This window comes from Saccharopolyspora terrae, assembly GCF_004348435.1.
Classification (GTDB): Bacteria; Actinomycetota; Actinomycetes; order Mycobacteriales; family Pseudonocardiaceae; genus Saccharopolyspora; species Saccharopolyspora endophytica.
In genome coordinates this window covers 223659-339001 of sequence record NZ_SMKS01000001.1, presented here as the reverse complement: position 1 = coordinate 339001, position 115343 = coordinate 223659, and the positions used below count along the sequence as shown (strand labels likewise).

Here is a 115343-nt window from a genome sequence, read left to right as displayed (position 1 = left end):
GCGGCAACCTCACGCTGGCCGGCGCCACGCTGCGGAACCGGGGCCGGTTGGCGCTCAACGCCAACGGCATCCAGCTCGGCGGTTCGCTGCGCTGCGACGCCGACCCGAACACCGGCAAGTCCTTCACCGTGGCCGGGATGGTGTTCATCCCGAGCGCGAACATCGCCGGTGACCTGCGGATGCGCGACGCCGTGCTGGAACCTGGGATGAGTCCGCCGAGGCGCGGCGAGTCGCCCTACGACGACCCGACCAGCACGCTCATCGCCGACCGCAGCCACGTGCACGGCGACGTCGAGATGGACGAGAACTTCCGCAGCGGCGGGACGATTCGCATGGTCAGCGCCCGCATAGAAGGCGACATGCGGTTGTCCGGCGCGCAGATCGACCTGACCTGGGCGCAGTCCGCGCGGGCCGCTGTCGACCGCTCGCTGCGCGCCCTGCACATCGACGGCACCGAGATCCGCGGCAACCTCGCGGCGGGCCGGGTCAACGTCTGGGGCGAGTGGCGGATGACCGACGTCCAGGTGCACGGCAGCTTCCAGCTCAACCGGGCTCGGCTGACCGGCGCGCGCACCGACGTGCTGCAGGCGAGCCGGATGACCGTCGGCAGCAACTTCGACTGCCGGGAAGCCGACATCAGCGGGTCGATCCAGCTGCAGGGCGCGTCGATCGGCGCCAACCTCGACCTGCGGGCCAGCGAGCTCACCAAACCCGCCTGGCACCGCCACAAGCTCGCCTACAAGCCCTCGGTGGACCTGCGCGGAGCGCGGATCGCGCGGGACCTGGTGTGCGCTTCGGGCGTCCGGCCGTTCCTGGCCGAGGGCGAGGTGCAGCTGCGCCGGAGCGAGATCGGCAGGCAGGCCAACTTCTGGGGAGCCCGGCTCGGAGACGGGTTGAGCCGCAACGCCATCAACGGGTTCGGTCTGGTCGCCCAGGAGCTGACGCTCAGCGTCGAGGACCCGCCGAAGGGCCGGATCCTGCTGCGGCAGGCCCAGTGCGAGCTGCTCGCGGACAACGCGCGGCTGTGGGAGGCCAGCGGCGGGGTCGACGTCGAGGACTTCAGCTACGACAACTTCACCGACAGCGTCGAACCCACCGACGTGGACAAGGTCAAGGAGCGGCTGGCCTGGCTGCGCGCCAACTCCGGCGACCGCTACCAGCCCGGTTCTTACGACCAGCTCGCGCACGTCTTCAGCGGCAACGGCAACGAGGAGCACGCCGTCACGGTGCTGATCGAGAAGCAGCGCCACCGCTACAAGGCGATCGCGGCCTCGACCCGGCCCGCGTTCCGCCCGCCGGTCCGGTTGTGGAGCCTGCTGCAACTGGCGACGGTCAGCTACGGCTACCGGCCGCTGCGCGCCCTGATCTGGCTGGTGCTGCTCACGGCCGCGGGCACCACGTGGTTCTCGGTGCACGGACCGCTGCAACCGGTCAACGACGAGGACCACCCGCACTGGAGCCCGCTGCTCTACACCGTCGACCAGCTGGTCCCGATCATCAACCTCGGCCACGACGTCATGTGGCGGACCCAGGGCCCGTCGCAGTGGATCACCGTCGCGCTCATCGCCGCGGGCTGGATCCTCGCCACCACGGTCGCGGCCGGCATCACCAGAGCCCTCCGCCGGGACATCCAGTGACCCCTCTCCCCTCCGTGGTGGGCGGATTCGAATTTCGCGCGAAATTCGTGCCCGAACCTTCGCACTCGAACTTCGCGCGAAATTCGAAAAGGCCCGCTCCTTCGGGGGATTCCTGCCCTCCGAGCGGGTGGAATCCGGTTTTCGCGGGCTGATCTCGTGCTCAGATCGAGGAGTTCGGTCGCCTTGATCGGCTCGGGAGGTCTTCGTGGTGGGGTTGCGGTTGCCGGTGCTCGCGGGTGTTGGCGTGGTGGCGTTGCTGTCGGCGGGAGTTCCCGCCGCAGCGCAGGAGGACGCGTTCGAGTACGTGGCGATGGGGGATTCGGCGGCGGCCGGCCCGCTGGTTCCGGGTCCGGACCCGAACCTGCTGTGCTTCCGCTCGACGAGCAACTACCCGCAGGTCGCGGCGGCGCGATTGGGCGCGCAGCTCAAGGACGTCACGTGCTCCGGGGCGGAGACCGAGGACTTCTCGGGTCGCCAGCACCACGTTCTCCCGCCGCAGTACGACGCGCTGAGCGAGACCACCGACCTGGTCACGGTGACCATCGGCGGCAACGACATCTCCCTGGTCCAGGCGGCGGTGTCGTGCCTGAACGCGTTCCCGGAGCCGGTCGGCTCGTCCTGCGCGGACGACTTCACCGCCAACGGCGACGAGCTGGCCGAGCGCATCGACGAGTTCACCCCGGACTTCGATGAGGCGCTGGAGGAGATCACCGACCGGGCGCCGAACGCGCGGGTCGTGGTGGTCGGCTACGGCACCTACCTGCCGCCGGGCGGCTGCTACCCGAAGCAGCCGATGTGGGCGCGCGACGCCGACTACATCCAGTCCACAGTAGACCGACTCAGCGCCCGGCTCGATGAGCGGGCTCGCGCGCACGGCGCGATGTTCGTCGACCTCGGGCCGGTCAGCGAGGGCCACGACGTCTGCCAGGCTTCGCAGGACAAGTACTTCGAGGGCGTCGTGCCGACCTCGTGGGCCGCTCCCCTGCACCCCAACGCCAACGGCATGACGGCCTTCGGCAACGCCGTCGCCGACGCGGTGTCGGAAGCGTCGCCGAACCGCGTGCGAGCGGCGCAGGTCAACTGAGCAGCTCGCAGGTGCCCGGAGCAGATCCTCAGGAACCCAGCAGCGTGTTCAGGCGGGGTGAGTAGGCGTGGTCGAACACCAGTGACGCCGCGCCCACCGCTGCGGCGTCCTCGCCGATCAGCGCGTTCTCCACGCGCACCGGGCGCACCTGCGGTGCCCACACCTGCGCGGTGATCACCTTCGACACCCGGTTGCGGACCAGGTCGGAGACCTGCCGCAGCGCGGGTCCGCCGAGCACCACGCGGTCGACGTCGAGGACGCTGACCACCGAAGCGAGCGCCTGGCCGAGACGGGTCGCGGTCTGCCGCAGCACCTTGCGGGCCGCGGCCTCCCCGGCCACCGCGTCCCGGCACAGCTGGTCGTAGGCGGCGGCGACGGAGGTGGGCGCGGGCCGGCCGATGGCGGTCCGCCAGTCGGCGACGATGGAGCGCATCGAGCAGTACGCCTCCAGGCAGCCGCGCTTGCCGCAGTGGCACTCCCGCGATCCCCCGCTGTGGACGTGCCCGATCTCGCCGGCGTTGTTGCTGACCCCGCGGTGCACCTGGTCGCCGAGCACGACGCCGATGCCCACGCCGGTTCCCAGGTAGACGTAGACGAACGAGCCGGACCGCTGCGCGCAGCCGGACCAGCGCTCGCCGATCGCGGCGGCGGTGGCGTCGTTGTCCATCACCACCGGCAGCCCGAACCGCTCCTCGACGAGGTCGGCGAGCGGAACTTCCGTCCAGCCGTCGAGGTTGGGCGGGTCGAGGACCTTGCGGTGCGCGGGATCCAGCGGTCCGGGCACGGCGAGGCCCGCGCCGAGCACGCGGTCGGGTTCGAGCCCGGAGCGGCGCACGAGCTGCTGCCCGATGCGGGTCAGGGCGGCGGCGACCGAGTCGGGTGTGGCGTCGGCGGGGAGCCTGCGGGTGGTGCGCAGCCGGACACCGCCGGCGAGGTCGACGAGCACTCCGGTGATGCGCTCGGGGTCGAGGTGCAGGCCGACGGCGGAGTAGGCGTCGGGCACGACCTTGAGCAGGACGCGGCGCTTCCCGCCGGTGGAGGGGGCGTGGCCGTTCTCGGTGACGAGCCCGTCGTCCATCAGGGCCCGCACGATGTTGGACATGGTCTGCGCCGTCAGCCCCGTGCGCTGGGCGAGTTCCACGCGGCTGATCTCGCCGTGGCGGCGGATCGTGTCCAGCACGACCGCGCGGTTGAACCCACCGACTCGGGGCAGGTTTGTGCCTTGCCACGACGGATTGGTCATGCAGCGCTCCTCGTTGAGACCCGCAAGATCATTGACTTGTGCAAACGTTTGGACTTATGTTGCCCCCGAGTGTGATCCGGATCTCAGGTTAGTCGCAAGCGTCACAGGCCGGAGGAGCCAGATGCGCCGGAGAACCGCGTTAGCCGCCATCCTCACCGCTGCCCTGGGCCTTTCCGCCTGCGGCGGATCCGCCGAGGACCCGAACACGATCACCGTCGCCTACCACCGGTACGGCAACACGCTGCAGGTCGACGCGTTGATGCAGCGCGTGAAGCAGCAGTACGAGCAGGCCAACCCCGGGAAGTTCGTCAAGCTCGACCCGGTGGTGGCACCGGAGAGCGAGTACCTGTCCAAGCTCCAGCTGCGGATGCGGTCGGAATCCACCGCGCCCGACGTGCTCTACGAGGACAGCTTCAACGTCAACTCCGACGTCGAGGCCGGATACCTGCTGGCCCTGGACGACCGGCTCGCCCGGTGGCCGGACTGGAACTCCAGCTACATCGGCACCACCAAGCAGGCGGGCAAGGCCGCCGACGGCCGGATCTACGGCGTTCCGCTCGACACCGACACGCGAGGGCTCTGGTACGACCGGAAGCTGTTCGCCGAGGTCGGGTTGCCGGAGGAGTGGAAACCGCGCACCTGGGAGGACATCCTCGCCGCCGCCCGCCAGATCAAGCAGAAGCGTCCCGACGCCATCGGCATCGACATGCCGCTGGGCAAGGCCGAGGGCGAGTCGGTGAGCATGCAGACCGTCGAGATGCTGCTCTACGGAACGGAAACCGGCACCCTCTACGACGAGCAGCAGCGCAAGTGGGTGGTGCCCAGCAAGGGGTTCACCGACGCGATGGGCTTCATCTCCACCGCGGTCGGCGAGAACCTGACCCAGAGCAAGCCGCAGATCGCCGACGCCCAGTACGACAAGAACCAGCGCGACCAGCTGGCCCGCGAGGGCAAGGTCGGCATCCGGCTCGACGGCAGCTTCGCCTCCGGCAACTGGCAGGACTCCGGTTGGACGGACTGGACGAAGACCATGTCCGCGACACCCATGCCCACCCAGTTCGGCCAGGCGCCGGGAACCGTGACGCTCTCGGGCGGCTGGGTGCTGGCGGTCAGCGCGGCCAGCGACAAGCCCGACGACTCCTTCGCGTTCATCCAGCAGGCGTTGAGCGTGGACAACGTCGTGCAGTACTCGGCGGCCACCGGCAACCTGCCCGCGCGGGCCGATGCCGCGGCCGATCCCCGGTTGACCGAGGCCAACCCGCTCAACCAGTTCTGGATCGTCCTGCTGGCCAACACCCACTACCGGCCGGCGCTGCCGGAGTACCCGAAGGTGTCCGAGGAGATCCAGAAGTCCGTGCTCGACGTCGTCGCCGGGCGACCGCCCGCCGAGGTGTCCGACCAGTGGTCGCAGCAGGTCTCGCGGATCGTGGAACCGGCCAACACCCGGGCGGGCTGACGATGTCGGCGGTGCGGCGATGGCTGGCGCCGATGGCCCCGGCCGTGCTGCTGCTCGGGCTGTTCGTGATCGGGCCGATCCTGTGGAGCGGCTACGTCTCGTTCACCGACGCGGCCCTGACCGGCGCGGCGGCCAGCGATCCGGAGTTCGTCGGGCTGGACAACTACCGGCGGATGTTCGCCGACCCGGCGCTGTGGCACGCGGTGTGGGTGACCGCGGTGTTCACCGTGGGATCGGCGGTGATCGGGCAGAACTGCCTGGGCATGTTCATCGCGCTGCTGACCCGGCACCGCAACCGCTGGCTGCGCAACGCCGTCGGCATCGCCGTCGTGTCCGCGTGGGTGCTGCCGGAGCTGGTCGCGGCGTTCGCGATCTACGCGTTCCTCAACTCCGAGGGCACCCTGAACATCCTGCTGGTCGCGGTGGGCCTGGAGGGCGTGGACTGGCTGTACCACGCGCCGGTGCTGGCGGTGGTGCTCGGAAACGTCTGGCGCGGCACGGCGTTCTCGATGCTGGTCTACCAGGCCGCGCTGGCCGAGGTGCCCAGCGATCTCACCGAGGCGGCTGCGGTCGACGGCGCAGGGATGCTGCGCCGGTTCTGGCACGTCACGCTGCCGGTGATCCGCCGGACGATCGCCACCAACCTGATGCTGATCACGTTGCAGACCATCGGCGTGTTCACGCTGATCTACGTGCTCACGGCGGGCGGGCCGAACGCGGCGACGCAGACGCTGCCGCTGCTGATGTACGACTCGGCGTTCGAGTTCGACGAGATCGGCTACGGCGCCACGATCTCCCTGGTCCTGCTGGCGGTCGGCGGGCTGTTCGCCGTGCTCTACGCCTTCAGCCTCGGTGATCCGGACGAGGAGGGGGCGTGATGGCCGGAGTCACCGTCGCGAGGCGGCGCTCGGTGTCGGTGGTGGTGCACCTGGTGCTGGCGGTGGTCGCGCTGGCCTTCCTCGCGCCGCTGCTGTGGCTGCTCACCGCGTCCTTCGACGCCGAGGCACCGCTGTCGGCGAGGCTGCCGAGCGCGTTCACCCTGGACAACTTCGCCCAGGTCCTCACCTGGGAGACCAGTGTCCGTCCACTGTGGAACGGTATGCTGATGTGCGGTGGCGCGGCGCTGGTCTCGGTGGTCTCGGCGGTGCTGTGCGCCTACCCGCTGTCGCGCTACCAGCTGCGGTTCCGGAGACCGTTCCTCTACCTCGTGCTGTTCGCCTCCGGGCTGCCGATGACCGCGGTGATGGTCCCGGTCTACAGCATGTTCGTGCAGGTGGAGCTGGTGGATTCGATGTTCGGCACGACGCTGTTCCTGGCCGCGACCTCGTTGCCGATCGCGATCTGGATGACGAAGAACTTCATGGACGGCGTTCCGATCAGCCTCGAGGAGGCGGCCTGGGTCGACGGCGCGTCGGCGATGCAGGCGCTGCGCTCGGTGGTGCTGCCGCTGATCGTCCCCGGCATGGGCGTGGTCGCGATCTTCACGTTCATCAACGCCTGGGGGAACTTCTTCGTCCCCTTCATCCTGCTGCTCGACCCGGCGAAGCAGCCCGCCTCGGTGGGAGTCTTCGCCTTCTTCGGCCAGGGCGGGCTCATCGCCTACGGGCAGCTCGCCGCCTACTCGATCCTCTACACCGCACCGGTCATCGCCCTCTACCTGGTCGTGTCCCGCTACCTCGGCGGAGCCTTCAACCTGGCCGGGGCCATCAAGAACTAGTCGGGAGACCGGGTCGCGCGCAGCCGTTCTCGCGCCACCCGGCCTCGCCGGTCATCGCTCGACGGACGCCGCTCGATCGCGGTCGTCGCTCTCGATCGGGACGGTCGCGCTGTCGCCGTCGAGCCGCAGCGAGACGTGCACCGCTGCCGCGGCGATCAGGAACAGCACCAGAAATGCCAAGCCGGCCATGAGACCCCCTCGTCCGATGGGCCGCTGCGCAATCGCAGATGTCCTCAAGACGCGCGCGAGGGGCGGTCGGTTGCTCGGCTGCCGTCGACAACGCGAAAGCGGCGCCTCCCCTCGCGAGAGGGGAGGCGCCGCTTCGGGTACGCGCACGATTGACGTCCGCGTCAAACGGGTGGGGTACCGGGGCTTCCCACGACGACCCGGTACCGCCGCCCGCCCAGGTCTCAGCCCAGGCGCTGCTTGAGGGCCTCGAACTCGTCGCGCATCGAGGTGGGCAGGTCGTCACCGATGGTGTCGAACCACTCCTGGATCAGCGGCAGCTCCGCCTTCCACTCGTCGGCGTCGACGTTGAGCGCGATCTCGACGTCCTCGACCGGGGTGTCCAGGCCGGACATGTCGATCTCGTCGGCGGAGGGAACGCGGCCGATCGGGGTGTCCACGGCGGCGGCGTTGCCCTCGATCCGCTCGACGATCCACTTGAGCACGCGCGAGTTCTCGCCGAAGCCCGGCCACACGATCTTCTTGCCGGACTCGTCGCGGCGGAACCAGTTCACATAGTAGATCTTCGGCAGCTTGGAGGCGTCGGCGTCCTTGCCGGTGTTCACCCAGTGCTGCAGGTAGTCGCCGACGTTGTAGCCGATGAAGGGCAGCATCGCCATCGGGTCGCGACGCACGACGCCGACCTGGCCGGCCGCCGCAGCGGTCGTCTCCGAGGACATGGTGGCGCCCATGAACACGCCGTGCTGCCAGTTGAACGACTCGTTGACCAGCGGAACCGTGGTCTTGCGGCGCCCGCCGAACAGGATCGCCGAGATCGGCACGCCCTGCGGGTCGTCCCACTCCGGCGCCAGGATCGGGCACTGCGACATCGGTGTGCAGTAGCGGGAGTTCGGGTGCGCGGCCTTGACGTCGCTGTCCGGGGTCCAGTCGTTGCCCTTCCAGTCGGTCAGGTGCGCGGGCGTCTCGCCGCCCATGCCCTCCCACCAGACGTCACCGTCGTCGGTCAGCGCGACGTTGGTGAACAGCGAGTTGCCCTTCTCGATGGTGCGCATCGCGTTCGGGTTGGTGTGCTCGTCGGTGCCCGGCGCGACGCCGAAGAAGCCGGCCTCGGGGTTGACCGCGTACAGGCGGCCGTCCTCGCCGAAGCGCATCCAGGCGATGTCGTCACCGAGGGTCTCGACCTTCCAGCCCGGGATGGTCGGCTGGAGCATCGCCAGGTTGGTCTTGCCGCACGAGGAGGGGAACGCGGCCGCGATGTAGTGGACCTTGTTCTCCGGGGAGATCAGCTTGAGGATCAGCATGTGCTCGGCGAGCCAGCCCTCGTCGCGCGCCATCGCCGAGGCGATGCGCAGCGAGTAGCACTTCTTGCCCAGCAGCGCGTTGCCGCCGTAGCCGGAGCCGTAGCTCCAGATCATCCGCTCCTCGGGGAAGTGGGTGATGTACTTGGTGTCGTTGCACGGCCACGGCACGTCTTCCTGGCCCGGCTCCAGCGGCGCGCCCACGGAGTGCAGGGCGGGTACGAACTTGGCGTCGGTGCCCAGGCGCTCCAGCACCTTCGCGCCCATCCGCGTCATGATGTGCATCGAGACCACGACGTACTCGGAGTCGGTGATCTCCACGCCCAGCTTCGGCTCTTCGGCGCCCAGCGGGCCCATGCAGAACGGGATGACGTACATCGTGCGACCACGCATGGAGCCCCGGTAGAGCTCGGTCATGGTGGCCTTCATCTTGGCCGGGTCCATCCAGTTGTTGGTGACCCCGGCGTCCTTCTCCTCGACGGAGCAGATGTAGGTCCGCTCCTCGACCCGCGCCACGTCGGACGGGTCGGACGCCGCGTAGAACGAGTTCGGCTTCTTGTCGAGACGCTTGAAGGTGCCGGCCTCCACGAGGCGGTCGGTCAGCCGCGTCCATTCGTCCTGCGAACCGTCACACCACACCACGCGATCGGGTGTGGTCAGCTCCGCGACCTCACGCACCCACGACAACAGGCGCTCGTGCTTGGTCGGGGCCTGGTCGAGACCGGGGATGGTCACTGCGGTCATCGCGACGTGTCTCCTGACTGGGCGCCACAGCCCGGATTGTTCGCCGACGGGCCCGCCCGCCGACGTTTGCAGGGAAAGCTTCGCCCGGCCCGGAGAGCCGGGCGAAGTGGAAAAGGGATGCAACGAGGCTAACGGGGATAACGGCGCGCAATGAAGATCGGGGTTGTCGGTTCTCTCACAGGAACGATAAGGGAATCGATTCAGTTCGCATTTCCTTCCGGGTGCTCCCGGAAATCTCATCGCCGGTCCTGCCTGGGATGCCAGATTTTCCGGCGAAGCGGACACGAGTGCGAACGACCGGTGAACCGTGGATAGCCGCCGAATGGCGGTTGCCGGATGCAGAGCCCTGAGATGAAAAACCGCCCGATGGCCTGAGAATGAGGCCACGGGCGGGTGGTGGAATCACATTCCGTCGCGAATTGTGCGACGCCGCGTCACACCCAGGAGTCGTCCTTCGCGGGGCGCGACGGTTCGCCCTCGCAGGTCGCCGGAAGACCGGGGTCCGCGGCCGGATCCGGAGCCGGGGCGGGGGCCGGGGGCTTCGGCTGGAGCTCGGGCTCGTCGAAGGTCCAGGTCGCGTCGTCGGTCGCGGAGGCGAACTCGTTCGGGGCGTACTGGCCGTTGTCGCCGATCTGGCCCTGCTCGACGACCGTCCACTCGCCGTCGCCGGTGTGGTGCGAGATGGTCACGTCTCCGGTCTGGCTGATCTCGACGACCTGGTCGGCGGACCCGTCGCCGTCGACGTCGGTGACCAGCACGGTGTTGCCGTTCTCGGACTGCACGACCGCCGTGTCGGCGATGCCGTCGGAGTTGGTGTCCTCGGTCGCCGGCCCGACCTGCACGTCGCCCTGCGGGGTGTCCATGACCATCTGATTGCCGTCGTCCGGACGTCCGTCACCGGCACCGCCCGGGTGCTGGTGGGGGGCTTCGGCGGTCCACTCGCCGGTGTCGGCGTGGAATCGCGCCTGGTCGCGGACCTGGCCCTCGTTGCTGATCGACTGCATCAGGTCCGCGTGGCCGTCGGCGTTCTCGTCGATGTAGGCGACGTAGCCGTCGTCGGTCATCACCGCGACCGTCTCGTCCAAGCCGTCGCCGTCGAGGTCGTAGTTGGCCTCGGCGGTGTACTCCTCGCCGTCGACGGTGACCTTGATGTCCCCGTCCCCAGCGCCGGTCTCCTCGATGTACACGTCGGCACCCTCCGCCGCCTTCACCTGCAAGCCGTTGGACGCAGCGTAGAGCCCCGGGGTTCCCTCCAGGAACCACCCATCGCCCAGGACCCCCGTTTCGTCGCCCGGGAACCGGATTTCAGTGGAAGTCCGGTCCCCGATTTCCACTGAAGTCCGGTTCCCGAATTCAGTGGAAATCCGAAAGACCAGCCGGTCGTGCGAGGTCAGAGACGTGGGTGGCGTCAGAAGCGGGATCTCTGGGCTGCCTGGAGGTGATCGTGAGGGGGTTCGTGTGAGCGGTGGAGGTCTCCGGGGTGGTGATCGGTGGAGGGTTTCGAGGTAGGTCCGGATGTGGAGCCGCCTGATCAGCCGTGCCTGCGCGCCCGCGGGGAGGACGGGCTGAACGCGATGACCTTCGACCTGGCGAAGTACCTCCGCACCCGCGACCGATCGACGGCTCCACCGCGGGAGGCGGCGACAGCGGAGGCCCGCCGGTCGTCGACGGCGAACCGGACTGCGCGAGCTCCACCGACCTCGGCGCCTTCCACTCAGACCTCGAAAACCCGCTCTCCTGACCCCGAACACCGCACGTCGTGCGCGGGGGTGACGGAATACGTCCGTAATCCGTCGACGGAATACGCCCGTAATCAGGTGGCGGAATACGGACGTGTTCCGGGTCCTCCGGGTGGCCGGGGTGGGTCAGGACACCGTGTCGCGGAGGTTCCTGATGCCGGCGAGGAGGTGTTCGGCCCGCTCCCGGCCGGTGGTGGACTCGGTGAGGCGGCGGTCGACGGTCTGGAGGCGGCGGCTGCGCTCGGCCGCGTCCATCTTCAGGGCCTTGTCGACGTCGCGGAGTTCGCCCTCGATCGCCTCGATCCGCCTGGTCAGCGCGTCGTCGAGGGCCAGCGAGAGCTGCTGCTCGGCTTCGATGAGCTGCTCGGCGACGAGCTGGTCGAGGGCCGATCGGGCGTCGGCGATGGCGTCGGTGAGCCACTGCTTGAGGTGCTGCTTGTCGGCCGCGTGCTTGCGGGTGCGGGCCATCCACCAGCCCGCGCCCAGCCCGAGCACGATCGTCACCGGCAGCACGACCGGGTTGAGCGCCGCGACCCCGAGCCCGGCCAGCGGCATCGCCGCCGCGCGGCCCACGCCCAGCCCGCCGGAGACGCCCATGAACACCAGCAGCTTGTCCTCGGCGGTGGGCGGTCGCTTGTCCGGCGGGCGCAGCGCGATCGGAGCTTGCACGCCCCGCGCGAACTGGGAGCGGATCACGTCCAGCTCCTCGGCGGAGAACAGGTCGTTGAGCGCCTGCTCGGCCACGGCCGCGAGCCTGGTCGAGAGCATCGTGGCGATGCGGGTGGAGGCCATCTGCAGCGCGATGTCGACTTGTCGAGGCAGGTCGTTGATGTCCTTGCGCCCGGCGTTGTCGATGGACCGGCGGAACCAGTTCTGCACGTCGCGCACCTGGCGGCTGACCTCGTGGCTGGTCTCCACCCGGGTGCGCTGGATCTCGCCGCGCAGCTTGACCTGCCAGCCCCGGGTCGACGAGCGGCGGGCGGTGCTGAGCTCGTCGCGGCGGGCGCGCAGCGACTCGGCCTCGTCCTCGCCGACGGTCAGCGCGCGCTTCTCGGCCTCCAGGGTCGCGGTCAGCTCACCCAGCACGCTGGACAGGGCGCGCATCGTGTTGGCCTCGCCGAGCATCGCCGACCGGCCGGCGATGAGCCGTTCGAGCTCGTCGCGCAGTTCGACCACGCCCGACTTCTCGCGCAGCAGCGCCGCGTTGGCCGATTCGGGTGCTTGCGCGGCGCGCAGGTGCATGCGGGCCGAGACCGGGAAGATCGGCACCTCGGCGAACCGGGGCGCGTGCTCGGCCAGCAGCTTGCGGTCCTCGGCCAGCACCTGCCGCCAACCGCGGTGCTGATCGGTCTTGGCCAGCGCGAACAGCACGGTTTCCACGCGTTCGCCGACCTGCTGCAGGAATTCCAGCTCACCGCGGGTGAACGGGGAGGAGGCGTCGACGACGAACAGCAGCGCGGTCGCCGACACGGCCGCCTCGCGGGCGAGCTCGCCGTGCAGCTCCTCCAGCCCGCCGACGCCGGGTGTGTCGACCACGGTGAGCTCGGCCAGCGCGTCCAGGGGCGCGGTGACGCGCACGTAGCGCGGCGGCAGCTGCCCCTCGGGCAGCTCGCGGCCCGCGCTGGTCCAGTTCGGCAGCTCGTCGAGCTCGAAGGGCACGGGGTCCTGCTGCCCGGGGTAGCAGGCGTGCGCCGTCCACCGCTCGTCGTGCTCGAACTGCAGGTAGGTGGCGGTGGCGACGTCGGCGTCCACGGGCGAGAGCCCCGGATGCTCCATCAGGGCGTTGACCAGGGAGCTCTTGCCCCGGTTGGTCTCGCCGACGACCACCACGCTGGGCGTGGCCGGACGACTGCGGCGGACCTGCTCGACCCACTCCCACGCCGCGGGGTCGGCCTCGCGCAGGAACCCCAGGAGCTTGTCGCGGGTCTGCTTGACCTGCTGGGGAAGCGCAGCGGCGACCGCAACACCGGGTGCCGTCATGCGCGTCCTCTCCGTTCTCGCAGGTCGACTCTCGCAGGTGGTGGAGGAGCGCACCACGAGCGTCGAAGGTACCCGGATCAGGTGCGGAGTTGGTAGACGGTGACGACCGGGGCCCGCAGGACGCGGTCGTGGTCGGCGAACCCGAGGAGCTCGGTTTCGGCGATGACGCCGTCGAGAGCGGGGTCGTCGGTGGGCAGGGTGCCGCCGGCTTCGTGGAAGGCCGGGTCGAAGCGCTGCCCGTCGGGCCGCAGCGGCGCCACGCCGATGCTGGTGAGCCCGTCGGCGAGCCGTTCGGCGACTCCAGCGCTGCGGGCGCGGTCGACCGCGTACACGCACAGCTGAATGAGGGCGGCGCGGTCGGTCAGCGCCTGCTCCAGCGGATCGATGACGGTTTCGCTGGTCACGGCGGTCATGTCTGTCCCCTGATCGGCGGCAGCGTCGCAAGCCGGATCACCGGCTTCTGGGAGAACAGACGAACCCGAAAGGTGCTCGGTTCCGCTTCCGAGTGACTTCTTCGGTCGTCGCCAGCCCCGCACGGTGATCACCTGGTTCGCAGTTGCTGCCAGATCAGGAAGTAGGCCCGGTGCACCACGTGCGCGACCCGGCTCTGCGCGGGCGTGGCACCGAAGGAGGAGAAGGACCGCCACCAGTTGGCGCGCTCCAGCGCGAGCTCGGTCAGCTCGGCCTGCGGCAGTTCGGGCCGGCCGAGCTGCTCGCCGGGGTCGGTGCTGCCGCCCACCTGCATGACCTCTTCGGCCAGGTCCGGCGGCATCTCCACCGACCCGGCCGCGACCAGCGTCAACGCCTCCAGCACGCGCAGCTGGTGGGCTTCCGGCCTGGCCAGCAGCCCTTCGATGGCGTCGTGCACCTTCTGGCGCTCGTCGCGGTCACCGGAGGACTGCGCGAGCGCGGTGATCGACGCCAGCGCGGCCGCGGCCTTGATGCCGTCGGCGCGCGCCCGGAACACCGAGTCCAGCCGGCCCAGCACCGACGCCAGTCCGGAGGCGTCGCGGATCCGCCGCCGCAGCTCACCGGCGGTGATGTCTGGCTGGGCGTCCAGCGCGTCCAGCGCGCAGCGCACGCCGTGCAGGTCCATTCGCTCCAGCAGGTGGGTGCGGGTGCCCGCCGGGACGTCGCACTCCCAGCTGGTGAACAGGTCCGCCGACAGCAGCAAGGTCTCCCGCGTCGCCTCGTCGAGCTTGGCCAGCGATCGCAGCGCTTCGGCGTCCGGGGCGGTGAAGCCGCCGGTCTCGGAGGTCTCGGCGAGCAGCCCGATCACCGGCAGCACGTCGGCGACCTTGGGCTTGAGCAGCTCCGACTGCTTGGTGGCCAGGATCTCGGCGGCCTTCCACACGTCGTCGTCGGCGCCGTCGACGGTGTCGGCCTCGATCATGTCGGCCTTGTTGAGCAGCGCGATCGCGTTGACCGGGCCGGCTTCGCGGCTCGCGGTCGCGGCGGTGAAGGCGGCCAGCGCCTGCTCGTCGTCGGCGCGAACGCCCTGGGTGACGACGTAGAGCACGGCCTCCGCGCCGATCACGGCGTCGCGGGAGACCGGGTCGAGCTGCTGGGTGCCCAGCGCCTGCTCGGTGCGCGCGACCGAGGCCGAGTCCAGCGACCCCAGTCCCGGGGTGTCGATCACGGTGAGATCGCGCAGCACCGCATTGGTCAGGTAGGCCTCCAGGTGGGAAACCTCGTCGAAGTCCACGCCCAGGTCGGCGGGGATGCCGCCACCGGGGTCGAACGGGATCGCCTGCTTGCGGCCGTCGTGGAACACGACCTCGACGCGGTCGACCGTGCCGTACTGGAAGCGGGTCACCAGCCGCGTGCACTCGCCGACGTCGGTGGGCGCGACCCGCCGTCCGATCATGGCGTTGACCAGCGTGGACTTGCCGGACTTGATCCGGCCGGCGACGGCGACCTGCAGCGGGGCGCCGAGTCTGCGCAGCACCTCGTCGAAACCTTCGGAGGTCTTGTCGGACAGCTGCGGTTGCAGCCCCGCGCACAGCCGGGCGACGGCGGCCGACAACGGACCTGCCCAGCTCTGCTGCTCGGGTGCCGTGTTCAAGGTGCCCTCTCGATGGAGTCAGACATTCCGGACTTCCCGGGAATCCGCCCGCACCATCCTGCCACGTCCCACCGACCCGCCGGTCGAAGTCCACAGAGGACGATGGGCGACCGGTTCACCCGACGCGGCGGAGCCACTGCTTCAGGTGTGGGACTCGGCTCGCACCGCCGCAGGTTCTGAGCGGTTTCGTGGCGAGCACGCCGCGCCGCCGCGTATCGACATACTCAAGGAGCGGTGCGCGGAGTTCGCGGAACCGCTCAGGTCCTGCCACCCGCACCGCCGAGCAGAGCACTATCTCGCAGGCCCTAACCTGCGGGCGTGAGCGTTGACTTCAAGCCCGACCTCGTCGCCCTCGACATCGACGGAACCCTGCTGAACCCGGACACCGACACCATCTCCGACGCCGTCAAGGCCGCCGTGCGCCGCGCGGTGGACTCCGGCGCGCACCTGGTCCTGGCCACCGGGCGCGCCTTCCTCGGCACCGCGCCCGTGCTCGACGAACTCGGCCTGACCAGCGGGTTCGCGCTGTGCTCCAACGGTTCCGTGCTGGTGGACGTGGCCCGGCGCGAGCCGGTCTCGGTGGCCTCGTTCGACGCCACGCCGGTGCTGCGGGCGCTGCAGGAGCACCTGCCCGGCGCGATCTTCGCCGCCGAGGACGTCGGGGTCGGCAACCTCGTCTCCGCCCCGTTCGACCCGGACAAGCTGCACGGCCCGCAGCGGATCACCCCGATCGACGAGCTGACGGCGCACCCGGTGCCCCGGCTGATCGCGGAGTGGACCGAGCACGACCCGGCCGAGCTCGCCGAGACGCTCGCCGGCGTCCGGCTGCCGAGCTGCACGATCTCCGTCGACACCTACGAGCCGTGGGTCACCGTGGTCCCGGAGGGCCTGTCCAAGGGTGCGGCGCTGGAGAAGCTGCGCACCGAACTCGGCATCGCCGCGGGTCGCACGTTCGCCGCGGGCGACGGCACCAACGACTTCGAGATGCTGAGCTGGGCGGCCCGCGGCGTCGCGATGGGCCAGGCACCCCTGGACCTGCGCGCCACGGCCGACGACACGATCGGCACGGTCGCCGAGGACGGTCTCGCCGTCGAGCTCGACCGCCTCTTCGCCTGAGCGCCCGTTCTCGCAGCTCGCGGCTCGGCAGTCCGCGATCCGCCCTGGAAGTCCACTGTGGACCGGAGAAGCGGGACCGGGGTGCCGCTCCGGGAGAACCCTGAGGTGCGTCATCCTCGGAGTCGATTCACTACTACCGGCACGGCTCCGCGTCCCAGCAACAGGAGTGATCATGATCGAGGCGAGTGGCCTCACCAAGCGCTACGGCCAGAAGGTGGCGGTGGACGACCTGTCGTTCACGGTCAAACCCGGTCACGTGACCGGGTTCCTCGGCCCCAACGGCGCGGGCAAGTCCACCACGATGCGGATGATGCTCGGGCTGGACAACCCCACCTCCGGCGAAGTGCGCATCAACGGCAAGCGCTACGGCGAGCTCCGCAACCCGCTGCGCACCGTCGGCGCGCTGCTGGACGCCAAGTGGGTGCACCCCAACCGCTCGGCCCGCGCGCACCTGCGGTGGATGGCGCGCTCCAACGGGATCCCGATGCAGCGCGTCGACGAGGTCCTGGAGCAGGTCGGCCTCACCGACGTCGCCCGGCGCAACGCGGGCGGGTTCTCGCTGGGCATGTCGCAGCGCCTGGGACTTGCGACGGCGCTGCTCGGTGACCCCGAGGTGCTGCTCTTCGACGAGCCGGTCAACGGCCTCGACCCGGAGGGCATCCACTGGATCCGCCGGTTCATGCAGGGCCTGGCCGCCGAAGGGCGCACCGTCTTCGTCTCCAGCCACCTGCTGTCGGAAATGGCGCTGACGGCCGAAGAGCTCGTCGTCATCGGCCGCGGCAAGCTGATCGCGCAGTGCAGCACCGCCGAGTTCGTCGACAACGCGGGCAGCAGCTCGGTGCTCGTGCGCTCGCCGGAAGCCCCGCAGCTGCAACGGCTGCTCGGCGACGAGCAGATCACCGTCCGCTCCTCGGAGGCCGACCGGCTGGTCATCTACGGCGCGACCACCGAGCAGATCGGTGAGCTGGCCGCGCAGCACCGGATCGTGCTGCACGAGCTCACCGCGCAGCGCGGCTCGCTGGAGGACGCGTTCATGCAGATGACCAGCGACTCCGTGGAATACCAGACCACGCTCGGCGAGGCGACCGAGCTGACCGCCCAGGGGGTGGCCCGATGACGTTGCTCGCCGTCGAGCGCATGAAGCTCTTCTCCACCCGTTCCCCGTGGTGGTGCATGTTCCTGGCCCTCGCGCTGCCGATCGGGTTCACCGCCCTGATCGCCGCCGTCTCCGACGGGATGTCGCTGAGCACGACGCAGTTCGGCTACCAGTTCGGGCTGATGGTCACGCTGGTGCTGGCCGCGCTGGCGATCACCACCGAGTACCGGTTCGGCACCATCCGCGCGACCTTCCAGGCGGTGCCGAACCGAACCGCGGTGCTGCTGGCCAAGACCGCGGTCGTCGCGGTGCTGGCGCTGATCATCGGCGAGATCGGCGCGTTCGGCTCGTGGGCGATCTCCACGGTGCTGCAGCCGAGCTCGGACCTGGCGATCACCACCGCCGAGCAGTGGCGCGAGATCGCCGGTGTCGGACCGGTGTTCGCGTTCTCCGCGATCTTGGCGGTCGGCGTCGGGATGCTGGTGCGGCAGACCGCGGGCGCGGTGACCATCCTGCTGCTGTGGTCGCTCATGGTGGAGAGCCTCATCGCGCTGGTGCCCGAGGTCGGGCAGGACATCCAGCAGTGGATGCCCTTCGTGATGGCCGACCACTTCCTCAAGGGCGGCGGGAACATGGCCATCGACATGCCGCTGGGGCCGTGGGGAGCGCTCGCGTACTTCGCGGCGGTCACGGTGGGTGTCTGGTTGATCGGATTGGCCGTGACGCACCGGCGCGATGCCTGACCAGCGGATTTGATCATGACTCCGAAAGGCCTTGATCAAATCGGGAATCCCCAGCTGGGCCCGGGATAGCAAAACGTTACCGAGCCCGGCCGAGAGTCTGATCACGCCGACCGATAGGATCGACTCGCAAGATCGAGCGGTCGCCATCGGCACGCCGATCGCGCCGGGTCACATTGGACACGGCGCGTCAGCGGCGGATCACCCGGTGATTCGAGAACGCTGAAGCACAACCAAAGACGACCGACTGCAGTAGCGCTCGGGGGCGCCGGCGGTCGGGACGGGGGAGGGCCCCGGGCTGTCATTCGGGGGATGGCCCGGGGCCCTGTGCTTTCTACGCTTTCCACGTCCGGCGCAGCCCACTTCGTTCAGTATTTCTCGGGTGGATCGTTGGGGTCTTGCTTCGCTCAGCGGTGCGGGTGGCGGAACCTCAGACGCCGCCTGGGCCCGGGAGCCACTCCTGATGTATGCCAATTACACGGCGTCGCGGCGTCCTCTCCAGACGACGTCTGAGGACCCGCGGCGGTGCGAGCTGAGTCCCACACTTGAAACGTGCGGCCACGGCCGCATTCCTGACAGCCGCTAGACCATCGGGCGCACGACCAGGACCGGGCAGGCCGCGTGGCGGACGCACTGCTCCGCGACGGATCCGAGCATCAGGCCGGAGAACCCGCCTCGACCCCGGTGGCCGACGACCAGGAGGTCCGCGCCCCGGGACGCCGAGAGCAGGGCTTGCGGCGAGGGCGAGTGGGCCACGTGGATCTCCACGGGGACCTTCGGCGGGTCGCCGAGCTTGTCGGCGACGATCTTCGCCGTCTCCCGCTCCACTTCCTGCTGGAACGCTTCGGTGCTGGGAACCGCGTTGGGCGGGCAGTCGGCAGGACGCGGCGCCGTGCGCATGCTCCAGGCCCGCACGACGTGCAGCACGGCGTTGCGGCGCTCGGCCTCCTCCGCGGCCACGACGAGGGCTCGCAGCGACGAGGCCGAGATGTCGAGGCCCACGACGACTCCGCTGTTGATCTCCACGCGTTGGAACGTCTGATCCGGCACGCCTCTACTCCAACCGCCACGGCTCCCGTTGTCGAGCCAGCGCCTATTAGGTCAACCGAACGAGTTTTGCCTGTGATTGCAATCACATTTTACACGCTTGTCTCATTCGTCGGTTTGGCTGTGGTAAGGCATAAGTAGAGGTGTCCCGCAACCAGCGTCGCTTGGGGGCATGCGCTGGCCGTGGGCGAGTACTTCAGCTCGCGTCTATCTCCACCACAAGAGGAGTGGGCCACATGCTGTCTTCGCAAGAGCGCGCAACGTCTTCACAAGAGCGTGTGCTGATCGACGCACCGCGCGGTGGCGTTCGCGCCAAGCGCACCGGCAACGACGTCCAGCTGGAGCCGGTTCCGCGGCTCGAGTGGTCGCTGGCGACCGAAGCCCACCCGCCGGCCACCGAAGCCGCGACACCGGCATCGCTCCGGCGCAGCTGGATCCACACCGCTTCCGAGCGGCAGGTCCTGGAGCTCTTCCGCAAGCTCAACGGCGCCAAGCGCCGGCTGCCCGCGCCCTGGTGGCTGCGCGCGCTCGACCGCGGCGACCTCGCTTCCCGCGCCGAGGCGTTCCAGATCGAGGATCAGGTGCACGCGGTGCTCTCGGCACGGTCCGGCTGGGTCTTCGTCCCCTGGGTCGGCACCAGCGAAGCCGGGTACTGGGAGTACGCCCCGTCCGACCGCGGCTCGGTGAAGATGCCCACCACCGTCGTCCTGACCGACGAGCACGAGGGCTGGCTCAACGTCGTCCCCGCCTACGGCGACGAGGAGCCGCTGCCCGTGCCGACCAGCACGACCAAGTTGCTCTCCCTGCTGCCGCAGGTCGAGGTGTGGTGAGCCGGTAGCCGAACACGCGGTGGTCGGGGGCCGCCGCCGGTTTGCGATAATTCTTCCTCGTGAATTCCTCTGACCAGCAGGTTCCGTTCCGCCGCACCGTTGTCAGCTACGTCCAGCGAGGCGAGCGGATGACCGTGGGCCAGCAGCGGGCCTGGGATCGCCACTGGGCGGAGCTCGGCTCCGACGTCACCGCGCTGCCCGAGGGCCCGTTGGACGTGGAGTCCTGGTTCGGCCGTTCCGCGCCGGTGGTGCTGGAGATCGGCTCGGGCATGGGCGAGACGACCGCGCAGCTCGTCGCGGCTCAGCCGGACGTCAACTACCTAGCGGTCGAGGTCTACAAGCCCGGTCTGGCCCAGCTGATGCTGCGCGCGGAGAAGCTGGAGGTCTCCAACCTCCGCCTGCTGCGCGGCGACGCGATCGTGCTCCTGCGCGACCACGTCGAGCCGGGATCGCTGGACGAGGTGCGGATCTACTTCCCGGACCCGTGGCCGAAGAAGCGCCACCACAAGCGCCGCCTGGTCCAGCCGGAGTCGGTCGAGCTGATCACGTCGCGGTTGCGCCCCGGCGGCGTGCTGCACCTGGCCACCGACTGGGAGAACTACGCCGAGCAGATGCGCGAGGTCTGCGAGGCCGAGTCGCAGCTGAGCAACCGCTACGCCGGCGAGCCCGGCGGCTGGGCTCCGCGTCCCGACTGGCGTCCGGTGACGAAGTTCGAGAACCGCGCGCACGACGAGGGCCGCGAGATCCACGACCTGATCTACGAGCGGGTCTGACTCCTGATGGGCGATCCTTGATCGGCCGAGATGTTCACTCGAATGGTCGATCAAGGATTCCGTCAATCGCGTCGAAACTAGTTACATCGCGTCAACGGCCACCTGTTCGTGGCGGCTCAAGATCACCGGAAAGAGAACGGCTCTGAGCTGCCCAGGCAGCAGGTTTCGCGACTACGTTCGCACGGCGTGACGGCTATTCGCGAGGAACTCATCCCGAGCCAGACGAGCCCGTCGGAAACCGCCGCCGAGGACTTCCTGCGCTCCTTCCACTCCGCCCACCCCGAAGCCGGTTCCCTCCGCGAACGGCTCGCCGAAGTGCGGCGCAGCATCGCCGAGACCGGCACTTACCGGCACACAACCGCGGAACTCTCCTACGGAGCCCGCGTCGCGCTCCGCGACAGCGGCTGGTGCACCAGCGGCCTGCCCTGGCGACGGCTCAAGGTGCGTGACCTGCGCGGCCTGCGCAACGCCTCGGCCATCGCCGGCGAGTGCTTCGAGCACCTGCGGCTGGCCACCAACGCCGGCCGCATCCAGCCGCTGATCACCGTCTTCGCCCCGGACACCCCCGAGGCGTCCGGCCCCCGGATCTGGAACGAGCAGGTCGTCCGCTACGCCGGGTACTCGCTGGCCGACGGCGGTGTCCTCGGCGACGCCCGCTACCAGGGATTCACCGCCACAGCGCAGAGCCTCGGCTGGAAACCCCCGGCGCAGCGAGGCCCCTTCGACCACTTACCGCTGGTCGTCGAGACCGAGCACGAGGGCGTCACGCTCGCCGCGGTGCCCCGCGACGTCGTCCAGGAAGTCCCGCTGGAGCACCCCGACCACCGCTGGTTCGGCGAACTCGGGCTGCGCTGGCACAGCGTCCCGCTGATCAGCAACATGCAGCTGCTCATCGGCGGGATCCGCTACCCGGCCGCGCCGTTCAACACCTGGTTCGTGGGCACCGAGATCGGCACCCGCGGCCTGGCCGACGACCACGCCTACGGTCTGACCCGGCAGGTCGCCGAACGGCTGGGCATGGACACCTCCACCGAGCGCAGCCTGTGGCGGGACCGGGCGATCGTCGAGATCAACCGCGCCGTGCTGCACTCCTTCGACGCCGCTCGCGTCACCATCACCGATCACCACAGCGAAGCGCTGCACCGGCTCGAATGGCTGCGCTCGGGACGCCGTCCCGGCGGGTCCGCGCCCGCGTTCACGGTCAGCAAGGCCGCGGCCCGCCGAGCCAGAACCGGATCGGACGATCGACCAGCGCCGGAGGCGCGGGTAACCGGCCGCCGGGAACCGGCCGCAGCTGAGCGGGACGCGTCTCCAGAAGAGCGAAATCGCCCCCGCTACGACGTTCTTGCCCGGATGAGCCGCCGTTGTCTGGGCACGGACCTGCCCCAGGAGTGAAGCCGTTCTCGCGGCGCTTGCGCTCGCCGTAGTTCTCCAGCAGGTCCTGCAGCACGGAGCTCAGCGCCATCAGCAGCAGCGCGATCATCGCGATGGCGGCGGCGATGGCGGTCATCGTGGTCTCGAACATGGTGAACCTCCCCGACTCGGGTTCGTCGCTCCCAGCGTGGCTGCTGCGATGCCTCGTGAGGATCGGCCAGCTGGGGATGTTTTCCCTGATCATTCGGTTGGCCCATCAGGGCTCCGCCCCTAAGGGCGGGACCTCGGTGCGGCCTGGTTCAAGATTCGGGCACCGGCGCGAAAACCGGTATCGGCCTGCGGGCCAGCAATCGAACCGCTCAGATCGGCCGATCGGCCAGGTCGTGTTGACCTTTCGGCCAAGGTCGCGCCGGCCGGGGAACGAGGCCGTCCGGTTGCGGATCGCGGTGCGGCAGAATGCGGTCATGCCGACCGCACTCCGCCTGCACGCACCGATGGCCCTGCCCTGCGACGCGACCTGCTCGGTCGTCCGGGACGCCGTCGTGGACGTCGACGACACCGGCCGCATCAGCTACTGCGGTCCTCGCCAGGGCGCACCGGAACGGCCCCACGACGTGGTCGTCCGCGAATGCGGCGGAATCCTGCTGCCCGGCCTCATCAACGCCCACGCCCACAGCCCGATGACCCTGCTGCGCGGCATGGGCGCGGACCTGCCGCTGCTGCGCTGGCTCAACGAGGTGATCTTCCCGGCCGAGGCCAGGCTCCGCCCGTCCGACGTGCGCGCGGGCATGGAGCTGGGATGCGTGGAGATGCTGCGCGCCGGCATCACCACCAGCGCCGAGATGTACTTCATCGCCGAGTCCATGGTCGAGGCGACGCTGGCGGTCGGTTCCCGCGCGGTGCTGGCCTCCGCCGTGATCGACACCCCGGCCCTGGAGGCGCTCGGCGGCTGGCGCGGCGCGGTCGAGGGCATCGACCGCTGGATCGACGCCGACGGCCTGCGCTTCGGCCCCGGCGAGCGCATCGAGCTGGCCTACGGCCCGCACTCGGCCTACCTGCTGCCGCCGGAAGCGCTGCAGACGATCGGTGAGTCCGCGCAGCAGCGCAACGCGCTGGTCCACACCCACGTCGCGGAAACCCTCGCCGAGGACACCGCCCAGCGCGAGGAGTACGGCTCGGTCCCGGCGCTGCTGGACAAGCTCGGCGTGCTCGAAGGCCGGGTCATCGCGGCGCACGGCGTGCACCTCAGCGACGAGGACATCGAGCTGTTCGCGCGGCGCGGTGTCGGTGTCGCGCACTGCCCCGGATCCAACGCCAAGCTCGCCTCCGGCACCGCTCGGCTGGTCGAGCTGCTGGCGGCGGGCGTCCCGGTGGGGCTGGGCACCGACGGGCCGTCCAGCAACGACGACCTCGACCTGTGGGAAGAGGTGCAGCTCGCGGGCCTGTTCGCGCGCACGGTCACCGGCGACGCGACGGCGCTGAGCGCGCGGGCCGCGCTGCTGGCCGCGACCCGCGGCGGTGCCGAGGCGCTGCACCGCGACGACATCGGCGCGCTGGAACCGGGTCGCTGGGCCGACATCGTGCACCTCGACGTCGACAACCCCGCTTTCGCAACGGGTCTGGACGCACCCGACGAGCAGGTGATGTCGAACGTGGTGTGGGCGGCCGGTTCGCGCAGCGTGCGGGACGTGTGGGTCGCCGGCGAGCAGGTCCTCAACGACCGCGAACCCACCCGGGTCGACCGCCGCACGGTCCAGGCCGCGGCCCGCACCGCCGCTCAGCACGTCCGGGGTTGAGGCGGCCCGCGGCGGCCGCTTCTTCAGGTGTGGGACTCAGCTCGCACCGCCGCGGGTTCTGACACGCCTTCTGGCTCCCGGAGCCAGAAGGCGTGTCAGGTTCCGCTACTGGCACCGCCGAGCACAGCAACCACGAACAGCCTCAGAAAGAGATCAAGCAGCGGCGGGGCGCACGATGATCTCGGTGAGGTGCGAGTCCGGCGTGGCGTTGACGGCCGAGATGATCGGCTTGGCCACGGACTCGGGACGCAGGTAGCGGTCGGCCTCGAAGGCTCCGCCTTCCTGCTCGCGGACGGAGCGCTGCATGTCGGTCGCGGTCCGGCCGGGGAACACCGAGGTCACGCGCACGCTGTTGGAGGCTTCCTCGGCGCGCAGCACGTCGGCGAACGCGCGCAGCGCGAACTTGCTGGCCGCGTAGGCACCCCAGTTCGGCTTGGCGCTCAGGCCGGAGCCCGAGTTGACCAGCACGACGTGGCCCTGCGCGGCGCGGAGCTGGGGCAGCAGCAGGCGGGTGAGCTCGGTGACGGCGAAGAGGTTGACCTCGAAGGTGCGCCGCCAGGAATCGCCGGTGGCGTCGGCGATGTGGCCGAGCTCGACGAGTCCGGCGCAGTGCACCAGGACGTCGACTCGCTCGATGTCGGTCGCGGCGTCGGCCAGAGCGGCGTGGTCGGTGAGTTCCACCGGCCACTCGCGGGCGGCGCCGGGCAGTTCGTCGATCAGGGTCTGGATGGCGTCGGTGTCGCGGCCGCCCAACAACAGGTCATGAGTGTTGGACAGCTCACGCGCGACCGCGGCACCGATACCTCGTGAGGCGCCGGTGACCAGGGCAATCGGGCGTTCGGGCATGGCTGCAACGCTACAGGTGGCATATTTCACCGAGGCTACCGGCCGTCCCACCCTCCGGTCGGGTCTTGACCTGGTGGGCGGGCTGCGCGTATGCCCATCCGGTGAGCAGCGCCAACGTAGCCCCTGCGGAGATGCAGAACCGGATCCTGCGCAAGGTCGCGATCCGGTTGATGCCGTTCCTGTGCCTCCTGTACTTCGTCAACTACCTGGACCGGGTCAACATCGGCTTCGCCGGCCCGAACGGCATGAACGACGAACTGGGCATGACCGCAACGGTCTTCGGGTTCGCCTCGGGCATCTTCTTCCTCGGCTACCTGGTGCTGGAGGTGCCGAGCAACCTCGCCCTGCACCGCTTCGGCGCCCGCAAGTGGCTGGCCCGGATCATGATCACCTGGGGCATCGTCGCGACCGTGATGGCCTTCGTGCCGAACGCGACGACGCTGGTGGTGCTGCGGTTCCTGCTGGGCGTCGCCGAAGCCGGGTTCTTCCCGGGCATCATCCTGTACCTCACGTACTGGTTCCCGGCGGTGCAGCGGGCCAAGGCGGTCGCGCTGTTCATGGCCGCGGTCCCGGTCTCCAGCGCCATCGGCGCGACCGTGTCGAGCGCGCTGATCAGCAGCGGGCACGGCGTTCTCGGCCTCTCCGGCTGGCGGTTCATGTTCCTGGTGGAGGGCGTGCCGGCGATGCTGCTGGCGGTGGCGACCTGGTTCTACCTGACCGACCGGCCCGAGCAGGCCAAGTGGCTCGAGGACGAGGAACGCGAGTGGCTGTCCGGTCAGCTGGAGGCCGAGCGCGCCGAGACCGAGGCCGCGCACGCCTGGCCGCTGCGCAAGGCCCTGACGCATCCGCGGATCCTGGCGCTGGCGTTCGTCTACTTCGGCATCGCCTACGGCCTGTACGCGCTGGGCTTCTTCCTGCCCACGATCGTCAAGGGCTTCGAGCAGCAGTACGGCACGGAGCTGTCCACGATGGAAGCCGGCCTGGTGACGGCGGTTCCGTACGTGATCGGTGCGGTGGCGATGGTCATCTGGGCCGCGCACGGCGACCGCACCCGCGAGCGGGTCTGGCACGTGGCGCTGCCGATGCTGCTCGGCGGCGTGTCCATCCCGATCGCGCTGTACCTGGGCAACCCGTTCATGGCCATGGTCGCGGTGACGATCTGCGCCGTCGGCGTCTGCGCCGCCCTGCCCACTTTCTGGGCACTCCCCAGCAACTTCCTCGCCGGCGCCGCGGCCGCCGGCGGCATCGCTCTGATCAACTCGCTCGGCAACATCAGCGGCTTCGCGGCCCCCTACATCACCGGAGCCCTCGCCGACGTCACGGGCTCCCAGCGCTCCGGCCTCTGGGTCGTCGGCGTGGTCATGATCGCCGCAGCCTTCACGGTCATTGCCCTCCGCGCAGTCCCCAAGGAATCCCCCACCTCCCAAGACTGACCCACCAGCGCCCACCGGATTTCAGTGGAACTCGGGATCCCGATTTCAGTGGAAGTCCGGGAACGGGTTTCGGTGGAACTCGGGACCCCGGTTTCGGTGGAAGTTGGGTGCCGCGTTTCGGTGGAAGTTGGGTTCCCGATTTCAGTGGAAATCCGGTTACCGAGGGGGCCGACTCCTGGGCGGGGGTGGAAACGCAACGAGGGTCCCTGGCCTTTCGGCCGGGGACCCCCGCGCTCGCAAGGTGGATCAGCCGCGGCCGATCTCACCGCCGTCTTCACGCCAGATCGCCACGACCGACGGGCGCGGCTGCGAGGTGCCGCCGTCCGGCCAGTGCGATGCCGGGTTTCCCGCGTTGTGGCCGTCGATCTCGCCGGGGTGCTGCACCGAGACGGTCACCAGCTTGTCGCGCACCACGGGACCGCAGGTCTCGGCACCGTTGGGCACGGTCAGGAACTGCTTGACGAAGCCGCGCTCCGGTCCGTCGACGGGCACCGCGAACAGGCCGTCGTTGGAGTCCAGGGCGTTGCCGTCGGTGGAGATCCACAGGTTGCCGTGGCGGTCGAAGGCCACGTTGTCCGGGCACGAGATCGGGCTGACCTTGCTCTTGTCGAACCCGCCGAAGTAGGTGCCCGCGTCGTTCGGGTCGCCGCACACCAGCAGCAGGTTCCAGCCGAAGCGGGTGCCCGTGGTGTCGTCGTCGATCTCCAGCACGTGACCGTGCTTGTTGCCGACGCGCGGGTTGGCCTCGTCCGGAGCCGCGTTGCCCTCGCTGCCGCGGTTGCTGTTGTTGGTCAGCGCGCAGTAGACCTTGCCGTTGACCGGGTTGGGCTGGATGTCCTCGGGCCGGTCCATCTTGGTGGCGCCGACCGCGTCGGCGGCCAGGCGCGTGAAGACGTAGACCTCCTCGGCGGTGAAGCCGGGGACGAAGGACTCCTTGCCGCTGGCCAGCGCGATCCACTCGCCGATGCCGTCGAACTTGCCGTCGGCGGGCAGCTTCCCGGTGCCGTCGATCTCACCGGCGGGGCTGTTGCCGGTGAACTTCGCGACGTAGAGCGTGCCGTCGTCGAGCAGGGTCATGTTGTGCCGGCGGGCCAGCGCGCTGGTGCCCTGCTTGACCTTGCCGTTGGAGACGAACTTGTAGATGTAGTCGAAGCGCTCGTCGTCACCGCTGTAGGCCACGACGCGGCCGTCGTCGGCGATCTGGACCGCTGCGCCCTCGTGCTTGAAGCGGCCGAGCGCGGTGTGCTTGACCGGGGTCGAGGACGGGTCGTTCGGGTCGATCTCGACGATCCAGCCGAAGCGGTTGGCCTCGTTGGGCTCCTGCGCGAGGTCCCAGCGCTTGTCGAAGCGCTCCCACTTGCGGGTGCTGGCGGTGCCTTCGAAGCCGTAGCGGCCGAGGCGCTCCTTGGCGACCGGGTTGGTGACGCTGTCGGCGTTGGCGAAGTACTGGTTGAAGTTCTCCTCGCCGGACAGGATCGTGCCCCACGGGGTGAGGCTGCCCGCGCAGTTGTTCTGGGTGCCGAAGACGGTCGTGCCGGTCGGGTCGACCGAGGTCTTCAGCAGGTCGCTGCCCGCTGCGGGACCGCGCAGCTCGAACGGGGTGTTGAGGGTGATGCGCCGGTTGTAGCGGCTCGGTGCCGGCTTGAGGCTGCCGTCGTCCTGGCGCTTGACGAGCACCACCGACAGACCGTGGGCGGCCCAGGCGATGCGGGCCTGCTCCTCGGTGGGGTTGTTCTCGTCGTAGCCGAGGAACATGTGCTCCTCGGTGGTGTACTCGTGGTTGCACACCAGGAGGCTTTCGGCGCCGGTCCGGTCGAGCGCGATGAGCTCGGCGAAGTCGTTGTTGTAGCCGAACTGCTTCTCCTGCGCGGCGGCGCTCTGGTTGGCGAAGTCGAACTCGGGCGCGCCTTCGACGACCGGGTCACCCCACCGGATCACGACGCCCTGCTGGTAGCCGTCGGCGACGACCACGGCGTCCTCGGTGTTGGGCGTGACGGGCGCGAAGTCGGTGCCGGGCACGGCGCCTCGGGCCGGCGCGGGCTTGGGCGCGGCAGCGGCGGTGCCGTTGAGCATGGCGGCGCCGCCAACCGTCAGCGCGAGCGCGCCGGTGGCCTTCAGCGCGCCACGACGGCTGAGCACGGCCTCGACGATGTCACCGAAGTAGGCGTTGCCGGAGGTGTTCGGCGCCTCGTGCTGGCAGGCGTTGCCGCAGCGGTACTTGCAGGTGACCGAGGAACGGCTGGCGCTGTGGTGGGAGATGAGAGGGAGCGGGATGACCCGCCCGCTGTCCGGTCGGGAAGACAAGCGGACCTCCATGGGATTGGTATGGAACACCCGAACGTTAGACAGATTGGGCGATGTCCTCGGTACATCTGGGTGAACAGAAGCCGAACAAGCAACGCAGAGTCGCCGACACCGCGCTCTGCTGGTCTTTCGTCGAGTGCTCGACGTCACGACGGGGCAGTGCTGAGCCGAACCGCCCCGTGATCGACGTCCCTTCGTATGGTCGGCAGAACTGCCCGCTGTCCCCTCTCTCCGCCGACCCGGCTGCCGGGAGCCGGGAGTCGCGAAAAATCGGTTTCCGGTCGAGGGCGAGGCTTGTAGCTTTGTCGACATGGGGCATTGTTCTGCTGCTTTCTTCATCCGGCTGCGTTCCGCCTAGGCGGCGCGGCCAGTAGATCGCGTCGCCGTTCGCGTCCGGGTCTCGTTCCCCGACGCGCGGTCGATGCTGCGGACGTTCACCCGCCGGCCTGTGCGCGCGAGACCCGGTTCCCATTCGGCTCGCGAGTGCAGGAGCAGTCCCCATGTCCTATCGCCGCAGGTCGGCGCGCGATCGCGCGCGCCGCGAACTCGGCCAGAACTTCCTGATCAACCCCCGCGCGGCCCGCCGCATGGCCCGCGCGCTGACGCCGTCGCAGGACCCCGTCGTCGAACTCGGAGCGGGCCGCGGCGCGCTGACCCGAGAGCTCGTCGACCTCGGGCGCTCGGTGATCGCGGTCGAGCTCGACCGGCGCTGCGTCGAGCGCCTGAGCGCGGAACTCCCGCGGGTGCGCCTCCACCACGGCGACATGCGCGAGTTCCGGTTCCCGGTCAGGTCGCACGCCGTGGTCGGCAACCTGCCGTTCGGCATCACCACGACCATGACCCGCACCCTGCTCACCACCCAGCACTGGACCGAAGCGGTGCTGCTGATCCAGCACGAGGTGGCGGTCAAGCGGGCGAGGGGCGGCAGTCAGCTCAACGCCCAGTGGTCGCCCTGGTTCGAATTCCGCTCGCTCGGCGAGGTTCCGGCGCAGCACTTCCGGCCGATCCCGGCGTGCAGCGGCGGAATCCTCCACATCACCAGGCGGCAACTCCTCCCGGCGGAGCGCAGGAACGACTACCAGGCCTTCGTCCGGGCCGTCTACCAGGCGAGGGGCCGATCGCTCGCGGAGATGATCCGCAACGTCACCGGTCGCCGCCTCCACGGCCTGCCGCCGCTGCCGAAAGACCTGACGCCCCAGGCGTGGGTGCGGCTCTACCGGCGGATCACGAGCTGAACGCCGAGCGGGCGGACGGGCGCCCGTGTGGGGGTCCGGCATCGGCGCATGCCGGACTGGCTCGGTGTCTGGAACACCGCAGGTCCGAGCAGTTCCTCGACGCGCTGAAGGACACCGCGGAATTCGTGGATCTCACGGCTGATCTGAGCGCGCAGGCCTTGGACGCGGTCCGGTCTGTCGAAATGATTCGTACGTGGACGTTCTGGAGGGCTGATGACCGAGAACTTCGTGGGATGGCGGAAGTCGAGCTACAGCGGTCCGAACAACAACTGCGTCGAGGTCGGGCGTGGTCGTGATGCTGTGGGGATTCGGGACACCAAGAACCGCGAGGCCGGGCACTTAGCGGTGCCCGTCTCGCGGTTCCTGGACTTCATCGGGGCCGTGAAGGACGGGGCCTTCGAGCGCTGATCAGCGCCAGACCGCGACCACCGAGGGCCGGGGCTGGGTGGTGCCTCCGTCGGGCCAGTGGCTGGCGGGGTTGTCGGCGTTGGCGCCGTCCAGCTCGCCCGGGTGCTGGGCCGAGACGAGGACGAGGTCGTCCTCGATGACCGGCCCGCAGGCTTCGGCACCGCGCGGGACGCTGAGGAACGCCTTGACGTGGCCGCGTTCCGGGCCTTCCAGCGGGACGGCGTAGAGGCCGTCGTTGAAGCCGAGCGCGCCGCTGGAGTCGGTGGTGATCCACAAGTTGCCCTGGCTGTCGAACGCGACGTTGTCCGGGCAGGTGATCGGGCTGACCTGCGACTTGTCGTACCCGGCGAAGTAGGTCGACGGGTCGGCCGGGTCGCCGCAGACCAGCAGCAGTCGCCAGGTGAACGCGATGCCCGCAGGGTCGTCGTCGAGTTCCATGACCTGGCCGTGCTTGTTGGTGTTGCGCGGGTTCGGCTCGTCGGCGGGTGCCTTGCCGTCGGTGCCGCGATCGGAGTTGTTGGTCAGCGCGGCGTAGACGCGTCCCGTCTTGGGGTGGGGTTGGACGTCCTCGGGCCGGTCCATCTTGGTGGCGCCCGCCTTGTCGGCGGCCTGGCGGGTGAAGACGTAGACCTCGTCGGCGCTCATGCCGTCGACGAAGCTGGTGTCGTTGTGCGCCAGCGGGATCCACTCGCCGACGCCGTCGAACTCGCCGTCGGAGGGCAGTTTCCCGGTTCCGTCGATCTCGGCGGGGTTGTCGCCGGTGAACTTCGCGACGTACAGGGTGCCCGAGTCCAGCAGCGACGTGTTGTGCCTGCGGGCGTGCCCGCTGCCGCCCGGCTTCATCTTCCCGTCTGAGACGAACCGGTACATGTACTCGAACTTCTCGTCATCGCCCATGTAGGCGGCGACGCGTCCGTCGTCGAGGACGCGGATGTTGGCGCCTTCGTGCTTGAGCCGACCGAGCGCGGTGTGCTTGACCGGGGTGGAGGACGGGTCGTTCGGGTCGAGCTCGATGATCCAGCCGAAGCGGTTGGCCTCGTTGGGCTGCTGGGCGAGGTCCCAGCGGGAGTCGAAGCGCTCCCACTTGCGGTCGGTCGCGCCGCCGGAGATCCCGTAGCGCGCGAGGCGTTCCGCGGCGACCGGGTCGGTGACGGTGTCGGCGTTGGCGAAGTACTGGTGGAAGTTCTCCTCGCCGGACAGGATCGTGCCCCACGGCGTGACGCCGCCGGAGCAGTTGTTCATGGTGCCCAGCGAGCGCGTTCCCGTCGGATCGGCAGGGGTTGTCAGCCACTCGCTGCCCGCTGCGGGTCCGCGCAGCTCGAAGGGCGTGGTGAGGGTGATGCGCCGGTTCAGCGGGTCGATCACCGGCTTCTTGTCCTCCAGCACCACGACCGAAAGACCGTGCGCCGCCCAGGAGATCCTGGCCTGCTGCTCGGTGGGGTTCTCCGAGTCGTAGCCGCGGAAGACGAACTCCTCGGTGACGTACTCGTGGTTGTTGACCATCACCCTGCGTCCGTCGGGCAGCGGCAGCAGCGCGCAGAAGTCGTTGTTGTAGCCGAACTGGCCTTCTTGGGCCTCGGGCGACTGGGCGTCGAAGTCGAACTCCGGCGCGCCGGGCAGGATCGGGTCGCCCCAGCGGATCACGATCTGCTGCTGGAAGCCCTCCGGGATCACCACCGCGTCCTCGGTGTTGGGCCGGATCGGCACGAAGTCCAGGCCGGTCGCGGCGGCCGCTTCGCGGGAGGCCAGCGCGGGAACCGCGAGCGCGGCCGTGGCCACCGCTCCGGCCTTGAGCAGGCCGCGACGGCTGAGCACCTGGTCCAGGACCTGCCCGAAGTAGGCGTTGTCCGAGGTGTTCGGCGGGTGTTGGGAGCACTGGTCGCCGCATCGGTAGCGGCACGTGACGCGGGCACGTCCGCCGGTGAGCAGCGGCAGGAGTCGACGTTCGGGAGCCACCAGGACCTCCAAGCTGTTCGAGAACGGCTTGGAGCGTAAGCGAACGTCAACGGTGTGCAAGCGCTTGGCGAACATTGGGCGACAACACGAAGGGGCGCGCGGATCGAGATCCGCGCGCCCCTTCGTGTTGTCGCCCGATCAGACCTCTTCGCCGACCACTGCCGCTTCGGCCGGGACCTGCTGAGCGTCGGCCTTGCCGCGCACGTCGGTGACCAGCAGCAGCGCGGCGATCACGCACAGCGCCGCGCCGACGGCGAACGGCGCGTGGTTCGAGCCGAACCAGGTGGCGACGTGGCCGACCAGCGTGGCGGCAGCGGCGCCGCCGAGCCAGCGGCAGAAGTTGTAGCCGGCGCTGGCCACCGGGCGCGGCGCGTCGCTGACGCTCATCGCCGAACCGGTGAACAGCGTGTTGAGCAGGCCCGAGGCCAGTCCGCTGAGGATCACGCCGACGACCACGACCGGCTTCGAACCGAACGCCATGACGCCCAGGATGACCGCGTAGAGCAGGACCGCGATGATCGTGCCGCCGACCTCGCCGAAGCGGGCCGCCAGCTTGGGCGCCAGCGTCACCCCGGCGACCGCGACGCACAGACCCCAGCCGAAGAACACCAGGCCGACCGCGATCGCGCCGAACTCCAGCACGAACGGCGACCAGGCCAGCACGATGAAGAAGCTCGCGGTGTAGAACGCCGAGCCCAGCGAGGTGCGCAGCAGGCCGCCGTGACGCAGCGCCTTGATCGGGTCGAGGATTCCGATCTTGGCGCGGGTCGAGCGGTCCCCGTCCTTGGGCAGGAAACCGGCGGCGAGGATCAGCGCGACGGCCATCAGCGCCGCGGTTCCGGCGAACGGGCCCCGCCAGGAGATGTTGCCCAGCAGGGCGCCGAGCAGCGGCCCGGTGGACAGGCCGATGCCCAGCGCCGCCTCGTACAGCAGGATCGCGGCCTGCTGGCCGCCGGAGGCGGCGCCGACGATCACCGACAGCGCGGTGGCGATGAAGAACGCGTTGCCCAGACCCCACACCGCGCGCAGCGCGACGAGCTGGCCGATGGAGCTCGCCAGCGCGCACGCGATGGTCGCCAGCACGATCAGGACGAGGCCGGTGACCACGGTGCGCTTGGGCCCGAAGCGGGCGCTGAACGCACCGGTGATCAGCATGGCCACGACCTGAACGCCCAGGTAGGACGAGAACAGCAGGGTGACCTGCTCCGGTCCGGCGTTCATCGCTTCGGCGATGGACAGCAGGATCGGGTCGACCAGGCCGATTCCCATGAAGGCGATGACCGCCGCGAACGCGGTGATCCACACCGCCTTCGGTTGTCCCTTGAAGACGTCGAGTAACCGAACTTCGTGCCCGGCGCTCATCGCCACGCCACCCCTCATCAACGGCGTTGGCAGCTGCGGTTGCGGCTGCTGTGAAGTCAAACCGTTCGCAATGCTAAACAATTCTCGTTAGCAGAACAAACGGACATGAGGAGCGTCACCGGGTATCAGGCGTCCAAGGCGCTGCGCGCAGCCGCCGCGACCTCCTCGTCCTCGTGGTTGTCGGCCAGCGCCGCCAGCAGCGCGCGGGCGTGGGAATGCCCGCTGCCGGCCAACTCGCCCACCAGCTGCAACTGCTCGTCCTCCGGCTGCTCGGCCACATCACCGACGAACAGGTCCACGTCGGTCTCCAGCGTCACCGCCATCGCGTCGACGCTGAACAGCAGCTGATCACCGTCGCGCGCCACCTGCTCGTCGGTGGCGGCCTGCAGCCACACCCGCACCGCCGCGCCGCACACCGGATCGTCGACCAGCCTGCGGGCCGCGGTCACGCCCTCCTCGCCGGTCGCCTCCAGCAGCGCCAGCGCGGGCATCCGGACCACCGGGTCGTCCACCAGCTCCAGCAGGCCGGTCAGCTCGTCCGCGGCCTGCTTCGGGCCGCGGTCCTCGACCCAGCTCGCCGCCAGCGCCTGCTGGACCGGTGCCGGGGCGGCGGCGAACAGCAGCGCCACCAGCTCGGCCGGGGCCAGGCGCAGCGCATCGGTCGTCGGCACGTGGAAGCCGAACGCCCGCAACGACTCCCGCGCGGCCCACACGCCCGCGGGTAGCAACTCGACGAACATCTCGACGGGCAGCGCGCCGTCCTCCTCGGTCGCGGGCCGGGTGCGCAGCGCCCCCATCGCCTCCCACTGCTCGACGATCCGCTTCACCAGGGCCAGCACCGGGCCCGGGTCCTCGGCGCCCAGCACGTCGGCGGCGGTGAACGCCACGACCTCCAGCGGCACCTCCTCGCCGGCCGCGTAGAGCACGCTCAGCACCGACTGGACCAGCTCGGGCAGGTCGTCCTCGTCGTCGTCGGAGTCGGCGGCGATGTTCTCCAGCCCGTCGCGGAAGACGTCGTCGAGCAGCACGAAGCTCTGCCACAGCTTCGTCCACAGCAGCTCCGGCTCGGCGAGCAGCGGAGCGGCGATCAGCGTCGGAACGACCCGCTCGCCGGAGACCCGCAGCAGGCCCGCGCGCTGCGCCCACTCCTGCAGCAGACCTGCGGTGGCGGTGTCGCTGCCCAGGCTCGCGGCCAGCTTGTCGACGTCGCCGTCACCCGCGTGCTCCACGACCGCGCGGATGCGGTCCATGATCGGGGCGCCGGCCGCGATGTCGCGGTGCGGCTCCGACTCGGTCAGCTCCACCGGGCTCAGCCACAGCTTCGGCTGCTGCTCGGGCTCGGTGGACTCGCGCGCGGTGATCTCGTCGGCGGTGTCCTGGTCGACGTCGAGCTCACCGGCGTCCACGGCGTCGTGGAACTCCTCCACCGCGGCGTCGTCGGAGTCGTCGACCCCCAGCTCCCGCATGGTGGTCGTCCAGAACTTCTCCGAACTCCACTCCGTCGGATCGGCCATCGCGCTCAGGTAGGCGGGCGTGGCCGCGTCGACCGCGTCGTGCAGCGCGGAAACCGGATCGGTCGAGGTCAGGAGGCGTTCCTCGGCCAGGAAGTCGAGCCACCGGTGCAGCAGGCCCGGTGTCGCCGACCACTCGCGGGTCAGCACGGCCCGGCGCGGCACGACCTCGGTCAGGACGCGCACGAGGTCCTCCTCGCTCCAGTGCGCGAGCATGCCGTCGGCGAGGAACTTGTCATCGAGCAGCAGCTCGACCAGCTCCGCTGCGTCGAGCTCGGGGTGGCGGCGGGTGAAGCGGTCGATCAGTTCGGCGCTGGCCTCGTCGAAACGTTCCTGCTCGCCGTGGATGAAGACGGTGCGCATGGTGACCCCATTCGCTCACGTGTGCGGATCTCGTGCCCAAAGGTTAGAGACAACCCGAACCGAATCCGGGGAGCGCGAGCGGGGTCGTGCACTCGTGTCGTGATCGCCCGTTCGGGTGCTGTTTCCCGGGGTCAGTGCCAGATCGAGGCGGCCAGCACGACGCCGAGCACGCCCGAACCCAGCCCCACCAGCACCGAACCGACCACGTTGAGCAGACCGAACAGCCGCTGCCCGCCGGTCAGCAGGCGCACGCTCTCGTAACCGAAGGTGCTGAACGTCGTCAGCGCGCCGCACAGACCCACGCCCAGCGCGGTCTGCAGCACCGGCAGGGGCGCGCCGAACAGCGCGGCCCCGGCGAGGAAGCCGAGGACCAGCGAACCGACCGCGTTGACCACCAGCGTTCCCCACGGGAACCCGGTGTCGTGCCGAGCCTGGACCCAGAGGTCGGTGAGGAAGCGCAGGCTCGCCCCGGTGGCGCCGCCGAGCGCGACGAGCAGGAGCGTCACGCGGCCTCCCGTCGCAGTCCCCGCGACAGGGCCCGGGTGGCGGTGATGCCGACGAACACCGCGAGCAGGCAGCACAGCACCGTGGCCAGCAGGTAGCCCAGCGCCGCCAGCGGCGCGGACAGCGCCAGCCGCAGCGCGTCGGTGACGTAGGTGGAGAACGTGGTGAATCCGCCGAGCACGCCCACGCCCAGGAACGGTCGCAGCAGGCGGTGCGGGGTGACCAGCTCGGTGATCACGCACATCAGCACGCCGATGGCCAGGCAGCCCAGCACGTTGACCAGGAACGTCGAAGCGGGGCCCGGCCACACCAGGCTCGTCGACCAGCGCAGGACCGACCCGATCGCGCCGCCGGCGGCGACCGCGGCCAGCACGTCCCAGGTGATCGCGGAGGCGGCCTTGCCCGCGGGCTCGCGGACCGTCCGCGCCTCGGCGGGAGAAGCCATCGACACCTCCGTGACTGCTCCCGCCGAGAGTACCGGGCCGGTCGCCCTGACCAGCACCGATCGCGACCGAGGTCTCACCGGCCGCGCACGACGAAGCGGGGCGGCCGGTTCTGGCCGCCCCGCTGGTGGAACCGCTTACTGAACCTTGATCTCGACCTTGCGGGACGCGGCGGGGTCGCCGCCCGCGTCGCCCTCGCCGGTGGGCTGCAGGCGCTCGGCCGGGACCCCGGCCTGCGTCAGCTGGTCGACGACCGCCTGGGCGCGAGCCTGCGACAGCTCCTTGCTGTCCTGGCTGGAGTTCGTCCCGGACGCGGTGAAGCCCGCGACCTGGAACTTCATCTCCTGCGGAGCGGTCTTGAGCATGTCGGCGGCCTTGGTGACCGTCTCCTTGCCCTGGTCGGTGAGCTCGCTGCTGTCCGGATCGAAGGTGATCGGCGAGCTCTGGTTGAGCTGGTCGAGCTGGCCCTGGAGCTGAGCCTTGGCCTGGTCGCCGCCCTGCTCGCCGCCGCCCTGCTGACCGCCGCCCATTCCGCCCGGCTGCTCGCCGCCCGGCGGAGGCTGCTGCTCGCCACCCGGCTCGGGCTGGCCCGGCTGCGGAGCCCCGGGCACTCCCGACGGCATTCCCGGCACGCCCTCTGGTGCACCACCGCACCCGGCGAGCAGTGCCGAGGTGCAAGCGATCACTGCAGCGGCGTATTTGACGTTCGTTCGGCGCATAACCCACCTCGCGGTCCGTGGTGCGTATCTCGGAGACGGGCAGATAGTGCGGTCTGATCGACCCGAAAACGTTCAACCACTGCGCGAGTCCGGTGCCGTTCACACTTTGGAGTTAACTCCAAAGTGCGGTCCTGCCAGGCAAAACGTGCTCATGCGACGCACTGACGGCTGTCCCCCGTGGATATCGTGAAGGACCTTCACCTACTCGCCACGCGACGGTAGCGAGCCACCGCGAGCGGGATGAAGATCGCCAGGATCACCAGCGCTGACACCACCGAGTACAGCACCGCGTGCTGCGCGGGCCAGCTGTCCGGAGGCGGACCGGTCACCCGGAGCGGGTTCCCGTAGAGCTGGCGCAACGCGTCCGAGTAGACCGTGATCGGATTCCACTCCGCGAACGTCCGCAGTGGACCGGGCATCGATTCCGCGGGCACGAAGGCCGAGGACACGAACGTCACCGGGAACATCCACAGCAGACCCGCGCTCTGCGCGACCTCGACGCTGCGCGCGACCAGGCCGATGAACGCGCCCACCCACGACATCGCGAACGAGAACAGCAGCAGGAGGCCGAAGGCCAGCAGCGCGTCGAGCACGCTGCCCCGGATCCGCCAGCCGACGATCAGCCCGCACAAGGACATGATCACCACGGTCAGCACGCTGACCAGCAGGTCGGACGTGGTGCGCCCGAGCAGCACGGCCACCCGCGACATGGGCAGCGACCGGAACCGGTCCATCATGCCCTTCTGCAGGTCGTTGGCCAGGCCGATCACGGTGAAGGAGCTGTTGAACGCCACCGTCTGCACGAAGATCCCGGCGATCAGGAACTCCCGGTACGCCTCGCCGCCGAGGCTGCCGCCGAAGACGTAGGCGAACATCAGCACGAACATGATCGGCTGCGCCGTGCTGGCCAGCAGCAGATCCGGGTTGCGCTTGATGTTCATCAGGTTCCGCCACGCCACGACGTTGCTGTCGCGGAGGCTCACCGCCAGCGCGTTCATCCCTGCTCCTCCTCGGCGTGCCGTCCGGTCAGACCCAGGAACACGTCGTCCAGCGTCGGCCGGTGCAGCCCGACGTCGTTGACCGCGACGCTGTCGGCGTCGAGCCTCCGCAAGGCCTCGATCAGCGCCTTCGGCCCGGTCTCCACGGCCACCGTGACCCGCCGCAGCGCCACCTCCACCTGCGGTTCGGCCACGCCGACATCGCGCAGCACCCGGGCCATCGCGGGCAGGTCGGCGGCGTCCTGCGCGATCAGCTGCAGGCGCTCGCCGCCGACGCGGGACTTGAGCTGGTCGGCGGTGCCGCTCGCGATGACCTCGCCGCGGTCGATGACCGCGATGGAGTCGGCCAGCTGGTCGGCCTCCTCCAGGTACTGGGTGGTCAGCAGGACCGTCGTGCCGTCGGCGACGAGCTCGCCGATGACCTCCCAGGTGTCCATCCGGCCGCGCGGGTCGAGCCCGGTGGTGGGCTCGTCGAGGACGACCACGGGTGGCGCGGCGACCAGCGCGCCCGCGAGGTCGAGCCGTCGGCGCATGCCGCCGGAGTAGCCCTTGGAGGGCCGGTCGGCCGCGTCGTCGAGCTTGAAGCGGTCGATGAGCTGCCGGGCTCGCGCGGAGGCGTTCGAGCGGGACATCCCGTAGAGGCGGCCGACCATGTAGAGGTTCTCGTAGCCGGTCAGGTTCCCGTCGACCGCGGCGTACTGCCCGGACAGGCCGATCGAGCGACGCACGGTGTGCGGGTCGGCCAGCACGTCGTGCCCGGCGACGAACGCGCGCCCCGAGTCGGGCCGCAGCAGCGTGGTCAGGATGCGAACCGTGGTCGTCTTGCCCGCACCGTTGGGGCCCAACAGCCCGAGGACTTCACCCCGGGGCACTTCGAGGTCGATCCCGTTCAGAGCGCGGGTGGATCCGAAGCTCTTGACCAGTGCCTCCGCGCGTACGGCGATCATCTGTACCCCCAGAGTGATGTCCGGATCGCCCACTGTAGGGCGCAGGGGTGACGGGGCGCCTTCGAATTTATCCCGATACGCGAATTTTGCGGAAGGGAACGCAGGTCAGAAGGGGTGCGAGGGGAGGGTGGCACAGGTCGCCTCGACAGAAGTTACTGCCAGGTAATACCCTTCTTGTTACCGACGAGTAAGGGCTCGTAGCCGGGCCCACCCGCAGCAGCGTGCAAGAGGGAGCCTTCGATGGGCCACTACAAGAGCAACGTCCGAGACCTCGAGTTCAACCTCTTCGAGGTCCTCAAGGTGCAGGACCGACTGGGCAAGGGCGCCTTCGAGCAGTCCGACCAGGACACCGTTCGCGGCGTGCTGTCCGAACTCAACGACCTGGCCACCGGCCCGCTCGCCGAGTCCTTCGTCGAAGGTGACCGCACCCCCGCGCACTTCGACCCGGCCACCCACTCGGTAACCCTGCCGGAGTCGTTCAAGAAGTCCTACCAGCAGGTCATGGACGGTGAGTGGTGGCGGCTCGGCCTGCCGGACGAGCTGGGCGGCTACGGCATCCCCCCGACCGTCACCTGGTCGGCCGCCGAACTGATCCTGGGCGCCAACCCGCCGGTCTACATGTACATGGCGGGCCCCAACTTCGCGACGATCCTCTGGAAGAACGGCACCGAGGAGCAGAAGAAGTGGGCTGACCTCATGATCGAGCGCGGCTGGGGCGCCACCATGGTCCTCACCGAGCCCGACGCCGGTTCTGACGTCGGCGCCGGCCGCACCAAGGCCGTGCAGCAGGAGGACGGCAGCTGGCACCTCGACGGCGTCAAGCGCTTCATCACCTCCGCCGACCAGGACATGACCGAGAACATCATGCACCTGGTGCTCGCCCGTCCCGAGGGACCCGGCGTCGAGGCCAAGCCCGGCACCAAGGGCCTGAGCCTGTTCCTGGTGCCCAAGTTCCACTTCGACGGCGAGACCGGTGCGCCGGGCGACCGCAACGGCGCCTTCGTCACCAACGTCGAGCACAAGATGGGCCTCAACGCCTCCGCCACCTGCGAGGTCACCTTCGGCCAGCACGGCACCCCGGCCAAGGGCTGGCTGCTCGGCGAGGTCCACGACGGCATCGCGCAGATGTTCCAGGTCATCGAGTACGCGCGGATGATGGTCGGCACCAAGGCCATCGCCACCCTCTCGACCGGCTACCTCAACGCCCTCGACTACGCCAAGGAGCGCGTCCAGGGCGCGGACCTCACGCGCAGCACCGACAAGACCGCCCCGCGCGTCACCATCACCCACCACCCCGACGTGCGCCGCGCTCTGATGCTGCAGAAGGCCTACGCCGAGGGCCTGCGCGCCATCTACCTCTACACGGCCGACTACCAGGACCAGATCACCCAGGGCAAGCACGAGGGCAGCGACGTCACCCTCGCCGAGGCCGTGAACGACCTGCTCCTGCCCATCGTCAAGGGCGTCGGCTCCGAGCGGGCCTACGAGATGCTCACGCACTCGCTGCAGACCCTCGGTGGCTCCGGCTACCTGCAGGACTACCCGATCGAGCAGTACATCCGCGACGCCAAGATCGACAGCCTCTACGAGGGCACCACCGCGATCCAGGCGCAGGACTTCTTCTTCCGCAAGATCGTCCGCAACCAGGGCGCGGCCATCGGCCACGTCGCGGCCGAGATCCAGAAGACGCTGGAGGCCACCGACGCCGACGAGCGCCTCAAGGAGGAGCGCGAGCTGCTCACCCGCGCACTCGGCGACGTCCAGGGCCAGCTCGGCACGCTGTTCGAGTTCCTGACCTCCGCCCAGGAGGACATCAAGAACATCTACAAGGTCGGCCAGCACGCCGTGTCGTTCCTGATGTCGGTCGGCGACCTGCTCATCGGCTGGAAGCTGCTGCAGCAGGCCGAGATCGCGCTCGCCGCGCTCGACGCCGGTGCCGGCAAGGACGAGTCGTTCTACCAGGGCAAGGTCGCGGTCGCCCGCTTCTTCGCCAAGAACGTCCTGCCCGAGCTCACCGGTCGCCGCAAGATCATCGAGGCCGCCGACAACTCCCTCATGGAGCTCGACGAGTCCGTCTTCTGATCGGACCCCTCAGCTGGAAGGGACCCGCGGCGCGCGCAGCCGCGGGTCCCTTTCTCGTCCTCGTCCTCAGCTCCTGATGCGGTACCGCGAGGTCTCAGCGGACACCTCGTCACCCGACGGTCGCTCGTCGATGGTCGTGCGGGCCGACAGGAAAGCGATGAACAGCCCCACCAGCAGCGCGGCCCGGCCCCAGACCCCGATCATCAGCGCCTGCGCCGTGAAACCGTCGTGCACACCGCTCGGGATCCCCTCGTTGTTCAGGTACAGCCAGCGGAAGATGCCCGCGCACATCGCGAAATCCGCCACCAGGTACGCCACGATCCACCCCCAGCGCACCTGCACCAGCACGAAGAACGGCAGCAACCACAACGTGTACTGCGGCGAGTGAACCTTGTGCAGCAGCAGGAACCCGCACAGCATCGCCGCCGAAACCTGCACCCACGGGTAGGTCCCGGTCCTCTCGAACCGCAACCAGCCGATCCAGCAGGCCAACGCGAACGACACCAGCATCAGGCCCGGCGAGACGATGCCCATCGCGGCCTGGAAGCCGTCGTCCCCGGTCCAGTCCCGGAAACCCCAGTACCACACCGAGTTCGTGCTCAAGTCCACCTGACGCCGCGACTGGAACTCGAACGACGCCGCCCAGCCCTGAAAACCCGCCAGCGCGAACGGAACGTTGACCAGCAGACCCGTCCCCGCGGCCGCACCGGCCACCCGCAACGCGCCACGCCAGTCCCGGCCGCCCTCGGTGAACACGTACAGCATCAACGGCAGCACGAAGATCGCCGGGTACAGCTTCAACGCGAAACCCAGCCCCAGCAGCACCGCGGCCACCGTGGAACGACGCGCCAGCGACGCGCGCCAGCGGTGCATCACGAACACCGCCGCCACCGCGCTCGCCACCACCGGCAGATCCCAGTTGTGATCCGCGTAGAGCACCAACGGCGGCCCGATCGCCCACAGCAGCGCCCGCCAGCGGCTCAACCGCCCCAGCCACCACGCCACCGCCAGCCCGAACGGCGCCATCAGCAGCGCCGACGACAGCAGGAACCCGGCATCGGTGCTCACGAACAGCGCACCGGCCCAGATCAGAACCCCGGTCAGCACCGGGTACTCCACGACACCGCCCCACAACGAGCCGTCCTCGTCGATGCCCCCGTTCACGTACGGGAAGACGTGCCGGTCGATGTCCCGGCCCACCCACAGGTTCTGGATGTCGGAGTAGCAGACGTCCCGGTAGGACCGCATCTGGTAGTCCGGCACCGAGCGGCCCCACTCGTTGAACTCAGGACCCGTGCAACGCGCCTTGTTCGCGTACCCCAACGCCAACGTCACGGCCGTCAGCAGGCACAACACCGCTAACGCCGACACCGTCAAGCCCCGCGCGACCTTGATACCGGGCTCCTCTCACCCGGGCCAGCCGGGAAACAGCCGTTCAGCTCGCCTTCGAGCGGAGGAATTCGATGTCGGCGGCCTGACCCTCGTCCGGGGTCTCGACCACCACCGGCGCACCGGCCCTCGACACCACGCCCACCAGGAGCTCAGGATCGATGTTGCCCGAACCGATGTTGGCGTGCCGGTCCCTCGACGAACCGAACTCGTCCCGCGAGTCGTTGAGGTGCACCAGATCGATCCGTCCGGTGATCGCCTTGACCCGGTCCACCACGTCGAGCAGCTCCTCGCCCGCCGCGTGCGCGTGGCAGGTGTCCAGGCAGAACCCCGCGCCGAACTCGCCCACCGCGTCCCACAACCGGCCCAGCACGTCGAACCGCCGGGCCATCGCGTTCGCGCCGCCCGCGGTGTTCTCGATCAGGATCGGCACCTCGAAACCGCTCTCGTCGGCCTGCCGCTCGAACAGCTTGCGCCAGTTCGCGATGCCCTCGGCCGGGTCGTCGTCCTTCGTGACGTGCCCGCCGTGCACGATCAAGCCCTGCGCGCCGACCTCCGCAGCGGCCTTCGCCTGCTGCGTCACCGACTTCCGCGACGGTATGCGGATGCGGTTGTTCAACGAGGCCACGTTGATCACATAAGGTGCGTGGATGAAAACGGCGACGTCGCTGCCCCGCAGCTGTTCTGCCTGCGGATGCGGCTTCGGCGCCTTCCACCCCTGCGGGTCGGACAGGAAGAACTGCACCACCTCCGCGCCGCGCTCAGCGGCTGCGGTCAGCGGATCGTCATCGCGAACATGGGCGCCGATACGCATGGCACGCAGTCTATTCGTCCACACCGCCCGGACCCGGGAACCGGGGCGCACCGGGGTGTTCCACACTGTGGAACATCAACGGATTTGCCGGATGGCCGCAACCAACGGCGGTACTCGCGCGTTAGGAGCTTTGAGACAGTGACTGTCGATTCGGAGCCGTTCGCGGGGAGGCGAGCCATGGGTACCTGGGGAAACCCCAACCCACTGATCAAACCGAACGCGCTCCGCCGCACCGTATCGGCTGGTGCCGCGGGTCTGGTGATCCTGGCGGGAAGCTGCCTCGGCCTGGGAACGGCCGCCGCCGCCGAGCCGCTGGTCGTCGACCAGCCCATCGCCATCGTCTCCGGTGAGGTCGGCCAGCCGATCTCCGTGCTGCCCAAGACGCTGGACTTCAAGCTCAACCAGGCCGTCCTGCTGGCCATGCCGCTGGCCTTCGGCCCCGCCTCCGACGCCTCCGAGCAGTTCGCCTCGGGCAGCCCCATCGCGCTGGGCACCGCCGAACCCGGCGCCAACTCCTTCTCCGGCCGCGAGATCGCCAAGGCCGCGACACCGCGCCTGAGCCAGCTCGGACTGCCGGAGGACAAGGTGGAGGCCGTCCGCTTCCACTTCACCAACCTCGTCAGCCTCGGGAACTCGATCACGGTCAACGCCCCGGAGCCGGAGGAGGAGCCCCCTCCGCCGCCGTCCTCGCAGGAACCGCCGCCCGAGCAGCCGTCGCAGACGCCTCCCTCGTCGCAGACCCCGGCACCCGCGCCCGTCGTGCCGCCGCCGTCCGCGCCGTCCACCAGCCCCGTGCCGAGCATGCCCAGCGCCAGCGGTGCCCCGGCCGCGGTCAGCATGCTGCCGCCGAGCCTGCGCGGTTCCTCGCTGCCGTGGGCACAGGCCCGCTACGGCCAGGTGCCGGGCATGGCGCCCAACGTTGGTGACCTGGCACGACAGGCCCAGGAGCGGCAGCGCGTCCAGGACGAGCAGGACGAGATCCGCGCGGCCGGCCAGGCCGAAGCCCTCCCGACAGAGGTCTCCGAACGAGTCGCCCTCCCGGTCCTCATCGCCGCCGTCTCCCTCGCGGTGGTGACCGCTGCGCTAGTTCGAGCCTGGGTCCTACGCCGCCACTGACCTGGGATTTTCGCTGTTGAAGGGCCCTGTGGTCCTTCTGCTCAGTGGTGCGGGTGGCGGAACCTGACACGCCTTCTGGCTCCGGGATCCGAGACTTGTGTATGTCCAGTACACGGCGCTACGGCTGTCCTCCCCAGAAGACGTGTCAGAACCCGCGGCGGTGCCGGTTGCTCAGGTGGGTAGTGAGAAACCGGCTTCGCCGGTTGCCTGACGGTGCTGCCGGCCGTCAGAGGCTTCCTTCGGCGCTCGCCTTGGTGGTGGGTACCGCTGAGCGGGGCAATCGCAGCGGTGTCGGGGGTCCTTGCTACCGTTGCCTGGTTCGTTGACGCGAACGACCCTCCTGCCACGGAAAGTCCGTGGCCGTGAGTCCACAGGAGGTGAATGGTCTTCATGCGTCACTATGAGCTCATGGTCATCCTGGACCCGAGCCTGGACGAGCGCACCGTCGCTCCGTCCTTGGAGAACTTCCTCAACGTCGTCCGCAACGACGGTGGCACCGTCGAGAAGGTCGATGTCTGGGGCCGTCGTCGGCTGTCCTTCGAGATCAACAAGAACTCCGAGGGCATCTACGTCGTCCTGGACCTCAACGGCGAGCCGGCCACCATCAAGGAGCTGGACCGTCAGCTGAACCTCAACGAGTCGATCCTGCGGACCAAGGTCCAGCGGAAGATCGTTGAGCCCCGCAAGGTCGCGCGCGCCGCCAAGGCCCGTGCCGCCAAGGCGTCTGCCTGATCCAGGCCCGTACCCGCTAACGACCAGACTGGAGTCCCCAGGTCATGGCTGGTGAAACGGTAATCACGGTGGTCGGCAACCTGACCGCCGATCCGGAGCTGCGCTTCACCCCGTCCGGTGCTGCGGTCGCGAACTTCACCGTCGCGTCCACCCCGCGGACCTTCGACCGCCAGAGCGGCGAGTGGAAGGACGGCGAGGCGCTGTTCCTGCGCTGCAACATCTGGCGGCAGGCTGCGGAGAACGTGGCCGAGACGCTGACCCGGGGCATGCGTGTGGTCGTGCAAGGCCGGCTGCGCCAGCGGTCCTTCGAGACCAAGGAAGGCGAGAAGCGCACGGTCGTCGAGCTCGAGGTCGATGAGATCGGTCCGTCGCTGCGCTACGCCACCGCCAAGGTCAACAAGGTCAGCCGTGGTGGCGGAGGCGGTTTCGGCGGTGGCGGCGGAAGCGCCCCGGCCGGTCCGCCGGCCGACGACCCGTGGGGTTCGGCCCCGCCGGCAGGTTCCGGCGGCGGCTTCAGCGACGAGCCGCCGTTCTGACGCTCGCCGCAGCTAACGCTTAGGAAGTTTTTCGTTCAGGAGGAAGACCAATGGCCAAGGCGCCTGTGCGCAAGCCGAAGAAGAAGGTCTGCGTGTTCTGCAAGGACAAGGCCACGCTGATCGACTACAAGGACACGACGCTGCTTCGGAAGTACATCTCCGACCGCGGCAAGATCCGTGCCCGCCGGGTCACCGGCAACTGCAGCCAGCACCAGCGCGACGTCGCCATCGCGGTGAAGAACGCGCGTGAGATGGCCCTGCTGCCCTACACCTCGACCGCTCGCTGATAAGGGAAAGGAGTCACGTCATGAAGATCATCCTCACCGCTGACGTGTCCGGCCTCGGCGAGTCCGGCGACATCGTCGAGGTCAAGGACGGTTACGCGCGGAACTACCTGCTGCCCCGCAACCTGGCCATCGTGGCCACCAAGGGTGCGCAGAAGCAGGTCGAGACGATCCGTCGCGTCCAGGAGAACCGCCGCGTGCGGAACCTGGAGCACGCTCACGAGCTCAAGCAGCAGCTGCAGAACCTGGACGCGGTCACGTTGACCGCCAAGGTGTCCTCGCAGGGCAAGCTGTTCGGCTCGATCACCAGCGGCGACGTCGTCGCCGCGGTCCGCAAGGCCGGTGGCCCGAACCTCGACAAGCGTTCGGTCTCGCTGCGCGGCCACATCAAGTCGCTGGGCAAGCACGTCGTCGACGTGCAGCTGCACCCCGACGTGACGGCCAACGTCAACGTCCAGGTGACCGGCGAGCAGTGACCCGGTAGTACCGGACTCTTCAAACGGCATCGTCCACTCCGGCATTCGTGTGACGGGGTGGACGATGCCGTGTCCCGGCCGTGCACTGGCGGTCACGATGATCTCTCTTCGATCACCCACCGCTGTTGATTGCGACACGCCGATGGTGGCGACACGCCGGGAGTTTTCCACGGATTTCTTCCACAGCTTGTACGCAGGCTCTGAACTGGGGTTTTGAGTCGATCAAGGCTACTTGTCCCCAAGTTGTCCCCAGAAGCGCGGAACGCTGTCCGAAGTTATCCCCAGCTCGTTTCAATCTATCCACAGGCTGTCCCGAGGTTTGTCCACAACTTGAGTTGCCTGCTCTATGCGGGCGATCTAGCTTCGCGCGCGTGCGCTTGTGCCTACGGTCCGTCTCGGTGTCCCGACGACGGCGTGGACGCGCGCGTGCGGGAGGGTTCGGTCGCCGTGGTGTGCACGGACGACAGGCTGCTGGTCGGAGGAGGTGACGGGGTCCGGTGACGGTTCCCGACGATCGGGACGACGACCCGTACTTCGCGGACAACGGTGGAGGTGCACCCGGCGGCGCCAGCACGTTCGAGCGCCAGCCTCCGCAGGACCTCGCGGCCGAGCAGTCCGTGCTCGGCGGAATGATGCTGAGCAAGGACGCGATCGCCGACGTCGTCGAGGCGCTGAGCCCGAACGACTTCTACCGGCCCGCGCACCAGGCCATCTACGACTGCATCCTCGACCTCTACGGCCGCGGTGAACCGGCGGACGCGATCACCGTCTCCGCGGAGCTTGAGCGCCGCCAGGAGCTGGTGAAGGTCGGCGGTGCCCCGTACCTGCACACGCTGATCGCCACGGTCCCCACGGCCGCGAACGCCGGCTACTACGCGGAGATCGTCTCGGAGAAGGCGATCCTGCGCCGCCTGGTGGAGGCGGGCACCCGCATCGTGCAGCTGGGCTACCACGGCTCGGAGGGCGCGGCGATCGAGGAGGTCGTGGACCGCGCCCAGGCGTCGATCTACGACGTCACCGAGCGCAAGGCCAGCGAGGACTACCACGCCCTGGAGGAACTCCTCCAGCCCACGATGGACGAGATCGACGCGATCGCGTCCCGGGGCGGGGAGTCCCAGGGCATCCCCACCGGCTTCGCGGACCTCGACGCCCTGACCAACGGCCTCCACGCAGGCCAGATGATCATCGTCGCGGCGCGGCCCGGTGTGGGCAAGGCACTTGCCCTGGACACGCCTCTGGCCACGCCCGATGGCTGGACGACCATGGGTGAGGTCGAGGTCGGTGACCACCTCATCGGCGCTGACGGCAAGCCCACCAGGGTCGTCGCAGCTACCGAGGTCATGCACGACCGCCCGTGCTACGAGGTCGAGTTCTCCGACGGCACGACGGTCATCGCTGACGGCAACCACCAGTGGCTGACGGATACGAGGGCGTCGAGGAAATCCGCCCATGCGGCAGCCACCGGATACAACCGGATGCGCAACCAGCGGACTTTCGCCGAGGTGCGAACCACGGAGGAGATCGCGGCGACGTTGCGGTGCGACACGGCCGACCGCCGTCTGAACCACTCCGTCAACGCCACCCGTCCTATCGACCTTCCGGAACGAGAGCTGCCTCTCGCGCCCTACGTCCTGGGCGTCTGGCTTGGTGACGGCACTTCGGCGTCAGCGGCGTTCACCAGCGCTGATCCGGAGATTGCCGCGTACGTCGAGGGCGAAGGCTACTACGCCCCTGAGATTCGGCACCTGTACTACGGGATTCAGTTCGTGCCACCCGAGCCGGCCGCAGAACGCTTCTGCGTCGTCTGCGGTGAGACCTTCGTGCCCAAGACCAGCCAGGTCCGGACCTGCGGTAGGAGCTGCGGCGGCAAGGCCCGCTTCATGTCCACTCCCGTTGCGCAGCCAACTTGCCCGGACTGCGGCAGGCCGACGTGCGGTCTTCGCCAGTGCCAGCAATGCCGCAACGAGCGCGGGACCGTCCAGGCGCTCCTGCGGACGATGGGTGTGCTCGGGAACAAGCACATCCCGGACGAGTTCCTGCGAGCTTCGGAGAGTCAGCGGCGGGCGCTGCTCGCAGGCCTGCTGGACACCGACGGGACCGTCCTGCCAAGTGGTTCGGTGCAGTTCAGCGTCACCAACGAACGCTTGGCGCGCGACACCTACGAGTTGGTCGTCAGCCTCGGGTACCGCTGCTCGTGGACGACCAAACAGGTGCGTGGGCGCTGCGAGGAAACCTCGACGGCTTTCCGGCTGACCTTCAGCACGCAGGACGAGGTCTTCCGACTGGAGCGCAAGAAGCTCCTCCACAAGGAGCGGAACGCGCGCAAGCCCCGGATGGTCGGGATGCGCTACATCACCGCTGTCCGGCCGGTGGAGAGCGTGCCGGTTCGGTGCGTCGAGGTGGATTCGGTCGATCACCTCTACCTCGCGACGCGGTCGATGATCCCGACGCACAACTCCACCCTGGGACTGGACTTCGCCAGGTCAGCGTCGGTGAAGCACGGTTTGGCGAGCGTCATCTTCTCGCTGGAGATGGGGCGCACCGAGATCGTGATGCGCATGCTCTCCGCCGAGGCCCGCATCCGCCTGGGCGACATGCGCGGTGGCCGCATGACCGACGACGACTGGACCCGGCTGGCCCGGCGGATGAGCGAGATCAGCGAAGCGCCGATCTTCGTCGACGACTCGCCGAACCTCACGATGATGGAGATCCGCGCCAAGGCCCGTCGTCTCAAGCAGCGCCACGACATCCAGCTCATCGTCGTGGACTACATGCAGCTGATGACCTCGGGCAAGCGCGTCGAGTCCCGTCAGCAGGAGGTCTCGGAGTTCTCCCGAAATCTCAAGCTGCTGGCCAAGGAGCTCGAAGTCCCGCTGATCGCGATCTCCCAGCTCAACCGTGGTCCGGAGCAGCGAACGGACAAGAAGCCGCAGCTGTCGGACCTGCGTGAGTCGGGTTCCCTGGAGCAGGACGCGGACATGGTCATCCTGATCCACCGCCCCGACGCCTTCGAGCGGGACGACCCCCGCATGGGCGAAGCGGACCTCATGGTCGCCAAGCACCGTGCGGGTCCCACCGCGACGATCACCGTCGCCCACCAGCTCCACTACAGCCGCTTCGTCGACATGGCCCAGGAGTAGCCCGGGTCATGTGCAGGTTCTCGAAGCGGGTGTCCGACTCTCAGTCGTGATGCCCATCGTCTGGCAGAGAATTGGAGTCACGTCGTCGTCACATCTTGAGCTGGGGGCGCCTCACCGCTCAGCGGAGGATCTCCACCAACAGCACCCACGCGTTGAGCAACGCGCCGACGAAGGCCGCGATCACCCCGGCCGGAAGCCAGTACAGCCCGCCGAGGGTCCCGGTGATCGTCCCCAGCCCCCCGACGACCGTCGCCACCGACAGCAGCCCGGCAGGTATGGCGCTGTTGGTGATCCACGACAGGAGCGGCTGTTCCGGCGAGCGCAGCCAGGGCCGGTTCAACACCGCCAGCCACGCACCGGTGACCGCGCCGAGCACTACTAGCTCCGTCCCCAGGGCGCTTTCGCTCTGGCCGGGGATCAACAGCAGCAGCGCGATCACGAGTGGTGCGGCGAGCAGCATCAGGGTGTGCCCGGCTCGGGCCGTCAGCCGGTACCCGGCCAGAATCCGCTCCAGGTTGATCGACAACGCCACGAACACCAGACCGGCCAGCGCAGCACCTGCACCGGCCACCGCAACACCGAAGTCGGCCCACGCCTCGGCCTGATAGGCACCCACGGCGCTGATCGTGCCAGCAGTCGCGACTGGCGGCGCGGCGATGCCACAGTGCGGCTCGGTTGGGAGGGGGTCGGGCGATGGCCGGGTGCGCTCCGACTGGCTCCCGGTGATGACGGGACGAAGTCCTTATGCTCCGCCAACTCTGATCCCCGGAAGCCCCGCGCCGGAGCACAACGGCGATGAACGGACGCGTGAGAACAGCGGACGTGGCCCCGTTCCGCCTGCGCGGCGCAAGAGCCTCGTCCCCACGAGCCCCGAGTCCTCCTTTTGCGACCTCGTGTCCCAAACAGCTCAACCAACCCGGAATACCCCCGTAATCGGGTTCCGGATTACGGCCGTATTCGGGTACCTGATTACGGCGGTAATCCGTGTTCCCCGGGTACCAGGGACGGGTTGCGAGTGTGAGAGCTCGTTGTCGCCGCTTCGGTGGGCTTGGTGCCTGGCTCCACCGCCCCTGGCGTGCATGCGGTGCGCCGGCGTGGAGCTGTCGAACCCGGCCTCCGTTCGCGTGCTGGAGGAAGCCGTGGCTTCCAGCGATGGCACGGAGGAGCGCACGGCCCGCTTCACGATCACCGAGCAGGACCACCACGACCGCTGATCCTCGCGGGACCGGCGGAAACCCGGCCCCGGCGCGTCGATTCACCCCTGGACCCGCCGAGACGACGCGCTCTAGCTGTGGGCGTAGAGGTCTCGGATGAGGCAGACCTCTGAGAGGTGGTGGATGAGTTCGCGGTTGATGTGCAGGACCAGTTCTGCCATGGGCGCTGTCGGGTAGGGCTCCTTGTCGCCGACGGGTTGGCGGAGCTGGGCTTCGGTGAGGCGGTGCAGTCCGGTGAGCCAGACGTCGAGCTGGGTTTCGAGCTGGCCGAGGGCCGTCGCGGCGTCGCCCGCGTACTCCCAGGACTCGTAGCTCGCCTCGGGTGCGCCGAAGTGGGCGGCGCTGCGGGCGGCGAGCACGCCGACGATGACGTGGCCCAGGCGCCAGGCGATCGTGGTGAACGGGGCCGGGTCCGGTGCGGGGAAGCCGTAGTCGATCGTGAAGTTCCCGGCGCCGGCCTGGATCTGCGCGTTCGAGGTGCCGCGGGGCCGGACGCTCCAGGCGTGGGGGACCGGGGACCAGAAGTACTCGTCGTCGGTCAGGCCTTCGAGGCGCGGTCGGATCAGGTTGGTCCAGTGCCACTCCCACTGCTCCCGGAGGGCCTGGGGCCAGTCGAAGTCTTTCGCATGCATTTCGCAAGCCTGGCACCGATGCCCGACAGCGGCAGGTCGTCGCGAGGTGTTGACTTCGACTTTGGTCGAGGTCTCAGAGTGGTGGCATGGCTGTTGAGAGCAACCGCGAGGCGATCGAGCGGGTCGTGGCGGAGGTCCAGCGGACGCAGCGCGCGAAGGACGCCGAGGGGTTCCTGGCCCTGTTCCACCCCGATGCTCTGTGGACCACTGCTGCGGGCAAGGTGCTGATCGGTTTCGACGCGATCGCCGAGTTCACCCGTGCGGTGCTCCCCGGCGCTTCCTGGGACGGGGAGGTGACCTACGAGGCGGTGCACGTCCAGTTCTTGCGGCCCGACGTCGCCGCGGTGAAGGTCCGGCAGATCTACAACTCGGAGGGCACCGAGGGCGCGCCCACGTACGTGCTGACCAGGGAGTCCGATGGCCGCTGGCTGGTGCACGTCGGGCAGAACACCCTCGTCGCCTCGTAGTCCTGTTCGACGACGTGCTGGGTCGGGCTACGGTGAACCGTCGTGACCGCTCGGCCTGGAGGAGACCCCGGTATGTTCTCGCTCGTCGGCAGGAAAGCGCTGGTCACGGGTTCGGCGCGCGGGCTGGGGCTGGAGATGGCGCGCGGGTTGGCGCGGTCGGGCGCGCACGTGGTGCTCAACGGCAGGGACGCCGACGCCTTGGGCACGTCGGTGGAGGAGCTGCGCGGTGAAGGGCTTTCGGTCGAGACGGCGGTCTTCGACGTCACCGACCCCGGGGCGCCGGACGTGGTGCGCGGTCTGGAGCCGGATGTGCTGGTCAACAACGTCGGTCAGCGGGATCGGCGAGGCGTCGGTGAGCTCACGCCCGCGGACCTGGCGCGGTTGCTGGAGAACCACCTGATCACCGCGTACGCGTTGGCGCAGGTGGTCGCGGAGGGGTTGGTCGAGCGCGGTGCGCCGGGGCGGATCATCAACATCTCGTCGGTGATCGCGCAGTTGGGGCGTGCCGGCGATGTCGGTTATCCGGCGGCGAAGGCAGGTCTGGACGGGCTGACGCGCGCGTTGGCGGCTGATCTCGGGCCGTCGGTGATCACGGTCAACGCGGTGGCTCCGGGCACGTTCGCCACCGAGGTCAACGCCGCTTTCGCCGAGGATCCGAGCTGGTCGGAGTGGCAGCGCACGCGCACGGCTCTGGGGCGGTGGGGGCGTCCGGAGGAGATCGCGGGTGCGGTGGTTTTCCTTGCGAGCGACGAGGCGTCGTTCATCACCGGCCAGACGCTGGCCGTAGACGGTGGTCTCACGTCGAAGTTCTGAAGCCGCTGGGATTGCGCGCTAGAGTTGCGGGCGTTCCATCGGACGATTTCAATGGAAGCGGAATCTCGATTCCCGGTTGAGATCATCGAGAAACAATTGTCCTCAGTGGACGTAACTACTCGTGCGTAAAAATCCTTGTTTTGTCACTGAATTGGGCGACACGGGACTACGACGGGTAATGCAGTAGCGTGTGGCTCACCCGGTGTGGCGGGTTCGCCAACCGAATTCAGACTCGCGGGAAGCGTTGGCGCGCAGTTGGTTTCCCGCGCAACAGCTGAACCGAAATCCTGCAACAGGAAAGTTGAGGAACGGTGTTTGCGAAACTGACTCGCCGAGTGCTTCTCGCCTCGGCCCTCATCGCCGGAACCGCAGTCGTCCCCGGGATCGCCCACGCGGCGCCGGCCGACAGCACGATGCGCCTGACCGTTCAGAGCCGCGACGTCACCGCGAACAAGCTCGGTGAGCTCACGTGCCACCCGGCGGGCGGCACGCACAAGCACGCTGCCAAGGCGTGCGCGGAGCTGGAGAAGGTCAACGGCGACTTCACCGCCATGCAGGCCAACGTGTCGAAGGCCTGCACGATGCAGTACCAGCCCGTCACGGCGAAGATCGAAGGCAAGTGGCGCGGCAAGGAGATCAGCTACACCCAGACCTTCTCCAACAGCTGCACGATGCAGGTCAAGACCGGCGTCGTCTTCGAGCTCTGAGGTCGCTGCTCGGCGGGCTCGGCTGAGAGCCCGCCGAGCACGGCTCATCGCGTGAAGAGCGCCCGCCAGGAGGTCATGTCCGGGTTGGCCGGCAGCGGTGCCTGCTCGATCCGCTCCACCCGCAGGCCACCGGTGGCGAAGGCCTCGATCTCGCTGCGGGTCAGCGGCCACGGTGGACCGTCCACATCGGTGCCTTCGGCTCGAACTCCGGAGATCACCAGCAGTTCGCCGCCCGGCGCGACCATCGCCGCGACCCGTTCGGTGGCCTCCGCGCGCAGCGACAGCGGCATCGACTGCACGGTGATCGACTCCAGCACGAAGTCGAACCCGCCGACCCACTCCGCTGGCGGGTCCAGCAGATCAGCGGTCACGTACTCGACCCCCGAACCGGCGTGTCGCGCGCGGGCGTCGCGGATCGCGGTCTCGGAGATGTCGAACGCCGTGGTCCGGAATCCCAGCGAGGCCACGAATTCGGCGTCCCGTCCGTACCCGCAGCCGACCACCAGCGCCGACCGGCCGGAGCCGTCGACATCGCGCCCCCATTCGGGCAGCAACCCGTGCGGTGCCTCCAAGTCCCACGGCACCACGGCCTCGCCGCCGGAAGCCGCGGCGTAGAGCGGTTCGAACCAGCCCGTCGGTCGTCCTTCCGACAGCGCTTCCCCGGCGAACCGGCTCGCGTCGGCGTCCCTCGGATCCACCATTCCCCCAAGCACTCGGAAGTTCTCTCGAACCCGAACATCTTCCCAGCCGCGTCCACCGAATTCTCCGGTCGCGGAGCGGGATCTGTGCTCTGCTGGTCGGATGACGGATGACCGGTCCTCGCGGGTCGCGAACCTGGCCGCGAGGCTGCTGCGCACCAGGTGGCTTGTTCGGGCGCCGATCTGGATCTTCCGCGCGGGTTTGGGCGGGGTGTTCGGGCAGCGCCTGCTCATGCTCGAACACGTCGGCCGGAAGTCCCGGCAGCCGAGGTACGTGGTGCTGGAGGTCGTCGACCGAACGGAAACCGGTTACGTCCTGGCCGCCGGTTTCGGCGAGCGAACCCAGTGGCTGCGCAACCTCGACGCCCACCCCGGCGCCCACGTCTCCATCGGCGTCCGGTCGCGGATTCCGGTGGAGGCCAGGAGGCTCACGCCCGCCGAGGCGGCCGAGACCCTCCAGCGCTACGCCGCCAGGAATCCCCGCGCCTGGGCCAAGCTGCGCCCGGTCTTCGAGCGGACGTTGGGAGCCCCGATCTCGGAGTCCGGCACGACGTTGCCGATGGTCGCCCTGACCGAGACATCTCCGGACGCATGAGACGGGCGAGCTCGGCCCTTCCGGAACTCGGCCGGCCGTGCAGCGGACTCGCGGCCGAAGACGGTGCCACGTTCACCTTTGCTCCCAACGGGTCGTGGCGGCGGAAAGGCCCGGTCGGGGTGGTTGAGCTGTGCTCTGCTGGTCGGTGGGACTGGGAGGAGGCGGTCGTGCGCTGGATCCGGGTGCTGCTGTGCGCGCTCGTCCTGCTGTGCCTGGCGCCGCAGGCGAGTGCGCGGACCTCACCGCCTACGCTGCCCTCTCCGCGGCGCGACCCGCGGATCGATGCCGCGGCCAACCTCGACGGCACCCTCTACCGGCCGGAGTCCGTGGCCGGCCTCGACCGCCCGGCGCTGCTGCTGCGCAACGGCGAAGCCTGGGAGGGCGGCCAGGATCCGACGTGGGGTCAGGCGTGGCCGGGCATCCACGGCTGGAAGCGCTGGCTCGCGATGCGCGGCACGGACCACTCCTCGTTCACCGACATCTGGTTGATCATCGACCAGCTCACGGGCCAGAGCCCACCGCTGGATCCGGCCCGGGCCATCGACGTCACCCGCACCTACCTCACGGCGTTCTTCGACCAGCACCTCAAGCACGAGCCACGACCGGTGCTGGACGCGCCGTCTCCGCGGTTCCCCGAGGTGGTGTTCGTCGGAACCGGCTGACTGAGGTCAGAGGACGTGGGCCTGGGGTTGGTGGTGGATGGGGAAGTTGACCGAGCGGGCGATGAAGCAGACCTCGTGGATCTTGCCGTGCAGCGAGTTGGCCTGGTCGATCATCGATTCCTCGGTGACGGTCACCTGGGGCCGCAGCGTCACCTCGGTGAGCTGGCCGCCGCCTCCGCGCTCGTCCATCGTCATGACGCCGTGCGCGTCATCGGTGTAGTCGACGACGACCACTCCGGTGTTCGCGCTCAGGTGCAGGAACCAGAGCATGTGGCACTGGGCGACGGTGGCGACCAGCAGCTCTTCCGGGTTCCAGCGGGCCGGATCGCCCCGGAACGCGGGATCGGCCGACGCCGCGATGGGATCTTTGCCCTGCGCGAGGATCTCGTGGGCGCGGCTGAAAGCCCGGTAGTCGTTCGTGCCGGTTCCGAGATTCCCGGTCCATTCGATCGAGACGTCGTAACCATGCGCATTCGCCATGCGAGGAGTGTAGGCAGCGGATGGGCGAAAGCCGCGGGAAAAAGAAAGGCCCAGGGAAGCGCTGGGCTTCTGACCTGGGCCTTCGTTCCTCGGAGCGGATGACGGGAATCGAACCCGCGTTCTCAGCTTGGGAAGCTGATGTTCTACCATTGAACTACATCCGCATTCGTCGCGGCGGTCGCCGTGGAAAGCCGACTGCCGTTCGACGCTGCGTAGATTAGCACGGTGGGCGGGGAAGATCGACATCGGCTCCCGATACCCTGGTCGTGTGCTGCTGAGTGATCGGGACCTGCGTAAAGAGCTGGACGAGGGACGTCTCGAACTGGATCCGTTCGACCCGTCGATGATCCAGCCGTCGAGCATCGACGTGAGGCTGGACCGGTACTTCCGGGTCTTCGACAACACCCGGTACACCCACATTGACCCGTCGAAGCAGCAGGACGAGCTGACTTCGCTGGTCGAGACCCACGAGGACGAGCCGTTCGTGCTGCACCCGGGCGAGTTCGTGCTGGGGTCGACGTTCGAGTCGGTGAAGCTCCCCGACGACCTGGCCAGCCGGCTGGAGGGCAAGTCCTCGCTGGGACGGCTGGGTCTGCTGACGCACTCCACGGCCGGGTTCATCGACCCGGGTTTCAGCGGCCACATCACGCTGGAGCTGTCCAACGTGGCGAACCTGCCGATCACCCTGTGGCCCGGCATGAAGATCGGCCAGCTCTGCCTGCTGCGGCTGTCGAGTCCCGCCGACTTCCCGTACGGGTCGAAGGAGGCGGGTTCGCGGTACCAGGGTCAGCGGGGCCCGACGTCCTCTCGCGCGTACCTCAACTTCAACGTCACCGACACCCGCCGTTGAGCGCGGCTGCTCGGGCGTGAAGCAGTGCGTTGCGAAGCCGGGTGGTAACGCTTCGCGTTCCCAGTGAATGTGACGTTTTGCCAGGTAAGCGCTGTTGCCTGGAGATTTGATGACGGGTGAAACAAATCACCCTGAATCGAGCAAGGCAAGTGCGGGGTTCAGAACTTAGGATCCCTCCGCCCGGCGCTCTGGAACGATCCCGCAACGGGGCGGATCGGCGTGTGGGCAAGCGGGAGAATCGATGTCCGCATTGCAGTCGCGTGCCTCGGGCGGAACCGCCAAGCTCGGGCACGTGGTGATGATCGCCGGGGCTGCGGCTCTCGGCGGCTTCTTGTTCGGCTACGACACCTCGGTGATCAACGGAGGTGTCGACGCGATCCAGGAGCACTTCGGCGTCGGCTCGGCCCTGACCGGCCTGACCGTGTCGTCGGCGCTGCTGGGCTCGGCCGTCGGTGCCGGTATCGCCGGTGGCCTGGCCGATCGGATCGGCCGCATCCGCGTCATGCAGCTGGCCGCCGTGCTGTTCATCATCAGCGCCATCGGCTCGGCCGTTCCCTTCGCGATCTGGGACCTGGCGATCTGGCGCGTGGTCGGTGGTGTCGCCATCGGCATCGCCTCGGTGATCGCCCCGGCCTACATCGCCGAGGTCGCACCCGCCGAGTACCGAGGTCGGCTCGCCTCGTTGCAGCAGTTGGCGATCGTGCTCGGCATCGCCCTGTCTCAGCTGGTCAACTACGCCCTGGCGGCGTTCGCGGGCGGCAGCGCGTCCGGGATGCTGGGGCCGATCCAGGCCTGGCAGTGGATGCTGGGCGTGGCCGCGATCCCGGCCGTGGTCTACCTGATCGTGGCTTCGGCGATCCCGGAGTCCCCGCGCTACCTGGTCGCCGCCGGCAAGCTCGACCGGGCGCGCGAGGTGCTGAACAAGATCGAGGCGGGTGACGCCGACGCCAAGATCGCCGAGATCCAGGGTGCCCTGGGCGGCGAGCGCAAGCCGAAGCTGAGCGACCTGCGAGGCAAGTTCGGCGTGCTGCCGATCGTGTGGGTCGGCATGGCGATCGCCGCGTTGCAGCAGTTCGTCGGCATCAACGTGATCTTCTACTACTCGTCGTCGCTGTGGCACTCCGTCGGCATCAACGAGGAGAGCTCGCTGCTGCTGAGCCTGTTCACCTCGATCGTGAACATCATCGGCACCCTCGTGGCCATCGCGCTGGTCGACAAGATCGGCCGCAAGCCGCTGCTGGTGATCGGTTCGGTCGGCATGACTGTCTCGCTGGCCGTGACCGGCTGGGCGTTCAGCTTCGCGCAGGTCGTCGGCGAGGACGCCGTGCTGCCCGCGCAGTGGGGTGTCGTCGCGCTGATCTCGGCGAGCGCTTTCGTGCTGTTCTTCGCCGCCTCCTGGGGCGTGGTGATGTGGGTGCTGCTGGGCGAGATGTTCCCGGCTCGCATCCGCGCCGCCGCGCTGGCGCTGGGCACGGCGACGAACTGGATCGCGAACTGGCTGGTGACGGTGAGCTTCCCGAGCATGCGGGACTGGAACCTTCCGGTCACGTACTTCATCTACGCGGCCTTCGCGGCGCTGTCGGTGGTCTTCGTGGTCAAGTACCTGAAGGAGACCAACGGCCGCTCCCTGGAGGAGATGGGCAGCTGACCCAGCTCCCCGCAGCCGCAAGCCGAGGGCGTCCCCACCCGGGGACGCCCTCGACTGCTTTCGGGCCCCGACAGGACCGATGCGCTGCGGCGGCGAGGTGGGTGTCGAATTTCGCGCGAAGTTCGACCGCCAAAGTTCGGCCTCGAATTTCGCGCGAAATTCGAATCCCTTCACTCGGGTGGGTGGTCAGGGGCGGTAGAGGGTGAGGTTGAAGAGGTCGCCGAAGCGGGCGTTGGCGTTCTCGGCGGTGTCGAAGACCGCGAACTGGCTCCTGCCGCGTTCCAGCCAGAACAGGACCGCTCTGGTCTCCAGCTCCATGCCCCAGATCTGGACCTTGTCCGGGTCGGGCGTTCCGTCGGTGTTCTTCTCGGCGAGGCCGAAGATCTTCGGTGTCATGGCGTTGATGTTCCGCACGGGATTCCCCCGCCGGGATCACCGCAATCGGGAATCCCGGTCCTGGGCTCCCGCTGCGATCATGGAATTCGTGCGCAGCAGCCCCACGTTCCGGCGGCGTCGGCTCGCGCGGCGGATACGGCGGTTGCGGGAGGGCGCCGGGCTCACCCAGGAGCAGGCCGCCGCTTCGCTGGACATGTCGACAAGTGCCCTCAGCCGCAAGGAGACCGGCGAGGTCGCCACCTCCGTGCACGAGGTGCGCTCGATGATGGACCTCTACGACGCCTACGACCCGGGGCTGGTGGATCTGGCCAGGTCGGCGAAGGTGAAGCCGTGGTGGCATGCCTATGGCATTACTAGTCGCGGGTACTACGACCTGGAAGAAGAGGCTGTTCTCGTTCGCGAGTGGCAGTTGTCGTACATACCGGGCCTGGTGCAGACGGAGGCTTACGCGCGTGGGGTCTTCGAAGGGGTGGGAGTGCTCGAAGCCGACCACATCGACAACGCGGTGGCGGCGCGGATGCGGCGGCGGAACCGGCTGCACGACGCGGAATCGCCGCTGCGCTTCTCCGCGGTCATCGACGAGTCGGTACTGCGACGGCCGGTCGGTGGTCCCGTGGTGATGCGGCGGCAGTTGGCTGCGTTGCTGGAGTTCATGAACCTTCCGAACGTGTCGTTGCGGATCCTTTCCGGCGTACAGGGAGCCCATCGGGGTTTGGAAGGTTCGTTCACGCTGCTCAGCTATGCGGACGCCGATGAGACGGACCTGTTGTTCTTGGAACACACGGCTGGTTCACTGCATATCGATAAGCCAGAGGCGGTTTCGACGGCGGCATCGGCTTTCGAGGGGATGCGTGCCAGTGCCTTGAACGGCGAGGATTCGGCCGCCTTCATCAGTTGATTAATGTCCGGCTGCGAACCCGAGTGAAGGCGCGGAACCATGGACCTTTCGGATGCCCTGTGGCGCAAGAGCAGCCGTAGCGGCGGCGGTGGCGACGGGAGTTGCGTTGAGGTCGCATTCGTCAGAGATGCCGTGGCAGTGCGGGACTCCAAAGATCCCGATGGCCCGGCACTGGCGTTTCTCGCTGGAGCTTGGCGAAGGTTCTTAACCTCCCTCACCGACCGCTGAACGCAAGAAGGGCGCCTCCCACGTGGGAAGCGCCCTTCTCAGCTCAGAGCGGTCAGCTGCTGGCGGGTTCCGCCTCGGCTGCGCCGTCCTTCTTGTCGTCGCCGCGCTTGACCGCGTTGAGCAGCAGCTGGGCGACGTCGACGACCTCGACGGACTCGTTGGCGACCTTCTCGCTCTTCCGAGCGGTCAGGCCGTCGGAGAGCATCACCTTGCAGAACGGGCAACCGGTGGCGATCTTCGAGGGGGCGGTGCCCAGGGCCTCGTCGACGCGCTCCTGGTTGATCCGCTTGCCGGTGCGCTCCTCCATCCACATGCGGGCACCACCGGCGCCGCAGCACATGGAGCGGTCCGCGTGGCGCGGCATCTCGCGGAAGGTGGCACCCGCGGCGCCGACCAGGTCGCGCGGCGGCGTGTAGACCTTGTTGTGCCGTCCCAGGTAGCAGGGGTCGTGGTAGGTCACGTCCTCGGCGACCGGGGCGACCGGGGTCAGGCGCTTCTCGCGGACCAGCTTGTTGAGCAACTGGGTGTGATGCACGACCTCGTAGTTCCCGCCGAGCTCGGAGTACTCGTTGGCGAGGCTGTTGAAGCAGTGCGCGCAGGTAGCGACGATCTTGCGCTTGCCCGGCTCGCGGCCCTCGAAGACTCCGTTGAGGACCTCGACGTTCTGCTGGGCCATCATCTGGAAGATGAACTCGTTGCCCGCGCGGCGGGCCGGGTCACCGGTGCAGGTCTCCTCCGGGCCCAGCACCTTGTACTTCACGCCCGCCATGTGCAGCAGCTCGGCGACGGCCTGGGTGGTCTTCTTCGCGCGGTCCTCGAAGGCACCGGCGCAACCGACCCAGAACAGGTACTCGTCGTCGGCGGCGAGCTCACCGTCGAAGACCGGCACCTCGAAGTCCAGGTCCTCGGTCCACGCGAGGCGGTCCTTGGCGTTCTGGCCCCACGGGTTGCCCTTGTTCTCCAGGTTCTTGAACATCCCGCCTAGCTCGGTCGGGAAGTTCGACTCGATCATGACCTGGTAGCGGCGCATGTCGACGATGTGGTCGACGTGCTCGATGTCCACCGGGCACTGCTCGACGCAGGCACCGCAGGAGGTGCAGGCCCACAGGACCTCGGGGTCGATGACGCCCATCTCCTCCGGGCCGCCGACCAGCGGGCGCTCGGCCTCGGCCAGCGCCAGCGCGTTGATCTTGCCCAGCTTCTCCTCGGCGCCGTCACCGGTGATGCCGACCTCGTCGCCGGCCATGTCCTTGCTGCCACCGGCGAGCAGGTACGGGGCCTTGGCGTAGGCGTGGTCGCGCAGCTGGGTGATCATCAGCTTCGGCGACAGCGGCTTGCCGGTGTTCCAGGCCGGGCACTGCGACTGGCAACGACCGCACTCGGTGCAGGTCGTGAAGTCCAGCCAGCCCTTCCAGGAGAAGTCCTCGACCTTGCCGGCGCCGAACACGTCGGTGTCGGGGTCGGCCTCCTCGAAGTCCAGCGGCTTGCCGCCCGACATCATCGGCTTGACAGCGCCCAGGGCGACGTCACCGTCGTCCTCGCGCTTGAAGTAGATGTTGAAGAACGCGGAGAACCGGTGCCACGCCACACCCATGGTCATGGTGCGGGCGACGACGATCAGCCAGACGGTGGCGCTCATCAGCTTGATGAAGGCGAACACCGAGACCAGGTTCTCGCTGGCGGGCAGCAGCATGCCGACCGGGCCGGAGACGAACTCCGCCCACAGCGGGATCTCGTGGGCGCCCAGCGCCGCCTTGGCGGCGCGGACACCGAGGATGCCGATGCCCTCGATCAGCACCACGGCCTCGATGAAGTAGGCCCAGGCGAAGTTGGAGCCCTGGAAGCGGGAGACCCGTCCGGCCTTGCGCGGGTGGTTGGCCTGCCGGATCGCCATCAGCACGAGGATGCCGACGACCGTGCCGACGCCCAGGATCTCCATCAGCAGGTGGTAGATCGCCAGGTGGTCGAGGATCGGCCAGCCCCACGTGGGGACGAAGACCTCGCCGTAGGCCTCGAACAGGGCAAGGGAGCCGAGCAGGAAGCCCCACATGACCAGCCAGTGCCACACGCCGACGTGGCGGAACTTGTTCATCCGGGTGTGCGCGGCGAACTCCTTGACCAGTGTGGCCAGACGCGCCAGAGCCGGACCGTTCCGGGTGCCGTCGGGTTGCCCGAGGCGGATGATCCGCACGAATCGGGCGATGGTCATGGCGAACATGCTCCACGCGACGACGCCGAGCGCGACCGAGATCGCGCCAAGCGTGATCTGTACAGCACCCATGCTCGCGGCCTCCTGTTTCGGGGGTTGTCCGTTTGGGGAGCGTACGCCCTGTTACCCGCTGGTAACCACGGGGGCCGGGGCGTGAATTCGGGAACAGACGGTGATTCTGCGAGACCCCAGGTCGAAAAACTACTTGGGCGTTCGTCCAATTTTCTGCTATTTTCGGTGCTGCGACGACCAGATCGCGGTCGTCCGGGGTGCCGGGTGTTTCTGGAGTTGTCGCTGTTGAACGCCCGGGGCAGGTGTGGGCACGTGCCGCGGTTTCACCGCCGCGGTGGTGCCGATCAAGGCAAACTGATGAGTGGTTGTGCGATTTTCGCCACGTAATTGATCGAGTGAACGTCGTCATCGATCAATCCGCACCTGGGGGTAGGGGCATGGTGGATCCGAACGGCGGAGGCATGCGGGCCTCCGACGCCGACCGCGAAGAGGTCGCCGCGCGGCTGCGCACCGCGCTCGACGAGGGCCGGCTGACCGTCACCGAGTACGACGAGCGCCTCCAGAGCGCCTACGGGGCCACGACGCTCGGCGAGCTCGAACCGCTGACCAGGGATCTTCCGGTGCCCAAGCCCTCGGCCGCGGTCGTCGCGCGCGAGGAGCACGCGGAGAAGGTGTCCAAGGAGTGGCGGGACTGGGCGGGCGGGGCGGTCATCATGATCGCCATCTGGGGCGTGACCTCGGCCGTCTCCGGTGACCTGAAGTTCTTCTGGCCCGCCATCCCGATCGTCATCTGGGCGGCGATCGCCGTGTCCATGACCATCGGCGGCCCCGGCAAGCGCGACTGATCCCGTTCGTTCCCGCGACCCGGGGACGCGCACGTCTTAGAAGTTGGGCGATCGCCCATGTTGATTCGAGGAGGTCTCGTGGCGTACCTGCTGCTCGTGGTGGCGATCTGCAGCGAAGTGGTGGGCACGGTGTCGCTGAAGCTGTCGGAGGGCTTCAGCAAGCCCGTCCCGTCGATCGCGGTCGTGATTGGATATGCGGTCGCGTTCACCGCCATGAGCGCGGTGCTCAAGCTCGGGCTGCCCGTCGGCGTCGTCTACGCGATCTGGGCGGGAGCCGGGGTCGCGCTGGTCGCCGTCATCGGGGCAGTGTTCCTCGGCGAGTCGATCACCGCTGTGCAGGTCGGGGGCATCGCGCTCATCATCGGCGGGGTGGTGGCGCTGGAACTGGGAGGCGCGCATTGACCGAGGTGACCGACGGGCGGCGGGTCAAGGGAGAACGCCGCCGTCGCGCGATCGTCGACGCGGCGCTCCGGGTCGTGGCCCGCGAAGGTGTCGGCGCCGTCAGCCACCGCAACGTCGCGCGCGAAGCGGGCGTCCCGCCGGCGTCGATCGCGTACTACTTCAACGGCATCGACGACCTGCTGGTCGCCAGCCTGCTCGACGGGTGCGAAGGCCTCGTCGAGCAGATCACCGCCGTCCGCGAGCAGGTCACCGACAACACCCAGTGGCCGCGCGCCATCGCCGAACTGCTCGTCCGCATGATCATCGAGCAGCGCGAGCGCACCATCGGCGAGTACGAGCTCTACCTCCTCGCCGCCCGCCGACCCGCCCTGCGCCCGGCCGCGCGCCGCTGGATCGACCTCATCCGGGGCAACATCAACAACGGCGAAGGCGGTGGTGACCCGGTCATCAGCGCCTTCATCGCGGGCATGGACGGCCTGCTCATCCAGGCCCTCATCGCCGACGAACCCCCCACCGTCGACGACCTCGAACCAGTCCTCCGCTTCCTCATGCACCCCCACGACTACCTCGGAGTCCCCTCCCCGAAGTGATCTCACCCCTGCGGCCCGGTGCGGGGGCACCGGATTTCAGTGGAAGTCGGGAACCCGATTTCAGTGGAAATCAGGAACCTGGCTTCAGTGGAAGTCGGGTACCTGGCTTCGGGGAGGTTGAGGTCCGATTTCAGTGGAAGTCGGGTACCTGGTTTCAGTGGAAATCCGTGTCCTGACTTCCGCTGAAATCCGGTTGCCCCCGCTGGGCGGGTGACGTCCCGGCGTGTCGGGTGGGTCACCTGGTGGGGGGTGGGGGAACTGATCTGGCTGGTCAGGCGTTGGACTGGCAGAAAGCTTGAGCGTCCCTTGCTCAACCCGTTTGACGGTGCGCATGGGTAGTGGGTAAAACTTGAGCGAGCAAGGCTCAAGAGCCGTCGGACGGCCTTGGGCGGACTGGACTAGTACTGGAGGAACCACCCATGGCGCGAGCGGTCGGCATCGACCTGGGGACGACCAACTCCGTCGTTTCCGTCCTGGAGGGCGGTGAACCGACGGTGATCGCCAACTCCGAGGGCTCGCGGACCACGCCGTCCATCGTGGCCTTCGCGAAGAACGGCGAGATCCTCACCGGTCAGCCTGCGAAGAACCAGGCGGTCACCAACGTGGACCGCACCATCCGGTCGGTCAAGCGCCACATGGGCACCGACTGGAAGGTCGGCATCGACGAGAAGGACTACACGCCGCAGGAGATCTCCGCGCGAGTCCTGATGAAGCTCAAGCGCGACGCCGAGGCGTACCTGGGCGAGGACGTGACCGACGCGGTCATCACCGTCCCCGCCTACTTCGAGGACGCGCAGCGGCAGGCCACCAAGGAAGCCGGTCAGATCGCCGGCCTCAACGTGCTGCGCATCGTCAACGAGCCGACCGCCGCCGCGCTGGCCTACGGCCTGGACAAGGGCGAGGCCGAGCAGACGATCCTCGTCTTCGACCTCGGTGGCGGCACCTTCGACGTCTCGCTGCTGGAGATCGGTGAGGGCGTCGTCGAGGTCCGCGCCACCTCCGGTGACAACCACCTCGGTGGTGACGACTGGGACGAGCGGATCGTCGACTGGCTGGTCGAGAAGTTCAAGTCGTCCAACGGCATCGACCTGACCAAGGACCGCATGGCCATGCAGCGGATCAAGGAAGCCGCTGAGAAGGCCAAGATCGAGCTGTCCTCCTCGTCGACCGCGGGCATCAACCTGCCCTACATCACCGTCGACGGTGACAAGAACCCGCTGTTCCTGGACGAGACGCTGTCCCGCGCCGAGTTCCAGCGGATCACCTCCGACCTGCTCGAGCGCTGCCGCAAGCCGTTCGAGTCCGTCATCCGCGACGCGGGCATCAAGCTCTCCGAGATCGACCACGTCGTGCTCGTCGGTGGTTCGACCCGCATGCCGGCCGTGTCCGACCTGGTCAAGGACCTGACCGACGGTCGCGAGCCGAACAAGGGCGTCAACCCGGACGAGGTCGTCGCCGTCGGTGCCTCGCTGCAGGCCGGTGTGCTGCGCGGTGAGGTCAAGGACGTCCTGCTGCTCGACGTCACCCCGCTGTCCCTGGGCATCGAGACCAAGGGCGGCATCATGACCAAGCTGATCGAGCGCAACACCACGATCCCGACCAAGCGCTCCGAGACCTTCACGACCGCTGACGACAACCAGCCGTCGGTGCAGATCCAGGTCTTCCAGGGCGAGCGCGAGATCGCCGCGCACAACAAGAAGCTCGGCATGTTCGAGCTGACCGGCCTGCCGCCGGCGCCGCGCGGGGTCCCGCAGATCGAGGTCACCTTCGACATCGACGCCAACGGCATCGTGCACGTCTCCGCCAAGGACCTCGGCACCGGCAAGGAGCAGTCGATGACGATCACCGGCGGCTCCGCGCTGCCGAAGGACGACATCGAGCGCATGGTCTCCGACGCCGAGGCCCACGCCGAGGAGGACAAGAAGCGTCGCGAGGAGGCCGAGGCCCGCAACCAGGCCGAGACGCTGGTCTACCAGACCGAGAAGGTCCTCAAGGAGAACGACGAGAAGCTGCCCGAGGAGACCAAGACCAAGGTCAAGGGCGCGATCGACGAGGTCAACGAGGCCCTGAAGGGCGAGGACGTCGACGCCATCTCCAGCGCCGTGGAGAAGCTGGCCACCGAGTCGCAGGCTCTCGGCCAGGCCCTCTACGCCGACGCCGGTGCCGCCGCCGCGGGCGACGCGGGTGCCGGTGACGCCGCTGGTGAGGCCGGTGCGGGCTCCAGCTCCTCCGCCAAGGACGACGACGTGGTGGACGCCGAGATCGTCGACGACGAGGACGAGAAGAAGAAGTGACTTCGGACAGGCCCGAAATGTCGCGCAACGAAGGCGAGCAGGAGCCGGTGGTCGTCCGGGATCGGCGTCGAATCGACCCCGAGACCGGCGAGCGCCGGACCCCTGCTCCGAACGGAGACGAGGCTCAGGTGGCCGAAAGCATGTCCGGCACCCTCGACGAGGAGTTCGGTCAGGCCGACGCGCCGGCCGAAGAGCCCGTCGACGGTGCCTCGCCCGAGCAGGGTGGCGAGTCCACCGGCCTGCAGAAGCAGGTCGACGAGCTCACCGCCGACCTCAAGCGGGTCACCGCGGAGTACGCGAACTACCGCAAGCGGGTGGAACGCGACCGCGAATCGGTGATCGCCGCCGCGAAGGCGTCGGTGGCCGGTGACCTGCTGACCGTGCTCGACGACCTGGAGCGGGCCGAGGCGCACGGCGACCTCAACGGCGCGTTCAAGGCGGTGGCCGACAAGCTCATCGGCACGCTGAACTCCTCTGGTCTGGAGGCGTTCGGCGCCGAGGGCGACGAGTTCGACCCGTCGGTGCACGAGGCCGTCCAGCACACCACCTCGTCGGAGGTCTCCGGACCCACGGTCACCACGGTGATGCGCCGCGGCTACCGGTTCGGCGAGCGGGTTCTGCGTCCGGCGATGGTCGCGGTGACCGACTACGAGGCAGACGGCGAAACCGCGTCCGAGGCCGGTGCCGGCCAGTCCGGCGAGTCCACCGAACAAGAGTGACCATGAGCGGAAGGAGGAGCGTCCGGTGAGTGCCAGGGAATGGCTCGACAAGGATTTCTACGCTGAGCTGGGCGTCTCCTCCGATGCTTCGTCCGAGGACATCAAGAAGGCGTACCGGAAGCTGGCGCGGGAGAACCACCCCGACGCCAACCCCGGCAACGCCCAGGCCGAGTCCAAGTTCAAGGCGGTCTCCGAGGCCTACGGGGTGCTGTCCGACCCCGACAAGCGCAAGCAGTACGACGAGGCCCGGCGGCTCTTCGGAGCCGGCGGGCTCGGCGGCGCGGGCGGAGGCTTCGGTGCTCCGGGCGGCTTCGGCGGTCCCGGCGGTGCCGGTGGCGGCTTCGACCTCGGTGATCTCTTCGGCGGTCAGCAGGGGGCCGGTGGCCTGGGCGACCTGTTCGGCGGGTTGTTCGGCAACCGGCGACCCGGTGGCGGCGCGGGCCCGACCACGGCCAGCAGGCCGCGGCGCGGGGCCGACGTCGAGACCGAGGTGCGCATCGACTTCTACGAGGCGGTGCGCGGTGCCACGGTGCCGCTGCGGCTGTCGAGCCCGGCGACCTGCCAGACCTGCCGGGGCTCGGGCGCCAAGCCCGGAACCCGGCCGCGCGGCTGCTCCACCTGCGGTGGAGCGGGTCTGGTCACCCGCAACCAGGGCGCGTTCGCGTTCAGCGAGCCGTGCCCGGACTGCCGGGGACGCGGCCAGATCATCGACAGCCCGTGCGAGGACTGCGCCGGTGAGGGCATCAGCACCCGCACCCGGACGCTGACCGTGCGCATCCCGCCAGGGGTGGACGACGGGCAGCGGATCCGGCTGGCGGGACAGGGCGAGCCCGGGCGTCAAGGCGCCACATCGGGTGATCTGTTCGTCGTGGTGCACGTCAACAGCAACAAGGTGTTCGGACGATCCGGTGATGACCTGACGATCTCGGTCCCGGTCACCTTCCCGGAGCTCGCGCTGGGCACTACGTTGGCGGTGCCGACCCTGGACGGGAAGGTCACGTTGAAGGTTCCCGCCGGAACCAGCAGCGGACGGACCTTCCGGGTGCGTGGCAAGGGCGTGGGCAAGAAGGCCGGTGGCAACGGGGACCTTCTGGTGACGCTGCAGGTCGCGGTGCCGTCGAAGCTCGACGGCAAGGCGGCCGAAGCGCTCGCCGAGTACGCCGAGGCCACCGCCGACCACGACCCGCGCAGCGAGCTGAACGAGTTGCTCGGGAGGTAAGCATGGCCGGCCGCATGACGGGTCCCGGTGGGATCGGACCGGAGATGGGATTCGCGTTCCCGCCCGGTTCCAACGAGGACACCCCGATGTTCGTGATCTCGGTGGCGGCGCAGCTGTCCGGTCTGCACGCGCAGACGCTGCGCAGCTACGACCGGCTCGGACTCGTCTCGCCCGGACGCACCGCGGCAGGCGGCCGACGCTACTCGCTGCGCGACATCGCGCTGCTGCGCGAGGTCCAGCGGCTCTCCCAGGAGGAGGGCGTCAACCTCGCCGGGATCAAGCGCATCATCGATCTGGAGAACCAGGTCGACGCGCTGCAGGCCAAGGTCACCGAGCTCACCGAGGAGGTCGCCGCGGCCTACGCGGCGGCGGAATCGGCGGCGGCCCAGATCCACGCCTCCTACCGCAGGGACCTCGTCCCGGTGCGCCAGGAGACCGCCCTGGTCGTCTGGAAGCCGAACCGCAAGCGGTAAGAAGTTGTGTTGGTCGTTTTGCGTGGCGGTGCGGGTGGCGGAACCTGAGGCGGCCCTCCTGCTCCGGGCGCGCCGACTCATGTATGCCAATACACCACGTCGACACGTCCTCACAGGAGGACCACCTCAGAACCCGCGGCGGTGCGAGCTGCTCAGGTGGTGAAGGAGAAAGCGGCTACGCCGCTTGTGAAGGCAACGAAAAGGCGCCTCCCCGTCGTGGGAGGCGCCTTTTCGCGTCAGGTTAGTGGCCGTTGAGCAGGACTCAGTCCAACGTAAAAGGGTCGTAGCGGATGTTGTCGAGGGTGGTGCCTGCGACGAGCATCTTCGAGACGGTGGCTCGGATCATCGCCGGGGAGCCGGAGACCAGCACGTCCCAGCCCTCCCAGGCGCCGTAGCGGGAGACGACGTCGGCGATCGTGCCGTGCTCGACCCCGTCGACGTTCGGGTCGTCCTCCAGCACGGCCGTGATCGTCAGCCACGGGTTGTGCATCGCGATGCGGCGGAGGTTCTCCAGGTCGTAGAGGTCGTCGCGGGTGCGTCCGCCGTAGAAGAGCTGCACGCGCGGGTTCTCGCCGTACTGGGCGAGGTCGTCGATGATCGCGCGCAGCGGCGTGACGCCGGTGCCGCCGGCGACCATCAGGACGTCCGGCGAGTTCTCCCGGTCGACCGTCAGCCGACCCATCGGCGAGCCGATCCGCCACTGGTCACCGGGCTGCGCGTGGCCGACCACGGCACGGCTGACCCAACCGCCCTCGACGGAGCGGACGTGGAACTCCATGACGCCGTCGTCGCTGGGCGCGTTCGCCGGCGACAGGTACCGCCACATCCGGGGCCGCTGGGGGACCTCGACGCTGACGTACTGGCCGGGCAGGTAGGGCACCGGGTGATCGGTCTGCACGCGGACCACCGCGAGGTCCCAGCTCAGCCGCTCGTGGTGCAGGACCTGGCCGGTGTACCAGGCGGGACCGTCGTCGGCGGCGGCCGCTTCGGTCATCGCCGAGGCCATGACCGTGTAGGCCTCCGCCCACGCGCGTTCGACCTGGTCGGTCCAGGAGTCACCGGCGTAGCGCTTGATGGACGCCAGCAGGGCGGTGCCGACCGCCTCGTAGTGCTGCGTGACGACACCGAACTTGCGGTGGTCGCGACCCAGCTGCTGCAGGAACGGCAGCAGCTCGTCGGGCTTGTCGACCATCTGGATGACGTGCACGAGCGCCCGAAGCAGGCGGCTGCGCTGCACCTCCATGTTGGCGGCGAACAGCTCGCGGGTGTGCGGCGCGATGCTGAACAAGGTGCCGTAGAAGAACTTCGCCACCTCGTCGGCGTGCGGTTCGACCACCGCGTAGCTCTCGCGGATGAGTCGAACCATCTTGCTCACACCGGAGTTGGACGGTTCGTTGTTCGGGGGCGGACCGGGGCTCAGTACGGCGTTCGTCATCGTTTCGGGCGCAGTCTTCTCCACGTTGGCGGCAGGCACCTGGGGTGGGCGCAACCGCTACCTGCAAACGTCCCCCGACATCAGGGGCGACCCTAACCCCTGATCGGACGTACGTCTGCCTTGATGGCACTTTCGAGTGCTTCGTAACTACTTCACGTAGATAATCCATCAGTCGGTCGGGGGAAAGCTAGTGGCCAACCTGTTACCGGACGGGGCGACGTGACACTGTGGTCCGCCGTGACCCCCGATCACATCAACCCGGTCGGCGTGGCTCCCGAGGCCATGCTGGACCTGGAGCTGTCCGACAGCACAACGCCCCCCGTCCCGATCCCCGCCCGATTATCCGAGCCGCAGCTCACCGACCCGTTCTGGCAGGAATCCCCGACTCTGCCCGGATCGGCCGGTGAGCACCTGCTCCAGAGCGCCTACGGCACCGAGAAGCGGGCCCGCCGCTTCTACGACGACCAGGTGCTCGACCGGCTCAACGACGAGATGAAGAAGTTCATCGGGCGCATGGAGCTGGCCTTCGTGGCCACCTCCGACGCCCGAGGCGAGTGCGACTCCAGCCTGCGGGCAGGCCCGCCCGGCTTCGTCGAAGTACTCGACGACCAGCACGTCTGCTACCCCGAGTACCGGGGCAACGGAGTGATGGCCAGCCTCGGCAACATCAGCGAGAACCCGCACGTCGGCATCCTCCTGGTGGACTTCGTCACCGATCTGATCGGCCTGCACGTCAACGGCAAGGCCCGCATCGTCGAGGACTCCGACCTGCGCGGCATCTACCCCGCGCTGCCCTCGGAGTTCGACCGCGGCCGCACGCCCGAGCGCTGGGTGGTGGTGCAGGTCGAGGAGGCCTACATCCACTGCCGCAAGCACATCCCCCGGATGATGCCCGTCCTGCGGGAACGCACCTGGGGCACCGACGACGTCAAGCGCAAGGGTGGCGACTACTTCAGCGCCAAAGGCATGCCTCGTCCCTGGCACGAGGTCTCCGCGTAAGACTCCGTGGTTGTCCTGCTCAGCGGTGCGGGTGGCGGAACCTCAGACGTCTTCTGGCTCCGGGATCCGAGACTTGAGTATGAACGGATACGCGGCGCTACGGCTGTCCTCGCCAGAAGACGTCTGAGAATCCGCGGCGGTGCGAGTTGCTCAGGTGGGGCACTGAGGAAGCGCCTTCGGCGCTTGCCTGACGGTGCTTGGTATCGGTGAGGCGTCTTCCGGTTGGGAATTGGGTTGACGAGTTCTCGGGCTGGTGCTCTGCGTTGCGGTCGTGCTCCCTAGAGTGGGGCGAAACGGTCGCGAGGTGCGGGGAGAGACGTGAGCGAGCAGGACGACGAGATCGCGGACGACCCCGCGCGCCGCGAAGCGGCCGAGGAGATCGAACGCGAGCTGGTGATGATGTTCCGCAACGCGCGGAACCTCTCCACGCACGTCGCCGCGCTGGTCCACCCGGACCTGGACCCGGCCTCCTACACGATGTTGCTGATGGTGGCCAACGAAGGACCGCTGCGCGGCATGGACCTGGCCGGCCGCACCGGCCTGGACAAGTCCACGGTCTCGCGGCAGATCGCCACCCTCGTCGACCTGGAGCTGCTGGAGCGCGCCCCCGACCCGGACGACGGCCGCGCCCGCCGCATCCAGCTCTCCGACCTGGGGCGGGAGCGCCTGGAGCGGGTGCGCGCCGAGCGCCGCAAGCACCTCCACGGCCAGTTCGCGAGCTGGAGCACGCAGGACCTGGCCGACCTCGCCCGACTGCTCGGCAAGCTGAACCAGACCAGCTGATCTGACGGTTCCGGCCCGCCTGCCCGGGCCCTGAATCGTCTCCTATCAAGCAAAACGGCCAAAACGGCCCGTGGTGCGAGTCACCCCCATTTCAGTTGCGTGCTGCAACCAAGTGGTCCTATTGTTGCCTAGAGCAACTAAAAGGATGGGCTCGCATGGGACCTACACCAGAGACCTGCGGTGAGCTGCTCCGCCCGCTCCGCGCCTTGATGGGCCTCAAGCAGGTCGCGCTGCAACGGGGGTTGCAGCTCTCCGACCAGGTTCCCTACGCCGCGGCGGGGCTGCTCACCGAGCTCGTGCACCGCGGCGAATGCCGGGTCTCCGACCTCGCTCACCACCGCATCGTCGATGCGTCCGTGGTGAGCCGGCAGGTGAACCAGCTCGAACATGCCGGACTGATCACGCGCCGACCGGACCCCGCCGACCGCCGGGTCTCGCTGCTGCGGACCACCGAGCTCGGCGACCGGGTCGTCGCCGAGCTCGAGCAGAAGAAGGCGGAGTGGATCGGCGAGGCGCTGGTCGGCTGGGAGGACGCGAAGGTCCGCGAACTGGCCCGGTTGCTCGGCGACGCGATGTCGGACATCCGCCGCCACACGATCGAAAGCGGAGATCACTCAGACTCCGGGATGAGGGAAGGAACTCGATGACCAGCTCGACGGAGACGGCGCCGAAGGTGTCGACTCAACCGAGCGCGCCGCACGAGTCGGCCCAGGACCAGGCGATGTCGCACCGCCAGATCCTGGAGGCCATGTCCGGCCTGATGTTGGCGCTGTTGGTCGCCATCCTCAGCTCGACCATCGTGTCCAATGCGCTGCCGAGGATCATCGCCGACCTGCACGGCACCCAGGGCCAGTACACCTGGGTCGTCACGGCGATGCTGCTGACCTCCACGGCCTCCACCCCGCTGTGGGGCAAGCTCTCCGACCTGTTCAGCAAGAAGCTGCTGTACCAGATCGCGATCACCATCTTCACCGTCGGCTCCGTGGCCGGTGGTTTCGCGCAGTCGATGGAGACCCTGATCGGTTTCCGCGCCTTGCAGGGCATCGGCATGGGCGGTCTGCAGGCGCTGATCCAGGTCGTGATCGCCGCGATGGTCCCGCCGCGCGACCGCGGTCGCTACAGCGGCTACATCGGCGCCACCTTCGCCGTGGCCACCGTCAGCGGCCCGCTGGTCGGCGGCGTCATCGTCGACACCCCGTGGCTGGGATGGCGCTGGTGCTTCTGGGTCACCGTGCCGATCGCCGTCATCGCCTTCATCGTGCTCGGCCGGGTGCTCAAGCTGCCGGTGATCAAGCGCGAGGTCAAGATCGACTGGTTCGGCGCGCTGTTCCTGGTCGGCGGCGTGTCGCTGCTGCTGATCTGGGTCTCGCTGGCCGGCAAGAACTTCGACTGGCTCTCGCCGGAGACCGGCTACTTCGTCGGTGGCGGCATCCTCGCCCTGATCATCGCCGTGATCATCGAGTCCAAGCACAGCGAGCCGATCGTGCCGCTGAAGATGTTCCGCAACCCCACGGTCACGATGGCCACCATCGGCACCGTCGCGGTCGGCACCGCGATGTTCGGCGGCGCGGTGTTCCTGGGGCAGTACTTCCAGATCGCGCGCAGCTTCAGCCCGACCACCGCGGGCCTGATGACGTTGCCGATGGTCGGTGGTCTGTTCATCTCCTCCACGGTCAGCGGTCAGGTCATCTCCCGGTACACCGGCAAGACCAAACCGTTCCTCGTGGTCGGTTCGATCGTGATGATCATTGCGATGGGGCTACTGAGCACCGTCGATCACGAAACGAACCTGGTGCTGGTGGGGGTCTACCTCTTCCTGATGGGCACCGGAGTCGGCATGCTCATGCAGAACCTGGTGCTGGCGGTGCAGAACGCCACCAGCGCCAAGGACATGGGCTCGACGACCTCCGTCGTCACCTTCTTCCGCACCTTGGGAGGTTCGGCTGGTGTGTCGGTGCTAGGCGCGGTGCTGGCCACCCGCGTTCAGGACTACATCGTGGAAGGGCTGGCGAAGATCCCCGGCGCGGCTCAGGCCGCGGCCTCCGGCGGCGGAACGGGATCGCTGGACGTCGGACACCTGCCCGGGCCGATCCAGACCATCGTCCGCGCGGCGTACGGGGATGCCATCGGCGACATCTTCCTCATCTCGGCGTGCGTCTCCGTGGTCACCTTCCTCGCGGTGCTGTTCATCCGCGAGAAGCCGTTGCGGACCACGATCGAAAGCAACGAGGAAATGGAGACGGCTTCAGTGGCCGCACACGAAGAGGGCCGGAACAACGGCGCGCAGATGAACTCCGCCCAGGCCAGCCCGTGGACCGAGCCGTCGATCCCGTCGTTCGCCTCCAACGGCGCGGCGCTGACCGGCCGGTTCGTGGATGGCCAGGAGCACGCCCCGCAGCGGGTCGTGCACGGGGTCGTCCACGACTCGATCGGCACCCCGGTGTCCGGCGTGGTGCTGACCCTCACCGACGCCAACGGGCGCCAGGTGGAGCGGGCGCGCACCGACAACGACGGCGAGTTCCACTTCGCCGTCGACAACGGCGGCACCTACGTGCTGATCGCCTCCGGCGGCAGCTACCAGCCCACCGCCTCGATGGTGGTCGTGGCCGATCGCCCGGTGCGGCACGACGTGCAGCTGCTCGGCGCTGGTGAGCTCAGCGGCCTGGTGCACGTCGGCGGTGTCGGCGTGCCGGGCGCGATGGTGGTGCTCACCGACGTGCGCGGCGAGGTCGTGGCCACCAACGCCACCGACGCCGACGGCGACTACGGCTTCTCCGACCTGGTCGGCGGCTCCTACGCGCTGACCGTCACCGCGGACGGATACCGTCCGGTGGCCCACCCGATCGTGGTCACCGATGGGGAGCGGGTGCGCCTCGACGTCGCCCTGCAGACCGGGGCGCAGCTCAGCGGCGTCATCCGGTCGGCCAACCTTGGCGTGCCGGTGCCGGACGCGCGGGTGACGCTGCTCGACGGTTCGGGCGCGGTGGTGGCCGCGGGGACCACCGACATCGACGGCAACTACCACTTCACCGACCTGCCCGACGGCGAGTACACGGTGATCGCCAGCGGTTATCCGCCGGTGGCGGGCTCGCTGCGGCTGACGGGCCAGGAGACGTCGCACGACGTCGACCTGGGCTACCCCGAAGGCTGACCGGTCGCACCGGCACCACCCGGAGGTCACGGTCGTGCTGCGGCGGGCGGGATCGACTGGACGTCGGCCCGCCCGCTGAGCAAGATCATGATCGAGCTCTGCTTCAAAGGAGTGTTTTCAGATGGATCTCGGCCAACCGCAGGCCGCGGCCGCCAACGGCGAGACCGGTGCCGCCCGGGGTTCCGGGGCGGTGACCGCCTCGGTGCGCGGCAGCGACGGCTGGCCGGTGCCGGAGGCGGTGCTCACCGTCATCGACGGTAGCAGCACCCAGGTCGCACGAGCTCAAGGCGACGCCCAAGGCTCGGTGATGGCCTCCGGCCTCGCCGCGGGCGCCTACACCGCGATCGTCACCGCGATCGGCCACGAGCCGGTCGCCCGCACCACCCTGGTGCACGAGGGAGCGACCGCCAACCTCGGTGACGTCGAGATCCGCCGCATCGGCGGCGCCGACCTGCCCGCCCCCGGGCTGTGGCGGATCGACCCCGTGCACTCCTCCATCCAGGTCACCGCCAAGCACCTAGGCCTGAGCAGCATCCACGGCCGCTTCAACGAGTTCTCCGGCGAGGTGCGCATCGGCACCCCGATCGAGAAGTCGCTGGTGGAGGCCCGCATCAACGCCGACACCATCGACACCGGCAACAAGCTGCGCGACGACCACCTGCGCACCGAGGACTTCCTCAACGTCGCCGAGCACCCGGAGATCACCTTCCGCTCCACCGGGCTGCGCCCGCGCGGCGGCGACAAGTGGGACCTGGCGGGCGAGCTCACCATGCTCGGCGTGAGCAAACCGGTCATGCTGGACACCCGCTTCGACGGAGTCGGCCCCGACCAGTGGGGCGGCACCCGGGCCTCGGCCTCGGCGGTCGCGCAGCTGCGTCGCGACGACTTCGCCGTGCGGTTCAGCCAGTCCCTCAAGAGCGGCATCGCCACCGTCGGCACCACCCTGCGCGTGCAGATCGACATCCAGGCGGTGCACGAGCAGGAATGAGACCAGGAGCGGTCTGCTGTGGCTGGCTCGGCCGCTCCTAAGAAAGAAGGAGCCGTGCGCACGTCGGGGGTGCGCACGGCTCCTTCGTTTTTCGACCCGGATTACCGCCGTAATCAGGGACCTGATTACGGTCGTAATCCGTGACCCGGTCGCGGTCGTAACCCTTGCCTCGCTGAGTGCTGCGGTAGGTCCGTGGACGGAATACCGCCGTAATCAGGTGGCGGATTACGGCCGTATTCCCGTGCCCGGTTACGGCCGTAATCCGGTCAGATCTCGGACTCCGTTCAGACGCCGGACTTCGAGTCGATCTTGCGGACTTCGCCGGAGCGGATCTTGGCCTTGTAGTCGGCCAGCTCCCGCTTGACCACCGGGATCATGATGTAGAGGCCGATGATGTTGAACAGGGCCAGCAGGAACAGCACCGCGTCGGTGAAGTCCATGACGCTGCTCAGGCTCAGCACCGAGCCGACGATCACGAACAGGCAGAACACGACGTTGTAGATGTTGCGGCTCACCGAGGTGTTGCCGAACAGGAACAGCCACGCGCGCTGGCCGTAGTAACCCCAGGTGATGATCGTGGAGACGGCGAAGAGCACGACCGCCACGGTCAGCACGTACGGGAACCAGGGCAGGACCTCGGCGAAGGCTTGCGAGGTCACCGTGACGCCGTCCGGCTCCTCACCGCCGGCCAGCACCGCTTTCTGCCCCTCGACCCACAGCTGCGGCTGCGCGATGACGATGGTCAGCGCGGTCATGGTGCAGATGATGACGGTGTCGATGAAGGGCTCCAGCAGCGCGACCAGGCCCTCGGTGGCGGGGTGCTGGGTGCGGACCGCGGAGTGCGCGATCGGCGCCGAGCCCAGACCGGCCTCGTTGGAGAACGCGGCGCGCTGGAAACCGACGATCAGCACACCGATGAGACCGCCGAACCCGGCCTCCGGGGTGAACGCGCCCTGGACGATCGTGACGACCGCGTCCGGCACGGCGGTGATGTTGACGCCGATGACCGTCAGCGAGGCCAGGACGTAGATGATCGCCATCGCCGGGACGAGCTTGCTGGTCACCGCGCCGATGGACTTGATACCGCCGACCACGACCGAGCCGACGACGATCGCCAGGATGATGCCGAAGATCAGCGCGGCACCGTCGGAGCCGAGCAGCCCCTCCTCGCCACCGGTGACGTCGCGGACCTGGGCGAAGGTCTGGTTGGCCTGGAACATGTTGCCGCCGCCGATCCCGAACAGCAGGATCATGATCGCCGCCAGCACGGCGAGCACCTTGCCCAGGCCGCGTCCGAAGGCGTTGGGGATCCGCTCGGCGAGGCCCTTGCGCAGGTAGTGCATCGGACCGCCGTGAACGTTGCCGTTCGCGTCGATCTCGCGGTACTTCACACCGAGGGTGCACTCGACGAACTTGGTCGCCATGCCGAGCAGACCGCAGAGGATCATCCAGAAGGTGGCACCCGCGCCGCCGACGGTGACCGCGACACCGACACCGGCGATGTTGCCCAGGCCGACGGTTCCCGACAGCGCTGAGGACAGCGCTTGGAAGTGGTTGATCTCGCCCGGTTCGTCCTTGCTGGTGTACTTGCCGCGCACCAGGTCGACCGAGAGCTTGAAGTTGCGGATCTGCACGAAACCGAAGACCAGCGTGAACACCGTCGCGGCGATCACCAGCCAGGCAACGATCCACGGGAAGGTCACGCCGAGGACGGTGATCTCACCGAACACGAACCCGGAGAAGGCCTCCGAGATCGGCGTGAAGACGTTGTTGATGGTGTCCTCGATGCCGGCGAGCGGACCGGCGTCGGCCGCAAGGACGAGTTCGCCGTCCGGCGGCGCGGTCCCCAAGGTGTATGTCATGGCGCAATAGCCAAGCGGGCAAAATCACTGAACGCAAGCACTGTGCGTAACAATCTGCGGAAGGTTGGTCCGATTGGTCAGACCTATGTTTACTCGCTGTGAAAACAGTAAATTAGTGTGAAACTGGGCTTGAGCGGAACACGCTCAACTTTTGTTACGTTGGACGTGTGGAGTCTGGTGCCGACAAGCGGGACGACCAGGCACGACAACCGGCACGAGGTGAGGAATGGACGCGTTCAACCCGACGACGAAGACCCAGCAGGCGATCTCCTCCGCGGTCCAGGCCGCCACGATGGCGGGAAACCCGGACGTGGGCCCCGCGCACGTGCTCGGCGCCCTGCTCGCGCAAGGCGACGGGCTGACCGCACCGCTGCTCACCGCCGTCGGAGCGGACGTCGCCGACGTGCGCCGCGAGCTCGACTCGCTGACGAACTCGCTGCCCGCCGCCACCGGCAGCACGGTCGGCGCCCCGCAGCTGTCGGGCGAGGCCGTCAAGGCGCTCACCCGGGCGCAACGCCTGGCCACCGAGATGGGCGATGAGTACGTCTCCACCGAGCACCTGCTGGTCGGGTTGGCCGCCGAGGGCGGCCGCGTCGCCGACCTGCTGCGCAAGCACGGCGCCACCCCCGACGCCCTGCGGGAGGCGTTCGCGCAGGTGCGCGGCTCGGCCCGCGTGACCAGCCCCGATCCCGAAGGCACCTACCAAGCGCTGCAGAAGTACGGCCAGGACCTCACCGAGCGCGCCCGCGCAGGCGAGCTCGACCCGGTCATCGGCCGCGACGCCGAGATCCGCCGCGTCGTGCAGGTGCTGTCCCGCAGGACCAAGAACAACCCCGTGCTCATCGGTGAGCCCGGCGTCGGCAAGACGGCCATCGTGGAGGGCCTCGCGCAGCGGGTCGTCGCGGGTGACGTGCCCGAATCGCTGCGCGGCAAGCGGGTCGTCTCGCTCGACCTCGGTTCGATGGTGGCCGGCGCGAAGTACCGGGGCGAGTTCGAGGAGCGGCTCAAGGCGGTGCTCAAGGAGATCACCGAATCCGCCGGTCAGGTGATCACCTTCATCGACGAGCTGCACACCATCGTCGGCGCCGGGGCTTCCGGCGACGGTTCGATGGACGCGGGCAACATGATCAAGCCGATGCTGGCGCGCGGCGAGCTGCGCATGGTCGGCGCGACCACGCTCGACGAGTACCGCGAGCACATTGAGACCGACGCCGCGCTGGAACGCCGCTTCCAGCAGGTGCTCGTCGGCGAACCGAGCCCCGAGGACGCCGTGGCGATCCTGCGCGGGCTCAAGGAGCGCTACGAGGTCCACCACGGCGTCCGGATCACCGACGGCGCCCTGGTGGCCGCGGCGACCCTGTCCGACCGCTACATCACCGCCCGCTTCCTGCCGGACAAGGCCATCGACCTGGTCGACGAGGCGGCGTCCCGGCTGCGCATGGAGATCGACTCGCGCCCGGTGGAGATCGACGAGGTCGAGCGGGCCGTGCGCCGGCTGGAGATCGAGGAGATGGCGCTGGCCAAGGAGTCCGACCCGGCTTCGGTCGAACGGCTCGCCGCGCTGCGCGCCGAGCTCGCCGACCGGCGCGAGAAGCTCTCCGAGCTCACCGCGCGCTGGCAGCAGGAGAAGGAGTCCATCGACAAGGTCCGCGACCTCAAGACCCAGCTGGAGCAGCTGCGCGGGGAGTCCGAGCGCGCCGAGCGCGACGGCGACCTCGGCAAGGCCGCCGAACTCCGCTACGGGCGGATCCCCGCGCTGGAGAAGGAGCTCGACACCGCCACGCACGCGCAGACCGAGCGCAAGGCGATGCTGCAGGAGGAGGTCACCGCTGACGACGTCGCGGACGTCGTCAGCGCCTGGACCGGCATCCCCGCGGGCCGCCTGATGGAGGGCGAGACCACCAAGCTGCTGCGGATGGAGGACGCCCTCGGTGCCCACGTCGTCGGCCAGTCCGAAGCGGTGCGCGCGGTCTCCGACGCGGTCCGGCGCACCCGCGCCGGTGTCGCCGACCCGGACCGGCCGACCGGATCGTTCCTGTTCCTGGGCCCGACCGGGGTCGGCAAGACCGAGCTGGCCAAGGCGCTGGCCGGGTTCCTGTTCGACGACGAGCGGTCGATGATCCGCATCGACATGAGCGAGTACTCCGAGAAGCACTCGGTGTCCCGCCTGGTCGGCGCCCCGCCCGGCTACGTCGGCCACGACCAGGGCGGTCAGCTCACCGAATCGGTGCGCCGCAGGCCCTACTCGGTGGTGCTGTTCGACGAGGTCGAGAAGGCCCACTCCGACGTCTTCGACGTGCTGCTGCAGGTCCTCGACGACGGGCGGCTCACCGACGGGCAGGGCCGCACGGTCGACTTCCGCAACACGATCCTGGTGCTGACCTCCAACCTCGGGTCGCAGGCCATCGCCGATCCCAACCTCGGCGAGCGGGACCGCGACGAGGCCGTGATGTCGGTGGTGCGCGGGCATTTCAAGCCCGAGTTCCTCAACCGGCTCGACGACGTCGTGGTGTTCCACCAGCTCAACACCGAGGAGCTCACGTCCATCGTGGACATCCAGGTGGACCGGTTGGCCAAGCGGCTCGCGCAGCGGCGGCTGAGTCTCGACGTCCAGCCGGCGGCGCGGGACTGGTTGGCGCTCAACGGTTTCGACCCGGTCTACGGCGCGCGGCCGCTGCGCCGCCTGGTGCAGTCGGCCATCGGTGACCAGCTGGCCCGCAAGCTCCTCGGGGGCGACATCCGCGAGGGCGACAAGGTCCGCATCGACGTCACCGACGACAACGAAGCCCTCACCGTCGAACCCGCGGAGTGACCTCACGGCCGGGTGAACGATTCGAATTTCGCGCGAAATTCGAGCCCGAACTTCGGCGTTCGAACTTCGCGCGAAATTCGAATCGCCCCGGCCTCAGCGGCGGATCGTGGACAGGGCTGCGATCGCGGCGAAGAGCGAGGCCGCCGCGGTGAAGACCAGGGTGGCCGTCGTCAGGTCCGTGATGGTGCTGATGTAGCCGAGCACGACCGCGGGGACCGTGGCCGAGAGGTAGGCGACGACGTAGATCATCGCCGCCGTGCCCGCTCGCTGGTGCGGGGCCGCCAGGCCGGTGAGCATCCGGAACGCGCCCATGAACATCAGTCCCCAGCCGACGCCGAGCACGGCCGTGGCCACGAAGAACAGGTCGGCGTGGTGGGACAGCACCGCCGCCGCGACCCCCGCCATCGCGATGATCATCAGCACCGCTCCGACGCGCACCGCTCGCTCGGCGGCCCAGCGGGCCAGCAGCAGCTGAGTGAGACCACCGACCCCGGCCAGCACCGCCACCGGAAGTCCGCTGATCAGGTTCGGCAGGTCGTGCACCATGCCCTTGGCCACCGACGGGGCCAGCGACATGAACATCCCACCGACGATCCACGAGGCCAGCACCATGGTCGACATCAGCGCGAACCGCACGCCCTGGCCCGCCGGGACGACCGGCCTGCGAGGGCGCAGCGCCTCACCGATCGAGCTGATCTTCGCCACCGGCTCCGGCATCGCGACCACGACCGGGATCGCCACGGCGAAACCGGCTGCGAGCAGCAGATAACTGGTCAGCGTCGGCCCCGGGACGAACTGCACCAGGACTCCCGACAGCAGCGATCCGCCCGCCATGCCCAGCGCCGCCGCGACCCCGTTGACCAGCGAGCCCTGGCTGGAGCCGGGGCGCTGGAAGTCCAGCAGCGCACCGCTGATCGCGCTCGTCGCCGCACCCGTGGCCAGGCCCTGCAGCACGCGGCCGGCGAACAGGCCGCCGACACCGGTGGCCAGCGCGAGCACCAGCACCGCGGCGATCTCCACCACCAGCGCGCCGATCAGCACCGGGCGCCGTCCGATGTGGTCGGACAGCGACCCGCACAGCAGCAGCGCCACCAGGATCGCCACCGCGTAGGAGGCGAACACCTCCGTCAGGACGGTGTTGGTGAACCCCCACCGCTGCTGGTAGATCGAGTACATCGGGGACGGGGCGGTGGAGGCCATCAGGAACAGGGCGTAGATCCCGCCGATGAACCAGAACGAGCCGGAACGTGACAACCCGCGCTCGCGCGTGAGGCTGGGGCGTGCCAGTTCGGTGGTCATGGATTTCCTCTGCGGTCGGGTTCGGGGATGTCCGGCGACGACAACCTCTTAGCGGAACGAACCATTCCGCGCGGGCGTAGCCTTGTGTCCATGCCCACAGCAACGACCGCTCGGCACGACGACGCCGTCATCCGAGCCGCCCGGGAGGTCTTCGCCGAGCACGGGATGGCCGCTCCGATGGCCGAGGTCGCCAAGCGCGCCGGGGTCGGCGTGGCCAGCATCTACCGCCGCTACCCGAGCAAGGCCGAGCTCGTCGAGCAGGTGCGCATCGCGGCGTTCCGCCTGGTCATCGACGAGGCCGAGGCCGCGCGCGCCGAGGAGAGAGATCCGTGGCAGGCGCTGAGCCGCTTCATGCACCGCTGCCTGCGGGAGGGGTCGGGCATCGGAACGGTGCTGCCGCAGCTGGAGAAGCGGCACACCTTCTCGGTCGAGTTCCGCGACCTGCAGCAGCGCGTCGCCGAGGTGATCGAGGCCCTGGTCGACGACGCCAAGCTGGCCGGAGAGCTCCGCGCCGACGTCGACTGGACCGACGTCCTGCTGCTGTTCAAGCACCTCAACCCGTCGCTGCCGACCACCGAAGCCCGCCGCGCCGAACTCCGCGCCCGCTACCTCGGCCTGGTCCTGGAGGGCCTCCGAGCCGACGGTGCCGCCCTGCGCGGTCCGGCGCCCGACACGGCCGAGTGGCGGGCGCTGTGCGACAACCGCGCCGATTGATCCGCCCGGATCAGGGTTTTCGCACGTCAAGGTCAGCCGAACGAGCGGTTCGGATTCCGATGCCCAGGTGATCTTCGAGTTCCGCGATGTTCGGACTACCCTGCCCGGTGTGGGCATACCTGCGTGGCTCTGGTTCCTCGTCGCCGTCGTCGCGATCGTCGCCGGCGTCGCGCTGCTGATCTCCGACCGATCGCAGCGCACCTCCAACAACCGGGAGCGGCGTCGCTGGGCGGCGCTGCGCGGTTGGCAGTTCGCCGAAGTGGACCGCGTCCTGCCGACGCGGTGGGAGCGCGGCGTGCTCGCCCAGTACGGCGCGACGACCGCGATGGACGTCGTGGCGGGCTCGACATTCACCGCCGACGGCCGTCGCCAGGTCTACGTGCTGGACCTGGAGGCCGGGGGCAAGAACGTCGCCGTCCTGGTGGGCGTCCGCTGCCGCCGCACGACCCCGGCGACCATCGAGCTGTGGCTGCCGGACGTGCCGGTGCCCCAGGACTCCGGGCTGGACCTGCTCGGACCGGTCGGTTCGCGCTACGCCTTCGTCACCGAGGTCGCCTCGGCTCGCCCGCTGGTCACCGCCGACCTGGTCGACGCCACCGAGGAGATCGGCCAGGACGTCACCGTGGTCTGGCTGGAGAACGACTGGGTGCTGGCCGCGATGCACCCCGCCGACGCCGACCCGGCGCGCCTGGAACGCCTGCTGCGCGATCTCGGCGACCTCGCCGACCTGGTCGACCCGTTCGACAGCGACCCCAACCCCACTCCGGCCGAAACCGAAGTCGAAGAACCCTCGGAACACATCCAGTAGGCCGCACCGTCAGGCAAGCACCGAAGCGACGTGCTCAAGGGGTGGCGCGGAGCGGCTCAGGTTCCGCCACCCGCTCCGCCGGGCAAACCGACCACGACCCCGGATCCACGAGACCGGTAGGTTCGGCGTATGCCTACCGCACTCGTCACCGGTGCCACCGCGGGTATCGGCCGCACCTACGCTCGTCGGCTGGCCGCTGAAGGTCACGACATGGTCCTGGTCGCACGCGACACCGAGCGGCTCGAAGAGCTCGCCGACCGGCTCCAGACCAGGCACAACGTGCGGGTCGAGATCCTCCCGGCGGACCTGTCCGACGCCGCGCAGCGGGCGAAGGTCGCCGAGCGGCTCAGCGACGCGACCAGGCCGGTGGACGTGCTGGTCAACAACGCCGGGTTCGGCACCGGCGGCGCCTTCTGGGACCTCGCGCCCGAGGTGCTGCGGCAGCAGCTGGACGTCAACGTCGCGGCGGTGCTGGAGCTGACCCACGCGGCCGTGCGGACGATGCGCGAGCGCGGTCGCGGCGACGTGATCAACGTGGGCAGCGTGGCCGGGTTCTTCACCGTCTCCGGCTCCACCTACGCGGCGACCAAGGCGTACGTGATCGCCTTCTCCGAGGGCTTGGCGACGTCCCTGGCGGGGACCGGGGTGCGGGTCATGGTGCTGTGCCCCGGGTTCACCCGGACCGAGTTCCACGAGCGCGCCGGCCTGGAGATGAGCAAGCTGCCGCGCGCCTTCTGGCTGCAGGCCGACCAGGTCGTGCACGAGTCGCTGGCCGACCTCCGCGCGGGCAAGGCGGTGTCGATCCCGGGCGCCCAGTACAAGGCGCTGGTCGCCATCGGACGGCTGATCCCGAAGAAGCTGCAGCGCATGGTGGTCACCCGCACCGTTCCCGGCCGGACCTGAGAACTATCCTCGGGTCTCGTGGTGAACGAGAAGCAGCGCTCCGAACTGGCCCGTCTGGTCAAAGAGCTCGCGGTGGTGCACGGCAAGGTGACGTTGTCCTCCGGCAAGGAGGCCGATTACTACGTGGACCTGCGCCGGGCGACCCTGCAGCACCAGGCGGCCCCGCTGATCGGGAGTCTGCTTCGGCAGATCACCGCTGACTGGGACTACACGGCCGTCGGCGGGCTCACCCTGGGTGCCGACCCGGTCGCCGCGGCCATGATGCACGCCGACGGTCCCGCGCTGGACAGCTTCGTGGTGCGCAAGTCCGCCAAGGCCCACGGCATGCAGCGCCAGATCGAGGGACCGGACATCACCGGCAAGCGGGTGCTGGCCGTGGAGGACACCTCGACCACCGGCGGCAGCGTGCTCACCGCCGTGGAGGCGCTGCGCGAAGCGGGCGCCGAGGTGGTCGGCGTGGCGACCGTCGTCGACCGCGACACCGGGGCTCGCGAGGCCATCGAGGAAGCGGGACTGCCCTACCGCACGTTGCTGGGGCTGTCCGACCTCGGGCTGGCGTGAGCGAGGACGTCGGTCCCACCGAGTGGGGCACCAGCGTCGGCGTCGGCCCGTGGGAGGGTCCCTGGCCGGACGACGAGCGCTACGACCCGGAGCTGCTGGAGCACGGTGACCGGCGCAACGTCGTCGACCACTACCGGTACTGGAAGCGGGAGGCGATCGTCGCCGACCTGGACCAGCGGCGGCACGACTTCCACGTGGCCATCGAGAACTTCCAGCACGACCACAACATCGGCACGGTGGTGCGCACCGCCAACGCGTTCCTGGCGGAGGCGGTGCACATCGTGGGTCGCCGCCGCTGGAACCGGCGCGGCGCGATGGTCACCGACCGGTACCAGCACGTCCACCACCACCCGGACGTCGAGTCGCTGACCGCGTGGGCGCGGGAAGCGGGCCTGGCGATCGTGGCGGTGGACAACACGCCGGGCGCGATCCCGGTGGAGCGCGCGGAGCTGCCGCGCCGGTGCGTGCTGCTGTTCGGCCAGGAGGGCCCCGGCCTGCACGAGGAGTCCCGCCGCGAAGCCGACCTGGTGGTCTCCATCGCGCAGTTCGGCTCCACCCGGTCGATCAACGCCGGGGTCGCCGCGGGCGTCGTCATGCACACCTGGGTGCAGCAGCACGCCGACCTCGGCCTGGCGTGGTGAGAGCTCCGGGGTCGGTTCGGACCCGAACCGACCCCGGACGCGGAAGAAGAGCCGGACCCGATGGGTGCCGGCTCTTCTTCCGAGGGTTCCGTCAGGCCGCTTCGCGGGCCTTCTCGCGGCGTCCCTTGATGTACTCGATGATGATCGGCACGATCGAGATCACGACGATGACGATGGCCATGGCCTCGATGTTGTTCCGGATCCACGGGATGTTGCCCAGGAAGAACCCGAGCAGCGTCATGCTCAGGGTCCAGGCCACACCGCCGATGGCCGAGTAGCTGAAGAACTTCTTCTGGTCCATCTGACCGATGCCGGCCACCGCCGTGATGAACGTGCGGACGATCGGCACGAAGCGGGCCAGGATGATCGCGCGGGCGCCGTACTTCTCGAAGAACGCGTGCGTCTTGTCGACGTGCTCGCGCTTGAACAGCTTCGAGTCGGGCTTGTTGAACATCGCCGGGCCGACCTTGCGCCCGATCCAGTACCCGGTCACGTTGCCGACGAAGGCGCACACCGCCAGCAGCACGCAGACCAGCCAGACCGGCGTGTTGATCGCGCCGATGGCGACGAACATGCCGGTCACGAACAGCAGCGAGTCACCCGGCAGGAAGAAGCCGATGAGCAGACCGCATTCGGCGAAGATGATCAGGCAGACGCCGATCAGCGCGAACGGGCCGAGACCAGAGACGATGTTCTCCGGATTCAGCCAATCCGGAAGCAGAGCGAGCGCGGGCTGTGCCGCGGCGGCGAATTCGGACGTCACGCTTGCCAACGGTACCGTGACGCCGCTTCGCCCGGATTTCGGGAGAGCTGCGGGACATCAACGCAGCGCACACCCACGATCACCCAATGGGGTAAAGGACTGTGACGCCCGCCGCGAGCAATCCGGACAGGAGTCCCAGAACGATCACGAAGAGCAGCACTCCCGTGGGACTCGGTCGCAGCGCGCGCTGCGACGAGGAGGGGCGGCCGCTCGCTCGCGCCCGCAACGCGGCGGACAGCGTGTCCTCGGTTTCCCGGCCGTTCATCCCCCGACCCTAACCAGCCGCCCGGCCGAACGGCGGCAGATCGGCGATGCAGCAGGTCACGAGGGTGGGGTGAGCCACCGGCCGCCGTGCATGACGCCCTGCAGGTCCAGGTCGTCACCGAGCACGACCATGTTCGCGTCCGCGCCCGGGCGGATCTCGCCCACGTCGGTCAGCCCGAGCCGCCGCGCCGGGTTCGTCGAGGTGGCCGCGACCGCGGCGGGCACGGACAGCCCGCAGCTGCGCACCAGGTTGCGGAACGCGGCGTCCATGGTCAGCGTGCTGCCGGCCAGCGAGCCGTCGGCCAGCCGGGGCTCGCCGTCGACGACGGTCACCGGCAGCGCGCCCAGCTCGTAGGTGCCGTCACCGGCTCCGGTGGCGCTGATGGCGTCGGTGACCAGGATCGTCCGGTCGGTTCCGGCGTGGGTGGCGGCCAGCCGGGCGACGGTCGGGTGCAGGTGCACCAGGTCGCAGATCAGCTCCACGCTGACCCGCTCGTCGTCCAGCAGCGCGCCGACCGGTCCGGGCTCGCGGTGGTGCAGCGGACGCATGCCGTTGAACAGGTGCGTCGCCACGGTCGCTCCGGCGTCCACCGCCTCCAGCACCTGGTCGGCGACCGCGTCGGTGTGCCCGACGGCCGCGATCGCTCCGCCGTCGACCAGCTGCCGGACCGCGTCCCGCGAACCGGGCAGCTCGGGGGCGAGGGTGACCATCCGGACCGCGCCGCGGCCGGCGTCGAGCAGCTGGCGGACGTCGTCGGCCTCCGGCGCGCGCAGCGTCTCCGGAGCGTGCGCGCCGCAGCGGGCGTGCGAGAGGAACGGTCCTTCCAGGTGAACTCCGGCCAGCAGGCCGTCGGCGGTCAGCTCGGCCAGCGTGGCGACCTGCTTGACCAGCTCCGGCACCGGCGCGGACACCAGGCTCGCGAGCATCGTGGTGGTGCCGTGCGCGCGGTGGTGGGCCACCGCGGTCTCGGTCTGCTCGGGTTCGAGGGAGGTGAACGAACCGCCGCCACCGCCGTGGCAGTGGATGTCCACGAACCCGGGCACCAGCCAGCGCCCGGACAGCTCGATCGCCGGGCCCTGGGGGACGGCGCCGTCACCGACGGCGGCGATCTTGCCCGCGGACACCCGCACCCAGCCCGGTTGCGCGACTCCGCCCGGGGTGACGACCCGCGCGCCGGTGAGGATCAGTTCGGCAGTGTTCACAACGACGATCCTCCGCCAAACGCGAGCAGTGGTCTACACCAAAATCGGTGTTTTACGGCTCAGCCGAACCCGCTGAACCGGTCACGGACGGTGAGACCGGAGGGAATGTCCGATTCGCCGAATATAGACCGTCGTCAGCTCGCGATGTGCTTCTGCAACGCCTCCAGGGCGCGGCTCGCCGTCGACTTGACGGTGCCCTTGGAGACGCCGGTCGCCTCGGCGATCTCGGCCTCCGACAGGTTGCCGTAGTAGCGCAGCACCAGCACCTCGCGCTGCCTGCGCGGCAGCTTGCCCAGCGCGTCCACCACCGCCTGGTGCTCGGCGGTGAGCATCGCCAGCGACTCCGCGGAACGCGCGTTGGCCTGGTGCGGCGGCTGGTACTCGCGGGCGGTCTTGCGGCGGCGCAGCATCGAGCGGGAACCGTTGACGACCGCCGTGCGCAGGTAGGCGATCGCGGCGTTGGCGTCGCGCAGCCCGGACCAGTTCCGGTAGAGCCCGGTGAAGGCCTCCTGGACCACGTCCTCGGCGCTGCTGATGTCGTCGACCAGCAGGATCGCCAGCCGGACCATCCGCATCCGCTGCTGCTTGTAGATGTCCTCCAGGGACAGCGGTTGCTGCGTCTCCCGGTGGACCCCGTCCAACTTGCGCAGCGTGCCGAAGGTCTTCTCGACGCTGCGCTCGATCCCTTCCGAATCACCGCCCATGATCGAAGAACTTACCGGGCGAGGATGGGTTCGCGGGGCCGGTTCGGGTTAGCGTCCATGGCGATCGTGGAATCCGCCGCTAGGGAGGCAGAACATGGCGAGGTTCGTTGTCGAGCTGGTCTACGGGCCCGACGAGGACAAGAGGCTGGAGGTCCGCCCGGAGCACCGCGAGTACTCGCGCGGACTGGCCGAGCGGGGCACGCTGCTGGCCGGCGGGCCCTACACCGATGGCAAGGGCGCGCAGATCATCTACGAGACCGCCGACGAGGCCGAGCTCCAGGACGTCCTGGCCGCCGACCCGTACACCAAGGCCGGGGTGATCGCCTCGACGACCATCCGCCAGTGGGAAGTCGTCACCGGCGCTTGGCTGTAGGCAGCGGGTGCTCCAGCGTGTGAGTATGTGCACAGGATCCTTTTCTGAATCCTTGCACCAACTTTTCAAAACAACACCGCTGGGGCACTGTGACGCGCGAAAGAGTGGTATGTGCCCCGACGCGCCGCGGACGGTGCGCTGGGGTTCCTAGGATGCTGCGCGATCTCGCGTCACTTCACGACCGAACTCCATCTGAGGAGGATGACCGATGCCCATCGCGACCCCCGAGGTCTACACGGAGATGCTGGACCGGGCGAAGACCGGTGAATTCGCCTACCCAGCGATCAACGTGACCTCGTCGGAGACGCTCAACGCGGCGCTGCGCGGGTTCGCCGAGGCCGAGAGTGACGGCATCATCCAGGTGTCGACCGGGGGCGCCGAGTTCGCCTCCGGCACCAAGGTCAAGGACATGGTCACGGGTGCCACCGCGCTCGCCGAGTACGCGCACGTCGTCGCCGCCAAGTACCCGGTGAACATCGCGCTGCACACCGACCACTGCCCGAAGGACAAGCTCGACGGCTACGTAAAGCCGCTGATCCAGATCAGCCAGGAGCGGGTCAACCGGGGCGAGAACCCGCTGTTCCAGTCGCACATGTGGGACGGCTCGGCGATCGACCTCGACGAGAACCTGCAGATCGCGCAGGAGCTGCTGGAGCTGTCGGCCAAGGCCAAGATCGTCCTGGAGCTGGAGGTCGGCGTCGTCGGCGGCGAAGAGGACGGCGTCGCCAACGACATCAACGACAAGCTCTACACCGCGCCCGGCGACTACATCAAGACCGTCGAGGCCCTCGGCACCGGCGAGAAGGGCCGCTACCTGCTGGCCGCGACCTTCGGCAACGTGCACGGCGTCTACAAGCCGGGCAACGTCAAGCTGCGCCCGGAGATCCTCAAGCAGGGTCAGGACGTGGTGTCGGAGAAGCTGGGCCTGGCCGCCGGCTCCAAGCCGTTCGACCTGGTCTTCCACGGTGGTTCCGGTTCGCTGCTGGAGGAGATCCACGAGGCGGTCTCCTACGGCGTGATCAAGATGAACATCGACACCGACACCCAGTACGCCTTCACCCGGCCCATCGCGGACCACATGCTGAAGAACTACGACGGCGTGCTCAAGATCGACGGCGAGGTCGGCAACAAGAAGACCTACGACCCGCGCAGCTACCTCAAGGTCGCCGAGCAGGCCATGGCCGCTCGCGTCGCCCAGGGGTGCGAGGTCCTCAAGTCCGCAGGCCGCATGATCGCTGGTTGAGGTTCAGGTTCTGCTGCTCGTTCTGCTCAGCGGTGCGGGTGGCGGAACCTGACACGCCTCCTGGCTTCGGGACCCGCGACTTGAGCTGTCGATGCGCGGCGCTGCGGCTGTCCTCCCCAGAAGACGTGTCAGAACCCGCGGCGGTGCCGGTTGCTCAGGTGGGGCACGGAGAAAGCGACTTCGTCGCTTGCCTGACATTGGCTGAGCTTGTTTTGCTGTGATGACGGTCCGTCTGCCCTGTGGGTGGACGGACCGTCGTCGTCTTGGGTGAAGTGCGAGGATGAGGGCATGACGAGGAATCTGTTGGAGCCGCCGGAGACGCTGCTGCCGGAGAGCCCGGAGGCGCAGGGTGCCCTGGACGCAGGCACCGACCCCGCCGAGGTCGCCGCGCAGCACCCGGCGTTCAGCGCCGCTTGGGCCGCGCTCGCCGACAACGCCCTGAACAGCGGGGAGAACATCGCCGCGTACGCCTACGCGCGCACCGGGTACCACCGCGGGCTGGACGCCCTGCGCCGCTCGGGCTGGAAGGGCTTCGGCCCGGTCCCGTGGCGCCACGAGCCCAACCGCGGCGTGCTCCGCTCGATCGCGGCACTGGCCAAGGCGGCCCGCGCCATCGGCGAGACCGAGGAGTTCGACCGCTGCCGCCAGCTCCTCGAGGACAGCGACCCGGCCTCCCTGGAAGCCAACGACCTCGCCTGACGACCGCGAACCCGGCCACGCGCGAACCCGCTGCCCGCACGTGGCCGGGTTCGTCGTGCCCGGGTCCCGCACCCGCCGGGTTGACCGGATTTCAGTGGAAATCGGGAACCCGGTTTCCGTGGAACTCCGGACCCTGTTTCCACTGAGAACCGGGACCGCCCGCCGGGCGCGGGCGTTCGGTGGCGGAGGATGGTGTCGTGCTGCGTTTGCGTGAGGAGTTGACCCGCCGGCTCCGGCGGTTGCTGCGAACCGGTGTGCCGATCGTCCAGTGCGCGCTGGCCGCCGGCGTGGCCTGGTTCCTCGCGCACGACATCGTCGGGCACGTCGCGCCGTTCTTCGCCCCCATCGCCGCGGTGATCTCGCTGGGCGTCTCGCTCGGGCAGCGGATGCGGCGAGCCCTGGAGCTGGTCGTCGGCGTGAGCATCGGCGTCGGCGTCGGCGACGTCCTGATCTCGGTGATCGGCACCGGGACCTGGCAGATCGCGCTGGTCGTCGCGCTGGCGATGTCCACCGCCGTGCTGCTGGACAGCGGCGGCGTGATCGTCCTGCAGGCCGCGTCGTCATCCGTGCTGGTCGCGACGCTGCTGCCGCCCGCCACGGCCGGCGGGCTGACGCGGATGCTCGACGCCGCGATCGGCGGGCTGGTCGGCTTCGCCGTCGCCGCGCTGCTGCCCGCCAACCCCCTCGCGGTCGCGCACCGCAACGGTCGCGTGGTGCTCGGGGCGCTCGCCGACGCGTTGCGCGGGGTCGCGAGCGCGGTCGCGCACCGCGACGTGTCCATGGCCGCCGACGTCCTGGCCGACGCCCGCAAGAGCCACAAGTCCGTCGAGGAGTTCCGCGCAGCGCTGGAGGCCGGGGCCGAGATCGCCCGGTTCGCGCCGATCCGCTGGCGCAGGCGCGGCGACCTGGAGCGCTACGAAACCGCCGCCACGCCCGTCGACCGCGCGCTGCGCAACACGCGCGTGCTGGCCCGGCGGGCGCTGGCCGCGCTGCGCGACGAGGAACCCGTTCCGCGCCCGCTACCGGGCATGCTGGAAGAGCTCGCGGGAACCGTGGTGCTGCTGCGCGACGAGCTGGCCAGCGGCAAGGACCCGCTGCAGGCAAGGGAAGCCGCGCGCTCGGTCGCCAAGAAGTCCACAGTGGAAATGCTGGGCGAAGGCGACTTCTCGATGCAGGTCGTGGTCCTGCAGGTGCGCTCGATCGCCGTCGACCTGCTGCAGGCGTCCGGCCTGACCCGCACCGAAGCCGTCGCGGCCCTGCCGCCGCTCCACCCGGACGAGGGTTGAGAGCGTTTGACGATCTTTGCGTGGCGGTGCGGGTGGCGGAACCTGAGCGCCTCCGTGGACTCCGTGCGCCGCTCCTGATGTATGTCCAATACACGGCGTCCCGGGCGTACTCGCCACGAAGGCGCTCAGAACCCGCGGCGGTGCCAGCGCCTTGGGTGGTGGAAGAGGATGCGGCTCCGCCGCATTCTCAAACAACTTTTAGGGCCGGTTCAGGACGGCCGCCAGGCAGGCGTGCAGCGGCTCGTGGTCGCGCGGGTCGTGCAGCTCGCAGTCGGCCGCTGAGAGGCGGTACCACTCCTCGGCGCCGGAGTAGCGGATCCACACCCACACCGCGCCGTCCTCGCAGACCGTCGCCAGTTCCAGGTCGCCGGTGATCACGCCGACCTCGTCGGTCATCACCCCGCCCGGGGGTGCGGTCAACGTCGTGCGCAACTCAGCCATGACGGCCAGTGTGCCTTCCCCGCGAGAAGAAGGCGGGCACCTCCACGCCGGGAGGTGCCCGCTGTTCCGAAGACGATCAGCAGCCGTCCAGGGCGGTCTGGAGCGCGCCCTTCTCGGCTTCGGTGATGGTCAGCTGGTACTTGTGCTTGGTGCCGACCCACATCGAGGCGTAGGTGCAGTGGTAGTCGGTCGCCGGCGGCATCCAGGCGTCCGGGGTCTGGTCGCCCTTCTCCTGGTTGACGTTGTCGGTGACCGCGATGAGCTGCGGGCCCTCCAGGTCGTTGGCGAACGCCTGGCGCTGGTCCTGGGTCCACTCGGCGGCACCGGAGCGCCACGCGGCGGCCAGCGGCACGATGTGGTCGATGTCCACGTCGGACGGCTGGGTCCAGGTCTCGCCGTCGTACGGGCTGACCCAGCTGCCGGCGGTCGGGTAGCAGTCGGAGCCGACCTCGACGCCGTCGCCGTCGCGCTTGAGCACCGCTTCGCGGGTGTTGCAGTTGTCCGGCCCGTCGATCCAGTGCGGGAACTTCTCCCGGCTGTAGCCGTCCATCGAGCCGTCGGCGGCGACGGTGAGCTCAGCGAGCTCGGCCTTGGCGGTCGCCGGGTCGGGGACGCCCGGCGGCTCGGCGGCGGCCGGGATGGCGAGCCCGATGCTGATCAGTCCGGCCAGCGGCAGGGCGGTCAGGGTGGCGCGCAACGAACGTGTCATGGCTTCCTCCGCGGTGGGCTAGATCGCCTGCTTCGTGATGACGATTGCCCACGTGGGTGGCCGATTCAATGCTGAGGAGTGGCCGGAAGGTGACATGGCGTGAAGTCGCCACCGATCGTGGTAGCGAAATGTGAATTCCACACTCTGTGATCAACGCGCCAGGTTGAGGTCCTCGGTGTGCCGGTACCAGACCCACTTCTCCATCGGTCGGGGGTGATCGCTGCCGTCGTGCCGCACGGTGGCCGACCGGAACGACGCCTGGAACGCCCGGCCCCGGGCCGTCCCGGTGCGGCGGCGCAGGAGTCCGCGCCGGGTCACGCTCACCCGCAGCCCGTCCATCGGGGGATCGATCGTGTGGTTCAGCGGATCGGCCGTCGGGTCCGGCAGCGGTGCCGCGTCCGGGTCCGGGGAGACCACGAGGCTGTGCGCGGCGCCGTTGAGGACCTGCTCGTCGTCGCAGTACGCCTGGCCGGTGATCGGTGCGATCACGCCCTCGCCCAGCAGGATCCCGCCCGAGTCGTCCCTGATCAGCGGGACCGGTCGCGGGGAGGCGGTCAGCGCGCGCTCGAAGTCCCCGACGCCCAGGCCCCACAGCCGGGCCACCGGCGAGTCGGCCACCGGCACGTAGCCGACGGTCAGCTCGGTCAGCCGCTCCTTGCGCAGCAACCGCAGCACGACGGCGGCCAGGTCCATGTCCGTGCCGTGCACGACCACCCGATCGGTTGCTTCTGCCAGCAGCGGATCGACCTCGTTGCGACCCGGCGCGGCGGAAACCTCGTGCCATTGCACAGAGTCACCGGTCGGACGCGCTGCGCCATCAACGTTTCCGCAGGACAATGCGGTGGTACTCACGATTCGCTCCTGGTTTACCCTGATCGACCGGCATACCCCGTGGTGGGAGCGGGCGAAGCGTGCGGTCACGCTGGCGACCACCCAGTCCAGGTTGGAGTTTCACATGCCGGCGATCGTGCTGATCGGCGCCCAGTGGGGCGACGAAGGCAAGGGTAAGGCGACAGACCTGCTCGGCGAGCAGGCGCAGTGGGTCGTGCGTTACCAGGGCGGCAACAACGCGGGACACACCGTCGTGCTCCCGGACGGGCAGGACTTCGCGCTGCACCTCATCCCGTCGGGGATCCTGACCCCCGGCGTGACGAACGTGATCGGCAACGGCGTCGTCGTCGACCCGGGCGTCCTGCTGGAGGAGCTCGCAGGTCTGGAGGAGCGCGGGGTCGACACCTCGCGGCTGCTGCTGTCCGCCGACGCGCACCTGATCATGCCGTACCACGTGGCCATCGACCGCGTGACCGAGCGGTACCTGGGCAAGAAGCAGATCGGCACCACCGGTCGCGGCATCGGCCCCTGCTACCAGGACAAGATCGCTCGCGTCGGCGTCCGGATGCAGGACCTGCTCGACGAGAAGATCCTGCGCCAGAAGGTCGAGGCCGCCCTCGACATCAAGAACCAGATCCTGGTCAAGGTCTACAACCGCCGCGCGATCGACGCGGAGGAGGTCGTGGACACCGTGCTGGGGCAGGCGGAGAAGTTCGCGGGCCGCATCGCCGACACCAAGCTGCTGATCAACAAGGCGCTGGAGCGCGGCGAGCGGGTGCTGCTGGAGGGTTCCCAGGGCACGCTGCTCGACGTCGACCACGGCACCTACCCGTTCGTGACCTCGTCGAACCCGACCGCCGGTGGCGCTTCGGCCGGTTCCGGCATCGGCCCGACGAAGATCAGCGCGGTGATCGGCATCCTCAAGGCCTACACCACGCGCGTCGGTGCGGGCCCGTTCCCGACCGAGTTGACCGACGAGGCCGGCGAGAACCTGCGCAAGCAGGGCGGCGAGTTCGGCGTGACCACCGGTCGCTCGCGGCGGACCGGGTGGTTCGACGCGGTGATCGCCCGCTACGCGACCCGCGTCAACGGCATCACCGACTACTTCCTGACCAAGCTCGACGTGCTCTCCGGCCTGGAGACCATCCCGATCTGCGTCGCCTACGACGTCGACGGCGAGCGGGTCGAGGACATGCCGATGACCCAGACCGGCGTGCACCACGCGGTTCCGGTGTACGAGGAGATGCCGGGCTGGTGGGAGGACCTCAGCGACTGCCGCACCTTCGAGGACCTGCCTGCCAACGCCCGCGCCTACATCGAGCGCATCGAGGAGCTCTCCGGCGCCCGCGTGTCGGCGGTCGGCGTGGGTCCGGGGCGCGATCAGACGATCGTGCGCCACTCGATGGCCTGATCCTCACCGGTTCCGCCAGGAACCTTCCAGGGCCGCTTCCTGCAGGTCCAGTTCGCGGAGGACGCGGCGCAGCACCTCGTCGTCGAGGTGTCCCGCGTCGCGTTCGTCCGCGATCGCCGAGCGCTGCACCGCGATGATGTTGCGGCGCAGCTCGGAGAACGTCCGGGTCGAGGTGTCGGCGCGCTCCGCCGGAGTGCGCCCCACCTGCTCGGCGGCCGCCAGGCCCTGGTGCTCGACCATGTCCCGCATCCTGGCGACCATCCGGTCCAGCGCGGAGCGCTCGCACTCCGCCTCCCCCGGCGTGAGGCCGTCCAGGTAGGCCAGAGCCGCGTTCGTGGCGGTCCGGCGAGCCTCCGCCTCGGCCTGGTCGTCGATGCGCGCTTCCTCCGGGTCGGTGATGCCCAGCCGCCTGATCAGCGGAGGCAGCGTGGTGCCCTGCAGCAGGATCGTGCCGACCGTGACCACCGCGGCGACGAACTGGATCACCTCCCGGCCGGGCAGCGGAGCTCCGCTGTCGGTGGTGAACGGGATCGCGCCCGCCGCAGCCAGCGTCACCACGCCGCGCATCCCCGCCCAGGACAGCACCGTCGTGCGCCGCCACCGGCTCCCGCGCTGCCTGCCGCTGCCGATCAGGTGCGACACCCCGGGCAGGTAGTTCGAGGCGAACATCCACAGCACCCGGAACGCCGTCGCCGACAGCAGGATCAGCAGCGCGGCAAGCAGGAGCCCGCCCATCGGCCGTCCCGAGCCCAGCAGTTCGGCGACCACGGACTTCAGCTGCAGACCGATGTAGGCGAACACCAGGCTCTCCAGCAGCAGGTTGATCGAGGCCCACACGGTGTGCTCCTGCAGCCGCCCGGCGGCGCGCGCACGCGGCAGGTTGTGGCCGACGTACAGCCCGGCGGTGACCACCGCGAGCACTCCCGACCCGTTGAGCTCCTCGGCCGTCAGGTAGGCGATGAACGGCACCAGCACGCCCAGCAGCGTCGCGACCTGCACGTCCGGGATGTGCTGGCGGGCCAGCTGGGCGAGCATCCCGAACGCCAGGCCCAGCACCACTCCGACCGCCACGGCCAGCGCGAACACCCCGAGACCTTCGCCCAGGGTCGGGGTCGTGCCCACCGCGGCGGTGACCGCCATCCGGTAGATCGTCAGCGCCGCCGCGTCGTTGATCAGGCTCTCGCCGCCGAGCACCGTCATCACCCCGCGCGGCAGCTTCAGCTGGCGGCCGATCGCCGCCGCGGTCACCGCGTCCGGTGGTGCGATCACCGCGCCCAGCACGATCGCCGAGGCCAGCGGCAGGTCCGGGATCAGCAGGAACGCGATCCAGCCCAGCACGAACGACGTGGCGATCACCTGCAGCACGCCGTGGTGCGCGATCGGCCGGAGCCGCGCCCGGAAGTTGGTGAACGAGCTCTCCAGCGCCGCCGCGTGCAGCAGCGGGGGCAGCACGACCGTGAGCAGCAGCTCGGGTTCGATGTTCAGCTCGTCGAGGCCGGGCACCAGCGACACCGCCAGGCCGACGGCCACCAGCAGCAGCGGCGCCGCGATCTCCCGGCTCCGGGCCAACGCCGTGACCAGCAACGCCCCGATCAGGACCAGGATCAGCTGGACCAACTCGCACCTCCGTCCACGATGGACACCCTAGGTGCGCTGCGCGCCGATCACCCGAAACGACGAAACCGCCGCCCCCGAACGGGGACGACGGTCTCACTCGTCTCGCACTCCACCCCCGGGGACCGGATTCCAGTGGAACTCAGACCTCCGATTTCCACTGAAGTCCGGTTCCCGATTTCCACTGAAATCCGGTCGACCCGGTGGGAAGCAGGGGTCAGCGCTGGTCTCGGGCGGTGATGGCGAGGTCCGGCATGTCGCTGAAGATGCCGTCGATGCCCTGGTCGAACAGGGCGTGGAAGAAGCCGAGGGCGTCGCCCCACTGGGCCGGGTCCTGCGAGGACTGGAAGTCGGCCGGCAGGAAGGTGTTCTCCGCGCGGACGGTGTAGGGCACGACCTGCAGACCGGCGGCGTGCGCGTCGGCGACGACCGCGGTCGGCTCGGTGAGGTGGTTGCTCTCGTCGACCGGCAGGATCACCTTGGTGTCGGGGCCGATCACGTCCGCGTAGGTCGAGATCTCCTTCAGCCCCTCCGGCGTGACCATGTCGGCGTAGGTGCGCGGGTCACCGGACTCGATGAAGTCCTGCGGCGCGCCGCTGTTGCTGATCAGCTGCACCAGCCGCACCTGGAGCTGTTCGCGCAGCTCCTTGAGGTTGCCGACCTCGAAGGACTGCACGACGACCTTCGCGCCCCGCTTGTTCAGGCCGTTGGCGTCCAGCGCCTCGACCACGCCGGGCTCCAGCGCCAGGCCGAGACCGCGGAAGTAGCTGGGGTGCTTGGTCTCCGGAGCCACGCCGATGTCGCGTCCGAGCTCCTTCGACAGCCGCGCCCGCAGGTCCAGCACCTCCTGGAAGGTCGGCACCTCGTAGAGGCCGTCGTAGACCGTGTTGTGCCGGCGGATGTCCGGGATGCGCTCCTTGGCCCGCAGCGTCTTGAGCTCGGCGAGCGTGAAGTCCTCGGTGAACCAGCCGGTCATCTCGGTGCCGTCGATGACCTTGGTGGTCTTGCGGGAGGCGAACTCCGGGTGCTCGGCGACGTCGGTGGTACCGCCGATCTCGTTCTCGTGCCGGGCGACCAGCACGCCGTCCTTGGTGGGAACCAGGTCGGGCTCGATGTAATCGGCGCCCATCCGAGCGGCCAGCTCGTAGGAGGCGAGCGTGTGCTCCGGCCGGTAGCCGGAGGCGCCGCGGTGGCCGAACACCTCGATCTGCGCGGTGTCCGGGGCCGGCTCGGCGGCAGCGGGCCCCACCGAGGTGATCACCCCGAGCGCGGCGGCTCCCACAACGGACAAAGCGATCAATCGTCCCCGAATCGTCATGCGTTCTCCCCGTTCCGACTGTTGCGGCTTCACCCAACTCCCCGAAACCGACGCCCGGGGCACACCAGTGCGACGAGCGGCCGACCGCCGGGTGAACGCCGCGCGACCTGCGATGCGCCATCCGGCGGCAACACTTCCCGGGGGCAACCGCCAAGTGGCCCACCGCACGCTCTACGCTGCGTTTTGTGCGAATCCTCGTGATCGGCGGCGGCGGCCGGGAACATGCGATCGTGTTGGCGCTGTCCCGTGACCCGTCCGTGACGGCACTGGCCTGCGCGCCCGGCAACGCCGGTACCGCAGCGCTCGCCGAGTCCTACGCCGTCGACGTCGCCAAGCCCGACGAGGTGGCCGCGCTGGCCACCCGCTGGAAGGCCGACCTGGTCGTCTTCGGACCGGAAACGCCGCTGGTCGCAGGCGCTTCCGACGCCGTGCGCGCGGCGGGCATCCCGTGCTTCGGCCCGTCCAAGGCGGCGGCCCGCATCGAGGGGTCCAAGGCCTTCGCCAAGGACGTCATGGTCTCCGCCGGCGTGCCGACCGCGCGCAGCGAGATCGTCGACAACCCCGCGAAGCTGGACGCCGCGCTGGCCGGTTTCGGCCCGACCTGGGTGGTCAAGGACGACGGTCTGGCCGCGGGCAAGGGCGTGCTGGTCACCGGCGATTTCGACGCCGCCCGCGCGCACGCCATGAAGCTGCTCGACGGCGGCCACCCGGTGCTGCTGGAGTCCTTCCTCGACGGCCCTGAGGCCTCGCTGTTCTGCCTGGTCGACGGCACCACCGTCGTCCCGCTGCTGCCCGCGCAGGACTTCAAGCGCGTCGGCGACGGCGACGCGGGACCGAACACCGGCGGCATGGGCGCCTACGCGCCGCTGCCGTGGGCCCCGGACGACCTGGTCGACACCGTGGTCCGCACGGTCGTGCAGCCCACCGTCGACGAGCTCGACCGCCGCGGCACCCCGTTCTCCGGCCTGCTCTACGCCGGTCTCGCGCTGACCTCGAACGGCCCGCAGGTCATCGAGTTCAACTGCCGCTTCGGCGACCCCGAGACCCAGGCCGTGCTGGCGCTGCTGCACACCCCGCTGGCGCAGCTGTTCAACGCCGTGGCGCGCGGTGAGCTCGCCGAGCAGCCCGCGCTGGAGTGGGAGCAGGGCTCGGCGGTGACGGTCGTGCTGGCCGCCGAGGGCTACCCGGGTCGCCCGCGCGTCGACGACGTCATCCAGGGCTCGGACCTGCAGGGCGTGCTGCACTCCGGCACGCGCCGCCGCGAGGACGGCGCCGTGCTGTCCTCGGGCGGACGGGTCCTGTCGGTCGTGGCCACCGGTCCCGACCTCGGCGCCGCGCGCGACGAGGTCTACGAGCGGGTCGAGCGCGTCCACCTGCCCGGCGCGCACTGGCGCACCGACATCGCCCGTCGCGCGGTCGACGGCGAGATCAGCGTCCCGAAGTCCTGACTCGAAGTGGCTCCCGGTCGTCGGGATCCGCGCCGACATCTGGCACGCTGGCTCGCATGGTGAAGCCCGCCGCGCTGGCCGCAGCTCAACGCGCGAACGTCGACCCGTTCCAGGTCATGGAGGTCCTCACGGCCGCAGCCGCCCGCCAGCGGGCGCGCGGCGACGTCGTGTCGCTGGCCGCCGGTCAGCCCTCCACCCCGGCACCGAAGGCGGTCCGCGAGGCCGCCGCGCGGGCGCTGGAGAGCAACGCGCTCGGCTACACCGAGCAGCTGGGCGTCCTGGAGCTGCGGGAAGCCATCGCCGGGCACTACGAGAAGGCCTACGGCCGCTCGGTCCCGGTCGACGAGGTCGTGGTGACCACCGGCGCCTCCGGCGCGTTCCTGCTGGCGTTCCTCGGCGCCTTCGACGCCGGTGACCGGGTCGCGCTGGCCAGCCCCGGATACCCGGCCTACCGCAACATCCTGTCCGCGCTGGGCTGCGAGGTCGTGGAGCTGCCCTGCGACGCGTCCACCCGGTTCCAGCCGACCGTCGAGATGCTCGAAGCCCTCGACGAGCCGGTGCGCGGGCTGATCGTCGCCAGCCCCGCCAACCCGACCGGCACCGTGCTCTCCCGCGACGAGCTCGCCGGGCTCGCCGGCTGGTGCGAGGCCAACGGGGTGCAGCTGATCAGCGACGAGATCTACCACGGCCTCAGCTACGGCGAGCCGCTGCACACCGCGCGGGAGTTCTCCGCCGAGGCGATCGTGGTCAACAGCTTCTCCAAGTTCTGGTCGATGACCGGGTGGCGGCTCGGCTGGATGCTCGTGCCACCGCGCCTGCTGCGCGCCGTCGACTCGCTGACCGGCAACTTCACCCTCTGCCCGCCCGCGATCTCGCAGCAGGCGGCCGTCGCGGCGTTCAGCCCGGAGGCCTACGACGAGGTGGAGGCCCACGTCGAGCGCTACCGGCAGAACCGGACGCTGCTGCTCGACGGCCTGGCCGAAGCGGGCATCACCAAGGTCGCCCCGGCCGACGGCGCCTTCTACGCGTGGGTGGACATCAGCGATCACACCGACGACGCGGCGTCGTTCTGCCGGCGTCTCCTCGACGACACCGGCGTGGCGCTGGTCCCCGGCGTCGACTTCGACCCGGACCGCGGCCACCACTACCTGCGCCTGTCCTTCGCGGGCGATCCCCGCGACATCACCGAGGCCGTCCAGCGACTCGGAGCCTGGCTGTAGGCCGGTTCCGGGACTCAGGGGCACCCTGATGTTTCCCGGAACCGGGCCTTCGACCTGCCGATTTCCGCGTTCCCTCTGGCACGCTGGACGTGCGGGACGCTCCCGGTGAAGAGGTGGTCGTGATGGTGTGGAAGGTGATCGGCGGTCTGCTGGTCCTGTGGCTGGTGGTCTCCGTCGCCGGAGTGCTGATCAAGGGCCTGTTCTGGCTCGCCGTGATCGGCGGGGTCCTGTTCGTCGCCACGGCTGCTCTGGGCTGGGCCAAGGACAAGAAGGAAATCAAGCCCTGAGAGCTGTTCAGGGAATTGCTTCGCTCAGCGGTGCGGGTAGCAGAACCTGAGCGGTTCCGTGGACTCCGTGCGCCGCTCCTGATGTATGCCAACGGCGTCCCGGCGTCCCGGCGTATTCGCCACGAAACCGCTGAAGAACCTGCGGCGGTGCGAGCTGAGTCCCCACCTGGAACAGCGGCTCCGCCGCGTCCTCCGACAGGCGCCTTCGGCTCAGGCGGCCAGTTGTTGCTGGAGGAGATCGCGGGCGTGGTCGGCCGAGTGCCAGAGCTCGGCGTTGAGGCCTGCTTCCCGGGCTCCTGCGATGTTCTCCGCGCGGTCGTCGAAGAACAGGCACTCCGCGGGCTCGGCGCCGATGGTGTCGAGCAGGATCCGCCAGATCTCCGGCGCGGGTTTGGTGACGCGCAGGTCGCCGGAGAACAGCAGGTGGTCGAAGAACCGCGCCCACGGCTTGCTCTCACCGGCGCGGGCGAACGTCGTCGAGGCGTTGGACAGCAGCGCCAGCGGCACCTCGCGCCGGTGCAGGTCTTCCAGCAGCGCCAGCGAATCCGGGCCCGCGGACATCCAGCCGTCGACGTCGACGCTGGTCAGGCGGTGGATCAGCGAGTCGTCCAGCTCGCGGTCCAGCCGTGCCGCCACCGCGCGCCAGTAGCCGACGTCGGACAGGCCCGCGTCGTAGTCCCGGCGCTCGGCCCAGTAGGCGTCCTCGAAGTCCGCGGGATCGGTGTTCAGCAGTGCGGCCATCTCGGGCAGTGCGCGGGTGCGTCGGCTGATGACCTCGCCGTAGTCGAACACGATCCACCGCAGCATTCGAACCTCCGCTCCTAGATCCCGGCTTCGCCGATCCGGCGCAACGCCTCTTCCACGTCGGACTTGGACACGTCCCGGTGCGTGACGAACCGGACCTGCCCGTTCATCGGCACCGCCAGCACGCCCACCGAGCGCAGCCGCTGCAACGTCAGCTGCACGTCGGGGACCGCCGCCAGCAGCATGTTCGTCTGCGGCGCGGTCACCTGCCAGCCGCGCTCGGTCAGGCCGTCGGCGAGCACCCGCGCGTTGTCGTGATCATCGGCCAGCGCGTCGACGCGGTCCAGCGCGATCAGCCCGGCCGCGGCCAGCACGCCGCCCTGCCGGACGCCGCCACCGAGCATCTTGCGGATCCGCCGTCCGGCCTTGATGAACTCCGCCTCTCCGGCCAGCACCGATCCGACCGGCGCGCCGAGGCCCTTGCTCAGGCAGACCTGCACGCTGTCCACGCCCACCGTCAGCGCCGCGGGCGGCACCCCGAGCGCCACCGAGGCGTTCCACAGCCGGGCGCCGTCGAGATGCACCTTGAGGCCGAGCTCCTTCGCCGCGGCCGCCAGCCGTGCGTGCTCGTGCGGCGGCAGGACCGCGCCACCCGCGCCGTTGTGGGTGTTCTCCAGGCACAGCAACGTGGTGTGCAGGGCGTCGTAGGCCATGGTCAGGTTCGCCTGCGTGCGCACCGCCTCGGCCGTGGGCGCGCCCGGACCGGCGTCCCACTCCAGCGGATCCGGCATCCCGCCCGCCAGCCACGCCGCCGAACCGAGCTCGTGGTTGAGCACGTGCGCACCGCGCGGCGCGAGGAAGCGGTCGCCGCGCTTGAGGTGCAGCATCAGCGCGATCACGTTGCCCATCGTGCCGCTGGGCACCCACAACGCCGAGGCGGTGCCCAGAAGCTGGGCCACCCGTTCCTCGAGCGCGCGCATGGTGGGATCGTGGTCGAGTACGTCATCGCCGACTTCGGCGGCGGCCATCGCGGCAAGCATCTGCTCGTCGGGACGAGTCACCGTGTCGGAGCGGAGGTCGATGGACGCCGGAGTGGTCACGAACAGATCACATCACACCTGCACGGGGTCGAGGCAATGGCCCTGTGGGACGTGATCTCACCGCTGCGGTATCAATCACAGGTGGATCGGCTCGAAACAGCGTGCAACGGTTCGGGCACGCGATCCCGTCATAGCAGTGCAGGCAACGAACGAGCGGAGAGTTCCGCGTGGACCAGCGCGAAGAGCAGGAGTTCGCGGAGTACTTCGTGGCTCGGCGGGAGGCGGTGCGTCGGATGGCGTACATGATGTGCGGCGACTGGCACCGCGCGGACGATCTCGCCCAGACCGCGTTCATCGCCCTGCACCGCCACTGGCGAAAGGTCCGGGACAAGGGCGCGCTCGACGCGTACGTGCGCCGGACCTTGACCCGGGCGGTGATCGACGAGTCGAGGCGGCCCTGGCGACGGGAGAGGGCCGCCGAGACTCTGCCCGACAGTCCGGTCGACGACCCGGACGTGGACGACTCGGTGTCCACCAGGCAGACCCTCATCGCGGGGTTGCGCAAGGTGCCGCCGAAGCAGCGCGCCGTGCTGGTCCTGCGGTTCCTCGAGGGGCTGGACGTCGCGGGAGTGGCGGCGGTGATGCGATGCAGCGAAGGAACCGTGAAGAGCCAGTGCGCCCGGGGGTTGGCGACGCTGCGAGAGGTGCTGGGAGACGAGCTCGGGGATCTGAGGTCCGCGTGAAGGGGGTGCGGGTTGGACGAGCGCAAGCTCGAAGAGCTTTTCCGTGACTCGGTGCGAGCCGTTCCGCCGGCGTCGTTCGACGAAGGTGACATCTCGACGGCGTCGCGGCGGATCACGGCCCGGCGCCGGATGACCGCGACCGCCGGTGGGACGGCGGTGGCGGCCGCGGTGCTGGTCGGCGGGATCGGTGTGGGAGCCGGTTGGTTCTCGTCGACGACCGACACGGTGGCGAGCCCGCCGCCGGTGGTACCGCTGACGGTGGCGCCCGGCCCGCAGGTCGAGTCCGGCGGGATCACCCCGCGCTCGGCCGGCTGCCAGCCGGACGCGTCGCTGGTCGAAGCGGTCGAGGCCACGCTGCCCGAAGCCGGGAGCACCACGCCGACATCGGTGCGCACGTGCCCGACCGGCGCGAAGGCCGCGGCGTTCTCGCTGCGCGACGGTGCCGCGGCCGGGCGGGTGACGGTGATGATCAGCCCGGCGGGCGCGGCGCAGGCGGGTCAGTCGGCCCCGGGTGACGTGCAGCGTCCGGACGGTGCGCAGCAGTCGGTGCGCAAGGCGCGCAGCGGCAAGCTCGTGGTGGTGCTCAGCGAGCCCGAGGCCGGTTCGCCGGCGGCTCCGTTCGTCGCGCGGGTCGGCAGCATCGCCGGGGACCTCGCCACCCGGTTCTGATCGGTGAAGCGGCTGGTCGTCCGTGCTGCGGGGCTCCTCCGCAGCGGCGATCAACCGGATGTTCCGGACACGGCATAGGATCGCAGGTCATGACAGCGGCCAGCACACCGAAGGGCGAGCGGCGGCGGCAGGCGTTGGTGGCGGCTGCGGCGCAGCTGCTCGTCGAGGGCGGGTTCGACGCGGTGCGGCACCGCGCCGTGGCGGAGCGCGCCGCGCTCCCGCTGGCGTCGACCACCTACTACTTCTCCTCGCTGGAAGACCTGATCACCGCAGCGGTGGAGCACAACGCGAGGGAGGAGCTCGCCGCCGGGCGAGCTCGCCTCGCCGATCTGTCCGAGCAGCAGCGCAGCACCGACGCGGTGATCGAGCTCCTGCTGGACCTGCTCCTGGGCGTGGACTCCCGGCACGGCGGAGTCGAGCCGGTGCTGCTGCGCTACGAGCGGCTGGTCGGTTCGCCGCGCCGCCCCTACCTGGCCCCGCTGATGCGCGAGATGGCCGTCGAGCTGCAGAAGCTGCTCGCGGAGATCTTCTACCGCAGCGGCGTGGAGGTGGGTGCGGAGCGGCTCACCGAACTGGTCGCGCTGGTCGACGGAGCCGTGGTGAACGCGCTGATCGAGTCCGATCCCGATCCGCGCGGCGTGGCCCGCAGAATGTTGCGGACGCAGCTCTCCTGATTCGCGTGCAAGAACGCCGCTCGGTCATCCGGCGAACCGAGGACGCTCTTTCACATTAAAAGTCCCAGCAGGATTCCGCATAATTCTTGACCTCGACGATTCCTTCGCACGCCGGGCACTTTCTCGTGACTTTCTTCGTCATCGGATCGCGCCCGATCGGGGTTGACTGCGGAATCTTGATCTGAACGTCGCAGAGCGCCGCTACGCATTGCCCGGCATAGACCGCGCCTGGTCGCATGGTCGTGGCGTGGCGTTCGGCCTGACCTGTGCCCACGATCCAGAACACGTCCTGGCGATCTTCGGCGAACCTGGTGATGTTCATCCGCTCCCGTTCCTGTGCACAGCCGCGAATGCGTCGGCCAACGATAAGTTCGCGCCGTTGTATTAGTCCAGAATCCCACACCTGATCGAGCGGAATTGATGATTTCGCCGAACCAGCGATTGACTGGAAATGTTTCACGACGTGAACGCCGGTGGACCGGACGGGTTCGGCGGGTCAGGATTCGCTCATGGTGAACTCAACGGGCAGCACCCTCAGCCACCTCGAGTGCACGGCGTGCAGACGGACCTTCGACGCCGACGTCCTGCACCGGTTGTGCGAGGAGTGCGGCAAGGTCCTGTACCCGCGCTACGACCTGGCGAACGTCCGCCTGCGGCCGTCGGACCTGCTGACCCGGGAGCCCTCGATGTGGCGGTACCGGGAGGTGCTGCCGATCCGCGACGCCGAGCACATCGTCAGCCTCGGCGAGGGGTTCACGCCGCTGCTGGCCGCGCCGCGGCTGTCCGAGCGCCTGGGCATCGCCGACGTGCGGATCAAGGACGAGGGGCAGAACCCGACCGGCAGCTTCAAGGCGCGCGGCATGTCCGCCGCCGTGTCACGAGCCCGGGAGCTGGGCGCCAAGTCCGTCGCCGCGCCGTCGGCGGGCAACGCCGGTGGGGCGCTCGCCGCCTACGCGGCGCGCGCCGGACTGGCCGCCGGAGTGGTGATGCCCGAGGACTGCCCGCGCATCAACCAGGTCGAAGCCGTCGTCTCCGGTGCCGACACGTGGCTGGTCGAGGGTCTGATCGACGACGCCGGACGCCTGGTGCGCACCACCTCCGAGGCGCGCGGCTGGTTCGACGTCTCCACGCTCAAGGAGCCCTACCGCGTGGAGGGCAAGAAGACGCTCGGCTACGAGCTGGCCGAGCAGCTCGGCTGGGAGCTGCCGGACGTGGTGATCTACCCGACGGGCGGCGGCACCGGGCTGGTCGGCATGTGGAAGGCGTTCGCCGAGATGACCGAGCTCGGCTGGATCGGCGAGCAACGCCCGCGCATGGTCGTCGTCCAGGCCGAGGGCTGCGCTCCGATCGTCCGCGCTCACGACCAGGGCGAACGGCACGCGCCGCGCTGGGAGGACGCCACCACCGACGCCAGCGGCCTGCGGGTTCCCGTCGCCGTCGGCGACTACCTGATCCTCGACGCCGTCCGCGATTCCGGCGGCACGGCGGTGTCGGTGAGCGAGGACGAGATGCGCGAGGCCACCCGGGAGCTCGCCGCCTCCGAGGGCGTCTACCCGGCGCCCGAAGGGGTCGCGACGTTCGCCGCGCTCCGCCGGCTCCGCGACACCGGCGCGGTCACCGACACCGACAGGGTCGTGCTCTTCAACACCGGCGCCGGCCAGAAGTACCCGGACTTCGTCCCGGCCACGCCGGAGGTGGTCCCAGCGGACTCCCCGGCCTGGAAGACCGGGCTCTGAACACCCGTCAGGCAAGCACCGAAGGTGCATTCTCAGTGCCCCACCTGAGCAGCTGCGGCTTCGTGGCGCGCGGAGATCACGGAGCCGCTCAGGTTCCCCCGCACCGCCACGCAGAACGAGTCGACACGGCCGTCACCTATCCTGGGCGGGTGACGGACAAGCCCAGCATTCCGAATGTTCTCGCCGGTCGCTACGCCTCTCCGGAGCTGGTCGAGCTGTGGTCGCCGCAGCACAAGATCGTTCTCGAGCGGCGCCTCTGGCTGGCCGTGCTGCGCGCCCAGGCCGACCTCGGCATCGAGGTGCCGGAGCAGGCCGTGGCCGATTACGAGCGGGTGCTGGAGCAGGTCGACCTCGACTCCATCGCCGCGCGCGAGCGCGTGACGAGGCACGACGTGAAGGCCCGGATCGAGGAGTTCAACGCCCTCGCCGGTCACGAGCAGATCCACAAGGGCATGACCTCGCGGGATCTGACCGAGAACGTCGAGCAGCTGCAGGTCCGCCGCAGCCTGGAGCACGTCCGCGACCGCACGGTCGCCGTGCTCGTCCGTCTGGCCACGCTCGCGGGGCAGAACTCCGAGCTGGTCATGGCCGGTCGTTCGCACAACGTCGCCGCGCAGGCCACCACGCTGGGCAAGCGCTTCGCCACGGCCGCCGACGAGCTGCTGGTGGCCTTCCGCCGCCTCGAAGAGCTCCTCGACCGCTACCCGCTGCGCGGCATCAAGGGCCCGGTCGGCACCGCTCAGGACATGCTCGACCTGCTCGGCGGCGACACCGACAAGCTCACCGAGCTGGAGCGCCGCGTCGCCGGTCACCTCGGCTTCGCCAGCACGCTCACCAGCGTCGGCCAGGTCTACCCGCGGTCGCTGGACTTCGAGGTGCTGAGCCTGCTCTCGCAGCTGGCCGCCGCGCCCTCCAGCGTCGCCAAGACGATCCGGTTGATGGCCGGGCACGAGCTGGTCACCGAGGGGTTCAAGCCCGGCCAGGTCGGCTCCAGCGCCATGCCGCACAAGATGAACACCCGTTCCTGCGAGCGCGTCAACGGTCTCGCGGTGATCGTGCGCGGGTACGTCTCGATGAGCGCGGAACTGGCCGGTGACCAGTGGAACGAGGGCGACGTGTCGTGCTCGGTGGTCCGCCGGGTGGCGCTGCCGGACGCGTTCTTCGCCTTCGACGGCCTGCTCGAGACGTTCCTGACGGTGCTCGACGAGTTCGGCGCGTTCCCGGCCGTCGTGGCCCGCGAGCTCGACCGCTACCTGCCGTTCCTGGCCACCACCAAGGTGCTCATGGGCGCGGTTCGCGCGGGCGTGGGCCGGGAGGTCGCGCACGAGGCGATCAAGGAGAACGCCGTCGCGGTCGCCCTGGACATGCGCGAGCAGGGTGCCGAGCGCAACGACCTCCTCGACCGGCTCGCCGCCGACGAGCGGTTGCCGCTCGACCGCGAGCAGCTGGAAGCCCTGCTGGCCGACAAGCTGGCCTTCACCGGCGCGGCGTCGGCCCAGGTCAGCGACGTCGTCGCCGCAGTGGAGAAGGTCGCGACCCAGTACCCCCAGGCCGCGACCTACTCCCCGAGCGACATCCTCTGACCCCACCCCTCACCAGCTCCGAGCCTCCCGACCATCGGCGGGTTCCGGATTTCAGTGGAAACCCGTGTGCGGATTTCCACTGAAGTCCGAAACCCCGGCCGGTGACGAGCGGTTCTCCAACGGTCCTCAGTCCCAGTGGGCGTTGAAGAAGTCGACTTCGCACTTGGTTGCCTGCTGGAAGAGGCGCAGGCAGCGGGCGCGTTCGCGTTCGTCGAGGCCGGCGCCGACGCGGTCGAGCTCGGAGCGCAGCCAGCTCACCCACTCCTCGAAGTCGGGGTTGGCGTGCAGCTCGATCCACTCGGCGTGGACGAAGCTGTCCGGCTTCGCCGGTGCGCGCACCGCCCACTCCAGGTAGGTCCACTCGGCGACCGTGAGCACCGTCAGGATCTCGGCGTAGCCGCCGTTGTCGCGGGTGTCGCGCATCAGATCGCGGAACGCCGCGGTCGCCGGGTCCAGCTCCGGGCTGACCCGGTCGGCCTCACCGATGCCCAGCGCGTCGAAGGAGCGCTGGAAGTAGGTGTTCTCCTCGCTGGTGACCACCGCGATGCTGCCCGCCAGCGCCAGCCGCGAGGAGTACCGGTCGGCCCGGGCGACGGCGGCGCCGAGCAGCGCCAGGAAGTCGTCCACGAACTGGTAGTCCTGCACCAGGTAGGAGCTCATGTACTCGTCGGGCATCGACCCGTCGAACAGCGCGTCGGTGAACGGGTGCTCCACGACCTGGGTCCAGTCGGGTTCGCTGCGACCGCGCAGCCAGTCGGTGAAATTCTCGGTCACGATCTCCTCCTCCTGATCCCCTCAATCCCACCACGTGCGAGCCGCCAACCTGCGGTGGGAGACAATCGCGTCGTGGTTGCACTCGCCGATTACCCCCAGATCGCGGCAGGCAAGGTTCGCCAGCTGCACGCCGTTGACGACGAACACCTGCTGCTGGTCGCCTCGGACCGCATCTCGGCCTACGACCACGTGCTGGACACGCCGATCCCGGACAAGGGCGCCGTGCTCACCGCGATGAGCGTGTTCTGGTTCGAGCTGCTGGCCGACGAGCTGCCCAACCACCTGGTGGCCTACGACGACCCGCGCATCCCCGCCGAGGTCCGCGGCCGCGCGCTGCTGGTCAAGCGGCTGAGCATGGTGCAGGTCGAGTGCGTGGCCCGCGGCTACCTGACCGGTTCCGGGCTGATCGACTACCAGCGCACCGGTTCGGTGTGCGGCGTTGCGCTGCCGGACGGGCTGGTCGAGGCGTCGCGGTTGCCGGAACCGATCTTCACCCCGGCGACCAAGGCCGAGATCGGCGAGCACGACGAGAACGTGAGCTTCGAGGCGGTCGCCGCGAAGGAGGGCCACGAGCTCGCCGCCGAGCTGCGCGACCTGACGCTGCGCGTCTACGCCCGCGCGGCGGAGCACGCGCGCGAGCGCGGCGTGATCCTGGCGGACACGAAGTTCGAGTTCGGCCGCAACGCCGCCGGTGAGCTGGTGCTCGGCGACGAGGTGCTCACCCCGGACTCGTCCCGCTACTGGCCGGTCGACGGCTACGAGGCGGGCAAGGTGCAGCCGTCCTTCGACAAGCAGTTCGTCCGCAACTGGCTGACCTCGGAGGAGTCCGGCTGGGACCGCCATTCCGACACCCCGCCGCCCGCGCTGCCGGACCACATCGTCGAGGCGACCCGGGACCGCTACGTCGAGGGGTACGAGCGCATCACGGGCCGCTCCTTCGCGGACTGGCCTCAGGGCTCCTGACCACCGGCTTTCGAATTTCGCGCGAAATTCGAGTCCGGAAGTTCGGGGTCGAACTTCGCGCGAAATTCGAATGCTTCACCCGGTAGCGGGATTGGGCGGCGTGTCGCGGGGTGGACCTGGCCTGCGCGTTTGATGGTTGCGGGGTGGAGGTTCGCCGGATTTGCGCCGGGGGGACACCTGGCTTTCAGGTAACGGTCACCCGCGCCAGGCCGAATGGGTGTTTGTGAGCACGCCGCTCGTGGTGTCGTTGTCGGGGCTGGAGCACCGGTCGCTGGACAGCTGCGCGGATTTCGCCGCGGAGCTGGACCGCCGGAACGTCCCGCTGTCCTTGTTGATCTCTCCGAGCCCGACCGATCTCGACTCCCGCGACCGCAGGTCGCCGCTGCTCGGCTGGGTGGCCGATCGGCTCAAGCACCGGGACACGGTGAGCCTGCACGGCTTCGCCCGCACCTCGCCCGGTCTGCGCTCGCGGCTCGCGCCCGCGGCGCGGCTCCCCGCGCACGAAGCGGGTTTGCGGCTGGTGGCGGCCTCGGCGGTGCTGGAGCAGGCCGGGCTGCGCACGCACACGTTCATCCCGCCGCGCTGGCTGGCCTCGCCGGGCACGGTCCTGGCCGCTCAGCGGCGCGGCTTCGCGGTGTGCGCGGACGCCATGGGCGTGCGCGACCTCGGCACCGGCAGCGTGCTGCGGTCCCGCATCCGGATCTTGGGTCCGGGCGAGGTCGCGGAGCCGTGGTGGTGCCGGGCGCTGGTGCTGGGCGCCGGTCGTGCCGCTCGCCGGGGACGCGCCGTCCGCCTGGCGCTGGAGGCGCAGACGCTGGCGAAACCGGCGGTGCGGCACGCGATCCTGGACGCGGTGGATCTGGCGCTGCACCACGGCGCCGAGCCGGTCACCTACGCGTCGTTCGCCACGGTCCGCTCGGAGCTGGACCGGATCCCGAAGCCGCGGATTCCGCACGAGGCCTGGTGAGCGGACCGCCCGTTGCCTAGACCTCCGTCGCCGAGGCCCGGGGCAGGACGTCGACCGTGGTCTCCGAGGGGCTGAGCTCTTCGAACCTGCGGTAGTGCATCGCGGGCATCGCCAGGACCGCTTCGTGGATCGGAACGGCGGCGCGCGGCGCGACGGCGCGCAGGAAGTCCACGGCCTCGGAGAGCTTGAGCCAGGGCGCGCCGGTCGGCAGGCCCAGCACGTCGACCCGCTGCTCGGGGACGTGGAACGCGTCGCCCGGGTGGTAGAAGGCGCCGTCGTCGACGAGGTAGCCGATGTTGTCGATGTTCGGGATGTCCGGGTGGATCACCGCGTGCTGCCCACCGACGATGTCGATCGAGGATCCGCCCAGCTCAAGGGCGTCGCCGGGTCGGGCCGTGGTGGCGGTGAGCCCCTTCTCGGCGACGGCGGGAGCGCTGCCCGGGTCGACGACCAGCCGGGCGTCCGGGTTGGCGGCCAGCAGCCCCGGGAGCCGGTCGAAGTCGAGGTGGTCGGGGTGCTGGTGGGTGATCAGCACGGCGTCGAGGTCGCGCAGGTCCTCGAAGTCGGTCGAGAACGAGCCCGGGTCGAGCAGCAGCCTGGCCGAACCGGTCTCCAGCAGCACGCACGCATGTCCGAAGTGGGTGATGTGCACGCGAATCCTCCTCAGCGGCGTGAAAATCCGCGCCCCACTCTGCCACCACCCGCGCGAGGGCGAAGACCGGCGGACCCCCGAGCCCCGCCGGTCTTCGCCTCCTGTCACTGGACGGTGATGGTGACGCCTGGAACGGAGCCGCCGCCCACGCGCGCGTGCACCACGTACTGGCCGGGCGGGACGTCGCCGATGGTGGCGACCGCGTCGGCGCTGCCGCCGGAGTCGCGGACCACGTGGGCCACGCCCTCGTCGGCGCCCATCGGGTGCTCGGAGTCGCGGACGAACGAACCGGAGGAGATCCAGCTCAGCGCCTCCGGCCCGTGGTCGAGGTGGATCTTCAGCTGCTCACCCGGGCGCACCACGGTGTGGTCGACGGTCAGCCCGCCGCCCTGGGCGGTGACCGCGGTCGGCGCGGTGCCGGTGGTGGCCGGAACGGCGGTGGCGATGGGCGCGGCGGCGGTCAGCGCGAGGCCGGCGAGTGCGGCTCCGGCGAGGACGGTCTTCAAGCTGCGCATCGTGAAATCCCCTCAGTGCGAGCGATGTCGTTGATGTTCTGAAGACGTCCAACCCGGGGAGAGGTTCAGACAACCACCCCTGTTCGTGACGCAGCACACAGACGATGGGTGAGCTGCGACGCACGTCAGGCCCCTGCTCGGCGGGGTGAACGCCCAGGTCAGTTACGCTGCGCACGTACTGCTGGCCATCCGCCGGTACCGGCGGATCTGCACGGAAACCGGGAGCAGCACCCGTGGCCCGAGTCGTTGTCGACGTCATGCCGAAGCAGGAGATCCTCGACCCGCAGGGACAGGCGGTGGCCAACGCGCTGCCCCGTCTCGGGTTCGACGGCATCACCGAAGTCCGCCAGGGAAAGCGGTTCGAGCTGGAGGTCGCCGACGACGTCGACGACGCCACGCTCGACAACATCGCCGAAACCCTCCTTGCCAACCCCGTGATCGAGGACTTCGTCGTGCGCAGGGTGGAAGCATGATCAGCATTCGGCCAGCTTCCGCCCTGCTCCACCGCGCCTCAGGGGACCGTGACGCAAACCGGCCACAAGAAACCTCGAAACGCGAGATTCGGCGGGTCGCAACCACCACTGTGAATCGCGGAGAGGCGGACTAGTGAAGATCGGCATCATCACTTTCCCGGGCACGCTCGACGACGTCGACGCCGCGCGCGCGGTCCGCCGCGCCGGTGGCGAGGCCGTCGCCCTCTGGCACGCCGACCACGACCTCAAGGGCGTCGACGCCGTGGTCGTGCCCGGTGGCTTCTCCTACGGCGACTACCTGCGCTGCGGCGCGATCGCCAAGTTCGCGCCGGTGATGACCGAGGTCATCATCGCCGCGGGCAAGGGGATGCCGGTGCTGGGCGTGTGCAACGGCTTCCAGATCTTGTGCGAGTCCGGGCTGCTGCCCGGCGTGCTGACCCGCAACGCGGGCCTGCACTACGTGTGCCGCGACCAGTGGCTGAAGGTGGAGAACAACTCCAGCGCCTGGACCACCCGCTACGACGCCGGCGCCGAGCTGCTCGTCCCGATCAAGCACGGCGAGGGCAACTACGTGGCCGACGAGGCCGTCCTCGACCAGCTCGAAGGCGAAGGGCGCGTGCTGTTCCGCTACGCCGGTGAGAACCCGAACGGGTCGCGGCGCGACATCGCGGGCATCACCGACGCGCGCGGGCGGATCGCGGGCATGATGCCGCACCCCGAGCACGCGATCGACCCGCTGACCGGGCCCACCGACGACGGCCTCGGCATCTTCCTGTCCGTTCTGGATTCTTTGGTGGCAGCGTGACCGACACGATCGACACGGCCGGTGGAGCCGGCCACATCGACTCCGTCGACCGGGCGAAGACCTCTCCGGACGTCGACCAGCCGTTCCGCGAGCTGGGCCTGAAGGACGACGAGTACCAGCGGATCCGCGAGATCCTCGGCCGCCGGCCCACCGAGGCCGAGCTGGCGATGTACTCGGTGATGTGGAGCGAACACTGCTCCTACAAGTCCTCGAAGGTCCACCTCAAGTACTTCGGCGAGACCACCACCGACGAGATGCGCGCCAAGATGCTCGCCGGCATCGGTGAGAACGCCGGCGTGGTCGACATCGGCGACGGCTGGGCGGTCACCTTCAAGCTGGAGAGCCACAACCACCCGTCCTACGTCGAGCCCTACCAGGGCGCGGCCACGGGTGTGGGCGGCATCGTCCGCGACATCATGGCGATGGGCGCCCGCCCGGTCGCCGTCGCCGACCCGCTGCGCTTCGGCCCCGCCGACGCCCCGGACACCAAGCGCGTCCTGCCGGGCATCGTCGCCGGAGTCGGCGGCTACGGGAACTGCCTGGGTCTGCCCAACATCGGCGGCGAGGTCGTCTTCGACGAGTCCTACGCCGGGAACCCGCTGGTCAACGCGATGTGCGTCGGCGTGATGAAGACCGAGGACCTGCACCTCGCGCACGCCTCCGGCAAGGGCAACAAGATCATCCTGTTCGGCGCGCGCACCGGCCTCGACGGCATCGGCGGCGTGTCCGTGCTGGCCTCGGAGACCTTCGACGGCGACGAGAGCGCGGGCGGCCGCAAGAAGCTGCCCAGCGTGCAGGTCGGCGACCCGTTCGCCGAGAAGGTGCTCATCGAGTGCTGCCTGGACCTGTACCACTCCGGCCTGGTCGTGGGCATCCAGGACCTCGGCGGCGCCGGGCTGTCCTGCGCGACCTCCGAGCTGGCCGCGGCCGGTGACGGCGGCATGCGCGTCGACCTGGACCAGGTCCCGCTGCGCGCCACCGGCATGAACGCCGCGGAGATCCTCTCCAGCGAGTCGCAGGAGCGCATGTGCGCCGTCGTGGATCCGTCCAAGGTGGACGAGTTCATGAAGGTCTGCCAGAAGTGGGACGTCACGGCCAACGTCATCGGTGAGGTCACCGACGGCGAGAACCTCGAGATCTACTGGCAGGACCAGCTCGTCGTCGACGTGCCGCCGCGGACCGTGGCCCACCACGGCCCGGTCTACCAGCGTCCTGTCGAGCGGCCGGGCGAGCAGGACCTCATCGCCGCCGACAACGCCAACACCCTGGCCCGTCCGTCCACTCCGGACGAGCTGCGGGAGACCATCCTGACGATGGCCGCCTCGCCGAACCTGTGCTCGCGCGCGTGGGTCACCGACCAGTACGACCGCTACGTGCGGGGCAACACCGTGCTGGCCCAGCCGTCCGACGGCGGCGTGCTGCGCATCGACGAGGAGACCGGTCGCGGCATCGCGATCGCCACCGACTGCAACGCCCGCTACACCCGGCTCGACCCGTACACCGGTGCGCAGCTGGCGCTGGCCGAGGCGTACCGCAACGTGGCCACCACCGGTGCCACGCCGATGGCCGTCACCAACTGCCTGAACTTCGGTTCGCCGGAGGACCCGGGCGTGATGTGGCAGTTCCAGCAGGCGGTGCGCGGCCTGGCCGACGCCTGCGCCGAGC

110 protein-coding genes and 1 tRNA gene (2 of these 111 cut by a window edge) are annotated in these 115343 nt (G+C 69.3%); 67 read left to right on the top strand and 44 right to left on the bottom strand.

Going from position 1 to position 115343, the window contains the following annotated elements; genetic code table 11:
* On the top strand, positions 1-1637 hold the 3' portion of the coding sequence (locus E1181_RS01730) for a translocation/assembly module TamB domain-containing protein (protein WP_132672048.1). It extends 640 nt beyond the left edge of the window; only the last 1637 of its 2277 coding nucleotides appear in the window; the start codon falls outside the window, past its left edge; its stop codon occupies positions 1635-1637.
* A 205-nt stretch (positions 1638-1842) separates the two neighbouring features.
* Positions 1843-2721, top strand: a complete 879-nt coding sequence (locus E1181_RS01725; protein ID WP_235875675.1) for an SGNH/GDSL hydrolase family protein — start codon at positions 1843-1845, stop codon at positions 2719-2721.
* 28 nt (positions 2722-2749) lie between these two features.
* Here the strand turns inward: E1181_RS01725 and E1181_RS01720 are convergent, their stop codons facing one another.
* Positions 2750-3964, bottom strand: coding sequence for an ROK family transcriptional regulator (locus E1181_RS01720; RefSeq protein ID WP_132672047.1), 1215 nt, complete (start codon positions 3962-3964; stop codon positions 2750-2752).
* Positions 3965-4085: 121 nt separating this feature from the next.
* Here E1181_RS01720 and E1181_RS01715 point away from each other — a divergent pair, with 121 nt between their 5' ends.
* From E1181_RS01715 to E1181_RS01705, 3 genes are read left to right on the top strand one after another with little or no spacing between them, the layout of a single operon-like run.
* Complete coding sequence (locus tag E1181_RS01715; protein WP_132672046.1) at positions 4086-5420, top strand: extracellular solute-binding protein; 1335 nt, start codon at positions 4086-4088, stop codon at positions 5418-5420.
* Between the two features lie 11 nt (positions 5421-5431).
* Positions 5432-6298, top strand: coding sequence for a carbohydrate ABC transporter permease (locus E1181_RS01710; protein WP_235875650.1), 867 nt, complete (start codon positions 5432-5434; stop codon positions 6296-6298).
* A complete protein-coding gene (locus E1181_RS01705) occupies positions 6298-7137 on the top strand; it encodes a carbohydrate ABC transporter permease (protein ID WP_132672045.1) in 840 nt (279 codons plus the stop codon). Before E1181_RS01710 ends, E1181_RS01705 begins: the two co-directional genes overlap by 1 nt.
* Before the next feature lie 51 nt (positions 7138-7188).
* Here E1181_RS01705 and E1181_RS31225 read toward each other — a convergent pair whose 3' ends face one another.
* The 6 genes from E1181_RS31225 to E1181_RS01680 all read right to left on the bottom strand — a co-directional run bounded on the left by E1181_RS31225 (position 7189) and on the right by E1181_RS01680 (position 15149).
* On the bottom strand, positions 7189-7326 hold the full coding sequence (locus E1181_RS31225; RefSeq protein ID WP_165944481.1) for a hypothetical protein: 138 nt from the start codon (positions 7324-7326) through the stop codon (positions 7189-7191).
* A 221-nt stretch (positions 7327-7547) separates the two neighbouring features.
* A complete protein-coding gene (locus E1181_RS01700) occupies positions 7548-9365 on the bottom strand; it encodes a phosphoenolpyruvate carboxykinase (GTP) (protein ID WP_132672044.1) in 1818 nt (605 codons plus the stop codon).
* Positions 9366-9799: 434 nt separating this feature from the next.
* Positions 9800-10552, bottom strand: a complete 753-nt coding sequence (locus tag E1181_RS01695; RefSeq protein ID WP_207921956.1) for a DUF6802 family protein — start codon at positions 10550-10552, stop codon at positions 9800-9802.
* A gap of 678 nt (positions 10553-11230) precedes the next feature.
* On the bottom strand, positions 11231-13084 hold the full coding sequence (locus E1181_RS01690; protein ID WP_132672043.1) for a dynamin family protein: 1854 nt from the start codon (positions 13082-13084) through the stop codon (positions 11231-11233).
* Between the two features lie 77 nt (positions 13085-13161).
* Positions 13162-13626: a nucleotide exchange factor GrpE gene (grpE, locus tag E1181_RS01685; RefSeq protein ID WP_372448818.1), complete on the bottom strand. Its 465-nt coding sequence runs from the start codon at positions 13624-13626 to the stop codon at positions 13162-13164.
* On the bottom strand, positions 13626-15149 hold the full coding sequence (locus E1181_RS01680) for a dynamin family protein (protein WP_132672041.1): 1524 nt from the start codon (positions 15147-15149) through the stop codon (positions 13626-13628). The genes grpE (E1181_RS01685) and E1181_RS01680 overlap by 1 nt, the downstream gene beginning before the upstream one ends.
* 318 nt (positions 15150-15467) lie before the next feature.
* On the opposite strand from E1181_RS01680, the gene E1181_RS01675 reads away from it, so the two are divergent.
* The 3 genes from E1181_RS01675 to E1181_RS01665 all read left to right on the top strand — a co-directional run bounded on the left by E1181_RS01675 (position 15468) and on the right by E1181_RS01665 (position 18104).
* Entirely contained in the window at positions 15468-16265 is a 798-nt protein-coding gene (locus E1181_RS01675) for an HAD hydrolase family protein (RefSeq protein ID WP_132672040.1), read from the top strand.
* Between the two features lie 172 nt (positions 16266-16437).
* Positions 16438-17382 (top strand): ABC transporter ATP-binding protein, encoded by a 945-nt coding sequence (locus tag E1181_RS01670; protein ID WP_132672039.1) that lies wholly within the window; start codon positions 16438-16440, stop codon positions 17380-17382.
* Positions 17379-18104: an ABC transporter permease gene (locus tag E1181_RS01665; RefSeq protein ID WP_132672038.1), complete on the top strand. Its 726-nt coding sequence runs from the start codon at positions 17379-17381 to the stop codon at positions 18102-18104. The genes E1181_RS01670 and E1181_RS01665 overlap by 4 nt, the downstream gene beginning before the upstream one ends.
* A gap of 579 nt (positions 18105-18683) precedes the next feature.
* Here E1181_RS01665 and E1181_RS01660 read toward each other — a convergent pair.
* Positions 18684-19151 carry a universal stress protein gene (locus tag E1181_RS01660; protein ID WP_235875648.1) on the bottom strand — a complete coding sequence of 156 codons (468 nt, stop codon included), beginning with the start codon at positions 19149-19151 and terminating at the stop codon, positions 18684-18686.
* 233 nt (positions 19152-19384) lie between these two features.
* On the opposite strand from E1181_RS01660, the gene E1181_RS01655 reads away from it, so the two are divergent.
* The 4 genes from E1181_RS01655 to E1181_RS01640 all read left to right on the top strand — a co-directional run bounded on the left by E1181_RS01655 (position 19385) and on the right by E1181_RS01640 (position 23921).
* Positions 19385-19978 carry a hypothetical protein gene (locus tag E1181_RS01655; protein WP_235875646.1) on the top strand — a complete coding sequence of 198 codons (594 nt, stop codon included), beginning with the start codon at positions 19385-19387 and terminating at the stop codon, positions 19976-19978.
* 128 nt (positions 19979-20106) lie between these two features.
* Positions 20107-20751, top strand: a complete 645-nt coding sequence (gene trmB, locus E1181_RS01650) for a tRNA (guanosine(46)-N7)-methyltransferase TrmB (RefSeq protein ID WP_408008991.1) — start codon at positions 20107-20109, stop codon at positions 20749-20751.
* Between the two features lie 186 nt (positions 20752-20937).
* On the top strand, positions 20938-22146 hold the full coding sequence (locus E1181_RS01645; RefSeq protein ID WP_132672036.1) for a nitric oxide synthase oxygenase: 1209 nt from the start codon (positions 20938-20940) through the stop codon (positions 22144-22146).
* Between the two features lie 443 nt (positions 22147-22589).
* Positions 22590-23921 carry an amidohydrolase family protein gene (locus tag E1181_RS01640; protein WP_132672035.1) on the top strand — a complete coding sequence of 444 codons (1332 nt, stop codon included), beginning with the start codon at positions 22590-22592 and terminating at the stop codon, positions 23919-23921.
* A gap of 153 nt (positions 23922-24074) precedes the next feature.
* On the opposite strand, the gene E1181_RS01635 is transcribed toward E1181_RS01640, so the two are convergent.
* Positions 24075-24767: an SDR family oxidoreductase gene (locus tag E1181_RS01635; RefSeq protein WP_132672034.1), complete on the bottom strand. Its 693-nt coding sequence runs from the start codon at positions 24765-24767 to the stop codon at positions 24075-24077.
* 131 nt (positions 24768-24898) lie between these two features.
* On the opposite strand from E1181_RS01635, the gene E1181_RS01630 reads away from it, so the two are divergent.
* A complete protein-coding gene (locus E1181_RS01630; RefSeq protein ID WP_207921969.1) occupies positions 24899-26200 on the top strand; it encodes an MFS transporter in 1302 nt (433 codons plus the stop codon).
* Positions 26201-26446: 246 nt separating this feature from the next.
* On the opposite strand, the gene E1181_RS01625 is transcribed toward E1181_RS01630, so the two are convergent.
* Positions 26447-28504, bottom strand: coding sequence for a PhoX family protein (locus E1181_RS01625; protein ID WP_235875643.1), 2058 nt, complete (start codon positions 28502-28504; stop codon positions 26447-26449).
* A gap of 500 nt (positions 28505-29004) precedes the next feature.
* Between E1181_RS01625 and E1181_RS01620 the strand changes: the two genes are divergently transcribed.
* Positions 29005-29739 carry a ribosomal RNA small subunit methyltransferase A gene (locus E1181_RS01620; RefSeq protein WP_132672031.1) on the top strand — a complete coding sequence of 245 codons (735 nt, stop codon included), beginning with the start codon at positions 29005-29007 and terminating at the stop codon, positions 29737-29739.
* A gap of 213 nt (positions 29740-29952) precedes the next feature.
* Positions 29953-30147 (top strand): DUF397 domain-containing protein, encoded by a 195-nt coding sequence (locus E1181_RS01615; protein ID WP_132672030.1) that lies wholly within the window; start codon positions 29953-29955, stop codon positions 30145-30147.
* On the opposite strand, the gene E1181_RS01610 is transcribed toward E1181_RS01615, so the two are convergent.
* From E1181_RS01610 to E1181_RS01575, 8 genes are all read right to left on the bottom strand, one after another.
* A complete protein-coding gene (locus E1181_RS01610; protein ID WP_132672029.1) occupies positions 30148-32178 on the bottom strand; it encodes a PhoX family protein in 2031 nt (676 codons plus the stop codon). It abuts the gene before it with no gap.
* Between the two features lie 63 nt (positions 32179-32241).
* The gene (locus E1181_RS01605) at positions 32242-33465 is read right to left on the bottom strand and encodes an MFS transporter (protein ID WP_132672028.1); all 1224 of its coding nucleotides are present in this window, start codon (positions 33463-33465) and stop codon (positions 32242-32244) included.
* Between the two features lie 125 nt (positions 33466-33590).
* On the bottom strand, positions 33591-35339 hold the full coding sequence (locus E1181_RS01600; RefSeq protein ID WP_132672027.1) for a hypothetical protein: 1749 nt from the start codon (positions 35337-35339) through the stop codon (positions 33591-33593).
* A 131-nt stretch (positions 35340-35470) separates the two neighbouring features.
* Positions 35471-35845, bottom strand: coding sequence for a fluoride efflux transporter CrcB (gene crcB / locus E1181_RS01595; protein WP_132672026.1), 375 nt, complete (start codon positions 35843-35845; stop codon positions 35471-35473).
* On the bottom strand, positions 35842-36288 hold the full coding sequence (locus E1181_RS01590) for a fluoride efflux transporter FluC (RefSeq protein ID WP_132672025.1): 447 nt from the start codon (positions 36286-36288) through the stop codon (positions 35842-35844). Before E1181_RS01590 ends, crcB begins: the two co-directional genes overlap by 4 nt.
* A 135-nt stretch (positions 36289-36423) precedes the next feature.
* Complete coding sequence (locus E1181_RS01585) at positions 36424-36972, bottom strand: OmpA family protein (protein ID WP_132672024.1); 549 nt, start codon at positions 36970-36972, stop codon at positions 36424-36426.
* 230 nt (positions 36973-37202) lie between these two features.
* Positions 37203-38003, bottom strand: a complete 801-nt coding sequence (locus tag E1181_RS01580; RefSeq protein WP_132672023.1) for an ABC transporter permease — start codon at positions 38001-38003, stop codon at positions 37203-37205.
* Positions 38000-38950, bottom strand: coding sequence for an ATP-binding cassette domain-containing protein (locus E1181_RS01575; RefSeq protein WP_132672022.1), 951 nt, complete (start codon positions 38948-38950; stop codon positions 38000-38002). Before E1181_RS01575 ends, E1181_RS01580 begins: the two co-directional genes overlap by 4 nt.
* 240 nt (positions 38951-39190) lie before the next feature.
* Here E1181_RS01575 and E1181_RS01570 point away from each other — a divergent pair, with 240 nt between their 5' ends.
* Positions 39191-41032, top strand: coding sequence for an acyl-CoA dehydrogenase (locus E1181_RS01570; protein ID WP_132672021.1), 1842 nt, complete (start codon positions 39191-39193; stop codon positions 41030-41032).
* Positions 41033-41098: 66 nt separating this feature from the next.
* On the opposite strand, the gene E1181_RS01565 is transcribed toward E1181_RS01570, so the two are convergent.
* Together E1181_RS01565 and E1181_RS01560 are read right to left on the bottom strand one after the other, a co-directional pair.
* Positions 41099-42367, bottom strand: a complete 1269-nt coding sequence (locus E1181_RS01565) for a glycosyltransferase family 87 protein (RefSeq protein ID WP_328590817.1) — start codon at positions 42365-42367, stop codon at positions 41099-41101.
* 100 nt (positions 42368-42467) lie between these two features.
* Positions 42468-43235: a deoxyribonuclease IV gene (locus E1181_RS01560; protein WP_132672019.1), complete on the bottom strand. Its 768-nt coding sequence runs from the start codon at positions 43233-43235 to the stop codon at positions 42468-42470.
* A gap of 177 nt (positions 43236-43412) precedes the next feature.
* On the opposite strand from E1181_RS01560, the gene E1181_RS01555 reads away from it, so the two are divergent.
* The 6 genes from E1181_RS01555 to dnaB all read left to right on the top strand — a co-directional run bounded on the left by E1181_RS01555 (position 43413) and on the right by dnaB (position 49519).
* On the top strand, positions 43413-44351 hold the full coding sequence (locus E1181_RS01555) for a hypothetical protein (protein ID WP_132672018.1): 939 nt from the start codon (positions 43413-43415) through the stop codon (positions 44349-44351).
* Positions 44352-44732: 381 nt separating this feature from the next.
* Positions 44733-45083 carry a 30S ribosomal protein S6 gene (gene rpsF, locus E1181_RS01550; RefSeq protein WP_235874909.1) on the top strand — a complete coding sequence of 117 codons (351 nt, stop codon included), beginning with the start codon at positions 44733-44735 and terminating at the stop codon, positions 45081-45083.
* Positions 45084-45127: 44 nt separating this feature from the next.
* Positions 45128-45619, top strand: a complete 492-nt coding sequence (locus E1181_RS01545) for a single-stranded DNA-binding protein (RefSeq protein WP_132672017.1) — start codon at positions 45128-45130, stop codon at positions 45617-45619.
* Positions 45620-45669: 50 nt separating this feature from the next.
* Entirely contained in the window at positions 45670-45906 is a 237-nt protein-coding gene (gene rpsR / locus E1181_RS01540) for a 30S ribosomal protein S18 (RefSeq protein ID WP_093419808.1), read from the top strand.
* Positions 45907-45926: 20 nt separating this feature from the next.
* Positions 45927-46379 (top strand): 50S ribosomal protein L9, encoded by a 453-nt coding sequence (rplI, locus tag E1181_RS01535; protein ID WP_132672016.1) that lies wholly within the window; start codon positions 45927-45929, stop codon positions 46377-46379.
* Between the two features lie 497 nt (positions 46380-46876).
* Entirely contained in the window at positions 46877-49519 is a 2643-nt protein-coding gene (dnaB, locus tag E1181_RS01530) for a replicative DNA helicase (RefSeq protein ID WP_132672015.1), read from the top strand.
* A 118-nt stretch (positions 49520-49637) separates the two neighbouring features.
* On the opposite strand, the gene E1181_RS01525 is transcribed toward dnaB, so the two are convergent.
* Positions 49638-50135 carry a hypothetical protein gene (locus E1181_RS01525; RefSeq protein ID WP_132672014.1) on the bottom strand — a complete coding sequence of 166 codons (498 nt, stop codon included), beginning with the start codon at positions 50133-50135 and terminating at the stop codon, positions 49638-49640.
* A 669-nt stretch (positions 50136-50804) separates the two neighbouring features.
* On the bottom strand, positions 50805-51365 hold the full coding sequence (locus E1181_RS01515) for a DinB family protein (RefSeq protein ID WP_132672013.1): 561 nt from the start codon (positions 51363-51365) through the stop codon (positions 50805-50807).
* 86 nt (positions 51366-51451) lie between these two features.
* Here E1181_RS01515 and E1181_RS01510 point away from each other — a divergent pair, with 86 nt between their 5' ends.
* From E1181_RS01510 to E1181_RS01500, 3 genes are all read left to right on the top strand, one after another.
* Positions 51452-51832: an SgcJ/EcaC family oxidoreductase gene (locus tag E1181_RS01510; protein WP_132672012.1), complete on the top strand. Its 381-nt coding sequence runs from the start codon at positions 51452-51454 to the stop codon at positions 51830-51832.
* Between the two features lie 72 nt (positions 51833-51904).
* On the top strand, positions 51905-52645 hold the full coding sequence (locus E1181_RS01505; protein WP_132672011.1) for an SDR family oxidoreductase: 741 nt from the start codon (positions 51905-51907) through the stop codon (positions 52643-52645).
* Between the two features lie 311 nt (positions 52646-52956).
* Positions 52957-53352 carry an SSI family serine proteinase inhibitor gene (locus tag E1181_RS01500; RefSeq protein WP_165944480.1) on the top strand — a complete coding sequence of 132 codons (396 nt, stop codon included), beginning with the start codon at positions 52957-52959 and terminating at the stop codon, positions 53350-53352.
* A gap of 44 nt (positions 53353-53396) precedes the next feature.
* Here the strand turns inward: E1181_RS01500 and E1181_RS01495 are convergent, their stop codons facing one another.
* A complete protein-coding gene (locus E1181_RS01495; protein WP_132672009.1) occupies positions 53397-54053 on the bottom strand; it encodes a class I SAM-dependent methyltransferase in 657 nt (218 codons plus the stop codon).
* A 100-nt stretch (positions 54054-54153) separates the two neighbouring features.
* Between E1181_RS01495 and E1181_RS01490 the strand changes: the two genes are divergently transcribed.
* A complete protein-coding gene (locus E1181_RS01490) occupies positions 54154-54645 on the top strand; it encodes a nitroreductase family deazaflavin-dependent oxidoreductase (protein ID WP_132672008.1) in 492 nt (163 codons plus the stop codon).
* A 167-nt stretch (positions 54646-54812) separates the two neighbouring features.
* Positions 54813-55307 (top strand): hypothetical protein, encoded by a 495-nt coding sequence (locus E1181_RS01485; RefSeq protein WP_132672007.1) that lies wholly within the window; start codon positions 54813-54815, stop codon positions 55305-55307.
* Positions 55308-55313: 6 nt separating this feature from the next.
* Here the strand turns inward: E1181_RS01485 and E1181_RS01480 are convergent, their stop codons facing one another.
* Both E1181_RS01480 and E1181_RS01475 read right to left on the bottom strand, forming a co-directional pair.
* Complete coding sequence (locus E1181_RS01480; protein ID WP_132672006.1) at positions 55314-55787, bottom strand: OsmC family protein; 474 nt, start codon at positions 55785-55787, stop codon at positions 55314-55316.
* Between the two features lie 93 nt (positions 55788-55880).
* Positions 55881-55951: transfer RNA gene (locus tag E1181_RS01475), tRNA-Gly, on the bottom strand.
* Positions 55952-56055: 104 nt separating this feature from the next.
* Here E1181_RS01475 and dcd point away from each other — a divergent pair.
* Positions 56056-56637, top strand: coding sequence for a dCTP deaminase (gene dcd / locus E1181_RS01470; protein ID WP_132672005.1), 582 nt, complete (start codon positions 56056-56058; stop codon positions 56635-56637).
* A gap of 241 nt (positions 56638-56878) precedes the next feature.
* Positions 56879-58285, top strand: coding sequence for a sugar porter family MFS transporter (locus tag E1181_RS01465; RefSeq protein WP_132672004.1), 1407 nt, complete (start codon positions 56879-56881; stop codon positions 58283-58285).
* Between the two features lie 186 nt (positions 58286-58471).
* On the opposite strand, the gene E1181_RS01460 is transcribed toward E1181_RS01465, so the two are convergent.
* A complete protein-coding gene (locus tag E1181_RS01460) occupies positions 58472-58681 on the bottom strand; it encodes a hypothetical protein (protein ID WP_132621850.1) in 210 nt (69 codons plus the stop codon).
* On the opposite strand from E1181_RS01460, the gene E1181_RS01455 reads away from it, so the two are divergent.
* Together E1181_RS01455 and E1181_RS01450 are read left to right on the top strand one after the other, a co-directional pair.
* Positions 58680-59579 (top strand): helix-turn-helix domain-containing protein, encoded by a 900-nt coding sequence (locus tag E1181_RS01455; protein WP_235875637.1) that lies wholly within the window; start codon positions 58680-58682, stop codon positions 59577-59579. The two genes, E1181_RS01460 and E1181_RS01455, sit on opposite strands and share 2 nt — an antisense overlap.
* A 39-nt stretch (positions 59580-59618) precedes the next feature.
* On the top strand, positions 59619-59807 hold the full coding sequence (locus E1181_RS01450) for a DUF397 domain-containing protein (RefSeq protein ID WP_132672003.1): 189 nt from the start codon (positions 59619-59621) through the stop codon (positions 59805-59807).
* A 52-nt stretch (positions 59808-59859) separates the two neighbouring features.
* Here E1181_RS01450 and E1181_RS01445 read toward each other — a convergent pair whose 3' ends face one another.
* On the bottom strand, positions 59860-62088 hold the full coding sequence (locus E1181_RS01445; RefSeq protein ID WP_132672002.1) for a (Fe-S)-binding protein: 2229 nt from the start codon (positions 62086-62088) through the stop codon (positions 59860-59862).
* A 377-nt stretch (positions 62089-62465) separates the two neighbouring features.
* Between E1181_RS01445 and E1181_RS01440 the strand changes: the two genes are divergently transcribed.
* The 7 genes from E1181_RS01440 to E1181_RS01410 all read left to right on the top strand — a co-directional run bounded on the left by E1181_RS01440 (position 62466) and on the right by E1181_RS01410 (position 68570).
* Complete coding sequence (locus E1181_RS01440) at positions 62466-62873, top strand: DUF1707 SHOCT-like domain-containing protein (protein ID WP_132672001.1); 408 nt, start codon at positions 62466-62468, stop codon at positions 62871-62873.
* A 78-nt stretch (positions 62874-62951) separates the two neighbouring features.
* On the top strand, positions 62952-63275 hold the full coding sequence (locus E1181_RS01435) for a DMT family transporter (RefSeq protein WP_132672000.1): 324 nt from the start codon (positions 62952-62954) through the stop codon (positions 63273-63275).
* Between the two features lie 5 nt (positions 63276-63280).
* The gene (locus E1181_RS01430; protein ID WP_235875717.1) at positions 63281-63865 is read left to right on the top strand and encodes a TetR/AcrR family transcriptional regulator; all 585 of its coding nucleotides are present in this window, start codon (positions 63281-63283) and stop codon (positions 63863-63865) included.
* Between the two features lie 419 nt (positions 63866-64284).
* Positions 64285-66159: a molecular chaperone DnaK gene (dnaK, locus tag E1181_RS01425; protein ID WP_132671998.1), complete on the top strand. Its 1875-nt coding sequence runs from the start codon at positions 64285-64287 to the stop codon at positions 66157-66159.
* 17 nt (positions 66160-66176) lie between these two features.
* A complete protein-coding gene (gene grpE, locus E1181_RS01420; protein WP_132671997.1) occupies positions 66177-66878 on the top strand; it encodes a nucleotide exchange factor GrpE in 702 nt (233 codons plus the stop codon).
* A 25-nt stretch (positions 66879-66903) separates the two neighbouring features.
* Positions 66904-68097, top strand: a complete 1194-nt coding sequence (gene dnaJ / locus E1181_RS01415; RefSeq protein ID WP_132671996.1) for a molecular chaperone DnaJ — start codon at positions 66904-66906, stop codon at positions 68095-68097.
* A 44-nt stretch (positions 68098-68141) separates the two neighbouring features.
* The gene (locus tag E1181_RS01410) at positions 68142-68570 is read left to right on the top strand and encodes a heat shock protein transcriptional repressor HspR (RefSeq protein ID WP_165944488.1); all 429 of its coding nucleotides are present in this window, start codon (positions 68142-68144) and stop codon (positions 68568-68570) included.
* 262 nt (positions 68571-68832) lie between these two features.
* Here the strand turns inward: E1181_RS01410 and E1181_RS01405 are convergent, their stop codons facing one another.
* Positions 68833-69936 carry an FAD-binding oxidoreductase gene (locus E1181_RS01405; protein WP_132672106.1) on the bottom strand — a complete coding sequence of 368 codons (1104 nt, stop codon included), beginning with the start codon at positions 69934-69936 and terminating at the stop codon, positions 68833-68835.
* 306 nt (positions 69937-70242) lie between these two features.
* Between E1181_RS01405 and E1181_RS01400 the strand changes: the two genes are divergently transcribed.
* From E1181_RS01400 to E1181_RS01380, 5 genes are all read left to right on the top strand, one after another.
* Positions 70243-71004 (top strand): pyridoxamine 5'-phosphate oxidase family protein, encoded by a 762-nt coding sequence (locus E1181_RS01400; RefSeq protein ID WP_408008954.1) that lies wholly within the window; start codon positions 70243-70245, stop codon positions 71002-71004.
* A 318-nt stretch (positions 71005-71322) separates the two neighbouring features.
* Positions 71323-71787, top strand: coding sequence for a MarR family winged helix-turn-helix transcriptional regulator (locus E1181_RS01395; RefSeq protein ID WP_235875634.1), 465 nt, complete (start codon positions 71323-71325; stop codon positions 71785-71787).
* Between the two features lie 155 nt (positions 71788-71942).
* The gene (locus tag E1181_RS01390; protein WP_132671995.1) at positions 71943-72434 is read left to right on the top strand and encodes a MarR family winged helix-turn-helix transcriptional regulator; all 492 of its coding nucleotides are present in this window, start codon (positions 71943-71945) and stop codon (positions 72432-72434) included.
* The gene (locus E1181_RS01385) at positions 72431-74938 is read left to right on the top strand and encodes an MFS transporter (RefSeq protein WP_132671994.1); all 2508 of its coding nucleotides are present in this window, start codon (positions 72431-72433) and stop codon (positions 74936-74938) included. Before E1181_RS01390 ends, E1181_RS01385 begins: the two co-directional genes overlap by 4 nt.
* Positions 74939-75059: 121 nt before the next feature.
* The gene (locus E1181_RS01380; RefSeq protein WP_132671993.1) at positions 75060-75926 is read left to right on the top strand and encodes a YceI family protein; all 867 of its coding nucleotides are present in this window, start codon (positions 75060-75062) and stop codon (positions 75924-75926) included.
* A 284-nt stretch (positions 75927-76210) separates the two neighbouring features.
* On the opposite strand, the gene E1181_RS01375 is transcribed toward E1181_RS01380, so the two are convergent.
* Positions 76211-77788, bottom strand: coding sequence for an alanine/glycine:cation symporter family protein (locus tag E1181_RS01375; protein WP_132671992.1), 1578 nt, complete (start codon positions 77786-77788; stop codon positions 76211-76213).
* A gap of 226 nt (positions 77789-78014) precedes the next feature.
* Here E1181_RS01375 and clpB point away from each other — a divergent pair, with 226 nt between their 5' ends.
* Positions 78015-80600: an ATP-dependent chaperone ClpB gene (clpB, locus tag E1181_RS01370; protein WP_132671991.1), complete on the top strand. Its 2586-nt coding sequence runs from the start codon at positions 78015-78017 to the stop codon at positions 80598-80600.
* A gap of 93 nt (positions 80601-80693) precedes the next feature.
* Here clpB and E1181_RS01365 read toward each other — a convergent pair whose 3' ends face one another.
* Complete coding sequence (locus tag E1181_RS01365; RefSeq protein ID WP_132671990.1) at positions 80694-81899, bottom strand: MFS transporter; 1206 nt, start codon at positions 81897-81899, stop codon at positions 80694-80696.
* A 90-nt stretch (positions 81900-81989) separates the two neighbouring features.
* On the opposite strand from E1181_RS01365, the gene E1181_RS01360 reads away from it, so the two are divergent.
* The 5 genes from E1181_RS01360 (at position 81990) to E1181_RS01340 (ending at position 85526) form a co-directional block, all read left to right on the top strand.
* Entirely contained in the window at positions 81990-82613 is a 624-nt protein-coding gene (locus E1181_RS01360) for a TetR/AcrR family transcriptional regulator (RefSeq protein WP_132671989.1), read from the top strand.
* Positions 82614-82722: 109 nt separating this feature from the next.
* The gene (locus tag E1181_RS01355; protein WP_235875624.1) at positions 82723-83421 is read left to right on the top strand and encodes a type III secretion system chaperone family protein; all 699 of its coding nucleotides are present in this window, start codon (positions 82723-82725) and stop codon (positions 83419-83421) included.
* Positions 83422-83550: 129 nt separating this feature from the next.
* Positions 83551-84324: an SDR family NAD(P)-dependent oxidoreductase gene (locus E1181_RS01350; RefSeq protein ID WP_132671987.1), complete on the top strand. Its 774-nt coding sequence runs from the start codon at positions 83551-83553 to the stop codon at positions 84322-84324.
* Positions 84325-84342: 18 nt separating this feature from the next.
* Complete coding sequence (pyrE, locus tag E1181_RS01345; protein WP_132671986.1) at positions 84343-84885, top strand: orotate phosphoribosyltransferase; 543 nt, start codon at positions 84343-84345, stop codon at positions 84883-84885.
* Complete coding sequence (locus tag E1181_RS01340) at positions 84882-85526, top strand: TrmH family RNA methyltransferase (protein ID WP_132671985.1); 645 nt, start codon at positions 84882-84884, stop codon at positions 85524-85526. The genes pyrE and E1181_RS01340 overlap by 4 nt, the downstream gene beginning before the upstream one ends.
* Before the next feature lie 91 nt (positions 85527-85617).
* Here the strand turns inward: E1181_RS01340 and E1181_RS01335 are convergent, their stop codons facing one another.
* From E1181_RS01335 to E1181_RS01325, 3 genes are all read right to left on the bottom strand, one after another.
* The gene (locus E1181_RS01335) at positions 85618-86289 is read right to left on the bottom strand and encodes a DedA family protein (RefSeq protein ID WP_132671984.1); all 672 of its coding nucleotides are present in this window, start codon (positions 86287-86289) and stop codon (positions 85618-85620) included.
* 321 nt (positions 86290-86610) lie between these two features.
* Positions 86611-87765, bottom strand: coding sequence for an N-acetylglucosamine-6-phosphate deacetylase (gene nagA, locus E1181_RS01330; protein WP_132671983.1), 1155 nt, complete (start codon positions 87763-87765; stop codon positions 86611-86613).
* Between the two features lie 125 nt (positions 87766-87890).
* Positions 87891-88460 (bottom strand): SigE family RNA polymerase sigma factor, encoded by a 570-nt coding sequence (locus E1181_RS01325; RefSeq protein ID WP_132671982.1) that lies wholly within the window; start codon positions 88458-88460, stop codon positions 87891-87893.
* A 94-nt stretch (positions 88461-88554) separates the two neighbouring features.
* Here E1181_RS01325 and E1181_RS01320 point away from each other — a divergent pair, with 94 nt between their 5' ends.
* The 4 genes from E1181_RS01320 (at position 88555) to E1181_RS01305 (ending at position 92061) form a co-directional block, all read left to right on the top strand.
* Complete coding sequence (locus E1181_RS01320; RefSeq protein WP_132671981.1) at positions 88555-88833, top strand: YciI family protein; 279 nt, start codon at positions 88555-88557, stop codon at positions 88831-88833.
* 208 nt (positions 88834-89041) lie between these two features.
* Positions 89042-90076 (top strand): class II fructose-bisphosphate aldolase, encoded by a 1035-nt coding sequence (gene fbaA / locus E1181_RS01315; protein ID WP_132671980.1) that lies wholly within the window; start codon positions 89042-89044, stop codon positions 90074-90076.
* Positions 90077-90364: 288 nt separating this feature from the next.
* Entirely contained in the window at positions 90365-90775 is a 411-nt protein-coding gene (locus tag E1181_RS01310; protein WP_132621800.1) for a DUF3151 domain-containing protein, read from the top strand.
* Between the two features lie 197 nt (positions 90776-90972).
* Entirely contained in the window at positions 90973-92061 is a 1089-nt protein-coding gene (locus E1181_RS01305; protein WP_207921955.1) for an FUSC family protein, read from the top strand.
* Between the two features lie 198 nt (positions 92062-92259).
* Here E1181_RS01305 and E1181_RS01300 read toward each other — a convergent pair whose 3' ends face one another.
* The 3 genes from E1181_RS01300 to E1181_RS01290 all read right to left on the bottom strand — a co-directional run bounded on the left by E1181_RS01300 (position 92260) and on the right by E1181_RS01290 (position 94000).
* Complete coding sequence (locus E1181_RS01300; protein ID WP_132671979.1) at positions 92260-92502, bottom strand: hypothetical protein; 243 nt, start codon at positions 92500-92502, stop codon at positions 92260-92262.
* Between the two features lie 76 nt (positions 92503-92578).
* Positions 92579-93211 (bottom strand): HNH endonuclease family protein, encoded by a 633-nt coding sequence (locus E1181_RS01295; RefSeq protein WP_132671978.1) that lies wholly within the window; start codon positions 93209-93211, stop codon positions 92579-92581.
* A 150-nt stretch (positions 93212-93361) separates the two neighbouring features.
* On the bottom strand, positions 93362-94000 hold the full coding sequence (locus E1181_RS01290) for a hypothetical protein (RefSeq protein WP_132671977.1): 639 nt from the start codon (positions 93998-94000) through the stop codon (positions 93362-93364).
* A 166-nt stretch (positions 94001-94166) separates the two neighbouring features.
* Here E1181_RS01290 and E1181_RS01285 point away from each other — a divergent pair, with 166 nt between their 5' ends.
* Positions 94167-95453 carry an adenylosuccinate synthase gene (locus E1181_RS01285; RefSeq protein WP_132671976.1) on the top strand — a complete coding sequence of 429 codons (1287 nt, stop codon included), beginning with the start codon at positions 94167-94169 and terminating at the stop codon, positions 95451-95453.
* Positions 95454-95456: 3 nt separating this feature from the next.
* On the opposite strand, the gene E1181_RS01280 is transcribed toward E1181_RS01285, so the two are convergent.
* On the bottom strand, positions 95457-97070 hold the full coding sequence (locus E1181_RS01280) for a Na+/H+ antiporter (RefSeq protein WP_132671975.1): 1614 nt from the start codon (positions 97068-97070) through the stop codon (positions 95457-95459).
* 214 nt (positions 97071-97284) lie between these two features.
* Complete coding sequence (locus E1181_RS01275) at positions 97285-98385, bottom strand: glycerophosphodiester phosphodiesterase (RefSeq protein WP_132671974.1); 1101 nt, start codon at positions 98383-98385, stop codon at positions 97285-97287.
* Positions 98386-98570: 185 nt separating this feature from the next.
* Between E1181_RS01275 and purD the strand changes: the two genes are divergently transcribed.
* From purD to E1181_RS31220, 3 genes are all read left to right on the top strand, one after another.
* Positions 98571-99833 carry a phosphoribosylamine--glycine ligase gene (gene purD, locus E1181_RS01270; RefSeq protein ID WP_132671973.1) on the top strand — a complete coding sequence of 421 codons (1263 nt, stop codon included), beginning with the start codon at positions 98571-98573 and terminating at the stop codon, positions 99831-99833.
* A 56-nt stretch (positions 99834-99889) separates the two neighbouring features.
* Positions 99890-101053, top strand: coding sequence for a pyridoxal phosphate-dependent aminotransferase (locus E1181_RS01265; protein ID WP_132671972.1), 1164 nt, complete (start codon positions 99890-99892; stop codon positions 101051-101053).
* A gap of 122 nt (positions 101054-101175) precedes the next feature.
* Positions 101176-101340, top strand: coding sequence for a hypothetical protein (locus E1181_RS31220; RefSeq protein WP_165944479.1), 165 nt, complete (start codon positions 101176-101178; stop codon positions 101338-101340).
* Positions 101341-101550: 210 nt separating this feature from the next.
* Here E1181_RS31220 and E1181_RS01260 read toward each other — a convergent pair whose 3' ends face one another.
* Entirely contained in the window at positions 101551-102144 is a 594-nt protein-coding gene (locus tag E1181_RS01260) for an HAD family hydrolase (protein WP_207921967.1), read from the bottom strand.
* A gap of 17 nt (positions 102145-102161) precedes the next feature.
* On the bottom strand, positions 102162-103184 hold the full coding sequence (locus E1181_RS01255) for a threonine aldolase family protein (protein ID WP_132671970.1): 1023 nt from the start codon (positions 103182-103184) through the stop codon (positions 102162-102164).
* A 167-nt stretch (positions 103185-103351) separates the two neighbouring features.
* On the opposite strand from E1181_RS01255, the gene E1181_RS01250 reads away from it, so the two are divergent.
* From E1181_RS01250 to E1181_RS01240, 3 genes are all read left to right on the top strand, one after another.
* Positions 103352-103867, top strand: coding sequence for a SigE family RNA polymerase sigma factor (locus E1181_RS01250; RefSeq protein WP_132671969.1), 516 nt, complete (start codon positions 103352-103354; stop codon positions 103865-103867).
* A gap of 51 nt (positions 103868-103918) precedes the next feature.
* Entirely contained in the window at positions 103919-104536 is a 618-nt protein-coding gene (locus E1181_RS01245) for a hypothetical protein (RefSeq protein ID WP_235875621.1), read from the top strand.
* Between the two features lie 89 nt (positions 104537-104625).
* Positions 104626-105210 (top strand): TetR/AcrR family transcriptional regulator, encoded by a 585-nt coding sequence (locus E1181_RS01240; protein ID WP_132671967.1) that lies wholly within the window; start codon positions 104626-104628, stop codon positions 105208-105210.
* A gap of 55 nt (positions 105211-105265) precedes the next feature.
* On the opposite strand, the gene E1181_RS01235 is transcribed toward E1181_RS01240, so the two are convergent.
* A complete protein-coding gene (locus E1181_RS01235; protein ID WP_132671966.1) occupies positions 105266-105532 on the bottom strand; it encodes a hypothetical protein in 267 nt (88 codons plus the stop codon).
* 187 nt (positions 105533-105719) lie between these two features.
* Between E1181_RS01235 and E1181_RS01230 the strand changes: the two genes are divergently transcribed.
* Both E1181_RS01230 and purB read left to right on the top strand, forming a co-directional pair.
* Positions 105720-106946 carry a threonine synthase gene (locus E1181_RS01230; RefSeq protein WP_132671965.1) on the top strand — a complete coding sequence of 409 codons (1227 nt, stop codon included), beginning with the start codon at positions 105720-105722 and terminating at the stop codon, positions 106944-106946.
* Between the two features lie 149 nt (positions 106947-107095).
* On the top strand, positions 107096-108529 hold the full coding sequence (purB, locus tag E1181_RS01225) for an adenylosuccinate lyase (RefSeq protein ID WP_132671964.1): 1434 nt from the start codon (positions 107096-107098) through the stop codon (positions 108527-108529).
* Between the two features lie 126 nt (positions 108530-108655).
* On the opposite strand, the gene E1181_RS01220 is transcribed toward purB, so the two are convergent.
* Positions 108656-109303 carry a TenA family protein gene (locus E1181_RS01220; protein WP_132671963.1) on the bottom strand — a complete coding sequence of 216 codons (648 nt, stop codon included), beginning with the start codon at positions 109301-109303 and terminating at the stop codon, positions 108656-108658.
* Positions 109304-109375: 72 nt separating this feature from the next.
* On the opposite strand from E1181_RS01220, the gene E1181_RS01215 reads away from it, so the two are divergent.
* Entirely contained in the window at positions 109376-110266 is an 891-nt protein-coding gene (locus tag E1181_RS01215) for a phosphoribosylaminoimidazolesuccinocarboxamide synthase (RefSeq protein WP_132671962.1), read from the top strand.
* Between the two features lie 223 nt (positions 110267-110489).
* The gene (locus tag E1181_RS01210; RefSeq protein WP_132671961.1) at positions 110490-111233 is read left to right on the top strand and encodes a DUF2334 domain-containing protein; all 744 of its coding nucleotides are present in this window, start codon (positions 110490-110492) and stop codon (positions 111231-111233) included.
* A 16-nt stretch (positions 111234-111249) separates the two neighbouring features.
* Here E1181_RS01210 and E1181_RS01205 read toward each other — a convergent pair whose 3' ends face one another.
* Complete coding sequence (locus E1181_RS01205) at positions 111250-111885, bottom strand: MBL fold metallo-hydrolase (protein ID WP_132671960.1); 636 nt, start codon at positions 111883-111885, stop codon at positions 111250-111252.
* A 104-nt stretch (positions 111886-111989) separates the two neighbouring features.
* Positions 111990-112400, bottom strand: a complete 411-nt coding sequence (locus E1181_RS01200; RefSeq protein ID WP_132671959.1) for a hypothetical protein — start codon at positions 112398-112400, stop codon at positions 111990-111992.
* Positions 112401-112633: 233 nt separating this feature from the next.
* On the opposite strand from E1181_RS01200, the gene purS reads away from it, so the two are divergent.
* From purS to purL, 3 genes are all read left to right on the top strand, one after another.
* Entirely contained in the window at positions 112634-112873 is a 240-nt protein-coding gene (gene purS, locus E1181_RS01195; protein WP_132671958.1) for a phosphoribosylformylglycinamidine synthase subunit PurS, read from the top strand.
* A gap of 133 nt (positions 112874-113006) precedes the next feature.
* The gene (purQ, locus tag E1181_RS01190) at positions 113007-113678 is read left to right on the top strand and encodes a phosphoribosylformylglycinamidine synthase subunit PurQ (RefSeq protein ID WP_132671957.1); all 672 of its coding nucleotides are present in this window, start codon (positions 113007-113009) and stop codon (positions 113676-113678) included.
* A gap of 35 nt (positions 113679-113713) precedes the next feature.
* On the top strand, positions 113714-115343 hold the 5' portion of the coding sequence (gene purL, locus E1181_RS01185; protein ID WP_207921966.1) for a phosphoribosylformylglycinamidine synthase subunit PurL. The gene runs 641 nt beyond the window's last position; only the first 1630 of its 2271 coding nucleotides appear in the window; it begins with the start codon at positions 113714-113716; its stop codon lies beyond the right edge, outside the window.

Coding starts and splice junctions, on each gene's coding strand:
- E1181_RS01655 (WP_235875646.1), top strand. CDS start 19,385: ATGCTGTCTTCGCAAGAGCGCGCAACGTCTTCACAAGAGCGTGTGCTG.
- clpB (WP_132671991.1), top strand. CDS start 78,015: ATGGACGCGTTCAACCCGACGACGAAGACCCAGCAGGCGATCTCCTCC.
- E1181_RS31225 (WP_165944481.1), bottom strand. CDS start 7,326: ATGGCCGGCTTGGCATTTCTGGTGCTGTTCCTGATCGCCGCGGCAGCG.
- fbaA (WP_132671980.1), top strand. CDS start 89,042: ATGCCCATCGCGACCCCCGAGGTCTACACGGAGATGCTGGACCGGGCG.
- E1181_RS01665 (WP_132672038.1), top strand. CDS start 17,379: ATGACGTTGCTCGCCGTCGAGCGCATGAAGCTCTTCTCCACCCGTTCC.
- rpsF (WP_235874909.1), top strand. CDS start 44,733: ATGGTCTTCATGCGTCACTATGAGCTCATGGTCATCCTGGACCCGAGC.
- E1181_RS01350 (WP_132671987.1), top strand. CDS start 83,551: ATGCCTACCGCACTCGTCACCGGTGCCACCGCGGGTATCGGCCGCACC.
- E1181_RS01630 (WP_207921969.1), top strand. CDS start 24,899: ATGCAGAACCGGATCCTGCGCAAGGTCGCGATCCGGTTGATGCCGTTC.
- E1181_RS01460 (WP_132621850.1), bottom strand. CDS start 58,681: ATGACACCGAAGATCTTCGGCCTCGCCGAGAAGAACACCGACGGAACG.
- E1181_RS31220 (WP_165944479.1), top strand. CDS start 101,176: ATGGTGTGGAAGGTGATCGGCGGTCTGCTGGTCCTGTGGCTGGTGGTC.
- E1181_RS01510 (WP_132672012.1), top strand. CDS start 51,452: ATGGCTGTTGAGAGCAACCGCGAGGCGATCGAGCGGGTCGTGGCGGAG.
- E1181_RS01610 (WP_132672029.1), bottom strand. CDS start 32,178: ATGTTCGCCAAGCGCTTGCACACCGTTGACGTTCGCTTACGCTCCAAG.
- E1181_RS01230 (WP_132671965.1), top strand. CDS start 105,720: ATGGTGAACTCAACGGGCAGCACCCTCAGCCACCTCGAGTGCACGGCG.
- E1181_RS01580 (WP_132672023.1), bottom strand. CDS start 38,003: ATGAACGCGCTGGCGGTGAGCCTCCGCGACAGCAACGTCGTGGCGTGG.
- E1181_RS01705 (WP_132672045.1), top strand. CDS start 6,298: ATGGCCGGAGTCACCGTCGCGAGGCGGCGCTCGGTGTCGGTGGTGGTG.
- E1181_RS01265 (WP_132671972.1), top strand. CDS start 99,890: ATGGTGAAGCCCGCCGCGCTGGCCGCAGCTCAACGCGCGAACGTCGAC.
- E1181_RS01490 (WP_132672008.1), top strand. CDS start 54,154: ATGACGGATGACCGGTCCTCGCGGGTCGCGAACCTGGCCGCGAGGCTG.
- E1181_RS01555 (WP_132672018.1), top strand. CDS start 43,413: ATGGGTACCTGGGGAAACCCCAACCCACTGATCAAACCGAACGCGCTC.
- grpE (WP_132671997.1), top strand. CDS start 66,177: ATGTCGCGCAACGAAGGCGAGCAGGAGCCGGTGGTCGTCCGGGATCGG.
- rplI (WP_132672016.1), top strand. CDS start 45,927: ATGAAGATCATCCTCACCGCTGACGTGTCCGGCCTCGGCGAGTCCGGC.
- E1181_RS01375 (WP_132671992.1), bottom strand. CDS start 77,788: ATGACATACACCTTGGGGACCGCGCCGCCGGACGGCGAACTCGTCCTT.
- E1181_RS01505 (WP_132672011.1), top strand. CDS start 51,905: ATGTTCTCGCTCGTCGGCAGGAAAGCGCTGGTCACGGGTTCGGCGCGC.
- E1181_RS01635 (WP_132672034.1), bottom strand. CDS start 24,767: ATGCCCGAACGCCCGATTGCCCTGGTCACCGGCGCCTCACGAGGTATC.
- E1181_RS01450 (WP_132672003.1), top strand. CDS start 59,619: ATGGACCTTTCGGATGCCCTGTGGCGCAAGAGCAGCCGTAGCGGCGGC.
- E1181_RS01295 (WP_132671978.1), bottom strand. CDS start 93,211: ATGACACGTTCGTTGCGCGCCACCCTGACCGCCCTGCCGCTGGCCGGA.
- E1181_RS01455 (WP_235875637.1), top strand. CDS start 58,680: ATGGCGTTGATGTTCCGCACGGGATTCCCCCGCCGGGATCACCGCAAT.
- E1181_RS01300 (WP_132671979.1), bottom strand. CDS start 92,502: ATGGCTGAGTTGCGCACGACGTTGACCGCACCCCCGGGCGGGGTGATG.
- dnaK (WP_132671998.1), top strand. CDS start 64,285: ATGGCGCGAGCGGTCGGCATCGACCTGGGGACGACCAACTCCGTCGTT.
- E1181_RS01560 (WP_132672019.1), bottom strand. CDS start 43,235: ATGCGTATCGGCGCCCATGTTCGCGATGACGATCCGCTGACCGCAGCC.
- E1181_RS01715 (WP_132672046.1), top strand. CDS start 4,086: ATGCGCCGGAGAACCGCGTTAGCCGCCATCCTCACCGCTGCCCTGGGC.
- E1181_RS01235 (WP_132671966.1), bottom strand. CDS start 105,532: ATGAACATCACCAGGTTCGCCGAAGATCGCCAGGACGTGTTCTGGATC.
- E1181_RS01200 (WP_132671959.1), bottom strand. CDS start 112,400: ATGCGCAGCTTGAAGACCGTCCTCGCCGGAGCCGCACTCGCCGGCCTC.
- E1181_RS01570 (WP_132672021.1), top strand. CDS start 39,191: ATGGGCCACTACAAGAGCAACGTCCGAGACCTCGAGTTCAACCTCTTC.
- E1181_RS01380 (WP_132671993.1), top strand. CDS start 75,060: ATGGATCTCGGCCAACCGCAGGCCGCGGCCGCCAACGGCGAGACCGGT.
- E1181_RS01575 (WP_132672022.1), bottom strand. CDS start 38,950: ATGATCGCCGTACGCGCGGAGGCACTGGTCAAGAGCTTCGGATCCACC.
- E1181_RS01670 (WP_132672039.1), top strand. CDS start 16,438: ATGATCGAGGCGAGTGGCCTCACCAAGCGCTACGGCCAGAAGGTGGCG.
- E1181_RS01590 (WP_132672025.1), bottom strand. CDS start 36,288: ATGGCTTCTCCCGCCGAGGCGCGGACGGTCCGCGAGCCCGCGGGCAAG.
- E1181_RS01545 (WP_132672017.1), top strand. CDS start 45,128: ATGGCTGGTGAAACGGTAATCACGGTGGTCGGCAACCTGACCGCCGAT.
- E1181_RS01690 (WP_132672043.1), bottom strand. CDS start 13,084: ATGACGGCACCCGGTGTTGCGGTCGCCGCTGCGCTTCCCCAGCAGGTC.
- E1181_RS01480 (WP_132672006.1), bottom strand. CDS start 55,787: ATGGCGAATGCGCATGGTTACGACGTCTCGATCGAATGGACCGGGAAT.
- E1181_RS01365 (WP_132671990.1), bottom strand. CDS start 81,899: ATGACCACCGAACTGGCACGCCCCAGCCTCACGCGCGAGCGCGGGTTG.
- E1181_RS01390 (WP_132671995.1), top strand. CDS start 71,943: ATGGGACCTACACCAGAGACCTGCGGTGAGCTGCTCCGCCCGCTCCGC.
- E1181_RS01600 (WP_132672027.1), bottom strand. CDS start 35,339: ATGCGCACCGTCTTCATCCACGGCGAGCAGGAACGTTTCGACGAGGCC.
- E1181_RS01410 (WP_165944488.1), top strand. CDS start 68,142: ATGGGATTCGCGTTCCCGCCCGGTTCCAACGAGGACACCCCGATGTTC.
- E1181_RS01310 (WP_132621800.1), top strand. CDS start 90,365: ATGACGAGGAATCTGTTGGAGCCGCCGGAGACGCTGCTGCCGGAGAGC.
- E1181_RS01465 (WP_132672004.1), top strand. CDS start 56,879: ATGTCCGCATTGCAGTCGCGTGCCTCGGGCGGAACCGCCAAGCTCGGG.
- E1181_RS01620 (WP_132672031.1), top strand. CDS start 29,005: ATGTCCTATCGCCGCAGGTCGGCGCGCGATCGCGCGCGCCGCGAACTC.
- E1181_RS01515 (WP_132672013.1), bottom strand. CDS start 51,365: ATGCATGCGAAAGACTTCGACTGGCCCCAGGCCCTCCGGGAGCAGTGG.
- E1181_RS01275 (WP_132671974.1), bottom strand. CDS start 98,385: ATGACGATTCGGGGACGATTGATCGCTTTGTCCGTTGTGGGAGCCGCC.
- E1181_RS01640 (WP_132672035.1), top strand. CDS start 22,590: ATGCCGACCGCACTCCGCCTGCACGCACCGATGGCCCTGCCCTGCGAC.
- E1181_RS01605 (WP_132672028.1), bottom strand. CDS start 33,465: ATGAGCGCCGGGCACGAAGTTCGGTTACTCGACGTCTTCAAGGGACAA.
- E1181_RS01440 (WP_132672001.1), top strand. CDS start 62,466: ATGGTGGATCCGAACGGCGGAGGCATGCGGGCCTCCGACGCCGACCGC.
- E1181_RS01615 (WP_132672030.1), top strand. CDS start 29,953: ATGACCGAGAACTTCGTGGGATGGCGGAAGTCGAGCTACAGCGGTCCG.
- E1181_RS01325 (WP_132671982.1), bottom strand. CDS start 88,460: ATGGGCGGTGATTCGGAAGGGATCGAGCGCAGCGTCGAGAAGACCTTC.
- E1181_RS01720 (WP_132672047.1), bottom strand. CDS start 3,964: ATGACCAATCCGTCGTGGCAAGGCACAAACCTGCCCCGAGTCGGTGGG.
- rpsR (WP_093419808.1), top strand. CDS start 45,670: ATGGCCAAGGCGCCTGTGCGCAAGCCGAAGAAGAAGGTCTGCGTGTTC.
- E1181_RS01285 (WP_132671976.1), top strand. CDS start 94,167: ATGCCGGCGATCGTGCTGATCGGCGCCCAGTGGGGCGACGAAGGCAAG.
- E1181_RS01240 (WP_132671967.1), top strand. CDS start 104,626: ATGACAGCGGCCAGCACACCGAAGGGCGAGCGGCGGCGGCAGGCGTTG.
- E1181_RS01360 (WP_132671989.1), top strand. CDS start 81,990: ATGCCCACAGCAACGACCGCTCGGCACGACGACGCCGTCATCCGAGCC.
- E1181_RS01385 (WP_132671994.1), top strand. CDS start 72,431: ATGACCAGCTCGACGGAGACGGCGCCGAAGGTGTCGACTCAACCGAGC.
- E1181_RS01445 (WP_132672002.1), bottom strand. CDS start 62,088: ATGGGTGCTGTACAGATCACGCTTGGCGCGATCTCGGTCGCGCTCGGC.
- E1181_RS01700 (WP_132672044.1), bottom strand. CDS start 9,365: ATGACCGCAGTGACCATCCCCGGTCTCGACCAGGCCCCGACCAAGCAC.
- trmB (WP_408008991.1), top strand. CDS start 20,107: ATGACCGTGGGCCAGCAGCGGGCCTGGGATCGCCACTGGGCGGAGCTC.
- E1181_RS01495 (WP_132672009.1), bottom strand. CDS start 54,053: ATGGTGGATCCGAGGGACGCCGACGCGAGCCGGTTCGCCGGGGAAGCG.
- E1181_RS01320 (WP_132671981.1), top strand. CDS start 88,555: ATGGCGAGGTTCGTTGTCGAGCTGGTCTACGGGCCCGACGAGGACAAG.
- E1181_RS01405 (WP_132672106.1), bottom strand. CDS start 69,936: ATGGTTCGACTCATCCGCGAGAGCTACGCGGTGGTCGAACCGCACGCC.